The sequence below is a fragment of the Bacillus sp. HY001 genome, assembly GCF_007558965.1.
Lineage (GTDB): Bacteria > Bacillota > Bacilli > Bacillales > Bacillaceae_G > Bacillus_A > Bacillus_A mobilis.
In genome coordinates this window covers 1-115343 of sequence record NZ_VLTE01000036.1, presented here as the reverse complement: position 1 = coordinate 115343, position 115343 = coordinate 1, and the positions used below count along the sequence as shown (strand labels likewise).

Annotated in this window: 102 protein-coding genes and 2 pseudogenes (1 of these 104 running past the window's edge); 70 read left to right on the top strand and 34 right to left on the bottom strand. The window is 35.5% G+C overall.

Features of this window, described 5'->3' with window-relative positions; all coding sequences use genetic code 11:
* Positions 1 to 267, top strand: partial view of a MocR-like pyridoxine biosynthesis transcription factor PdxR gene (pdxR, locus tag FOT98_RS18895; RefSeq protein ID WP_063261637.1) — the 3' end only. 1134 nt of this gene lie to the left of the window's left edge; only the last 267 of its 1401 coding nucleotides appear in the window; its start codon lies off the left edge, out of view; the stop codon is at positions 265 to 267.
* 32 nt (positions 268 to 299) lie between these two features.
* On the opposite strand, the gene FOT98_RS18890 is transcribed toward pdxR, so the two are convergent.
* The 3 genes from FOT98_RS18890 to FOT98_RS18880 all read right to left on the bottom strand — a co-directional run bounded on the left by FOT98_RS18890 (position 300) and on the right by FOT98_RS18880 (position 3158).
* Positions 300 to 812, bottom strand: coding sequence for a GNAT family N-acetyltransferase (locus FOT98_RS18890; protein WP_000351216.1), 513 nt, complete (start codon positions 810 to 812; stop codon positions 300 to 302).
* A 145-nt stretch (positions 813 to 957) separates the two neighbouring features.
* The gene (locus tag FOT98_RS18885) at positions 958 to 2421 is read right to left on the bottom strand and encodes a sensor histidine kinase (protein ID WP_071720954.1); all 1464 of its coding nucleotides are present in this window, start codon (positions 2419 to 2421) and stop codon (positions 958 to 960) included.
* Between the two features lie 65 nt (positions 2422 to 2486).
* Positions 2487 to 3158, bottom strand: a complete 672-nt coding sequence (locus FOT98_RS18880) for a response regulator transcription factor (RefSeq protein ID WP_063261618.1) — start codon at positions 3156 to 3158, stop codon at positions 2487 to 2489.
* A 330-nt stretch (positions 3159 to 3488) separates the two neighbouring features.
* On the opposite strand from FOT98_RS18880, the gene FOT98_RS32990 reads away from it, so the two are divergent.
* Positions 3489 to 3611, top strand: coding sequence for a hypothetical protein (locus FOT98_RS32990; RefSeq protein ID WP_001068388.1), 123 nt, complete (start codon positions 3489 to 3491; stop codon positions 3609 to 3611).
* A gap of 344 nt (positions 3612 to 3955) precedes the next feature.
* On the opposite strand, the gene FOT98_RS18875 is transcribed toward FOT98_RS32990, so the two are convergent.
* Both FOT98_RS18875 and fdhD read right to left on the bottom strand, forming a co-directional pair.
* Positions 3956 to 4462: a GNAT family N-acetyltransferase gene (locus FOT98_RS18875; RefSeq protein WP_063261617.1), complete on the bottom strand. Its 507-nt coding sequence runs from the start codon at positions 4460 to 4462 to the stop codon at positions 3956 to 3958.
* 231 nt (positions 4463 to 4693) lie between these two features.
* A complete protein-coding gene (fdhD, locus tag FOT98_RS18870) occupies positions 4694 to 5500 on the bottom strand; it encodes a formate dehydrogenase accessory sulfurtransferase FdhD (protein WP_063261616.1) in 807 nt (268 codons plus the stop codon).
* Between the two features lie 300 nt (positions 5501 to 5800).
* On the opposite strand from fdhD, the gene fdhF reads away from it, so the two are divergent.
* From fdhF to FOT98_RS18835, 7 genes are all read left to right on the top strand, one after another.
* The gene (gene fdhF / locus FOT98_RS18865) at positions 5801 to 8737 is read left to right on the top strand and encodes a formate dehydrogenase subunit alpha (protein ID WP_063261615.1); all 2937 of its coding nucleotides are present in this window, start codon (positions 5801 to 5803) and stop codon (positions 8735 to 8737) included.
* Positions 8738 to 8749: 12 nt separating this feature from the next.
* On the top strand, positions 8750 to 9232 hold the full coding sequence (locus tag FOT98_RS18860; protein WP_063261614.1) for a helical membrane plugin domain-containing protein: 483 nt from the start codon (positions 8750 to 8752) through the stop codon (positions 9230 to 9232).
* 156 nt (positions 9233 to 9388) lie between these two features.
* Entirely contained in the window at positions 9389 to 11260 is a 1872-nt protein-coding gene (locus FOT98_RS18855; protein ID WP_061676978.1) for a glycerophosphoryl diester phosphodiesterase membrane domain-containing protein, read from the top strand.
* A gap of 369 nt (positions 11261 to 11629) precedes the next feature.
* On the top strand, positions 11630 to 12763 hold the full coding sequence (gene ald, locus FOT98_RS18850; protein WP_001219741.1) for an alanine dehydrogenase: 1134 nt from the start codon (positions 11630 to 11632) through the stop codon (positions 12761 to 12763).
* Positions 12764 to 12866: 103 nt separating this feature from the next.
* Entirely contained in the window at positions 12867 to 14282 is a 1416-nt protein-coding gene (locus tag FOT98_RS18845) for an amino acid permease (protein ID WP_001284886.1), read from the top strand.
* A 266-nt stretch (positions 14283 to 14548) separates the two neighbouring features.
* Positions 14549 to 14926: an ArsR/SmtB family transcription factor gene (locus tag FOT98_RS18840; protein WP_061676976.1), complete on the top strand. Its 378-nt coding sequence runs from the start codon at positions 14549 to 14551 to the stop codon at positions 14924 to 14926.
* 23 nt (positions 14927 to 14949) lie between these two features.
* A complete protein-coding gene (locus tag FOT98_RS18835) occupies positions 14950 to 17316 on the top strand; it encodes a heavy metal translocating P-type ATPase (RefSeq protein ID WP_063261613.1) in 2367 nt (788 codons plus the stop codon).
* A gap of 260 nt (positions 17317 to 17576) precedes the next feature.
* Here the strand turns inward: FOT98_RS18835 and FOT98_RS18830 are convergent, their stop codons facing one another.
* Positions 17577 to 19040, bottom strand: coding sequence for a nicotinate phosphoribosyltransferase (locus FOT98_RS18830; protein ID WP_063261612.1), 1464 nt, complete (start codon positions 19038 to 19040; stop codon positions 17577 to 17579).
* A 199-nt stretch (positions 19041 to 19239) separates the two neighbouring features.
* Between FOT98_RS18830 and FOT98_RS18825 the strand changes: the two genes are divergently transcribed.
* The 3 genes from FOT98_RS18825 (at position 19240) to FOT98_RS18815 (ending at position 22510) form a co-directional block, all read left to right on the top strand.
* Positions 19240 to 20511 carry a helix-turn-helix domain-containing protein gene (locus tag FOT98_RS18825; protein ID WP_063261611.1) on the top strand — a complete coding sequence of 424 codons (1272 nt, stop codon included), beginning with the start codon at positions 19240 to 19242 and terminating at the stop codon, positions 20509 to 20511.
* A 1-nt stretch (position 20512) separates the two neighbouring features.
* On the top strand, positions 20513 to 20641 hold the full coding sequence (locus FOT98_RS18820; protein WP_132134817.1) for an NprX family peptide pheromone: 129 nt from the start codon (positions 20513 to 20515) through the stop codon (positions 20639 to 20641).
* Positions 20642 to 20809: 168 nt separating this feature from the next.
* Complete coding sequence (locus FOT98_RS18815; protein ID WP_063261610.1) at positions 20810 to 22510, top strand: M4 family metallopeptidase; 1701 nt, start codon at positions 20810 to 20812, stop codon at positions 22508 to 22510.
* Positions 22511 to 22573: 63 nt separating this feature from the next.
* Here the strand turns inward: FOT98_RS18815 and FOT98_RS18810 are convergent, their stop codons facing one another.
* On the bottom strand, positions 22574 to 23122 hold the full coding sequence (locus FOT98_RS18810) for a TVP38/TMEM64 family protein (RefSeq protein ID WP_061676971.1): 549 nt from the start codon (positions 23120 to 23122) through the stop codon (positions 22574 to 22576).
* Between the two features lie 398 nt (positions 23123 to 23520).
* Here FOT98_RS18810 and FOT98_RS18805 point away from each other — a divergent pair, with 398 nt between their 5' ends.
* Both FOT98_RS18805 and FOT98_RS18800 read left to right on the top strand, forming a co-directional pair.
* Positions 23521 to 24039 (top strand): RNase A-like domain-containing lipoprotein, encoded by a 519-nt coding sequence (locus FOT98_RS18805; RefSeq protein WP_063261609.1) that lies wholly within the window; start codon positions 23521 to 23523, stop codon positions 24037 to 24039.
* 15 nt (positions 24040 to 24054) lie between these two features.
* Positions 24055 to 24327 carry a hypothetical protein gene (locus FOT98_RS18800; protein ID WP_063261608.1) on the top strand — a complete coding sequence of 91 codons (273 nt, stop codon included), beginning with the start codon at positions 24055 to 24057 and terminating at the stop codon, positions 24325 to 24327.
* A 48-nt stretch (positions 24328 to 24375) separates the two neighbouring features.
* On the opposite strand, the gene FOT98_RS18795 is transcribed toward FOT98_RS18800, so the two are convergent.
* The 3 genes from FOT98_RS18795 to FOT98_RS18785 all read right to left on the bottom strand — a co-directional run bounded on the left by FOT98_RS18795 (position 24376) and on the right by FOT98_RS18785 (position 28255).
* Positions 24376 to 25638, bottom strand: coding sequence for a VanW family protein (locus tag FOT98_RS18795; protein WP_063261607.1), 1263 nt, complete (start codon positions 25636 to 25638; stop codon positions 24376 to 24378).
* 234 nt (positions 25639 to 25872) lie between these two features.
* Entirely contained in the window at positions 25873 to 26889 is a 1017-nt protein-coding gene (locus FOT98_RS18790; protein ID WP_063261606.1) for an LCP family protein, read from the bottom strand.
* Positions 26890 to 27076: 187 nt separating this feature from the next.
* A complete protein-coding gene (locus FOT98_RS18785; protein WP_063261605.1) occupies positions 27077 to 28255 on the bottom strand; it encodes a NupC/NupG family nucleoside CNT transporter in 1179 nt (392 codons plus the stop codon).
* 91 nt (positions 28256 to 28346) lie between these two features.
* Between FOT98_RS18785 and gloA2 the strand changes: the two genes are divergently transcribed.
* The 3 genes from gloA2 to aspA all read left to right on the top strand — a co-directional run bounded on the left by gloA2 (position 28347) and on the right by aspA (position 31849).
* Positions 28347 to 28733: an SMU1112c/YaeR family gloxylase I-like metalloprotein gene (gene gloA2 / locus FOT98_RS18780; RefSeq protein WP_063261604.1), complete on the top strand. Its 387-nt coding sequence runs from the start codon at positions 28347 to 28349 to the stop codon at positions 28731 to 28733.
* A gap of 107 nt (positions 28734 to 28840) precedes the next feature.
* The gene (locus tag FOT98_RS18775) at positions 28841 to 30139 is read left to right on the top strand and encodes a hemolysin family protein (protein WP_063261603.1); all 1299 of its coding nucleotides are present in this window, start codon (positions 28841 to 28843) and stop codon (positions 30137 to 30139) included.
* Between the two features lie 276 nt (positions 30140 to 30415).
* On the top strand, positions 30416 to 31849 hold the full coding sequence (gene aspA / locus FOT98_RS18770; protein WP_063261602.1) for an aspartate ammonia-lyase: 1434 nt from the start codon (positions 30416 to 30418) through the stop codon (positions 31847 to 31849).
* A gap of 40 nt (positions 31850 to 31889) precedes the next feature.
* Here the strand turns inward: aspA and FOT98_RS18765 are convergent, their stop codons facing one another.
* Positions 31890 to 33509, bottom strand: coding sequence for an L-lactate permease (locus tag FOT98_RS18765; protein ID WP_063261601.1), 1620 nt, complete (start codon positions 33507 to 33509; stop codon positions 31890 to 31892).
* A gap of 894 nt (positions 33510 to 34403) precedes the next feature.
* Here FOT98_RS18765 and FOT98_RS18760 point away from each other — a divergent pair.
* On the top strand, positions 34404 to 34691 hold the full coding sequence (locus FOT98_RS18760) for an ArsR/SmtB family transcription factor (RefSeq protein WP_000081429.1): 288 nt from the start codon (positions 34404 to 34406) through the stop codon (positions 34689 to 34691).
* Positions 34692 to 34882: 191 nt separating this feature from the next.
* The gene (locus FOT98_RS18755) at positions 34883 to 35062 is read left to right on the top strand and encodes an acid-soluble spore protein H (protein ID WP_000382683.1); all 180 of its coding nucleotides are present in this window, start codon (positions 34883 to 34885) and stop codon (positions 35060 to 35062) included.
* A 39-nt stretch (positions 35063 to 35101) separates the two neighbouring features.
* Here FOT98_RS18755 and FOT98_RS18750 read toward each other — a convergent pair whose 3' ends face one another.
* Positions 35102 to 36451 carry a peptide MFS transporter gene (locus tag FOT98_RS18750; RefSeq protein WP_063261600.1) on the bottom strand — a complete coding sequence of 450 codons (1350 nt, stop codon included), beginning with the start codon at positions 36449 to 36451 and terminating at the stop codon, positions 35102 to 35104.
* Positions 36452 to 36831: 380 nt separating this feature from the next.
* Positions 36832 to 37797 carry an ABC transporter substrate-binding protein gene (locus FOT98_RS18745; RefSeq protein ID WP_063261599.1) on the bottom strand — a complete coding sequence of 322 codons (966 nt, stop codon included), beginning with the start codon at positions 37795 to 37797 and terminating at the stop codon, positions 36832 to 36834.
* 162 nt (positions 37798 to 37959) lie between these two features.
* Here FOT98_RS18745 and FOT98_RS18740 point away from each other — a divergent pair, with 162 nt between their 5' ends.
* Genes FOT98_RS18740 through FOT98_RS18730 form a run of 3 tightly spaced genes read left to right on the top strand, consistent with a single transcriptional unit; the run spans position 37960 to position 40853 of the window.
* Positions 37960 to 38964 (top strand): FecCD family ABC transporter permease, encoded by a 1005-nt coding sequence (locus FOT98_RS18740; RefSeq protein ID WP_063261598.1) that lies wholly within the window; start codon positions 37960 to 37962, stop codon positions 38962 to 38964.
* A complete protein-coding gene (locus FOT98_RS18735) occupies positions 38961 to 40019 on the top strand; it encodes a FecCD family ABC transporter permease (RefSeq protein WP_063261597.1) in 1059 nt (352 codons plus the stop codon). The genes FOT98_RS18740 and FOT98_RS18735 overlap by 4 nt, the downstream gene beginning before the upstream one ends.
* A 12-nt stretch (positions 40020 to 40031) precedes the next feature.
* On the top strand, positions 40032 to 40853 hold the full coding sequence (locus FOT98_RS18730) for an ABC transporter ATP-binding protein (RefSeq protein ID WP_063261596.1): 822 nt from the start codon (positions 40032 to 40034) through the stop codon (positions 40851 to 40853).
* A 31-nt stretch (positions 40854 to 40884) separates the two neighbouring features.
* On the opposite strand, the gene FOT98_RS18725 is transcribed toward FOT98_RS18730, so the two are convergent.
* Complete coding sequence (locus FOT98_RS18725) at positions 40885 to 41616, bottom strand: class I SAM-dependent DNA methyltransferase (protein WP_063261595.1); 732 nt, start codon at positions 41614 to 41616, stop codon at positions 40885 to 40887.
* A gap of 213 nt (positions 41617 to 41829) precedes the next feature.
* On the opposite strand from FOT98_RS18725, the gene FOT98_RS18720 reads away from it, so the two are divergent.
* The 4 genes from FOT98_RS18720 (at position 41830) to FOT98_RS18705 (ending at position 45093) form a co-directional block, all read left to right on the top strand.
* Positions 41830 to 43020: a glycine C-acetyltransferase gene (locus tag FOT98_RS18720; protein ID WP_000095914.1), complete on the top strand. Its 1191-nt coding sequence runs from the start codon at positions 41830 to 41832 to the stop codon at positions 43018 to 43020.
* A 44-nt stretch (positions 43021 to 43064) separates the two neighbouring features.
* Positions 43065 to 44030, top strand: coding sequence for an L-threonine 3-dehydrogenase (locus FOT98_RS18715; RefSeq protein ID WP_063261594.1), 966 nt, complete (start codon positions 43065 to 43067; stop codon positions 44028 to 44030).
* A gap of 111 nt (positions 44031 to 44141) precedes the next feature.
* Positions 44142 to 44684 carry an orotate phosphoribosyltransferase gene (gene pyrE / locus FOT98_RS18710; protein ID WP_063261593.1) on the top strand — a complete coding sequence of 181 codons (543 nt, stop codon included), beginning with the start codon at positions 44142 to 44144 and terminating at the stop codon, positions 44682 to 44684.
* Positions 44671 to 45093 (top strand): NUDIX hydrolase, encoded by a 423-nt coding sequence (locus FOT98_RS18705; protein ID WP_063261592.1) that lies wholly within the window; start codon positions 44671 to 44673, stop codon positions 45091 to 45093. The genes pyrE and FOT98_RS18705 overlap by 14 nt, the downstream gene beginning before the upstream one ends.
* A gap of 39 nt (positions 45094 to 45132) precedes the next feature.
* Here the strand turns inward: FOT98_RS18705 and FOT98_RS18700 are convergent, their stop codons facing one another.
* The 3 genes from FOT98_RS18700 to FOT98_RS18690 all read right to left on the bottom strand — a co-directional run bounded on the left by FOT98_RS18700 (position 45133) and on the right by FOT98_RS18690 (position 49570).
* Complete coding sequence (locus FOT98_RS18700) at positions 45133 to 47016, bottom strand: vWA domain-containing protein (protein WP_063261591.1); 1884 nt, start codon at positions 47014 to 47016, stop codon at positions 45133 to 45135.
* A 3-nt stretch (positions 47017 to 47019) separates the two neighbouring features.
* On the bottom strand, positions 47020 to 47913 hold the full coding sequence (locus FOT98_RS18695) for an ATP-binding protein (RefSeq protein WP_060629515.1): 894 nt from the start codon (positions 47911 to 47913) through the stop codon (positions 47020 to 47022).
* Positions 47914 to 48040: 127 nt separating this feature from the next.
* Positions 48041 to 49570, bottom strand: coding sequence for a cardiolipin synthase (locus FOT98_RS18690; protein WP_063261590.1), 1530 nt, complete (start codon positions 49568 to 49570; stop codon positions 48041 to 48043).
* 367 nt (positions 49571 to 49937) lie between these two features.
* Between FOT98_RS18690 and FOT98_RS18685 the strand changes: the two genes are divergently transcribed.
* A complete protein-coding gene (locus FOT98_RS18685; protein ID WP_144291119.1) occupies positions 49938 to 50318 on the top strand; it encodes a cobalt transporter in 381 nt (126 codons plus the stop codon).
* 496 nt (positions 50319 to 50814) lie between these two features.
* Entirely contained in the window at positions 50815 to 52521 is a 1707-nt protein-coding gene (locus FOT98_RS18680) for a putative bifunctional diguanylate cyclase/phosphodiesterase (protein WP_063261588.1), read from the top strand.
* Between the two features lie 28 nt (positions 52522 to 52549).
* Here FOT98_RS18680 and FOT98_RS18675 read toward each other — a convergent pair whose 3' ends face one another.
* Positions 52550 to 53947 (bottom strand): amino acid permease, encoded by a 1398-nt coding sequence (locus FOT98_RS18675; RefSeq protein WP_063261587.1) that lies wholly within the window; start codon positions 53945 to 53947, stop codon positions 52550 to 52552.
* A gap of 449 nt (positions 53948 to 54396) precedes the next feature.
* Between FOT98_RS18675 and treR the strand changes: the two genes are divergently transcribed.
* The 3 genes from treR (at position 54397) to treC (ending at position 58350) form a co-directional block, all read left to right on the top strand.
* Complete coding sequence (gene treR / locus FOT98_RS18670) at positions 54397 to 55107, top strand: trehalose operon repressor (RefSeq protein ID WP_063261586.1); 711 nt, start codon at positions 54397 to 54399, stop codon at positions 55105 to 55107.
* 140 nt (positions 55108 to 55247) lie between these two features.
* Complete coding sequence (treP, locus tag FOT98_RS18665; protein WP_063261585.1) at positions 55248 to 56675, top strand: PTS system trehalose-specific EIIBC component; 1428 nt, start codon at positions 55248 to 55250, stop codon at positions 56673 to 56675.
* A 13-nt stretch (positions 56676 to 56688) separates the two neighbouring features.
* A complete protein-coding gene (gene treC, locus FOT98_RS18660) occupies positions 56689 to 58350 on the top strand; it encodes an alpha,alpha-phosphotrehalase (RefSeq protein WP_063261584.1) in 1662 nt (553 codons plus the stop codon).
* Between the two features lie 32 nt (positions 58351 to 58382).
* On the opposite strand, the gene gerKC is transcribed toward treC, so the two are convergent.
* The 3 genes and pseudogenes from gerKC to gerKA all read right to left on the bottom strand — a co-directional run bounded on the left by gerKC (position 58383) and on the right by gerKA (position 62079).
* The gene (gene gerKC, locus FOT98_RS18655) at positions 58383 to 59507 is read right to left on the bottom strand and encodes a spore germination protein GerKC (RefSeq protein ID WP_063261583.1); all 1125 of its coding nucleotides are present in this window, start codon (positions 59505 to 59507) and stop codon (positions 58383 to 58385) included.
* Positions 59488 to 60596 (bottom strand): annotated as a pseudogene (locus tag FOT98_RS18650) (GerAB/ArcD/ProY family transporter). The gene gerKC and the pseudogene FOT98_RS18650 overlap by 20 nt, the downstream one beginning before the upstream one ends.
* Positions 60577 to 62079 carry a spore germination protein GerKA gene (gerKA, locus tag FOT98_RS18645; RefSeq protein WP_063261582.1) on the bottom strand — a complete coding sequence of 501 codons (1503 nt, stop codon included), beginning with the start codon at positions 62077 to 62079 and terminating at the stop codon, positions 60577 to 60579. Before gerKA ends, FOT98_RS18650 begins: the two are co-directional and overlap by 20 nt.
* Positions 62080 to 62266: 187 nt before the next feature.
* Here gerKA and FOT98_RS18640 point away from each other — a divergent pair, with 187 nt between their 5' ends.
* The 11 genes from FOT98_RS18640 to FOT98_RS18590 all read left to right on the top strand — a co-directional run bounded on the left by FOT98_RS18640 (position 62267) and on the right by FOT98_RS18590 (position 72579).
* Positions 62267 to 63238, top strand: a complete 972-nt coding sequence (locus FOT98_RS18640) for a phosphotransferase enzyme family protein (RefSeq protein ID WP_063261581.1) — start codon at positions 62267 to 62269, stop codon at positions 63236 to 63238.
* 157 nt (positions 63239 to 63395) lie between these two features.
* Positions 63396 to 64856: an alanine/glycine:cation symporter family protein gene (locus FOT98_RS18635; protein ID WP_061676365.1), complete on the top strand. Its 1461-nt coding sequence runs from the start codon at positions 63396 to 63398 to the stop codon at positions 64854 to 64856.
* The gene (locus FOT98_RS18630; RefSeq protein WP_140384218.1) at positions 64801 to 65721 is read left to right on the top strand and encodes an amino acid ABC transporter ATP-binding protein; all 921 of its coding nucleotides are present in this window, start codon (positions 64801 to 64803) and stop codon (positions 65719 to 65721) included. Before FOT98_RS18635 ends, FOT98_RS18630 begins: the two co-directional genes overlap by 56 nt.
* A 12-nt stretch (positions 65722 to 65733) precedes the next feature.
* Complete coding sequence (gene glnH / locus FOT98_RS18625) at positions 65734 to 66561, top strand: glutamine ABC transporter substrate-binding protein GlnH (protein WP_063261580.1); 828 nt, start codon at positions 65734 to 65736, stop codon at positions 66559 to 66561.
* Between the two features lie 100 nt (positions 66562 to 66661).
* Positions 66662 to 67318: an amino acid ABC transporter permease gene (locus tag FOT98_RS18620; protein ID WP_063261579.1), complete on the top strand. Its 657-nt coding sequence runs from the start codon at positions 66662 to 66664 to the stop codon at positions 67316 to 67318.
* A complete protein-coding gene (locus FOT98_RS18615) occupies positions 67319 to 67963 on the top strand; it encodes an amino acid ABC transporter permease (RefSeq protein WP_063261578.1) in 645 nt (214 codons plus the stop codon).
* Between the two features lie 204 nt (positions 67964 to 68167).
* On the top strand, positions 68168 to 69595 hold the full coding sequence (locus tag FOT98_RS18610) for an amino acid permease (RefSeq protein ID WP_061676360.1): 1428 nt from the start codon (positions 68168 to 68170) through the stop codon (positions 69593 to 69595).
* The gene (locus tag FOT98_RS18605; protein WP_061676359.1) at positions 69570 to 69947 is read left to right on the top strand and encodes an OsmC family protein; all 378 of its coding nucleotides are present in this window, start codon (positions 69570 to 69572) and stop codon (positions 69945 to 69947) included. The genes FOT98_RS18610 and FOT98_RS18605 overlap by 26 nt, the downstream gene beginning before the upstream one ends.
* A 62-nt stretch (positions 69948 to 70009) precedes the next feature.
* Positions 70010 to 70438, top strand: a complete 429-nt coding sequence (locus FOT98_RS18600) for an HIT family protein (protein ID WP_063261577.1) — start codon at positions 70010 to 70012, stop codon at positions 70436 to 70438.
* A 184-nt stretch (positions 70439 to 70622) separates the two neighbouring features.
* Entirely contained in the window at positions 70623 to 71180 is a 558-nt protein-coding gene (locus FOT98_RS18595; protein ID WP_063261576.1) for an RNA polymerase sigma factor, read from the top strand.
* A complete protein-coding gene (locus FOT98_RS18590) occupies positions 71146 to 72579 on the top strand; it encodes a DUF4367 domain-containing protein (RefSeq protein ID WP_063261575.1) in 1434 nt (477 codons plus the stop codon). The genes FOT98_RS18595 and FOT98_RS18590 overlap by 35 nt, the downstream gene beginning before the upstream one ends.
* 33 nt (positions 72580 to 72612) lie before the next feature.
* Here FOT98_RS18590 and FOT98_RS18585 read toward each other — a convergent pair whose 3' ends face one another.
* A complete protein-coding gene (locus FOT98_RS18585) occupies positions 72613 to 73575 on the bottom strand; it encodes a helix-turn-helix transcriptional regulator (protein WP_457548265.1) in 963 nt (320 codons plus the stop codon).
* A 96-nt stretch (positions 73576 to 73671) separates the two neighbouring features.
* On the opposite strand from FOT98_RS18585, the gene FOT98_RS18580 reads away from it, so the two are divergent.
* Complete coding sequence (locus FOT98_RS18580) at positions 73672 to 74193, top strand: dihydrofolate reductase family protein (RefSeq protein WP_063261573.1); 522 nt, start codon at positions 73672 to 73674, stop codon at positions 74191 to 74193.
* A 19-nt stretch (positions 74194 to 74212) separates the two neighbouring features.
* Here FOT98_RS18580 and FOT98_RS18575 read toward each other — a convergent pair whose 3' ends face one another.
* Both FOT98_RS18575 and FOT98_RS18570 read right to left on the bottom strand, forming a co-directional pair.
* A complete protein-coding gene (locus FOT98_RS18575) occupies positions 74213 to 75598 on the bottom strand; it encodes a sensor histidine kinase (RefSeq protein ID WP_063261572.1) in 1386 nt (461 codons plus the stop codon).
* Between the two features lie 11 nt (positions 75599 to 75609).
* On the bottom strand, positions 75610 to 76287 hold the full coding sequence (locus FOT98_RS18570; RefSeq protein WP_063261571.1) for a response regulator transcription factor: 678 nt from the start codon (positions 76285 to 76287) through the stop codon (positions 75610 to 75612).
* A gap of 174 nt (positions 76288 to 76461) precedes the next feature.
* Between FOT98_RS18570 and FOT98_RS18565 the strand changes: the two genes are divergently transcribed.
* From FOT98_RS18565 to FOT98_RS18550, 4 genes are all read left to right on the top strand, one after another.
* A complete protein-coding gene (locus FOT98_RS18565; protein ID WP_063261570.1) occupies positions 76462 to 77709 on the top strand; it encodes a cell wall-binding repeat-containing protein in 1248 nt (415 codons plus the stop codon).
* 157 nt (positions 77710 to 77866) lie between these two features.
* Positions 77867 to 79318, top strand: coding sequence for a SulP family inorganic anion transporter (locus FOT98_RS18560; protein ID WP_063261569.1), 1452 nt, complete (start codon positions 77867 to 77869; stop codon positions 79316 to 79318).
* A 65-nt stretch (positions 79319 to 79383) separates the two neighbouring features.
* Positions 79384 to 79806 carry a universal stress protein gene (locus tag FOT98_RS18555; protein ID WP_063261568.1) on the top strand — a complete coding sequence of 141 codons (423 nt, stop codon included), beginning with the start codon at positions 79384 to 79386 and terminating at the stop codon, positions 79804 to 79806.
* A 211-nt stretch (positions 79807 to 80017) separates the two neighbouring features.
* Entirely contained in the window at positions 80018 to 80143 is a 126-nt protein-coding gene (locus tag FOT98_RS18550) for a DUF4027 family protein (protein ID WP_080467657.1), read from the top strand.
* Positions 80144 to 80247: 104 nt separating this feature from the next.
* Here the strand turns inward: FOT98_RS18550 and opp4A are convergent, their stop codons facing one another.
* From opp4A to glpT, 6 genes are all read right to left on the bottom strand, one after another.
* Complete coding sequence (gene opp4A, locus FOT98_RS18545) at positions 80248 to 82023, bottom strand: oligopeptide ABC transporter substrate-binding protein (RefSeq protein WP_061676349.1); 1776 nt, start codon at positions 82021 to 82023, stop codon at positions 80248 to 80250.
* A 12-nt stretch (positions 82024 to 82035) separates the two neighbouring features.
* Positions 82036 to 82941 (bottom strand): ABC transporter permease, encoded by a 906-nt coding sequence (locus tag FOT98_RS18540; RefSeq protein ID WP_061183804.1) that lies wholly within the window; start codon positions 82939 to 82941, stop codon positions 82036 to 82038.
* An 18-nt stretch (positions 82942 to 82959) separates the two neighbouring features.
* Positions 82960 to 83928, bottom strand: a complete 969-nt coding sequence (gene opp4B / locus FOT98_RS18535; RefSeq protein WP_033708606.1) for an oligopeptide ABC transporter permease — start codon at positions 83926 to 83928, stop codon at positions 82960 to 82962.
* 14 nt (positions 83929 to 83942) lie between these two features.
* Positions 83943 to 84869, bottom strand: coding sequence for an ABC transporter ATP-binding protein (locus tag FOT98_RS18530; protein WP_001196373.1), 927 nt, complete (start codon positions 84867 to 84869; stop codon positions 83943 to 83945).
* Positions 84856 to 85875 (bottom strand): ABC transporter ATP-binding protein, encoded by a 1020-nt coding sequence (locus FOT98_RS18525; protein ID WP_063261567.1) that lies wholly within the window; start codon positions 85873 to 85875, stop codon positions 84856 to 84858. Before FOT98_RS18525 ends, FOT98_RS18530 begins: the two co-directional genes overlap by 14 nt.
* A 283-nt stretch (positions 85876 to 86158) precedes the next feature.
* A complete protein-coding gene (gene glpT, locus FOT98_RS18520) occupies positions 86159 to 87508 on the bottom strand; it encodes a glycerol-3-phosphate transporter (RefSeq protein WP_063261566.1) in 1350 nt (449 codons plus the stop codon).
* 272 nt (positions 87509 to 87780) lie between these two features.
* Here glpT and FOT98_RS18515 point away from each other — a divergent pair, with 272 nt between their 5' ends.
* The 11 genes from FOT98_RS18515 (at position 87781) to FOT98_RS18465 (ending at position 99726) form a co-directional block, all read left to right on the top strand.
* Positions 87781 to 88239, top strand: coding sequence for a MarR family winged helix-turn-helix transcriptional regulator (locus tag FOT98_RS18515; RefSeq protein ID WP_061676345.1), 459 nt, complete (start codon positions 87781 to 87783; stop codon positions 88237 to 88239).
* 19 nt (positions 88240 to 88258) lie between these two features.
* Positions 88259 to 89872, top strand: a complete 1614-nt coding sequence (locus tag FOT98_RS18510; RefSeq protein ID WP_063261565.1) for an MDR family MFS transporter — start codon at positions 88259 to 88261, stop codon at positions 89870 to 89872.
* A 137-nt stretch (positions 89873 to 90009) separates the two neighbouring features.
* Positions 90010 to 90981, top strand: a complete 972-nt coding sequence (rbsR, locus tag FOT98_RS18505) for a ribose operon transcriptional repressor RbsR (RefSeq protein ID WP_063261564.1) — start codon at positions 90010 to 90012, stop codon at positions 90979 to 90981.
* Positions 90982 to 90994: 13 nt separating this feature from the next.
* On the top strand, positions 90995 to 91891 hold the full coding sequence (rbsK, locus tag FOT98_RS18500; protein ID WP_063261563.1) for a ribokinase: 897 nt from the start codon (positions 90995 to 90997) through the stop codon (positions 91889 to 91891).
* Positions 91888 to 92283: a D-ribose pyranase gene (gene rbsD, locus FOT98_RS18495; RefSeq protein WP_063261562.1), complete on the top strand. Its 396-nt coding sequence runs from the start codon at positions 91888 to 91890 to the stop codon at positions 92281 to 92283. The genes rbsK and rbsD overlap by 4 nt, the downstream gene beginning before the upstream one ends.
* Positions 92284 to 92301: 18 nt before the next feature.
* Positions 92302 to 93786, top strand: a complete 1485-nt coding sequence (rbsA, locus tag FOT98_RS18490) for a ribose ABC transporter ATP-binding protein RbsA (RefSeq protein WP_063261561.1) — start codon at positions 92302 to 92304, stop codon at positions 93784 to 93786.
* A 2-nt stretch (positions 93787 to 93788) separates the two neighbouring features.
* A complete protein-coding gene (locus tag FOT98_RS18485) occupies positions 93789 to 94724 on the top strand; it encodes an ABC transporter permease subunit (RefSeq protein WP_063261560.1) in 936 nt (311 codons plus the stop codon).
* Between the two features lie 14 nt (positions 94725 to 94738).
* Positions 94739 to 95665, top strand: a complete 927-nt coding sequence (gene rbsB / locus FOT98_RS18480) for a ribose ABC transporter substrate-binding protein RbsB (protein WP_000758988.1) — start codon at positions 94739 to 94741, stop codon at positions 95663 to 95665.
* A gap of 34 nt (positions 95666 to 95699) precedes the next feature.
* Positions 95700 to 96347: a fructose-6-phosphate aldolase gene (gene fsa / locus FOT98_RS18475; protein WP_000667665.1), complete on the top strand. Its 648-nt coding sequence runs from the start codon at positions 95700 to 95702 to the stop codon at positions 96345 to 96347.
* A gap of 319 nt (positions 96348 to 96666) precedes the next feature.
* A complete protein-coding gene (inhA2, locus tag FOT98_RS18470; RefSeq protein ID WP_063261559.1) occupies positions 96667 to 99066 on the top strand; it encodes a M6 family metalloprotease immune inhibitor InhA2 in 2400 nt (799 codons plus the stop codon).
* A 318-nt stretch (positions 99067 to 99384) separates the two neighbouring features.
* On the top strand, positions 99385 to 99726 hold the full coding sequence (locus tag FOT98_RS18465) for a hypothetical protein (protein WP_063261558.1): 342 nt from the start codon (positions 99385 to 99387) through the stop codon (positions 99724 to 99726).
* A gap of 35 nt (positions 99727 to 99761) precedes the next feature.
* Here FOT98_RS18465 and FOT98_RS18460 read toward each other — a convergent pair whose 3' ends face one another.
* Positions 99762 to 100916 (bottom strand): MFS transporter, encoded by a 1155-nt coding sequence (locus tag FOT98_RS18460; protein WP_063261557.1) that lies wholly within the window; start codon positions 100914 to 100916, stop codon positions 99762 to 99764.
* A gap of 225 nt (positions 100917 to 101141) precedes the next feature.
* Between FOT98_RS18460 and bdhA the strand changes: the two genes are divergently transcribed.
* The 6 genes from bdhA (at position 101142) to FOT98_RS18430 (ending at position 107435) form a co-directional block, all read left to right on the top strand.
* A complete protein-coding gene (gene bdhA / locus FOT98_RS18455) occupies positions 101142 to 102194 on the top strand; it encodes a (R,R)-butanediol dehydrogenase (RefSeq protein WP_000645834.1) in 1053 nt (350 codons plus the stop codon).
* 118 nt (positions 102195 to 102312) lie between these two features.
* Positions 102313 to 102657, top strand: a complete 345-nt coding sequence (locus FOT98_RS18450) for a potassium channel family protein (protein WP_061676335.1) — start codon at positions 102313 to 102315, stop codon at positions 102655 to 102657.
* A 263-nt stretch (positions 102658 to 102920) separates the two neighbouring features.
* The gene (gene cerA, locus FOT98_RS18445) at positions 102921 to 103772 is read left to right on the top strand and encodes a phospholipase CerA (RefSeq protein WP_063261556.1); all 852 of its coding nucleotides are present in this window, start codon (positions 102921 to 102923) and stop codon (positions 103770 to 103772) included.
* A 77-nt stretch (positions 103773 to 103849) separates the two neighbouring features.
* Positions 103850 to 104851, top strand: a complete 1002-nt coding sequence (gene sph / locus FOT98_RS18440) for a sphingomyelinase C (RefSeq protein ID WP_063261555.1) — start codon at positions 103850 to 103852, stop codon at positions 104849 to 104851.
* Between the two features lie 110 nt (positions 104852 to 104961).
* Positions 104962 to 106134 (top strand): amino acid deaminase/aldolase, encoded by a 1173-nt coding sequence (locus tag FOT98_RS18435; RefSeq protein ID WP_063261554.1) that lies wholly within the window; start codon positions 104962 to 104964, stop codon positions 106132 to 106134.
* Entirely contained in the window at positions 106122 to 107435 is a 1314-nt protein-coding gene (locus FOT98_RS18430) for a D-arabinono-1,4-lactone oxidase (protein ID WP_063261553.1), read from the top strand. The genes FOT98_RS18435 and FOT98_RS18430 overlap by 13 nt, the downstream gene beginning before the upstream one ends.
* Before the next feature lie 7 nt (positions 107436 to 107442).
* On the opposite strand, the gene FOT98_RS18425 is transcribed toward FOT98_RS18430, so the two are convergent.
* Positions 107443 to 108594 carry a VanZ family protein gene (locus FOT98_RS18425; protein WP_063261552.1) on the bottom strand — a complete coding sequence of 384 codons (1152 nt, stop codon included), beginning with the start codon at positions 108592 to 108594 and terminating at the stop codon, positions 107443 to 107445.
* 172 nt (positions 108595 to 108766) lie between these two features.
* Between FOT98_RS18425 and FOT98_RS18420 the strand changes: the two genes are divergently transcribed.
* Positions 108767 to 108970: a hypothetical protein gene (locus FOT98_RS18420; protein WP_001268328.1), complete on the top strand. Its 204-nt coding sequence runs from the start codon at positions 108767 to 108769 to the stop codon at positions 108968 to 108970.
* Positions 108971 to 109087: 117 nt separating this feature from the next.
* On the opposite strand, the gene FOT98_RS18415 is transcribed toward FOT98_RS18420, so the two are convergent.
* Positions 109088 to 109900: an undecaprenyl-diphosphate phosphatase gene (locus FOT98_RS18415; protein WP_000434784.1), complete on the bottom strand. Its 813-nt coding sequence runs from the start codon at positions 109898 to 109900 to the stop codon at positions 109088 to 109090.
* A 132-nt stretch (positions 109901 to 110032) separates the two neighbouring features.
* A pseudogene (locus FOT98_RS33465) lies at positions 110033 to 110551 on the bottom strand (methyl-accepting chemotaxis protein); the annotation flags it as partial.
* Between the two features lie 646 nt (positions 110552 to 111197).
* Between FOT98_RS33465 and FOT98_RS18405 the strand changes: the two are divergent.
* From FOT98_RS18405 to FOT98_RS18385, 5 genes are all read left to right on the top strand, one after another.
* A complete protein-coding gene (locus FOT98_RS18405; protein ID WP_063261550.1) occupies positions 111198 to 112463 on the top strand; it encodes a 3D domain-containing protein in 1266 nt (421 codons plus the stop codon).
* Positions 112464 to 112575: 112 nt separating this feature from the next.
* Entirely contained in the window at positions 112576 to 112794 is a 219-nt protein-coding gene (locus tag FOT98_RS18400; RefSeq protein WP_000154009.1) for a helix-turn-helix transcriptional regulator, read from the top strand.
* Positions 112787 to 113260 (top strand): hypothetical protein, encoded by a 474-nt coding sequence (locus FOT98_RS18395; RefSeq protein WP_061676327.1) that lies wholly within the window; start codon positions 112787 to 112789, stop codon positions 113258 to 113260. The genes FOT98_RS18400 and FOT98_RS18395 overlap by 8 nt, the downstream gene beginning before the upstream one ends.
* A gap of 116 nt (positions 113261 to 113376) precedes the next feature.
* A complete protein-coding gene (locus tag FOT98_RS18390) occupies positions 113377 to 114009 on the top strand; it encodes a class A sortase (RefSeq protein ID WP_063261549.1) in 633 nt (210 codons plus the stop codon).
* Between the two features lie 139 nt (positions 114010 to 114148).
* Positions 114149 to 115228 (top strand): YHYH domain-containing protein, encoded by a 1080-nt coding sequence (locus tag FOT98_RS18385; protein WP_063261548.1) that lies wholly within the window; start codon positions 114149 to 114151, stop codon positions 115226 to 115228.
* The last annotated feature ends 115 nt before the right edge of the window (positions 115229 to 115343 follow it).

Genomic DNA, 115343 nt, shown 5'->3' with positions numbered 1-115343 from the left:
ATAGAGAAGTATTTCTCTAATCGTGTTGAAGTAATAGGAGAAGATTCGGGATTACACATTTTATTACAAGTGCATAATGGAATGCGAGAAGAAGAACTCATTAAAGAAGCGGCAAAATATAGTATTAAGCTATATCCTGTTTCTACGTACTATAAAGACGGTACTGCACCTGAAAATGTAGTTTTACTTGGGTTTGCAATTTTATCAGAAGAAGAAATTGCGAAAGCGATTCAATTATTACATACGGCATGGTATACAAGAAAGTAAAAAACATCCTCCAAGTATGAGGATGTTTTTTACTATTTATTTTCATCTAAGAATAAGACCATATGCTCTTCGTCCCAATATTGTCCGTTATATTTTAACGAACGTTCTTGTACACCAAATGTTTTAAATCCTAATGATTCATAAAGTTTTTTTGCTCCATCGTTGCCAACAACAACATCAAGCATAACTTGTTCTACTTCTAAAGATTTAGCAAGTTCAAGACATTCTTTAATAAGTGCTTTTCCTGCTCCAAGTCCGCGTGCTTTTGGAGACACATATACAGAACCGATTTTAGCTTTATGTTCTTGTTTTACATATGGTTTCGTTTCCAGTGTTGCAACCCCGATTAATTGTCCATCTTTAAATGCACCTAGCGTATAGTTTTCATCTTGTGCTAATTTTTGTGCTTTATATTCAATTGCACACTCTTTATTAATAATATCTTCATAAGAAGAGCTGAAAGCTTCAGGGTTTTGCTTTAATCCTTCTACACGAAGTTCTAAGTAAATTTCCGCTTCGTCTTTTGTTAATACATGGATATCCAATTATATCACCCTCCAAATCTTTGCAAATGTACCTTTATTTTATATTGAAATAAGAATAATTTCAAAAGCTTAGCTTATATGAGCTGATTTTATGAACAAAATAACACCAGTAGTGTTTACTACTACTGGTGTTTTCACACGCATCTTATTCAAAAGGTAGCTCAATTATAAAGTTTGTTCCTACTCCTAATTGGCTTGTTACTAGAATGGAACCGTTATGCAATTCTACAATTTCTTTTGCAACAGCTAGCCCGATACCCTTGCCTCCAGTAGCTCTCGTTCTGGATTTATCAACACGATAAAAACGATCAAAAATATGTGAGATATCTTCTTCAGGAATACCTTCTCCTTCATCATCTACACTTATTGTAAATGAATCTGTTTCTGTGAGTACACGTATCGTAATAGTTGTGTTTTCAGGCGAATGTTGATAAGCATTGTGTAATAAATTTAACATAACTTGTTCCATACGTCTTTCGTCTATGCAAACTTCTAAATCATCTTTGCAATATACATGGAGTTGCATTTGTTTATTTGTTAATGTTGTTTTTGTTTTTTCAACCATTCGTTCTAAAAATGGTTTAAGGATTACTTTTTGTTTTTTGATAACAAACTGGTGTTGTTCTAATTGCACCAACATAAATAAATCTTGGACGAGATCGGTTACACTATCTGTTTCATCCTCAATGATTTGTAAGTATTCTTCACGCTCTTCTTTCGTTAAAGAGTCTCTCTTTGCTACCTTCGCATAACCTTTCATATAGGTCAATGGCGTTAATAGTTCATGGGCGACACTAGCGAGAAATTCATTGCGTTCTTTTTTCATATAAGTCAGTTCACTGGATAAATCTTCAATCGTTTTTGCTAAGCTTCCAAGTTCATCATTGCGTTTAATCCCTAATTGAATTGGCTTATTTAATTTTGACATTTTTTCTGTCGCTCTCTTCATTTTTATAAGCGGTTCTGTAATAACACGAGAAAAAACAAAGACAGAAATAGTCGTTAAAATAATTGTCACGACACTAATGATAAGAAATTGGTTCATGAGTTTAAGTAACATATTTTCTAAAAAAGATGTTTTTAATAACATATATAACTTTCCTTGAAACTCTTCTGTGTTAAGTGGGCTTACCGTTGTGATGAATTTTGATTTTTTCCAGTTCTTTTCGACGATCAATCCGCCTTTTGGAATAGGTTCTGTTTTACAAGTAAGTTGTTTTTGCATTGCCTTTGTTACGGGTTCTGAATTGGAAATGATTTTGCCATTATTGTCAGTTATAATGATAGCTATATCAGAGTTAGCGATTGATTCTGATTCTACTAAGTGTTCAGCTTCATCCGCGATATCGAACTCTGAATACATAGGACGGTTAGGATTTTTATTGTATTCAGCGCGTTCGACGTGTTTCTTTTCTTTAGCAATTGCACTCCACTTTGTGCGGTTTGTAATTTTGTTACTATAGCGATTACCTTTTTCTAAAAGAGCAAGTGTTTCTTCCTCAATCCGCATTGTTGAAATACTTTTGTAAAAAGATACGAAAGCAATGGTTTCAATACATAAAGCTAATATTAAAAAGTATGTCCCAATTTTAAGTGAAAGTTTACTCATTTTCTCACCATACCTTATTTCATATAAAGGGTCAGTGGTATACTATTGTCCACTGACCGAAGTAATTATTCACTTTTCCATTTATATCCGACTTTATAGACTGTTTCTAAGTAATTTTCAACTGGAAATCCTTTTTTGCGTAATTTATCACGGATATTGCGAATATGTGAATCGATTGTTCTATATTCAATGTCTGTTTCATAACCCCAAATTTTTTCGATTAAATCATCTCGGCTATAAGCACGGTTTGTATTTAGTAAAAATAGTCCAAGTAACGAAAACTCGATAGGTGTTAGTGAGATTTTTTCGTCATATACTGTGACAGTATGTTTCGTTTTATCCCACTCGATACCATTGAAGCTAACAAATCCATCTTTCTTTGTACGGCGTAATATAGCCTCAATTCGTGCAACCAATACATGCTCATCAAATGGTTTTGTAATATAGTCATCCGCGCCCATAGTGAGGCCTTTCACCATATCGTAATTTTGATTACGAGCTGTTAGCATAATAATTGGAACGTTGGAAATTTGACGGATTTGATAGCAAGTATCCCATCCATCCATATTCGGCATCATCACATCTAACAAAATAATATCGAAGTCTTTTTGTTCTATTAACTTTAGTGCTTCAAGGCCAGAAGTAGCTTTCATACAAAAATAGCCACGAGGACTTAAGAACAGATCTAATAATCGTAACATGCGTTCTTCATCGTCTACTAATAAAATTTTAACCATAATCTTGTGCACCCCAAACTGTTCATTCTACTTGTATAGTTTACATGAAAATAATAAAAAACTCTTTTTATGTGATTGAGTGGAAGAGTGATTTTTTCACTCAAAGCAATTGACATAAAAAATGCACTAGTTTTGCACAACTATTTTTTATAATAGAAAACGTAGCGACACAAAATACCCTATGTTGCGACATAACGTCATGTCATTTTATTTATAAAATGACAATTCCATTCTATTGTGTATGTGAGATAGAGAGGGTTTTCGTATTCACCTCGCATCGGATAAGAAAAATTTCCTATCTCACACTTTTTTTAAAAGGAGATCATACACATGAATCCAAAAGAAGAAATTTCAAAAAAAGAAAAGCAAGATCGTAATACGGTTGTCATGTGCATTGCCGTATCTATGGTTATTATTATAAGTTGTGTAAATAAAATTTTGGGGATTTTATAATATAGTAAAAGCTTATTGCTTCTTAAGAAGCAATAAGCTTTTTTCGTTGTTAGGGGGAGTGTTCATATAATAAACCAAGGTAAAATTGCTAACCCAGAAGTTACAATTGCTGTAGTAAATATTAAAAGCATAGCTCGTTTGTTTTGTTTCATGTCACATTCTCCTTTATATATCAATTGAATGCTATACGTTCATTTCATGATTGGTGCCTTACTTTATACTTTTAGTATAATGAATGGAAAGGTTTGGTACGATCGATAAAGGTGACATGAAGATTACATTGTTGTAATGAAAAAAGCATCTTCCTTAATCAGAAGATGCTTTAAAAAAACTATATTGAAGTATTAATCATTTAAGAACAGAACCATATGTTCCTCGTCCCAATATTGACCGTTATGTTTTAATGAACGCTCTTGTACGCCGTAAGTTTGGAAACCTAATGATTCATATAATTTTTTGGCACCAGCGTTACCAACTACAACATCGAGCATCAGTTGTTCTACATGTAATTTATCGGCGTTTTCAATAATTGCTTTAACTAGAGCTCGTCCTGCCCCAAGGCCACGCGCTTTAGGAGAAACAAAAACGGAACCGATTTTAGCTTTATGTTCTTGTTTAATGAAAGGCTTTGTTTCTAAAGTAGCAATGCCGATTAAATCGTTATCTTTGAAGACCCCCAGAGTATACTTATCCGGATTACTTAATCGTTTTGCCATAGCAGCTACAGGATCCTCATGTTTCAGAACATCTTCATAAGAAGAGCTAAAAGCTTCCGGATTTTTCGTTAAACCTTCCATACAAACCTTTAAATATATTTCTGCGTCCTCTGTCGTTAATAAGCGAATTTCCATAGTTGTAACCTCCTTGGTCGATTTCAAATAAAATACATCCATTATTTTTATAAGATTGTGTATGCGTTTTGTTAGCAGTCTCTTTTAATTTGTAAAAGAATGAAAAGATATATGCTACAATGTTTTGTTTTTTAATATGTAATGAAATTATATATTAACTTTATTAACTATTCAAGTCTTTAATATATTACATTTTTATAACTAAAATAACTCCTCAACCGAGGAGTTATTTTAGTTATTCGATTGATAGCCATCAATTCTATGTGGATGGGTGTAAATATTACAAGATTCATTTCTAATAAATCCTACGACTGTAATGCCTAAATCGTGAGCGAGTTGTAATGCTAATTTTGTTGGAGCAGATTTAGATAGAACAATTTCACATCCGATTTTTGAAACTTTGAGTAGAATTTCGGATGAAATGCGCCCGCTAAATGCAATAATTTTTCCTTTAACAGATATATCGTTGCGCAAACAATGGCCATATATTTTATCTAATGCATTATGTCTTCCGATATCCATTCTTGATAGGAGGATATTGTTTCGATCACATAGAGCGGTATTGTGAACACCGCCGGTTTGGCGAAATGTAGTGGAAGATTGTTGTAAAGTATTCATTAAGTAAAAACATTCTTCAGGAGTAATTTTCACGTGTATATCATGTAAATCTTTTGCTTTTGCTGCATCGTTAACGAAAATAAAACCTTGTCTACCTTTTCCACAGCAAGAAGTGATGTAGCGCTTATTATATAAAGTTTGATAGAGCGGATTTACTTTTGATGATATTACATGGACAATTCCGTTATCTTTTTGCACCCATAGTTCTTCAACATCTTTATAAGAAGAAATAATCCCCTCAGAAATTAAAAAACCAATTACCATATCTTCAATATAGGTTGGTGTGCATACGACTGTTACATATTCTTCACCATTCAATTTAATAGTAATAGGAGATTCTGTAACAATCTCATCAAGCTGTTTTGAAAATGTACCAGATTGATAGCGTACAATTGTATAAGTTTCTTGCGTAGGCTCCATATTAAATTCCCCTTTTTTATGTATTTCTCTCCCATATTTATCATAAAACAATGGAAAAAATAAAAACACCTCTTAGGAAGAAGATCACAGATTATTTTGGTTATTATTGTATATGTACGATATAATAGAACTGTAGAATAGTGATATTTTTAAGCTTTCGTAGTTATACCTTATAACATCTAGAATCGACTTCATAAGAAAGTATTTGGGCAGAGCGTTTCAAAAATATGTACAGTAATGCGATTTTGAAAACGGATTCATAATTGTGTTGTACAGTTGGTTGTAAGGAGAGGGGAAACTATGGCAGAACAGACAGTCCGTGTAACCGTGGATGGTAAAGAATTTTCCACATCGGGTGAAAAGACGATACTACAATTATTTAACGAGAGTAATTTGGAACATCCTCAAATTTGTCATGTACCAGAAGTAGATCCAATTCAAACTTGTGATACGTGTATTGTAGAAGTAAATGGGAAGTTAATGCGTGCTTGTTCAACGAAATTAGAGAATGGTATGCATATCGAAAGACAGTCCCAGCGTGCAAAAGAGGCACAGACTGAGGCGATGGATCGTATATTAGAGAATCATTTATTGTATTGTACTGTTTGTGATAACAATAATGGTAACTGTAAAGTCCATAACACCGTACATATGATGGAAATTGAAGAACAGAAATATCCATATGAGCCGAAAGTAAGTGCTTGTGAAGTAGATATGTCACATCCGTTTTATCGGTATGATCCAAATCAATGTATTGCTTGTGGACAGTGTGTAGAAGTATGTCAAAACTTACAGGTTAATGAAACTATATCGATAGACTGGAACTTAGATCGTCCACGTGTTATATGGGATCATGGTGTAAGCATAAATGACTCATCTTGTGTAAGTTGTGGACAGTGTGTAACAGTATGTCCGTGTAATGCGTTAATGGAAAAATCAATGTTAGGTGAAGCTGGGTTTATGACAGGATTAAAACCAGATGTGTTAGATCCGATGATTGATTTTGTAAAGGATGTTGAGCCGGGATATAGTAGTATTTTAGCGGTTTCAGAAGTAGAGGCTGCGATGCGTAAGACGAAAGTGAATAAAACAAAAACAGTTTGTACATTTTGTGGTGTCGGTTGTTCCTTCGAAGTATGGACGAAAGATCGCCATATATTAAAAGTTCAACCTGTTTCAGATGCACCGGTTAATGGTATTTCCACATGTGTAAAAGGTAAATTTGGATGGGACTTTGTAAATAGTGAAGATCGAATTACGAAGCCATTAATTCGCCAAGGAGATATGTTTGTTGAAGCTTCATGGGAAGAAGCATTAGAGGTTGTTGCTTCTTCCATGCAGCATATTAAATCTGAATACGGCAGCGATGCATTTGGGTTCATCTCTTCTTCGAAAGTAACAAATGAAGAGAATTACCTTATGCAAAAACTAGCTCGACAAATATATGGAACGAATAATGTGGACAACTGTTCTCGTTATTGTCAATCTCCGGCGACAGACGGTTTATTTAAAACTGTCGGTATGGGCGGGGATGCTGGAACAGTGAAAGATATAGCGGAAGCAGGCCTTGTTATTATCGTTGGTGCGAATCCAACAGAAGGACATCCTGTACTTGCTACGAGAGTAAAACGTGCTCATAAATTACACGAGCAAAAACTAATCGTAGCAGACCTTCGTAAACATGAAATGGCAGAGCGTGCGGATTTATTTATTCATCCGCGCCAAGGTACGGATTACGTATGGCTTGCTGGTATTACGAAATATATTATTGATCAAGATTGGCACGATAAAAAGTTTTTAGCTGAAAATGTGAAGAACTTTGATGAATATAGCAAAATGTTAGAAAAGTATACGCTTGATTATACAGAAGAAATTACAGGGATTTCAAAAGAAAATCTGAAAGACATGGCCCGTATGGTATATGAAGCAGATGGTACTTGTATACTTTGGGGAATGGGTGTAACGCAAAATACAGGAGGAAGTACAACATCTGCTGCCATTTCAAATTTACTGCTTGTTACGGGGAACTATCGTCGTCCTGGTGCAGGTGCATATCCATTACGCGGGCATAATAACGTACAAGGTGCTTGTGATATGGCAACATTACCAAACTGGCTTCCAGGTTATCAAGCAGTATCAGATGATACGCTTCGTGCTAAGTTTGAAAAAGCATACGGCACAACTATTCCGAAAGCGCCAGGATTAAATAATATTGCAATGTTACTTGCGGCAGAAGAAGGAAAACTACGTGGTATGTATGTCATGGGTGAAGAAATGGCTTTAGTCGATTCAAATGCGAACCATGTGCAACATATTTTATCGAATTTAGATTTCCTCGTTGTACAAGATATGTTCCTATCAAAAACAGCTCGTTTTGCTGATGTTATTTTACCAGCGGCACCAAGCTTAGAAAAAGAAGGAACGTTTACGAATACAGAGCGCCGTATTCAAAGATTATATGAAGTATTGAAACCGCTGGGTGATTCCAAACCAGATTGGTGGATTTTACAAAAAGTTGCTCGTGCACTAGGCGGGGATTGGAATTATGAAAGTCCAAGTGAAATTATGGACGAAATCGCATCACTTGCACCGTTATACTCTCAAGCAACGTACGACCGTCTAGAAGGATGGAATAGTTTATGTTGGGGCAGTCATGATGGTAGCGATACACCGCTATTATATGTAGACGGATTTAACTTCCCAGATAAACTAGCTCGTTTATCATTAGATGAATGGGTGCCACCGGTTGTAGCGCCAGATGAGTATGATTTACTTTTAAATAATGGTCGTATGCTAGAACATTTCCATGAAGGGAACATGACGAATAAGTCGGCTGGTATTTTATCTAAAGTATCTGAAGTATTCGTTGAAATTTCACCTGAACTTGCTATAGAGCGCAATGTGAAAGATGGTGGTCTTGTGGAATTAGCATCACCATTTGGAAAAATTAAAGTACAGGCGCTTGTTACGGATCGTGTAACGGGGAAAGAGCTATATTTACCGATGCATGCAACGATAAATGAAGAAGCGATTAATATTTTAACTGGGACAGCAACAGACCTTTATACATGTACACCAGCATATAAACAAACGATGGTGAAAATGCGTGTATTACGTGAAAAAGGAAATCGTCCGTTACCGTCTTCAAACCCGCGAGATAAAAAGCGTAATCCGCAAAATGGTGTTGAAATCGAGCAAAAATGGCAAAGAAAACAATACGTATCACTTGTGGACTAGGGGGCGAAGATAGTGGCGAAAGAAATTACGTTAATTAAAAAGAAAGTTGTAACAGAGGAAGAACAGAAACAGCAAGTAGCAGATGAACTTCTCAATGAGCTATCTAATAATCGTGAAGCAGTAGAGGAAACGATGCAGCTTTTAGCGCAGTTGCAGAAGGCTGGGATATTAGATGCGGCGATTAGTTTGCTTGCTGCGAAGGAAGATGTTTCAAAAATTGCTGTGGAGCAATTAAATCGTGAACCAGTTAAAAATGCACTCAACAATATGATGGGAGCGGGAGAAGCGCTATCCACAGTTGACCCAGAAGTAACGAAGCAAATCACATCGAGTTTAGTTACTGGATTGCAATTTGCAACAGATGAATTAAATAATGGTAAAAAAACAAAAGTGATGGATTTCTTTAAAGTGTTAAAAGATCCAGATATCAATAGAGCCATTACATTCGGTTTTAGCTTCTTGAAAGCATTTGGGCAAGGGCTAGAGAAAAAATAGAGTAAATGAAAAAAGTGATGGGAAGTAGCCATCACTTTTTTCATTGGATGTATAAGAGTGTTCATGTTAGGCGGAATATATTATTATTAAAAAGATGGATTAGAAATGGAAATATGGAATCCATCTCAAATATCGTTTTAGAATGTGGAGGAATATATGCAACACCGTAAAAGACTATCTATACCAGGAGTAATGAGACATTCCTTTCAAACTGTTAGATTTGCTTTTTGGAATGTGTTAACATTCCAACTTGCTTATAAATTGTTAGCAGCGATTGTGTTTATCCCACTTTTCGGTATTATTTTCAATAAGTTGTTGTACTTTGGTGGGTATGCAAATGCAACAAATGATGAGTTATTAGCATTTTTGAAAACACCATACGGGATTTTGGCGATTGTAATTTTATCTATATTGGCATTGTTTCTTATCTTTACAGAGTTTGCAGTACTTATTATCATTTCATACTTCGCTCATAAAAGGCAAAAGGTGAGATTACGTCCAATTCTGTATAAAACAGTAACGTATTTACCTTCCCTGTTTACATATTGCTTACCTGGATTTGTTTTGTATGCAGTTGTACTATTACCGCTATTAAGTATGGGTTATAAATCTGCATTGATTCCTGAAATTCAAATTCCTAATTTTATTACAGGTGAACTATTTAAGACAACAATGGGGCAAGTTGGGTATTATACTTTCTTCGCTGTAGTTGCCTATTTAAATCTTCGTTGGATTTTTGTTTTACCTATTATTGTTTTAGAGGAAAAGCCGTTCCGCACGGCAGCACGAAAAAGCGCAAACTTAGTAAAAGAAAGCTTCTTTAAAGTATTGTTCTTTTTAGTAGGTTTTTTCATATCTGTAGGAATCGTCTTTCTTTTATGTGTAGGAATTTATTTACTTTGTCTGTGGGGAGTATATGAATTTACAAACCCAGAAGGGACATTTGCGTTGCTAGCAGAGTCAACTATTTCAGTCTTCTTAACAAGTACATTGTATCTATTTAGCTTTATTATGACGCCGTTTTACATTATGGCGTTAACAAGATTGTATTTACAAAAGGTTCCGGTTGAAGATGTTTTATTAGAAGAAGGATTAGATTATTCAAAAACGAAAGCAGATAAATGTTTCTTCCAAAAACATCGTTGGAAATTTATTGGTGTATATATTGTAGGAATTATTACTGCGGGGATGGTAGTTGCCTTCATTGTGACCTTTATTACAAACACATATAAAGAACCAATTATTATGGCTCATCGTGGTTATATTTCAAAAGGTGTAGAGAATACGAAAGAAGCTGTGCAGGGGGCTATTGATGCGAAAGCAGATTATGCTGAAATTGATGTACTGCAAACAAAAGACGGTGAACTAGCAGTTATACATGATTTGAAGCTGAAACGCCTTGCTAATGCTAATGTTCATGTGTCAGATTTAACGATGGATGAGTTAAGACAGCTTACCCTTAGTCAAGATGGGTTTTCAGGACAAATCAGTACACTTGATGAAATCATTAAGCTGGCAAAGGGGAAAATCAAGCTTAATATTGAAGTGAAGCTTCATGGTGGCGAAAAAGATTTCGTAAACAAAGTATTAAAAGTGATTAAAGATAATGAATTTGAGAAGCAATGTGTCATTCAAACGTTACATTACCCACTTATTAAAGAGTTTAAGCGTGCAAATCCAGATATAAAAGTCGGATATATACTGTATGCAAGTAGAGCTAACTTAAAGAATGTGAAAGCTGATTTTTATGTAGCTGAAGAATATATGTTAAATAAGAAGTTAGTAAAAGAAGCAAGGAAGTTAAATAAGCCAATTTATGTATGGACAGTAAACGATATGGAAAGTTTAAAGGGATATTATAAGCTAAACGTAGATGGTATCATTACCGATTATCCTGAAGATGCACGTGAAACAATTAAGATGCTAAAAGAACAAGAAGCGGAAGAAAGTGATCTGTTTGATAAAATTAGTGAAACAACAGATGATTTATTTTCCAAGTTATTTATAAGTTACCCAGCTGCTGGCTAGATGCCCGCAGCTGTTTTTTTATGAAAAGAATATATCCCTAAAGTATTGTGTAAATTAATAATTGTATATGTATACGGCATTATTGGGGTTTTTTACATTGTTACATTATTGTCGAATAATAAATGATTGCTGCTTATTTTTAAGGAGTATAATGAAAATAGGGTGATAGATAATGGAATGTAACGAAGAGGCTAATAGAATCAATGTTCCATATATTTACACTATTCTAAATATATAAACTTTAAAAAAATGATATGTTAGCGTTTTCATAACTTTTAAGTTATGCTAGAATAAGGACATAAGTTATTAATTATTACAAAAAGAAAAAAGACTTTCTTTTTTCTGTTAATTATAAGGGGGCATTTCATTATGCGTATTGGGGTACCAGCAGAAATTAAAAACAACGAAAACCGTGTGGCAATGACACCAGCAGGTGTTGTACATTTAATTCGTAACAATCACGAAGTATTCATTCAAAAGGGTGCAGGTTTAGGATCTGGTTTCACAGATGCTCAGTATGTTGAAGCGGGAGCAAAAATCGTTGATACAGCTGAAGAAGCTTGGAACATGGAAATGGTTATGAAAGTTAAGGAACCAATTGAAAGCGAATACAAACACTTCAGCGAAGGTTTGATCTTATTCACATACTTACACTTAGCTCCAGAACCAGAATTAACAAAAGCGTTAATCGAAAAGAAAGTTGTTGCGATTGCATATGAAACAGTACAATTAGAAAACCGTTCTCTACCATTACTTGCACCTATGAGTGAAGTAGCTGGTCGTATGGCTGCACAAATTGGTGCACAATTCCTTGAGAAAAACAAAGGCGGTAAAGGTATCTTACTTGCAGGTGTTCCAGGGGTTAAACGTGGTAAAGTAACAATCATCGGTGGTGGACAAGCTGGTACAAATGCTGCTAAAATTGCAGTTGGACTAGGTGCGGATGTAACAATCATCGACTTAAGTGCAGAACGTCTTCGTCAATTAGATGACATTTTCGGAAACCAAGTAAAAACTTTAATGTCTAATCCTTACAATATTGCAGAAGCTGTAAAAGAGTCTGATCTTGTAATCGGTGCAGTATTAATTCCAGGTGCAAAAGCGCCAAAACTTGTAACAGAAGAAATGATTAAATCAATGGAACCAGGTTCTGTTGTTGTAGATATCGCGATTGACCAAGGTGGTATTTTCGAAACAACTGACCGTATTACAACTCATGATAACCCAACTTACGAAAAACACGGCGTTGTTCATTATGCAGTTGCAAACATGCCAGGTGCGGTTCCACGTACATCAACTCTTGCATTAACAAACGTAACAGTACCATATGCAGTACAAATTGCAAACAAAGGCTACAAAGAAGCTTGCCTAGGCAACTCTGCATTACTAAAAGGTATTAACACATTAGATGGCTATGTAACATTCGAAGCAGTTGCAGAAGCTCACGGTGTAGAATACAAAGGTGCTAAAGAATTATTAGAAGCAGAAACAGTATCTTGCTAATAGAAGCATTATACAAAACAAAATCGAACAATATATAAACCAACATGATAAGAGCTAAGAGTGAAGATCTCTTAGCTCTTCTTGGCAAAAGGGGGCATACATCGTGGCCAACCTATTTAAAAAGAAATCCGTTACGCAATTGTTAGGTGAAAGTAAAAGTAAAACTTTAACGAAAACGCTAGGGGCATTCGACCTAACAATGCTAGGGATTGGTGCGATAATCGGTACAGGAGTTCTAGTATTAACAGGATTAGTAGCAGCAAGAGATGCTGGTCCAGCAGTTATTTTTTCATTCATGATTGCAGCGATTGTTTGTGGATTTGCAGCGTTATGTTATGCAGAAGTTGCATCTACACTGCCGGTTTCAGGTAGTGTGTACACATATTCGTATGCAACAATTGGTGAGTTTGTTGCCCATTTAATGGGATGGACATTGTTATCCGTATATGTCGTAACGACTGCCGCAGTAGCCGGAGGATGGACGGGTTATTTCCATAACCTAGTGAGTGGATTGGGACTTGAAATTCCAAAAGCATTGCTAACGATTCCAGCACAAGGTGGTATGGTAAACTTACCAGCAGTTATCGTTACGTTAGTGATAACTTGGTTATTATCACGAGGTACGAAAGAAAGTAAGCGTGTGAATAACATAATGGTATTAATTAAAATTGGTATTGTTGTTTTATTCATTGCAGTTGGTGTATTTTACGTGAAACCAGAAAACTGGATACCATTTGCACCGTACGGTTTAAGTGGAGTGTTCGCAGGGGGAGCAGCAGTATTCTTTGCTTTCTTAGGATTTGATGCATTAGCAACTTCTGCTGAAGAAGTAAAAAATCCACAACGTGATCTACCGATTGGTATTATTGCTTCGTTAGTGATTTGTACAATCATTTATGTTGTAGTTTGTCTCGTTATGACAGGTATGGTTTCTTATAAGGAATTAGATGTACCTGAAGCTATGGCATATGTGTTAGAAGTTGTAGGACAAGATAAAGTGGCTGGTGTAATTGCTATTGGAGCTGTAATCGGTATTATGGCTGTAATTTTCGCTTACATTTATGCAACAACTCGTGTATTCTTCGCAATGAGCCGTGACGGTCTATTGCCAAAATCTTTCGCGAAAATTAACAAGAAGACTGAAGCGCCAACATTTTCAGTTTGGTTAACAGGAATTGGTAGTGCTTTAATTGCTGGATTTATCGATTTAAAAGAATTGTCGAATTTAGCGAATATTGGAGCGTTATTAACATTCGCCATGGTTGGTGTAACTGTTATCATTCTTCGTAAAACGCATCCGAAATTACAACGTGGATTTATGGTACCACTTGTACCGATTTTACCGATTATTTCAGTTGCATGTTGTCTATTCCTAATGGTAAATTTACCATTAAAAACATGGATATACTTCGGTGTTTGGTTAGCAATCGGAGTGGTTGTATACTTTGTTTATTCGAAAAAGCATAGTCATTTAAAAGACGATGGAAGTTCGCAGGATAATTTAGAACAAGCTAATTAACAGCTAATTAAAAGGGATATAAGTATAAGTAAGCCTTGTGCGTCTAGGGAACGCGCAAGGCTTTTTTCTTTTGTGCAAAATGTACATCTTTTTTTGTATGAGAATGTAATGGATGCGGAAAATATGGATAGACCTTTTTAAATGTGAACGAAATGTTCAAAAAAATGTATGAGATTTCATTGACACATATGAATAGGCGCTCATATAATAAGAGTATAAGATATATGAACGATTGTTCATATGTTCAAATGAAGAGGTGAGCTATAATGGCTGGAAATAAAGTAGAAACACCACAAGAGACATGTTCTCAAACAGTAATTCATGAAGAAGTTGTTGATCAAGTAAAACAAACAATTCCAACTGATGAAAGTTTAAGTAAAGTAGCAGAATTATTTAAAGTATTAGGTGATCGTACACGTACGAGAATATTACATGCGTTATTTGAAGCTGAAATGTGTGTTTGTGATTTAGCGTATTTATTAGGAATGACACAATCATCTATTTCACATCAGCTTCGTGTGTTAAAGCAAGCGAAACTTGTAAAGAATCGTAAAGAAGGCAAGGTCGTTTATTATTCGTTAGCTGATCAGCACGTAATTCATATCTTCGAGCAAGCGTTTGAACACGTAAACGAGGAAGAATAAAAAGAACGCGAGGAGGGAGAACGATGGCTGAAGCATTAGTGAAAAAGAAACTGGTGTTAGAAGGTTTAGATTGTGCGAACTGTGCAATGAAAATTGAAAAAGGCGTTGGGAATATAGAAGGAGTAAATTCTTGCTCTGTAAATTTCGCGACAAAAACAATGGTTTTAGAAACAGCACAAAATAAAGAAAGCGAAGTTGTTACAGAAGCAAAGCAACTCGTTACAAAATTAGAACCGCATATTAAAGTACAAGAAGAAAAAAATACAAAAGTAGCAAAAGAAGTGTTTATATTAGAAGGTTTAGATTGTGCAAACTGTGCGATGAAAATCGAAAATAAAGTGAAAGAAATGCCGACCGTTTCAGAAGCAACTGTTGATTTCGTATCAAAGAAATTAAGAGTTGAAGTAGCGAATAAAAGAGAATTAGAAGCGACTGTAGCAAATATAACGAATGTTGTTCAAAAGTTAGAACCAGATGTGAAAGTTGTTCGTGAAGAAAAAGGTGGTCATGACCACGGACATAGTCACGACCATGGTGAAGCAAATGTGAAAAAGATGGTAGGACGATTAGTGGTCGGCGGAGTTTTGACAGCAATTGCTGCATTAGCTGGCTTACCACAAATGATAACAATTCCGTTATTCGTCGTTGCGTATTTATTAATAGGTGGAGATATTGTTTGGAGAGCGGTAAGAAACATAACTCGCGGCCAAGTGTTCGATGAGAACTTCTTAATGGCAATTGCAACACTAGGAGCTTTTGCGATTCAACAATATTCAGAAGCTGTTGCGGTAATGCTATTCTATCAAGTGGGGGAACTATTCCAAAGTATTGCGGTCAATCGCTCCCGAAAATCAATTACTTCATTAATGGATATCCGTCCTGATTATGCGAATGTGAAGGTTGGAAATGAAACGAAACAAGTATCACCAGAAGATGTACGAATCGGCGATTATATTATCGTGAAGCCTGGTGAGAAAGTACCATTAGACGGAAAAGTAGTTGAAGGAACATCAATGGTAGATACTTCAGCGTTGACTGGTGAATCTGTACCACGTGAAGTCGAAGTTGGAAATGACGTATTAAGTGGTTTTGTGAACCAAAATGGTGTATTAACAATTGAAGTTACAAAAGAATTTGGTGAATCAACTGTATCAAAAATTTTAGATTTAGTTCAAAATGCAAGCAGTAAAAAAGCGCCAACAGAAAACTTTATTACGAAATTCGCGCGTTACTATACTCCAGTTGTAGTTATTACAGCAGCGATCATGGCATTTATTCCACCACTTATTTTAGAAGGAGCTACATTCTCAGAATGGATTTATAGAGCTTTAGTGTTCTTAGTAATCTCTTGTCCATGTGCGTTAGTTGTATCTATTCCTCTTGGATTCTTTGGAGGGATTGGTGGTGCATCTAAAAGTGGTGTATTAATAAAAGGAAGTAACTATTTAGAAGCTTTAAATGATGTGAAATATATTGTTTTTGATAAAACGGGAACATTAACAAAAGGTGTCTTCAAAGTTACAAAAATGGAACCAAGCGAAGGCATAAAAAATGAAGAATTATTAGAGTATGCAGCATTTGCTGAAGTGTATTCTAATCATCCAATTGCACAATCGATTCGAAAGGCATATGGAAAATCAATTGATGAAAAAATAATCGATGATTATAACGAAATTTCTGGTCACGGTACAGTCGTAAAAGTACAAGGAAAAGAAATTTTTGCAGGTAATGCTAAATTAATGCAAAAAGAAAACATTACATTTAAGCAACCAGAAACGGTAGGTACATTAGTTCACGTTGCTGTAGATGGAGAATATGCAGGTTATATCGTTATCTCTGATGAGGTAAAAGAAGATTCAAAACAAGCAATTCAAAAATTAAAAGAACTAGGTATTAAGAAGACAGTCATGTTAACTGGTGATGCAAAAGCAGTTGGTGAAGCTGTCGGTAAGGAATTAGGTTTAGATGAAGTTCACGCAGAACTATTACCGCAACAAAAAGTAGAAGAGATTGAAAAAATTGATGCGGCGAAGAACGGAAAAGAAAAAGTTGCTTTCGTTGGTGATGGTATTAATGACACACCGGTATTAGCAAGAGCAGATGTTGGTATTGCGATGGGTGGTTTAGGATCAGATGCAGCGATTGAGGCGGCAGACATCGTTATTATGACTGATGAGCCTTCAAAAATTGCAACAGCCTTACACATCGCAAAACGTACACGACGCATTGTATGGCAGAATATTATCTTTGCATTAGGGGTAAAAGGATTAGTTTTATTACTTGGTGCTTTCGGTATCGCAACAATGTGGGAAGCTGTCTTCTCAGATGTTGGTGTGACACTACTTGCAGTGTTAAATGCAATGCGTGTACTACGAGTGAAAGATTTATAAAAAAGAGGACGCAACATGCGTCCTCTTTTTTAGGTTATTTTGTTGAAATTGACTCAATAAAATAATAGCAAATATTATTTTATAAATAAATAACGTAATATTAAAATTTACAAATAAAAAATATTTGTCTTACTATTTTAATATATTTTTCACAAAGGTACATATCGTATTGAAAAAACAGAGAAGGAGAAGCTTCTCTGTTTTTTCAAGCTTTACTGCCCATAAAAGTCCGATTGGTGAGGGCTGATTAAAGTTTCACTTTATTTTTGTATATTTTTTTCAACTTGTTCTCGAACAGTTTGAATGTAATTCATTTTATGATCCCAACATTCTTGACTTAAATCGACAGGGTACTCTTCGGGATTTAAAGTTCGCATATACTCTTCCCAAAATAGCGCGAGACTCTGTTCATTATATTTTTGAATATCTAATATACCTGGTAGTTCATATGTTCTTTCGCCGTTAACGAAAATGTCTTTATGCAGTTCACGAGCTTCAAAGTTTGTTACAAATTTACTTATATACGTGTGAACAGGGTGAAACATTTTTAAGCGTTCTTCTTTTCCAGGTTCTTCAGAATCTAATGCAATATAATCGCCTTCTGCATGATCATTAACTCGATTGATAATACGATAAATTCGTTTCAGTCCTGGAGTTGTAATTTTTTCAGGGTTAGATGAAATTTTAATCGTATCATTTAACTTTCCATCAGTATCTTCAATCGCAACTAGTTTATAAACAGCCCCTAATGCCGGTTGCTCAAAGGATGTAATCAGTTTTGTTCCAACGCCCCATACATCAATTTTTGCTCCTTGAGATTTCAAATGCATAATTGTGTATTCATCTAAATCGCTAGAAGCAATAATTTTTGTATGTGTAAACCCAGCTTCATCTAGTAGTTTTCTTGCTTTTTTAGATAAATAAGCCATATCACCACTATCAAGGCGAATGCCATAAAAATCGATACGATCTCCAAACTCTTTCGCGACGCGAATCGCATTTGGAACACCTGATTTTAAAGTGTCGTATGTATCAACGAGAAAGACACATTTTTTATGAGTTTCAGCGTATTTCTTAAACGCGACATATTCATCGCGATAAGCTTGAACGAAAGAGTGAGCGTGTGTGCCGGCTACAGGTATCCCGAAGCGTTTTCCAGCACGAACGTTACTCGTAGATGAGAAACCACCAATAAAGGCAGCGCGTGTGCCCCAAAGAGCAGCGTCAAACTCGTGAGCACGTCTTGTACCGAATTCTAAAAGTTCATCATTATTTGCAGCATGCTTCATACGAGCAGCTTTTGTTGCAATTAATGTTTGGTAATTCACAATGTTTAACAGGGCAGTTTCAATAATTTGTGCTTCGCCGAGCGGTGCATCAACGCGTAATAAAGGCTCGTTATTAAATACAACTTCACCTTCTTGCATACTTCGAATCGTCCCAGTGAATTTCATATTTTGTAAGTACTGAAGGAATTCTTCTTCAAATTGTAATTCTGCTAAATAAGCGATATCGCTTTCGGTAAAGCTGAAGTTTTCTATGTACTCTACAATCTTTTCAAGACCAGCAAAAACAGCATAACCGTTCTCAAATGGAAGCTTTCGAAAGTATAAATCAAACACTGAGCGGCGATTGTGAATACCATCTTTCCAATATGTATAAGCCATATTAATTTGATATAAATCTGTATGTAAGGCATAGCTATCGTCTTTATAATAAGTCATCGCGAAAACACCTCCATAATTTGGTTATAGTATACCAATTTTTCATCGTTCGTAGCAAAGAATGGATATGAAAGTATAGTCAAGAAAGAAAAAAATGAAATATTGCATATTTTTTAGAAAATTAACATTTATCAATTTATATTTCTCAAGATTTTATGTATTATTAGAGTAATGGGGGTAATGAGAATGGAGGAGGACAATGCAACAAACATTAGAAAAAATAGGCAAACAAGTCTTTTATAAACGGCTACAGCAAAAAATGACACAAGAAGAATTATGTCAGGGCATTTGTTCTGTCTCATACTTAAGTAAGATCGAAAATGGAAAGATCGAAGCATCAGAAGAGATTCTACAATTGCTCTGCACAAGATTAGAAATTGCCGTGACGGATTTGAGAGATGTAGAAGAAGATGTGAAGGGGAAGCTGGAGGATTGGCATAAAGCTATCGTCCATCTAGAAAGAGAACGAATTGAACAAATATATGCTGATTTACAAGAACAAATGGGGCAAGTAACGGATTTTGAAATTATGAATTATTATGAGTTACTATATGTACGTTATCTTATGATTAAGCGTGATATTGACAACGGAGTGGAAAGCTTAAATAAATTAAAAAAAGGGTATAAAAAATTATCTAAGTTCCAGAAAATGTTATTCACATATAATGTTTCATTGCTAAATTGTTTACAAAACAAATGGAAGATAGGATTAGAGAGTTTAATTGAAACAGAAAAAATGGCGAAAGAGCTAAATTATCATGAGAATGGTATTTACTATAATTTAGCATTGGCATATAGTCACTTAGAAAATCCCTATAAAGCTATGCATTTCGCTAACATTGCAATAGAGGGATTCCGTAGTGAATATAAATTCCGTAATGTGATAAACTGTCAATTTATTATAGCGATTTGTTTTGTAAGACAAGGGCAGTACAAAGAGGCTTTGGATATGTACAATAGCATTTTACGTGAAGCAAGTTCGTTTTCTGAAAATGAGGTAATTATGAGTATAGCTTTAAGTAATATTGCCGAAGTCTATGGTAACCAAAAACAATATGAAAAGGCTAAAGAATTTTATTTAAAAAGTTTGCAATATCATCAACATGAAGATGATAATTACTTAGATACTTTATATCATACAGCGTTACAGTGTATTCATTTAAAACAAATGGATGAGGCGAACCAGTGGATAGAAAAAGGTATCTCTATTGCTCAGCGACACGAAAAGTATAAAAGGGTATTATATTTACTAATTATTTTACAATATAAATATTTCCGTACATCGGATGAATATAAGAAATTTCTAGAATTAGAGGCTATACCATTTTTTAAAAGTGAAGGTAATTTAGTGTATTTAAAGCAAGTATATTTAGAAATTGCGAATTATTTCGAGGAGATCCGTAATTTCGAAGAGAGTAGTCGTTACTATAAAGAAACGATTTCGTTATTGGAAAAAGGAGAGGAGAAATAATATGAAAAAAGTGATGTTTTTAGGACTTGTTGTTGGAGTTGTATTTTTGACGCAGTTTATTGCACAGTATTCGTCGAGACCGGATGTTTTAACGCAAGGAACACAAATAGTTGAAACAAATGAATCGTAATAGAAACCCCTTTCCAACCGGAAAGGGGTTTCTCAATATTTTTCCCCCAAAAATCTACAAAACTTGAGAAAATAATTAATTGAATTTTTAGTATATTAATAGTGGAAACATAGTGCTACGATAAAACTACTCTTTTTCACAAAAATTTTTTATTAGGGGGAAGGTTATATGAAAAAGAAGAGTTTAGCATTAGTGTTAGCGACAGGAATGGCAGTTACAACGTTTGGAGGGACAGGCTCTGCATTTGCGGATTCTAAAAATGTGCTCTCTACGAAGAAGTACAATGAGACGGTGCAGTCACCTGAGTTTATTTCTGGTGATTTAACTGGAGCGACTGGCAAGAAAGCAGAATCTGTTGTGTTTGATTACTTAAACGCAGCAAAAGGTGATTACAAGCTAGGGGAAAAGAGTGCGCAAGATTCTTTCAAAGTGAAACAAGTGAAGAAAGATGCTGTAACTGATTCAACAGTAGTACGTTTGCAACAAGTTTACGAAGGAGTACCTGTATGGGGGTCTACTCAAGTAGCTCATGTAAGTAAAGATGGCTCTTTAAAAGTATTGTCTGGAACAGTTGCGCCTGATTTAGACAAAAAGGACAAGCTGAAAAATAAAAATAAGATTGAAGGCGCAAAGGCAATTGAAATCGCACAGCAAGATTTAGGTGTAACACCGAAATATGAGGTAGAACCAAAAGCGGACTTATATGTATATCAAAACGGTGAAGAAACAACATATGCATACGTTGTAAACTTGAACTTCTTAGATCCAAGTCCAGGAAATTACTACTATTTCATTGAAGCAGACAGCGGTAAAGTGTTAAATAAATTTAATACGATTGATCATGTGACGAATGATGATAAGTCTCCAGTTAAACAAGATGCTCCTAAGCAGGATGCAAAAGCGGTGATAAAGCCTGTAACAGGAACAAATAAAGTAGGAACTGGTAAAGGTGTATTAGGAGATACGAAGTCGCTTAATACAACATTATCTGGATCATCTTACTACTTACAAGACAATACGCGCGGAGCAACGATTTTCACATATGATGCGAAAAACCGTTCAACATTACCAGGAACATTATGGGCAGATGCAGATAATGTTTTCAATGCAGCGTATGATGCAGCGGCAGTAGATGCTCATTACTATGCAGGTAGAACATATGATTATTATAAAGCTACATTTAATAGAAACTCTATTAATGATGCAGGAGCGCCGTTAAAATCGACTGTGCATTATGGAAGTAAGTATAATAATGCATTCTGGAACGGCTCACAAATGGTATACGGAGATGGTGATGGTGTAACATTCACTTCATTATCTGGTGGTATTGATGTAATTGGTCACGAATTAACGCATGCGGTTACGGAAAATAGCTCGAATTTAATTTATCAAAACGAATCAGGAGCGCTAAATGAAGCAATTTCTGATATCTTTGGTACTTTAGTAGAATTCTATGATAATCGTAATCCAGATTGGGAGATTGGTGAAGACATTTACACGCCTGGAAAAGCGGGAGATGCACTTCGCTCTATGAGTGATCCAGCGAAATATGGTGACCCAGACCATTACTCTAAGCGTTACACTGGTTCAAGTGATAACGGTGGAGTTCATACGAACAGTGGTATCATTAACAAACAAGCTTATTTATTAGCGAATGGCGGTACGCATTCTGGTGTAACTGTAACTGGTATCGGTAAAGACAAGCTAGGTGCAATTTATTACCGTGCAAACACGCAATATTTCACTCAATCTACTACATTTAGCCAAGCTCGTGCTGGTGCAGTACAAGCTGCAGCTGATTTATATGGTGCGACTTCTGCGGAAGTAGCAGCAGTTAAGCAATCATTTAGTGCTGTTGGTATAAACTAAGGCTGTAAGAGATAGCTATTAATAAAATACCTCAAAAATAAAGAAGGAGCCTATGCTCCTTCTTTATTTTTTTCTCCATTTTTTCCACAAATAATACAATCCGATACAACCCGCGATTGTTACAATCCACTTCGCTTCATTTGTACCATTCATGACATGGTATGCAGAATATACTTCAATCAATAAGGACGGTATTTTACCTATTGTACTGGCAATACTGAAGGATAGTAATGACATTTTGCCTAGAGCCGCAAATAAAGTCACGATACTGGACGGAATAAATGGAATAAAACGAAAAGATAGGACGAGTAGAAAGGCCTCTCGACCTTCTACGTAAAGAAGGCGTTCTACCTTAGGATACTTATTTACTTTATCGTGAGTGAACTTTTGAAGGCCTAGACGATAAATATAAAACGAGATAATAGCCCCTAAGGCCTCACCTATGATCGAAATGATTGTACCGTTTACTACGCCAAAGAGCTGTATGTTAATGGCGGTTAAAAAAATGCTAGGGATAAAACCTAAAAGACTGATGATGATGTTGATTAAGATACTAAGTGGAATTGCGATTGAATAATAGTCTGTTAAGAAGTTTTGAATTGTTTCAGCCATTGTTTAAAATCCTTTATCTTTTTTTGCATTACACCATATTTCTATTGTGTAGGCAAGTGCAAATTTACATAATGTAGGAAAACGTTGATAAAACACCATCTATATACCTTATAAGGGTATTGGGTATGTAAAAACAGGGGTATATTTTTACGATTTAAAAAACATCGAATAAACCTTGAGTTTAAAGGGTTTATTCGATGTTTTAAGAGGTGATTTTATTCGGGAAATAATCGAAAAAATATAGGGGTATATTACAGGTAAGGCCGAAATAGTAGTTTTATGAAATTAGGGTGGTAATATGGAAAAATAGACGTGGAATTTTAAAAATGTATATGTTTTTTCTATGTGAAATTGACTTTTAGTGAAGTTACGATAATAATCATGGAAGAGGTGATATGATGAAACGAATAAGTAGTCTTTTCTTGAGTGGTTTAATGGCATTCATGCTGATCTTAAGTGGATGTGCAGGAAAAGAACAAAAAACAGAGAAACAAACAGGAAATCAATCGACATCAGTAGAAAAAATTAGTGATAATATTTTAGATGAAATGGAAGGGCCACCTAAAAATGGTCATACGATTGAAAGACATGTAGGGAAATCAGAAGAGGATTTGAAGAATCGCTTGAAGACAGATAAAGTATCAGCGGCAAGTACATACTATGATAAGGAAACAGCGACGAAAGCTGTAAAAGATAGTTTGAAGCAGCATGATAAGAAAATTCAAGATTGGTTAAAAAATTCTAAAGAGGCTCGTCTCGTATTAAATACAACTCATTCATTCCCGGTTGGAAAAACGGTAATAAAGAAAAATATGAATGTAAAAGACAAGCTAGTAAAAACTGTTACTGTTTTGGCGAGAGATAAGTCAGGAGATTTAGGATATAAGATCATTACTTCTTATCCATCTGACAAATAAGAAGGGGGAGTACATATGTATACGACATTACAATACTTTCTTAAATCGTACTGTACGTTAAGTGTTCATGAAGATGAAATAGTAGGCGTGATGGAAGAGTTTATAGAGCAAGAGGATGAAGAAATTGTTTTGAAATTACGCGATGAATTATTATATATGAAGAAAAAGAATGCTTGGGAAGAGGCGTGCGTATTAGCTGCGAAGCAAGGAAATCGCATGTGGTCTTTAGAAGAAACGAAAGACCATCTTGAAGCTTTTTTACTATTATTGCAAAAGAAAAAGGCGTGACTAAATCACGCCTTTTTCTTTTTGGAAATTTACCTGTTTATTAGCACCTCATTGTTTTGGAGCGCTTTTATATACGCTTTTTGAAATTTGTCCATTTGAGATTACTTCACCGTTTTGTGTTACTTTTTTATATGTTACCGCTGTTATTTTGTCATTAGCTCTACTAATTACTTGAGAAGAAACTTCAACATTTTTACCAGTATTGGTACCGAAAATACGAGTAGTAATACTGCCTCCATTTGAAAATGCTTGAATATAAATATGATTGCCTGTATTGTTTTTGAATTTTAAATCTGGACCATAATCTGCCACTGCTGCATCTTGCCCAAGTGGTAAATAATTTACAGGCATAGAATGATTGCTTCGAGAAACAATTCCTAAATCTGCCCTTAAAGCGGCGCTATATAAAGTACTACTAACTTGGCAAACACCTCCACCTGCACTTTGTATAACTTTACCTTCTGAAAATACTGCTGCGGATTTATAACCATGTGCAGCATCCGTTACGCCAACGCGGCCATTAAAACTAAACGTTTCATCAGGTGCGACAATAACTCCACTTAAAGTATTAGCTGACTTATTTACGTTATAGGACTGGTTTCCATTACGACCAGCCATTGGAGTTGAATATTCAGCTATTACTTCTTTAATCCCCATTTTCTGTATATCTTCTGTAGAACGCTCAGGTTTTAAGAGTGTAACTGGTAACGTAACGTCGGATGTGCCAGAAGTAATGGCCTGTTTCGTTAAATCAGTTAACTTTCCTTTATCAATTTTTTCTCCGTTTTGACTTTGGCTAATATTTACTGTAGAGCCTTCAACATTTAATTCTGCATTAACAGGATTTTTTAGTGTGTCATTATATTTATCTTTCATAAAGCTTTCATAAGCAGTTGTATTTAATTGAGCTGTTAATTTATAATCACGTTTTAATTCACCGTTTTCAGCCTGCTTCCGCATTTTGTAACGATTCATTGCATTTCCCTCTTGTTCTTTAAAGATTTTGTCGATAATATCTTTTTCCTTATAATTTATCCCTAAATCTTTCCATGTGTACGTTTGTTTATCATTTTGGAATATGTACGTAAGAGATTTTTGATCTAATTCAGTTACCTTTTGATTAATAATTGCTTGAATATCTTTTTTGTTTTTTCCATCGAGAGAAATACCTTCAAATGTAGTATTTGGTAATGCAGTAGTATCTAATTGATTATTTAGTTTGGATACATATTTATATCCACCAACACCGCCTACACAAAGTAATATGCCTCCAGTAATTGCAGAACCAATCAGTATTTTACTTAGCTTCATTTATTTCCCCCCAGAAATTTTTGTATAAATATATGTATTACATTTTTTGTATAAAAATGATGAAAATAACATTATGTACGTACTAGTATACTATTATTTCCACTATGTGTGTAATGTTTTTATAAAAAATGTTACACTGTTGTAATAATTGTCTCTTTTTGTCACAATATGCACGAGAAATATGTTGAAAATTATAATAAAAAGGCTGTCTAGAAAGATCTAGCAGCCTTTTTATTATAATTTTTTATGTTCATTTTTATTCGTAACACCGAGATGTTCTTGTAATGTTGTCGAAATGTTATTGACGCTTTTTTCGTTTGGAACGTAATAATAAATACCGTCTATATATTTATCAGTACCTTCTACTTGCATTTTGTCCATTTTTAAATTAGAATCCATTGAATTCTTGGCAATGGTCATCATATCGTCAAAAGTTAAATTTGTTTTTAAGTCTTTATCAACAGCGTCTAGTAGACCACCGATTTTATTAATGGAATTAAGCGATAATGCTTTTTGAGCAATGGCTTCTAAAACAAGTTGTTGTCGTTGACCGCGCATATAATCACTGTCGATATGACGAGTTCTAGCTAGTGCTAATGCTTCTTCTCCATTTAAATGTTGACGTCCTTTTTTCAGATGAATGGCATCTGCTTCGTCTTTACTATTTTGTTCCGTAAACTCAACCGGAACATCGACAGTAATACCACCAAGGGAGTCGACAATTTTAATAAATGATTTAAAGTTGAATTTTACATAGTAATCAACTGGAACATCTAAAAAGTTCTCTACGGTATCAATCGTGCTGTCTACACCACCGAATACGTGCGCGTGTGTAATTTTATCGTATTTATCACGTGATTTAATGAAGACACGTGAGTCACGTGGAATACTGACAAGTTTAACAGATTTGTCGTTTTTATTAATTGTTGCAAGTAATAGAGCATCCGTGCGAGTTGCTTTTCCGTAATTCTTATCCCTAATCTCACTTTCATCAACACCCATAATAAGTACGGAAATGTTGTCAGTCATAGGTTTCACGGCTTTTTCACGCTTGCTGGATTTGTCCCCGCGGCCCAGTTCAGAATAAGCATTATTTAATACAGACTTTGCTTTACTGTATATATGGAAGGAATAGCCTCCTGCTCCAAGTGCTATAATCAGTAATGGAATAAGAAGGAACCAAAGGAGTCGTTTTTTCTTTGAGCGTCCTTTTTTGGCTCGAGTATCTTTGTTCATATCGGATTTCATCATTTTTTCTCCTTTAAAGCTATCAAAGTGTATACATCTAGAAGCGCATTCAAACACATAAAAAATATTGTACGCTAAATAAAAGCGATTGTACATGTATAAAAAATAGATGTCTTGATTATTTATAAAGACATCTATTCGTTATTGTATACAAAAGATAGGGATAAGAAAATGATAAAATTTTACCTGATTACAACATAATGCTTACGATAATTGCAGATAAAATGCTAACGAGAGTAGCTCCGTATAGTAATTTAAGGCCAAATCTGGCAACGACGTTTCCTTGTTCTTCGTTTAATCCTTTTACCGCACCTGAAATAATGCCGATAGAAGAAAAGTTGGCAAAAGAAACGAGGAAAACAGAAATAATACCAACTGTACGGGGAGAAAGACTATTAGAAATTTTACTAAGGTCCATCATCGCTACAAATTCATTCGTCACAAGCTTTGTTGCCATAATGCTACCAGCTGTGACAATTTCAGAACTTGGTACACCGATAAGGAATGCAATAGGCGCAAAGACGTACCCAATTAATTGCTGGAAAGTAATGCCGAATATAATGAGGAATAGGTCATTTATGCAACTCATTAATGCGACGAATCCGATGAGCATAGCGCCGACAACAATAGCTACGCGAAAACCATCTAGAATGTATTCTCCAAGCATTTCAAAAAAGCTTTGTTTTTCGCCTTTAATTTCTAAAATATCTTCGTCATCTTTAACGTCGTAAGGATTAATGATGAGTACGATAATAAACCCGCTAAATAAATTGAGAACGAGTGCGGTTACTACATATTTAGGCTCGATCATTGTCATATAGGCACCTACGATAGACATAGATACGGTTGACATGGCAGAAGCGCAAAGTGTATAAAGGCGGTGTTTTGGAATTTGAGCTAATTGTTTTTTTACCGTAATAAATACTTCAGATTGGCCGACAATGGCAGAGGCGATAGCGTTGTAAGATTCTAATTTCCCAAGACCATTTATTTTACTAAGGAAGTAACCGATCCAATGAATGAAAAATGGTAGTATTTTGAAATGTTGTAGTATGCCAATTAAGACAGAAATGAAGACAATTGGTAATAATACAGTAAGGAAAAATGGCATTTCACCTTTATTGGCAAGCCCCCCAAATACGAAGTTTATACCATCAGCGGCATACTCGAGTAGCTTTGTAAACAGACTGGAAATGACCCGAATAAGTATGAGACCGATTTCTGTATTTAATAATAAATAGGTTAAAATTAACTGTATAATAAGCATGATGAAAATTGGTTTAAATTTAATATGTTTCTTATTGTTGCTAGCAATATAAGCAAGGAAGAAAACAACGATAAGTCCCACGAAAAAAGTAATAAATTTCATAGTAAGCCCCCTAAAAGAGATATTCTGCTATATATGTTTTTCATTTCAAGGGAGAATATGCATCTTTGGTAAAGAAAGGAATAGAGAGAACATGAATATATGTAGAGTGCACCACGTTGCAATTATTTGTTCAAATTATGAAACGTCAAAGGATTTTTATACTCGGATATTAGGTTTTAAAGCGATAAATGAAGTATATAGAAAGGAACGAGATTCTTATAAGTTAGATTTATGTGTAGGGGAAGAGTATCAAATTGAATTATTTTCATTTCCAAGTCCGCCTGAGCGCCCAAGTTTCCCGGAAGCGGCTGGACTTAGACACTTAGCATTTGCTGTTACAAATATAGGAGAAGCTGTGAAACATTTAAATGAATGTGGTGTAGAGACTGAATCGATACGTATGGATGAAATAACCGGAAAAAAATTCGTCTTTTTCCAGGACCCTGATGGACTACCTTTAGAATTGTATGAGGTTTGAAATTGGTGAATTTTATATAGGGTTGCTTTTGCGTAAATGAAGAAACTAAAGTGAAACTTCTTTTTTAAAGGAGGTGTAACTTTAGCTAAGAAAGCTAAAGGGTATATGTGGATATTTTAAAATTACTGATGGTAGTCATTCTTATTGCATTAACAGGTTTTTTTGTAGCTGTTGAGTTTGCAATTATTAAGGTGCGTAGCAGTCGTATTGATCAACTCGTTAGTGAAAAACGACGAGGAGCATTGGCAGCAAAAAAAGTAACTTCGAATTTAGATGAATATTTATCAGCATGTCAGTTAGGTATTACAATTACTGCTTTAGGGCTTGGGTGGTTAGGCGAGCCGACTATAAAACATTTACTCGAGCCGTTATTTTTAAAACTACACTTATCTCCTGCAATTGCAAGTACAGTTTCGTTTATTATTGCCTTTGCAGTGATTACGTTTTTACATGTTGTCATTGGTGAACTTGCTCCGAAGACGCTCGCTATACAAAGGGCAGAGCAAGTTAGCTTATTATTATCGAAGCCAATTATTTACTTTTACCGAGTAATGTATCCGTTCATTTGGGCTTTAAATGGTTCAGCAAGGCTTGTAACTGGTTTATTCGGATTACATCCGGCTTCTGAACATGAAGTAGCTCATTCGGAGGAAGAATTACGATTAATCTTATCTGAGAGTTATGAGAGTGGAGAGATTAATCAAAGGGAATTTAAATATGTAAATAATATTTTTGAATTTGATAATAGAGTCGCAAAGGAAATTATGGTGCCTCGTACGGAAATTGTAGGTTTATATGAGGACGAATCATTTGAAACACATATTAAAATAATCGCACAAGAAAAATATACGAGGTATCCCGTATTTGGGGAAGATAAAGATGAAATTGTTGGGATGGTTAATGTAAAGGATTTATTTATTCGTTATATGGATGGTAATCGAGATGAGGAGTGCTCGATTATAACGTATACAAGGCCAGTTATTGAAGTACTAGAAAATATTCCTATACATGATTTGCTATTACAAATGCAGAGAAAACGAATCCCATTAGCTGTATTATATGATGAATATGGTGGTACAGCAGGGATTGTTACATTAGAAGATATTTTAGAAGAAATTGTTGGAGAAATCCGAGATGAATACGATGAAGACGAGCATCCGCCTATAGAGCATATAAGTGAAGGGTGTAAAATCGTAGAGGGAAAAGTGCTTATTAGTGAAGTAAATGACTTATTTGGCATACACTTAATCGCTGATGATGTAGATACAATTGGTGGCTGGATTATGGTACAAAAACAAATCATTGCTGAAGGAGATGTTATTGAAAAACACGGCTTTTCTTTTAAAGTTCTCGAAAAGGATATGCATCAAATTAAACGAGTGGAAATAAAGAAGGTAGAAGAATGATTTTCTATAAATTGTTATCCCGCTATTTGTGGGCAGTAAGCCCCCCAACTCAAAATTTAGCGAAAGCGAAGAAATTAGGTGGGGGATGAACAAAATTCCCACTGATTAAGGTTTCACTTTATAAAAGGTATATATAGAAAAATAAATGTTTGCGCTTTCAAAAGAGGTGCTATATAGTGAAGGTGGATACTGAAAAATTTTTCTGAATGATACTCGTATTTTTAGATGGCGAATTTTTTAGATAAGGATTTAGAATGAAAAGCATAGGTGATGAAAATGATAGCAACGAAGGATATACGTATAGAAAAAGATTTTTTAGGTGAAAAGGAAGTACCGAGTGTAGCTTATTATGGTGTACAAACATTACGTGCTGTTGAAAACTTCCCGATTACAGGATATCGCATTCATCCGTCACTCATTACGGCAATGGCAATTGTGAAAAAAGCGGCGGCACTTGCAAATATGGATACTGGTTACTTAGCGAAAGACATTGGACATGAAATTGCAGAAGCAGCGCAAGAAATTGTTGATGGAAAATTCCATGATCAATTTATCGTAGATCCGATCCAAGGCGGTGCTGGAACTTCTATTAATATGAATACAAATGAAGTAATCGCGAATCGAGCGTTAGAACGTATGGGATATGAAAAAGGTGAGTATGCAAAAATTAGTCCAAACACGCATGTGAACATGGCTCAATCCACGAATGATGCGTTTCCAACAGGAATTCATATTGCAACTCTTATGATGTTAGAAGAACTTCTTATTACAATGGAAGAACTTCATGCTGCTTTCCGTGCAAAAGCAAAAGAGTTTGATCACGTCATTAAAATGGGACGTACACATTTACAAGATGCTGTTCCGATTCGTCTTGGACAAGAATTTGAAGCGTATAGCCGCGTGCTTGAGCGTGATATAAAAAGAATTAAACAGTCTCGCCAACATTTATATGAAGTGAACATGGGGGCGACAGCTGTTGGGACGGGATTAAATGCAAACCCTATGTACATTGAACAAGTGGTTAAACACTTGCGAACATTTAGCGGATTCCCACTTGTTGGTGCAGAGCATTTAGTTGATGCAACGCAAAACACAGACGCATACACAGAAGTATCTGCAGCATTAAAAGTATGTATGATGAATATGTCTAAAATTGCGAATGACCTTCGTATTATGGCATCTGGTCCACGTGTTGGATTGGCGGAAATTCAATTACCAGCTCGTCAACCAGGTTCATCTATTATGCCAGGGAAAGTAAATCCTGTTATGGCAGAAGTAATTAATCAAGTTGCTTTCCAAGTAATTGGTAATGATCATACAATTTGCTTAGCATCAGAAGCAGGACAATTAGAGTTAAACGTAATGGAGCCTGTACTCGTGTTTAATTTAATTCAATCTATTAGTATTATGAATAACGGATTCCGTGTATTCTGTGAATATTGTATTAAAGGAATTACAGCAAATGAAGAATTGCTGAAGCAATATGTAGAGAAGAGTGTTGGAATTATTACGGCAGTTAACCCTCATATTGGTTATGAAGCAGCATCTCGTATTGCGCGTGAAGCAATTGAAACAGGAAAATCTGTTAGGGAGTTATGTTTAGAACATGGTGTACTGACAGAAGAAGAATTGGATATTATTTTAGATCCATTCGAAATGACGCATCCTGAAATTGCTGGTGCTTCTTTACTAAAGAATAAGAAGATGTAATGTGAAAAAACACCGATCCATTTGGATCGGTGTTTTATTTTTAAAAGATATTAAATACAGAGTTTAATTGCAGTAAGCTAATAATAGCTAAGAAGATTAAACTGTATTTCATTGCTGTTTTAAATAGGGCAGATTCTTTACCAACTAGTCCAACTGCTGCACAAGCAACTGCTACAGATTGTGGTGAAACCATTTTTGCCATTGTACCACCTACTACGTTTAATGCAACAAGTGTAGAAGGAACGATGTTTAATTGATCTGCAGTTACTGCTTGAAGAGGTGCGAATAATGAACCACTTGATACTACTGATCCTGTAATGAATACGCCAATCCATCCTAAGATTGGAGAGAGAACTGGGAATGCATTACCAGTAGAAGAGAATGCAAGTCCAAGTGTAGATGACATACCAGAGTAGTTCTCTACGTAAGCTAAAGCGATAACGCTACAGATTGTATATACTGGAGCTTTTAGTTCTTTCATTGTTTCCACTACTAATTCTTTAACCATTTTACCTTTTACGCGGTACACGATAAGTGAAACGATAATCGCTAATACGATTGCAGTAGTTGTAGATGAGAATACATCAAATTTGAAAACAGCTGCGAAAGGTGTATCAGCTTTTGTAATAGGTGTAGTTTTCATAACAGCATTATGAAGACCAGGGAATTGAATGTTAAATACTAAGTTTGCTAGTGCGCCATCCGGAGCAAATAAAGCTTTAATTGGTTTTAAATTAAAGATTGTTACGAATGCAGTTAAGAATACGAATGGAGACCAAGCATATAAAATTTGATTGAATGTATGAGATACTTTTTCTTCTTGTTTTTCTTCTTTAGTAGAAGATTTTGGCTGCCAAACACGTAAGAATAATGCAAGAGAGATCATGCTTACAACGGCTGCGAAAATATTAGTAAGTTCTGCACCTAAGAAATAAGTTACAAGGAACTGAGTAACTGCGAAAGAAACACCACTTACAAGAATACCTTGCCAAGTCTCTTTAATACCTTTAATTCCATCAACCATTGATACAAGTAAGAAAGGTAAAACAATACTAATGAAAGGTAAAATAAGAACAGTTTGACGACCGATAGTTAATGCATCTAGTTCAGTTAATTGTGCTGGTACTGTAACTGGGATACCCATAGCACCCATAGCACCACCAGCGATGTTTGCTACTAAACAAATACCAGCTGCTTTTAATGGGTTAAAGCCCATACCTACTAGTAATGCAGCTGTAATAGCAACTGGAACCCCTAGACCAGCTGCGCCTTCTAAGAAAGCACCGAAAGAATAAGCGATTAATAATACTTGTAAACGTTGGTCATTTGTAATGCTTGAAATACTATCACGAATGACATTGAATTGCTCTGTTTTAACAGTTAATTTGTAAAGGAAAATTGCTGCGATAACGATAGTACAAATTGGATAAAATCCAGATAAAACACCGAATCCGGCAGATGCTACAGCTACAGTTGCTGGCATTTTATAAACGAATATAGCAAGAATAATAGCGACAATCACACTGTAAAGGCCAGCCATGTAACTTTTCATTTTCAGTCCCATTAAACAAATGATGAAGCAGAAAATTGGAAGTGCTGCGATTAGTGCAGATAACCAAATATTGTTTAATGGGTCATAAATTTGTGTCCAAGTACTCATAATAATGACAACTCCTATCTATTTTATGTGAAGAAATTCACATTATTTGTGAAACAATTCACAATCAACTTACATGCTTAGTATATTCTCCTTCAACACTATTGTCAACGTAAAAAAGTATAATTATTCCATAATAGTGTTAAAAGAAATACTTTGTTCATAAAGTAGACAAAAAGCACACTCGAATCTATTTGAGTGTGCTTTATAAAGTAAAGCTTTATCCCGCATTCGCCAAAATTTGAAATAGGATTCATATTATCCACTAATAGCAGGATAAATTATTTGCATATTCTTTTCTTTGTTTCTATATTATTGATCCTAAAGCTCTATGGTAGAGGCCGTCTTTGTATCGAATATGAAAGGATGGTGTAATTCTTAAGATTTGATAGGGAGCACAGACTGTCCCATTTGATCAAGTCAGAAAGGGACGGTAAATGCATTTAATAGGAAGTATTCCATCACAGTTCAAGCTATTGAACACGAATTAAAAGCAATAAGTTAATTTTTTTTGGTACGGTATCTTTTTTACTGAAAATTCCTTTTAGTGTAACAAAGAGGTTAAATATACTCCAACTACTTTACGAAAGGTTATCAATTATAGATGATATTTTACGATATTATTACTGCACGTTGCAGTGAGGTGAAAATATAACAAAAAGCCTGATAAAACAACGTTTACAAGCAAAGTATTTGGAGCCCGTTGTTTTGCTTTTTCGTTATATCATATAGTATAATATTCAAAATCAGCAAGGATTATTTCCTGAGTTCTTTGCTGGTTAAGATGGAAAAAATTTTCGGCTTTATAAGTTGATAAAGTTATGTCGTAACAGGAAATATAAGAACAGATATATAAATAAATAAAAAGAAAATAAAAACGAAAATGAGGGGAACTTTATGAGCCAAAATCAATTCGAATGTCGTATTTCAGAAGAAGATGTACAAATGTTAAGAGCGTTAGCGCATCCGTTACGTTTACGCCTAGTAATGGAACTAATGCAACGTGGAACTTGTAATGTAACACAATTACAGGAAGTGCTAGAAATTCCACAATCAACGGTTTCTCAACATTTAACGAAATTAAAACAAAATAAAGTAGTGCGCTTTGAAAGACGAGGACTAGAAGTGTATTATCAAATTCATAATGATAAAGTAAGTGAAGTTGTAAAAACATTATTTTCTTAAAATTTGAATATTATGGAAAAAGACGTGAGGGATATACGTCTTTTTTTATTTGTCAGAAAGGTAATAGGAAAGAAAATGTTAGCATGTAAGGAAGAAAAGGATATCAATTAACATGTTGCTATATGGAATATATTCTAAAGGGGAAAGAAAAGATAGAAAGGAGTGTAGTAAGTAAAAGGAGGAATAGTAGTATGGATGTAAAACGTGTGAAACAAATTTTATCTTCTTCAAGTAGAATTGACGTTACATATGAGGGCGTCCCAGTATGGATTGAGAGCTGTGACGAGCAGAGTGGAGTTGCTCAAGTGTATGATGTATCTAATCCTGGAGAAAGCGTTCACGTGAACGTGACGGCTTTAGAGGAGAAGTAATAGAAAAGACGCTTCTAGTATCTAGAAGCGTCTTCTTATTTATTCCATCATATGTGCAATTTTCTTAGAGAACATAAGAAGTACTAATCCGAGTACGATTACGATAACACCGATGCTTGCGAATACTTCTAAATATCCTAAAGATTGAGTGAAAGCAGCCAATTGTCCTGCTAATAAGTTTGCGAAGCCAGTACCAGCTAACCATACACCCATTAATAATGATGCTAATTTAACAGGAGCGATTGCACTTACCATAGATAATCCGATTGGTGACAAGAATAATTCACCGATTGTATGGAACATGTAAGTGAATACAATGAATAGTAAGTTTGCTTTCATTGCGATATTACCTTCATCGCTACCAGTTTTTAATACAGCTAAAGTTAAAACTAGGTACCCAATCCCTAGCAAGATCATACCAAATGCCATTTTTGTTGGGATTTTTAAGTCACCATTTTTCGTTTTTGAAAGTTTAATCCATAATGCAGAAACCGGTAATGCTAGTAAGATAATGAATAGTGGGTTTACAGATTGGAACCAAGGTGTTGGAATTGTAAATCCACCAATTGTACGATCCACGAACTTATCTGTGTAAAGTGTTAAAGAACTACCAGCTTGTTCAAATCCTGCCCAGAAGAATACAACGAAACAAGTTAAAATTAAAATTGCAGTAGTACGTTTTTTCTCTTGTGTTGTTAAAGGCTTTTTCTCAATTGCTTTTGCATTTTTTTCTTTAGATTTTTTACCGACAACAGTTGTTCCGATAGATCCTAAGTAACGAGGTGCTAAGAAATTAAAAGCAAGCTGTCCAATAATCATACCGATACAAGCTGTTAAGAAACCGTATCTATAATCTGCGAAGTAACCGCAAATGAATGGAGCAATAAGAGCCCCTAAGTTAATTCCCATGTAGAAGATAGTGAAGGCACTATCACGACGAGAATCGTTTTCGCTATATAATTGACCTAATAAAGTCGAAATATTTGGTTTGAAGAATCCGTTACCAATAACTAATAATCCTAATCCTAAAAATAGTCCAGTTTTAGTGTTCATTGAAAATAGTACAAAGTTACCAATTGCCATAATGATACCACCAATAGTAATGGCATGGCGCTTCGTAATGAAATGGTCAGTTAACCAACCACCGATAATTGGTGTGAAGTATACTAACATTGTGAAAATACCGTAAATTTGAACTGCAACTGCTTTATCAAATCCTAAACCGCCGCTTACTAAGCTCGTTGTTAAATAAAGAACTAATAAGCCACGCATTCCGTAATAACTAAATCTTTCCCATGCCTCTGTAAAGAACAACAAATATAATCCTGGTGGATGTTTTTTTGGTGATTGTTGCTCTCCAGCTTTGTCTAATTTTAAAGCTGCATCCATGTTTGTTTCCCCCTAATCCTGTATAACGGATATTTATGTAATCATTTTAATTTACAAAATATTTAGAAGTCAATAGAATTATATGGAAATAGAAAGAAAATTCCTAAAAAAATTCTATTTTTCTTCAACCGTTACTGTATTTTGCCCTGAAAACGAGATGATAAGCGTTTTCAAATGTAATAATTGAATTCTAAAAGAAAATAAAATAGTGATTAATCAGAAAATTTAGATTAAAATATTTATTCTGATATAGAGAAAATATATTCTATTTACTTTTATAATATAACATATTGGGAATAAAAATACAAAATGAAATAATGTGACATTTAAGTGAATCAAAAATAACCAGCTCCATAGAAGGGGAGCTGGTTAGAAAAATATTATTTAACGAAGCGTTTTTCGATATCATCTAATAGTAGGTTAGCGGCCATTACACCACCAGCTGTATTCCAAATAACATCGTCAACTTTGTATGCTTTACCATTCTTCACTGCATTTAAATTTTTAAATAGAGGATCATTTATATATTCTTTTTCTAATTCAGAACCTTTTTTCTCGTTGCCTTTATCGAATGTGAAGTAGAATAATACATCGCCATCCATTGCAGAAATACGTTCTTTAGATACGTTACGCTCTGCGAAGTCCTCTTTATTTTGATCACCAGGACGTTTAAATCCAAGTTCTTTTAAAATAACACCAGAGAATGTATCACCGTGATAAATACGAACATCACCAGGCATGAAGCGAACCATAGAGATTTCTTGATTTACTTTATCGCCTAGTTTAGCTTTTAATTCTTTCATACTTTTATCGTAATCAGCTAAAATCTTTTGACCTTCTTTTTCTTTATTTAATGCTTTTGCATAAAATTTGAAGTTATCTTTCCATTCACCACGTAGCGTTTCAGAGAACACAGTAGGTGCAATTGCTGTTAGTTGCTCGTACACTTTTTCGTGACGCATTTTGTTACCGATAATTAAGTCTGGTTTTAAAGATGCGATTGTTTCCACGTTCACTTGTCCTTCATCACCAACAACTTTTACATCTTTCATTTTATCTTTAATATGTGGATACCATGGATCACCAGTCCAAGATTTTACAGCCCCAATTGGTTTCACACCTAGTTCAAGTAAAGCTTCAGTTCCTTCATTTGTTAAAATAACTACACGTTTTGGATTAGCAGGAACTTCTGTTTTACCCATTGCGTGTTCCACCGTAATCATTTCTTTTTTCGTATCTTCTTTTGTTTCCTCTTTCGTATTTGATTTTCCACAAGCACTTAAAAGGAATGAAAAGGCTAGTAAAAATACAAATACTGTAAACGATTTCTTTCGTGTTAAATTCATTATGTACCCCCTACATACTGAGAAGTTTTTTCAATAGCAAGCATGATAATAATACTTCATGGTCCAATTGTCAATGAAAATAATTCTCAATATCGTTGACAATGAGAATTAAGTTGAAATACACTTACAACGTATCATTATACATTGAAGGGGAAACGCTGCATGTTATTAAAAACAAATCAAGCAAAATGGATTGGATTATTTGTTGGAATCATTGCGGTTGTTATTTGTATTTGGGGAAGTATTATTTTCGGATATACAAATACGAGCTGGAAATTAGCGTTAGATGCTTTTTTTCATTTTAATGGTTCTAATGAACATATTATTATTCAAAATGTGCGTCTACCAAGGGCATTAATTGCAGCTAGTGTCGGTGCTAGTTTAGCCATTGCAGGTTGTCTTATGCAAACTTTAACGAAGAATCCACTTGCCTCTCCAGATTTTATTGGATTAAATTCAGGTGCTGCGTTTTTCATAGTTGTAGCAATTGTTATTTTTTCCGTGACATCATTATCGGCTTTCACGTGGATTGCCTTTTTAGGGGCGGCAGTTGCAGCTGTACTTGTATTTGCGTCTAGTTCTTTAGGAAAAGAAGGGACAACGCCTCTTAAGCTAACATTAGCAGGGGTCGCAATTAGTGCGTTATTTTCATCATTAACACAAGGATTACTTGTGTTAAATGAAAAAGCGCTTGAAGAGGTATTATTTTGGCTTGCCGGATCTGTGCAAGGAAGAAAGTTAGAAATTTTACAATCTGTATTCCCGTATTTATTAGTAGGCTGGATCGCATCTCTTATGATGGCAGGGAAAGTAAATACATTAATGATGGGGGAAGACGTTGCAAAAGGACTTGGACAACGAACGATTTTAATGAAATCATTCGTACTACTTATTATTGTCCTGTTGTCTGGTGGTTCAGTTGCGGTCGCTGGTCCAATTGGATTTATTGGTATTGTTACTCCGCATTTTGCAAGATTTCTAGTTGGAGTAGATCATAGGTGGAGAGTACCGTATAGCGGGTTGTTAGGTGCAATACTATTAATCTTAGCTGATATAGCAGCAAGATATGTCATTATGCCACAAGAAGTACCAGTAGGGGTTATGACAGCATTTATCGGGGCCCCATTCTTTATTTATATTGCACGTAAGAGAGGGCTTAGCAAATGAAGAAGTATATTCCGTTTCGTATAGGAAAAGGCGGGCTCTCGTTTTTAATGTATAAACGAGCTTGTCTCGTCTTATTCAGTTTACTAGTTGTTTTAATAGGTTTATTTTTTGCGAGTGCAGGTATGGGAGACATGAAAATTGCTCCTTATGATGTATGGCAAGCGATTACTGGAAATGGCGATGCGATGTCAAATATGGTTGTAAATAAGTTTCGTATGCCGCGTATTTTGATTGCTATCCTTGTAGGAATCGCACTTGCTGTAGCAGGATGTATTTTACAAGGCCTCGTTCGAAATCCACTGGCTTCACCTGATATCATCGGGATTACAGGTGGTGCGAGTGTAGCAGTTGTATTATTTTTAGCTCTATTTAGTGATAAAAATAATGCGCTAACTGTAAGCATTCATTATATGCCGTTAGCAGCCTTTGCTGGAGCTACAATTGTAGCGCTTTTTGTATATTTATTCGCATGGAGAAATGATGGATTATCACCGATTAGTCTTGTTTTAATTGGTGTTGGTTTTTGGGCATTGACGAAAGCAGCAACGACTTTGTTTATGTTGTTAGCGCCAATTTATCAAGCGAGCCAAGCGAATGTATGGATTACAGGTACTGTTTACGGTTCTTCATGGCAAAACGTTATGGTACTTGCGCCGTGGGTTCTCATTTTAACGATAATATCATTTATAGCTGCTAGACATTTAAATGCTCAGGAGCTAGGGGATGATATTGCGGTAGGACTTGGTGTTCCTTTAACGAAGTCACGCGTATTCATGTTATTACTGAGTACAGCTTTAATTGGTGGAGCAGTTGCTTTCGCCGGAGGAATTGGATTTGTCGGTTTAATGGCGCCTCATATTTCACGAAGACTAGTTGGTTCTTTATACGGTGCATTACTCCCTGTTGCGGCGATTGTTGGTGCAATTTTAGTACTTGCTGCAGATTTAATTGGGCGTACAGTTTTCACACCACTTGAAATTCCAGCAGGGGTATTTACATCAGCAATTGGTGCACCTTATTTTATTTATTTACTTTATAAAAGTCGGAACTCATAAAGGGAGATGAATATGCAAAAAGCATTGGAGACGAAACGTTTGACGCTGTCTTATGGTGAAGCAATTATTATTGATGAGTTGAATTTAGAAATTCCAAAAGGCGAAATTACAATATTTATCGGTTCTAACGGTTGCGGGAAATCAACTTTATTACGTTCACTAGCTAGATTATTAAAGCCAACAACGGGTGATATTTTGTTAGATAATCAAGCAATTCAAAGTATGCAAACGAAGCAAATCGCTCGTCAAATGGCAATTTTACCACAAGGACCGCAAGCACCAGAAGGGCTTACAGTATTGCAACTTGTAAAACAAGGACGCTATCCATATCAAACGTGGCTGAAGCAATGGTCAGAAAAAGATGAGGAAATGGTACAAAAAGCCCTTGCAGCAACAGGTATGACAGAGTTTGCTGAGCGTGATGTGCATGCTCTTTCAGGTGGACAACGTCAACGTGCTTGGATTGCAATGACGCTTGCACAAGATACAGATATTATTTTACTGGATGAGCCTACTACATATTTAGATATGACTCACCAGATTGAAGTGCTAGATTTATTATTCGAATTAAATGAAACAGAACAAAGAACAATTGTTATGGTATTACACGATTTAAATTTAGCATGCCGCTATGCAGACAATATTGTAGCCATTCAAGATAAACAAATATATGCACAAGGTAAGCCGGAAGAAGTAGTAGATGAGAAGCTAGTACGTGATGTATTCCGAATGGAGTGTCAAATCAGTACGGATCCATTATTTGGGACGCCACTTTGTATCCCACATGGAAAAGGAAGACGTGTACGTAAAGAGGTTGCTCAAGTAATGAGATAATGAAAAAAGACGATGAGAATTCATCGTCTTTTTATTTTCGGCAAGAAAATAAGAGGAAGAGGGGAATACGTAACCGACGTTCATATTCTTTTCCACTCTGAAAATGGGTTTGATTGGGTGTAGCTTCTTTTATGTTTGTAATCGTAAATCCGGCTTGTTGTAACAATGTAAAATATTCTTCTGTTGTACGATGATATTTAATAACTTCTTGCTCAATCCAAGGTTCAACGCGTTTTCCCATTTTAAAATAATCATCGACGAGCCAGTTTGTTCTTTTCCCGCTCGTTTGCAAGCTTTCAAATGAAGAAGTAATAATAGGATGTTGAACGCTAAAGGTAAAGGTTCCATTTGTTTTTAAAGTTTCGTACACATTTTGAAAAATGATAGGAAGATGTTCAATATAATGTAAGGCGAGTCTAGATGTTACTAAATCAAAAGTAGCAGGAGGGTATGTGTAGTCTTTGAGGTTTAAAAAATGTACGGTCCCATTTTTATTTTCTAGTTGTTTTTTAGCTTTTTCATACATAAGTTCGGAGCCTTCAATACCAGTGTAAGAGTGGCAGCCTTTTTCTAATAACTCCTCACCGAATTTAGCGTCCCCGCAGCCTAAATCAAGGATTTGCTTTCCTTTCACATCACCAATGAGCTGAAAGAAGGCTGGTTTTTCAAGTGATTCATTTGGACTATTTTCTCTGTATCTTCGTTTCATATATTGTTTAAAAAATGCTTCGTTATTATATACATCAGATTCAGTAAATGCCATGATTGAAGCCCCCTTAAATATTTTTTTTATTCTACCAAATATGAAAAGTAAATGATAGATTTCTTGTAATGAATCATATATAATCTAAAATTGTAAGCGGTTACTTTAAACTATTTTTCTATAATAAATTCTGAAAACGTGTTAAGCTAGTAGAGGGATTATTAGAACTATTAAGACAATAATTCGCTTACATGAACGATGGGAGGCTTCACGATGTCTAGTAAAACACTTGCGAAATTTTTAGAAGAAAATTTAGAGGATTTAAAATCAAAGGGGCTTTATAACGTAATTGATCCGCTTGAGAGTTCAAATGGACCGATCATTACAATTGGCGGAAAAGAATATATTAACTTATCTTCAAACAACTATCTTGGATTAGCAACAGATAGCCGTTTGCAAGAAGCAGCAATTGGTGCTATTCATAAGTACGGCGTTGGAGCAGGAGCTGTTCGTACAATTAACGGTACTTTAGATTTGCATATTAAATTAGAAGAAACAATTGCAAAGTTTAAACATACAGAAGCAGCGATTGCCTATCAATCAGGATTTAACTGTAATATGGCAGCGATTTCAGCCGTTATGGATAAAAATGATGCCATTCTTTCAGATGAATTAAACCATGCTTCTATCATTGATGGTAGTCGTCTATCAAGAGCGAAAATCATCGTTTATAAGCATTCTGATATGGAAGATTTACGCCAAAAAGCAATCGCGGCGAAAGAATCAGGTCTTTACAATAAATTAATGGTAATTACAGACGGTGTCTTCTCAATGGATGGAGATGTTGCAAAACTACCAGAAATTGTTGAGATTGCAGAAGAATTAGATTTAATGACATACGTAGATGATGCACACGGTTCAGGTGTACTTGGTAAAGGTGCAGGAACTGTAAAACACTTCGGTCTGTCTGATAAAGTTGATTTCCAAATTGGTACATTATCAAAAGCAATTGGGGTAATTGGTGGATATGTAGCAGGGAAACAAAACTTAATTGATTGGTTAAAAGTTCGTTCACGTCCATTCTTATTCTCTACAGCATTAACACCAGCTGATGCAGCAGCTTGCATGAGATCAATTGAAATCTTAATGGAAAGCACAGAGTTGCACGATCGTTTATGGGAAAACGGTCGATATTTAAAACAAGGGTTAAAAGAACTTGGCTTTAATATCGGAGAAAGTGAAACGCCAATTACACCTTGTATTATTGGTGACGAAGTATTAACACAAGAATTTAGTAAACGTCTAAATGAAGAAGGCGTATATGCAAAATCTATCGTGTTCCCAACTGTAGCAAAAGGAACGGGACGCGTTCGTAATATGCCTACAGCAGCTCATACGAAAGAAATGTTAGATGAAGCAATTCGTAAGTATGAAAAAGTAGGGAAAGAAATGGGCATCATTTAAGTAACGACATCTTTTGAATAGCTTGCAAATGAGGAGTGGGGAAAATGAAAAAAATTCTAGTAACCGGTTCTTTAGGGCAAATTGGTTCTGAACTAGTAATGAAACTTCGTGATGTATACGGTGCATCAAATGTTATTGCAACAGATATTCGTGAAACAGATAGTGAAGTAGTAACGTCCGGTCCATTTGAAACGTTAGATGTAACAGATGGACAAAAACTACATGATATTGCAAAGCGTAATGAAGCAGATACAATTATTCATTTAGCAGCTTTACTTTCAGCAACAGCAGAAAAAAATCCGTTATTTGCTTGGAATTTAAATATGGGTGGACTTGTAAATGCATTAGAAGCAGCTCGTGAATTAAACTGTAAGTTTTTCACGCCAAGTTCTATCGGTGCATTCGGTCCATCAACGCCGAAAGATAATACGCCACAAGATACAATTCAGCGTCCTACTACGATGTATGGGGTAAACAAAGTAGCAGGAGAATTACTATGTGATTATTATCATCAAAAGTTTGGCGTAGATACGCGCGGTGTACGTTTCCCAGGTTTAATTTCTTACGTAGCTCCTCCAGGAGGCGGAACAACTGACTATGCAGTTGAAATTTATTATGAGGCGATTAAAAAAGGCACATACACCTCATACATTGCAGAAGGAACATACATGGATATGATGTATATGCCAGATGCTTTACAAGCGATCATTTCATTAATGGAAGCTGATCCAAGTAAACTTGTGCATAGAAACGCGTTCAATATTACAGCAATGAGCTTTGAGCCAGAGCAAATCGCAGCATCAATTCGTAAACACATCCCGACGTTTACAATGGATTACGCTGTAGATCCTGCTCGTCAAACAATCGCTGATAGCTGGCCAAACTCTATTGATGCAACAGCAGCAATGAACGAGTGGGGCTTTAAAGCAGAATACGATTTAGACAAAATGACAACCGACATGTTGGCTAAGTTAAAAAAAAAGCTCACAACTGAGTTAGTGATGAATTAATAGTAAGGGTCGATTCTTAGGAGTCGGCCCTTTTATTTGTATTTTAGAAATATACAAATAATTACAAGTGTGATAGAATGAGTTAATTTGTGCATAAAGGGGAGAGATACAATGGAGAAATGGGAGTTAGCAAAGGAAATTTACAATACGTCACGTTTAACGGGAACATTTAAACTTCGATCGGGACAAGTATCAAATCAATACTTTGATAAGTACTTATTTGAATCTAATCCAGTACTGTTATTAGAAATTGCTAAACAATTGAAAGAGCTCATTCCTCCAGAGACAGAAGTACTCGCGGGTTTAGAAATGGGAGGAATTCCAGTGGCAACAGCATTATCTTTACAAACAGGTATACCTGTTGTATTTGTAAGGAAAGAAGCGAAGAAGTACGGTACATGTAAGTTAGCAGAAGGCGTTGATATTACGGGGAAAAATGTTTGTGTTGTTGAAGATGTTATTACGACAGGCGGGCAAATATTATTAAGTACGAAAGATTTAAGGGAACTGGGTGCGAAAGTACACCATGTTCTAGGCGTCATTGAACGAACGAAAGAGGGAAGAGAAAACTTATTAGAAGATGGCTTACAGCTACATTCTTTATTTACAATGGATGAGTTAATCGAAGGAGAAAAGCAATATGCAAAGAGTTGACGTCGTATATGCATTAATACATGATGAAGAAACAGATAAGATATTAATGGTACATAATATAGAACAAAACGTTTGGTCACTGCCGGGTGGGGCTGTTGAAAAAGGTGAAATATTAGAGGAAGCACTAATAAGAGAAGTGAAAGAAGAGACAGGTTTAACAGCCGTGATAGGTGGACTTGTTGCAATCAATGAAAAATTCTTTGAAGCATCAGGGAATCATGCGATACTATTTACATTCCGAGCAAATGTAGTAAACGGTGAACTGATTGCGGAAGATGACGAAGAAATTTCTGCAATAGAGTGGGTGAACCGAACGGTTGCAAATGAACGATTCCCATTCTACGATGGAGGATTCGAGGCATTATTAGAAGTAGCCATTCCATACAAGTTTCAACCAGAAACAAAGTGATTGAATAGAAAAAACAGGAGCGTAAGGCTCCTGTTTTTTCTATTCAATCGTCTTCAGTAATAACTTTTTCAATAGTGGTTTAATCTTCAGACGTAAATCTTCAGCGTGATTTGCAACTAAGAAGTGATGGTTATAAATGTTCTTCATTAATTGATAAGTTGCTTCTTTTGCTTCGCCTTCTTCGATGAAGATTCCGATTACTTCCATACCACTTTTACGAGCAAGTTTGACAGCTTCATGCGTATCTAAAATACCATCTTGTTGATAGTCTAGCGCAGAAGGTTCACCGTCTGTAAAGACAAGTAAGAATTTATGCTTTTCTGGTCTTTTCGCAAGTTTTTCAGAAACGATACGAATAATATATCCGTCGCGGTTATCTTCTTCTTCGCGAAGCTGCATAATTTCGGGACCAACGTTTGGTAACGTTGAGTTTTTATACGTTACAACTTCATGGATAACGTTCGGCTTATCTTCAGGTTTAGCACTAGAAGCATCCTCCCAAAATCCGCTAATAGCATGCGGGATTTTTAAAGATTTCAACGCTTCATGGAATAGGACCACACTCTTTTTCGTTTCTTCCATTTTGTTATACATAGAACCAGAGCAGTCCACTAACAATTGGAATGCAACATCGAGTTCTTGTGATTCTTGTCCTTTTTTATAAAACATGCGCGGCTGCTTTTCAGTATAAATACGAAGGAATTTCTTACGAAGTCTTCCGTAGTATTTATCACTATTTGCATTCGTTTTATTTTCAATCGTTTTTTCGATAATTTTCTTTAATTCTTTTACATCTTTATTAACGACTGATTTGATAGCTTGGTAATCTTTTTTCTCATCGGTATTTGCCTTGCGAGCTTCTTTAAATGTATGAGAGGCACCAACGTTATACTTACCGTATGCACCGTCGTTTTGGCTAGAAGCGTGTGAAGCTCTTGCTTCTTCTGTATCAGCGCCATCAAAATTGGATTGTGTACTCTTTTGAGAAGTACCTTGTACAGAACCAAGTGCTTGGTCGCCATCTTCTGATTCACGAGCAGTATCGCCCATCATATTTGTTTTTGTTCCGCTTTCTAATTCGAAGCGTAAAAAGTTCTCGTTTTCGTTATTTTTATTTTCACGATGCCATGTCGAGAAACTTTCATCCATTTTGTTTTTGTTTTCATCGTCATCTATGAGCTGCGTATCATCATTTGCTAAATCTTCGACGCGACAGTTCTTTTCATCTGCAATGACAGATAAATAAAGTGGAGCATGTCCGAAATAATTATTTAGCATATCACTTTCAAGAATCTCCTCTAAGCGATAGCGAATCTTTTCAACGATATACATAATATCTTCCGTATTACGAGCTTGGAATGTTTCATGTAAAATTGCTTCAATTTGCTCGAAATATTCATTATTAAACATTTCATATTTATCGCTCGTTAATGAAAGATAGCAGAGACAAAATAGACGATCACCGTGATAGTTACGAACACGATTGATTTCATTTTGTGAGCCGAAGTAATTGCGATACATTTCTTTTCTTCTTTTAAAAACATGCTTTGTGCCAGGGCGTAAGTTTTTTACGATTTCCTCAACACGTAAATCTTCTAATAGAACAAATAATTGTGTTAAAAACTTTTTTAAAGGTGATTCTTGTAATTCAATCGCATAAGAACGAATTAAAGTCATGTCCGAGTAATGTTTATTACCAAGTGCTTTTAAAAACACTTCGCTTTTTAATCCGATTATTGTATCCTCTTCTTTTCGATCATCCCAAAAGTGACTAATGACAACCTTTTTTTCAATTTCGTCGTAGTATGCTTTATAGCCATACTCAAGGTAGGCATCGTCTTCTTTTAGAAGAGCATACATTAAGTTTTCCATTTGTAGAAACAGCGACGCATCAATTTTTTTGTCACTAAAAATTTGTCTCATGAATTATCCCTCAAAGAAATAACTTTCTGCTAATTCACGGACAGTCATTTGTTCTGTTTCATCGTTTAATTTTGCGATAATACTACGTTCAATTGCACGCATAACAGGGATATATACACCTAAATCACATGCATCGATAATGCCACGAATACTTGCTGCCTCTTCACTTACACGTCCATCACGAGCTAAGGGCATAAGGTCGCTTGCAAATGCAACGAACTTTTCAATTGTTGCAACATCATTTAATTTTGATTCAGCTAATAATAGTTCTTTTAATGTATCACCTTGAATGTAAGGAACTTCAATAATAACGAAACGGTTTTTTAATGCTTCATTTAGTTCACTTGTACCAACGTAACCTTCATTAATTGCCGCAATTACACGATACTCATCATCACCGTATACAACTTCTTGTGTAAATGGGTTTGTAATCATTTTACGATAATCTAACGCACCGTGAAGTAGTGGTAACGTTTCAGGTTTTGCCATATTGATTTCATCAATATATAGGAAATGACCGCTCTTCATTGCTTTCATAAGAGGACCGTTAACAAATGTAACTTCAGATGCGCCATCTTTCGTTTGAAGCGTGTTGTATCCTAAAATACCTTCTACATCTAGGTCAACAGAACAGTTAATGCTATGCATTGGTTTTTGGAATAAAGAAGAAAGAGTTTCCGCTAGTACTGTTTTACCACTACCAGTTGGTCCTTTTAATAGAATGTTTTTGCCAAGAAGAAGTGCTGTAATAGCATCTTCAATAATGCTGTTATCAGACGCCTTATATATTTTCTTACCAATTAAATGTGCATTTTCACCAGCTTCTTGCTTATTCTTTTCGTGAATGTTTGAGAGCTGTTGTTTTAAATCAGCATGTATATGAAATTGTTCTAACATGTATTTCCCACCTAACATTATTTTCATAAAGTAATACATCTTATGATAACTTGTTTTAATATGGTATGCAAAGAAAAGGAGAGAGGGGAAATGGAAAAGAAAAAGCAATCAATAGTACATTGATTGCTTACAGTAAAGGAGAGATGAGCCTCATAAAAGACTCTAATATTCGTTTTTTGATACTTCTTTTTTGGAAAGCGTTCCATTTAATTTCAGTGGAATGCTTAAAGTCATCTTCAAAATCACGTTTAATATCATGAACGGTTTCTGATTCATATAGTACGCTAATAAGTTCGTAATTTAATTCAAAGCTACGTACGTCCATATTTGCTGTTCCGATTGTCGCGATTTTATCATCAACGAGTACAATTTTTGCATGCATAAAACCATCTTTATAACTATAAATGGAGGCGCCAGCTTTTAAAAGTGGAGTGAAGTAGGATTGTGATGCTTGATCACTAATAATACTATCACTTTTACCAGGATATAAAATGCGTACATCTATGCCTGATATTGCACTTAAACGTAATAATGTTAAGGTTTCTTGATCTGGAATAAAGTATGGTGTAGCGATCCAAATCGATTTTTTTGCAGATCCCATAACGGCTAATAATGTATTACGAATGCTTTTATCATCTGAGCTTGGTCCGCTCGCTACAATTTGCACAGCACCTTCTGCATTTGAAATTTCTTTGCCTGGGAAGTATTGTCTATTCATAAATTGATCCCAAGAATAGTTGTTTAAACCACTAGAGGCATAGAGCCAGTCCTCTAGAAAAATTGCTTGTAATTTGTATAGTGCTTTTCCTTCTATTTTTAAATGACTATCACGCCAAACAGGAAATTTTTTTGAACGACCAAGATATTCATCACCGACGTTGAGTCCACCAGTAAAACCGATTTCACCATCTACAATAACGATTTTTCGATGGTTACGATAATTGACAGTTTCAAGTAACCAAGCTGAAAAAATAGGATCAAATTCAACAATTTCAATTCCAGCTTCTTTCATAGGTTGTAAAAATCTTCTTCTTAAAGTATTACTTCCGAGTCCATCATAAAGGAATCGTACAATAACACCATCTTTTGCTTTTTTTATTAAAGCATCTCGAACTTTTGTACCAATCTCATCAGATTTATAAATATAGTATTGAATATGTATGTGATGTTTTGCTTGGTCGATAGCTTGCAAAATTTCTGAGAATGTTTGATCGCCATTTGTTAAAAGTTGTGTAGTTGTTTTATCTGCGGCAGGTCCGCCTCCAAATTTTTGAACGACTTTTGTCAAATGTGTAGAACGTTCATGTAAGGGGACTGTGAGTGATAATTCTACTCGTCTTCCTTCTAATATTTCACGGAATAATTTTCGTTGCTCTTCTGAACGATGTAGATGTTTTTTTCTTCTCCAACGGCTACGCCCGAAAAGCGCATATAAAAGCACACCTACAACAGGGAGAAGTGCTAATACTAAAAACCATGCTAAAGTGCTTTGTGGGGATCTATTTTCAATAAAAATAACGAAAGAAATCCCTATGATTGTAAGAGACCATAATGCACCGACAAAGGTATATAGCGAGAGGATAGACGTATCTAAAAGTAAGAGTACGATAGATATAATTGTAAATACCAATAATAATTGAACGATAGGCTTCTTCATTTCTATAAAATTCCTCTAATCTTTCTTAAATATAGACTTCTAATATAAAAAGGTATAATCCGACATTCTTATTATAAAGTGTTTTGTTTTTTTTACAAAATATAGGCAGTTTCCCCATGCTTTCCGCATTTGTCCTACATACAGTATATTGTTACGTTATTATCCCGTTAATTACTGGTTAATAAACAGTGTAAGAGGGACAAAACTCTTGCCCCTTATATATAGGAAGAGAGATAACCATATTCTAGAATTGTAGCAGATGCCTGATGAAGCCTAAGGTATGGTTATCCGTATTATAGAGATTCTTCTTAATATAGGTTACCAGCTAGGTTCGTACTATTCATACAATACTTATTAAGATGAGAAAATGGAAAAGGAGAGGGGAAACATGAATTATATAGACAATAATGGATTGTATTATCGTCATAATCATGGAGGGCACCATCATAATGGTGGACATCACAATCATGGAGGACACAATCACCACGATCATCACCACCATCATGGAGGCGGATGGGGCTGGGGCGGCGGCTCATGGGGCGGTGGATTTTTCCCTGGAAGTTTTGCTGGAGGCATGTTAGGCGGACTTACAGCTGGTGCATTAACGGGTGCAGCAGGTGGAGGCTACTATCCAGCACCGTACCCAGTAACTTATCCAACGCCATACCCAGCACCATACCCAGCACCATACCCAGCACCATATCCAACGCCATATCCGGGGTATCAGCCAATGCCATATCCGTATTAAACGAAAAAAAGAGGCTATCCTCTTTTTTTTCGTTTAATAAAGTATTTATTTATAAAATACTTCCAAAATAAAGGTGAAAATATGTTAATATTTTGTTATTGTAATTCAAAAACATATATACTAACTTTAATTTTTATATTATTATTCGTGAATAGTTGTATAGCGTGCTCAAACTTCTATTTTGCTAGTAAAGCAAAGAGGTTAAATGTGAGCGGTATTAGTAGGAAACAGTGATTGTATGGAGCTAGCTATAAAGGAATGTAAGAGAATGAATAAGGTATAATAAAGTAAGCTAATTATAACGATCAGAAACTACTATATATAATTGAAACGGTATTATATTGCTTTTTATTACAAATAATATTATGTTATTTTAATCGGCATATTTCAAAACGTGATTTATGTAAAGGACGATTATTAGGAAATGAAATATCTCTATTTCTATGAAAAGAAACAAGTTGTGTTTTAGTCAGATAGGAAGCAAGGAGAGATGCGCATGCTAGAACAAAGAGGTCATGCATTATATGACTCTTCATTGCGAGATTTAAAGTTAGCATTAGATGAGTCTTCAATTGTTGCGATTACAGACCGAAATGGTCGTATTACATATGTAAATGATAAGTTTTGTGAAATCTCCAAATATACACGAGAAGAGTTAATAGGGAAAGATCATCGTATTTTAAATTCAGAATATCACCCGAAAACATTTTTTCGAATTTTATGGAAGCGCATTTTGAGCGGAAAAGTATGGAGAGGTGAGATTCGAAATCAAGCAAAAGATGGGACATATTATTGGGTTAAAACAACAATTGTTCCATTTTTAAATGAAAAAGGAGAGCCCTACCAATTTATTGCGATCCGAAATGATATTAGTAGTAGGAAAGAAGCAGAACAGAGGTTGCGGTTAAGCGAAAGTCGTTATAGGGAGCTTGCGTATCATGATGCTTTAACGAGTTTACCGAACCGATTACAGTTAATAACGACTGTAAATGAGATGATTGCAGGCAAAAAAGAATTTGGTATGATTTACTTTGATTTAGATCGTTTTAAATTAGTAAACGATACGCTAGGTCATATGATAGGGGATTTACTTTTGAGCGAAGTTGCTTCACGGTTGCATTATGTGCTAGGAGAGAAAGATGTTCTGGCTAGGCTGGGTGGCGACGAATTTGTGCTGTTAACAAAAAAACATACACAAGATGAAATGAGGCAGTTAGCGACATCTGTGTTGTCATGTTTTCAGGCACCATTTATGCTTGAAGGTCATGAAGTATACATTTCAGCTAGTCTAGGGCTGTGCTCATATCCGCAAGACGGACAAGATGTAGAAACTCTATTGAAAAATTCGGATTTAGCCATGTATAGCGCGAAAGAACAAGGTAGAAATGCCGCGTGTTTCTTTACAGATGAATTACGTGCGAAAATAAATCGTAGAATGAAAATTGAATTTGCTTTGCAAAAGGCAATTCGTGATGAAGAGTTAGACGTGGCACTGCAGCCTATTATTGATTTGAAAACGAAGAAATATACTGGTATTGAGGCTTTAGCACGTTGTTCGACAGAAGAAGGACCTATTTCGCCAGGCGAATTTATTCCAGTAGCTGAAGAATCTGGGCTTATTATAAAATTAGGAGACTGGGTATTAGAAAAGTCATGTCGCTTGTTTAAAACATTGCCAGATTACGAAGACGGTCTAAAGCTATCTGTGAATTTATCTATACAACAATTAATGCAAAAGCGTTTTATTTTATCTGTACGTAGTATTTTAAGGAGAACGGGATTTCCACCGAATCGTTTAATTTTAGAAATAACGGAAAGCATTGCTGTTCGTCATTTTGATTATATTATTGCTACATTACAAGAATTAAGAAATATGGGTATTTTAATTGCTCTAGATGACTTCGGAACAGGCTATTCTTCCTTATATTATTTAAAACAACTACCACTGGATATAGTAAAAATTGATCGTAACTTTATTCGTGAATTTCATTATGATCATGCACAGCCAGAGCGAACGATTGTAAAATCTGTTATTGAAATTGCCCATAGTTTAAATTTAGCAGTAGTTGCTGAAGGGGTAGAAACAGTAGAGCAAGAAAGTTTACTACAATCTATGGGTTGTGATTATGTACAAGGATTTTATTATGCGAAACCTTTATCTGTAGGAGAGTTAAAAGAAAAGTTAATTACAGATTTTGAATAAAAAAGAGAAGCCGGTAGCTTCTCTTTTTTTAATTCATTTTTTGTGAGTTTTTCATTAGTACTGGATAAAGAATAAGACCTAGTACGAACAATCCGATTCCTAAGAAGAACGTTTTTAAATCAGCCGTTCCGGTTTTGATAACCCAAATAGAGTATACAAATGCTAATGTAGTAATGATCCCATCCTTTATTCGAGAGCCAGGCATTATATCATACGTTTCTCCTGTAATAACTAATTTGAATTGGTACAGCGTAGAAACAAGGTATGGAATTAAATAAGCTAATGTTGCTACAACGATAGCGAAATTATAAGCTTCTGACACAGTGCCAGAAATCGTTGAGAATAAGAAAATTTGTGTCATCACATTTGTAATAAATAATGATTTTGAAGGACTACCTTTTTTATTTGTTTTTGCGAAAAACTTAGGGAAAAGTCCATTCTTTGCTGCCTGGTAAGGTACTTCTGAACTAACAACGATCCAGCCAACTGTAGATCCAAATAAAGATACAAGTGCAAGTAAAGCCATGACATATGCGCCTTTAGTGCCAATTGCTAAATTTAACGCGTCTACTAATGGTTTTTGCGATTCTTTTAAAGCATCTTGCGAGAGTGCTCCCATTGTAAGTAGGGTAATTGACATATAAATCAGAAGAGCGATAATTAATCCGAAAATGGTAGCTTTTTTTACATCGCGCTGAGATTTTGCACGGTTAGAAAGCATAACTGCTGATTCAATACCGATAAACGCCCAAAGTGTTGCGATAGCAGCTGAATTGATTTGTCCGCCTAACGAAATGGATTGCCCCGCTTCATTCATAAATGTTTGACCGTCTCCGAAATTAGAGGCATTGAAAATGAATAATGTGATTACAATAAACATTGTAAATCCGATAATCTTTGCAATGGTAGCAAGAAGATTCATATTTCCAGCTCGGTCAATATTTTGAGAAAGAATATATTGAATTCCCCATAACATAAGGCTACATACAAGGAAAGTTAATCCTTTTCCGAGTTCTAGTGAAAATCCGTTGATTGAAAAGAGAATTTGCTTACTTTGTAAAACTGGGAAGAATGTTGATAAATATCCAGCAAAGGAAATAATAACAGATGCGGTTGCAGCCCAGTTTGCAGCCCAATATCCCCATGCCATACTATATCCTGCAACTTTACCCGCTTTTTTTGAAGGGAACATTGCTCGAGCGTAACTTTGTGGTCCGGCCTTTAATTCTGGCTTGCGAATTGCTAAATTTCCAAATACGAGTGCGATCATAAATACGCCAAGACCTGTAATACTCCATGCGAGTGTAGAACCCATTGGACCTGATACTTGTGCTAAATTCGCTGGGAGCATAAATACGCCACCGCCAACCATATTTCCGATCACAAAAGCTGTTAAAATCCATAATCCCCATTTTTTCGTTTCCATTTTTGTTAACTCCTTTGTAGTAAGTTTTGCGTAAACATCATTTTTTACTAGCTTTTTGGCAATAAAAAAAGAGCCATGTAGATAAAAAATACCTACATGGCTCTTTGCCTAACGTAGGTACAACGGGAATAACCCTTGTACCTACGCGTAATTTTTCCGCTAGGTTTCAAGGGTTACGTATGATGATGATGTTTTTGTGCAAATGTAACTACAATTGTTGTATAAGTAAGCATAGTTCTTTGCTCCCTTTCTCCTCTGATTTTGAAGTTAGTATACTACATGTTTTTTTGAATGAAAAGAAAAATATAAAAGTTTTTATAAAAATACGTTTCAGAGATTAAATATTTACCTGTATTTTTCCTGTACTGGAAAATAAGTGAGAGATTGGCAGAAGAGTGTAGCATGGTATAATACATATAGAATTAGAAGGTGACAAGGGGTTATTGTAGATGATGAGTAAGTATGAACAAATTTATACAGCAATCAGCAAGTCTATTGATAATAAACAATTAAAAGAGGGATGCAAAATCCCATCAGAAACCGAATTAATGAAGCAGTATGAAGCAAGCCGCGGTACTGTAAGAAAAGCTGTAGATTTATTACAAGAGCGTGGGTATGTTCAAAAAATACATGGAAAAGGTGTATTTGTTTTAAAGCGAAAAAACATTGAATTCAACTTTGGTGGTATTATAAGTTTCCAAGAAGAAAATGAACGTTTAGGACGCCATTGTATTACAGAAGTCGTGGAAATGGAGAAAGTAAAAGCAACAAAAGAGGTTGCAAAGCTATTAAATGTGAAAGAGAAAACAGAAATAGATCATATTAAACGCGTACGAAATATTGATGGAGAAAAAGTAATTTTGGATATCAATCATTTTGTATCGGAATATATTCCTGGATTAACGAGTGAAATTGCAGCGGATTCCATTTATAAATACATTGAGAAAGAACTAGATCTTCATATTAGTTACTCACAGAGGGTAATTGAAGTGCAGTCATGTACAGAGGACGATAGAAAGTATTTAGATTTAAATGGAACAGACTATGTTGTCGTTGTGAAAAACTTTACGCACTTTTATGATGGAAGTCAGTTCGAATATACAGAATCACGCCATCGTTTAGATATTTTTCATTTTTCGGATGTGGCGCGGAGGAAGTAAAGAGGTGGAACAAACTATTGTTTCATCTCTTTTTTTATAAAAAAAACACAAACTCGTATATACGAGTGTTGACTAACTTATATATACGAGTTAATATGTAATTGTAAACGGTATCAAAAAAAGAAAAGAGGGACGGGAATATGGGGAAAGACTATCGTCAAACAGCAGAGGAAGTGTTGCAGTATATTGGTGGGAAAGACAATATTGAACAAGCTGCGCACTGTGTAACGAGGCTCCGTATCGCTTTAAAAGATGAAAGTAAAATAGATAACGAAAAATTGCAGTCTGTTTCATTAGTGAAGGGAGCGTTTCATAACGCTGGGGTATTTCAAATTGTAATTGGTCCAGGAGATGTGGATCGAGTATATGCGGAATTGATAACGCTTGCAGGTATGAAGGAAGCGACAGTAGCTGACGTGAAAGACTCTGGAAATCAAAAGTTAAATCCAGCTCAAAAGTTTGTAAAAGTATTTTCAGATGTATTTATGCCGATATTACCAGCAATCGTAACAGCTGGTTTACTAATGGGAATTAACAATCTATTAGGGGCAAAGGACTTATTTTTTGAAGGTAAAAATTTATTAGATGTGTATCCAAACTTAAGTGGGCTTTGGGATTTAATTAATATGATGGCGAATACAGCATTTGTATTCTTACCAGCACTTGTCGGTTGGTCAGCAACGAAGCGTTTTGGTGGTAGTCCGATATTAGGGATTGTTATGGGATTAATGCTTGTGCATCCAGCCTTATTAAACGCGTGGGACTATGGTAAGGCAGCGACTGGTTTAGATGGACAAAAGATTGAGTACTTCGATATTTTAGGACTATTTCAAATTGAAAAGGTAGGGTATCAAGGTCAAATCTTACCGGTTTTAGTAGCAGCATTCGTATTAAGTAAAGTGGAAATTTTCTTGAAGAAACATGTACCGAATGCAATTCAATTATTAGTTGTACCCATTACAACGATTGTCGTAACAGGTGTGTTAGCATTAGGAATTATTGGTCCAGTTACACGTCATATTGGAGATTTATTAACAGCTGGATTAGTAGGTGTATATGAAACAGTACCAGTAGTTGGAGCAGTATTGTTTGGAGCATTATATGCACCGCTTGTCATTACAGGTATGCATCATATGTTTATTGCTATCGACTTACAATTAATTGCACAGCACGGTGGTACATTCATTTGGCCAATGATTGCTCTTTCTAACATTGCGCAAGGTAGTGCGGCACTTGCGATGTTCTGGATTTCTAAAAATCAAAATGATAAAAGTATGGCATCTACATCAGCAATCTCAGCATATTTCGGTATTACCGAGCCAGCTATGTTCGGTGTAAACTTACGAAATAAATTCCCGTTCTATGCAGCGATTATAGGATCAGCTACTGCAGCTATATTTATTACGCTAAATGGTGTATTAGCACCTGCTATCGGAATTGGCGGATTACCAGCATTTATTTCAATCATTCCGAAATCGATTCCTATATTTATTGTTGGAATGATTATCGCAGTTGTCATCCCATTTACGTTAACGTGGTTATTTGCAAAACGAGCAAAAAAGAAGTAGGAGGAAGTTAAACATGAAGGATTGGCATAAAAGTGTAGTTTATCAAATTTATCCGAAGAGCTTTAATAGTTATTACAATAAAGAAACCGGTGATATAAAAGGGGTTACAGAGAAACTAGATTATTTAAAAGAACTCGGAGTAGATTATATTTGGTTAACACCGATATACCAATCACCACAAAATGATAATGGATATGATGTTAGTGATTACTACAGTATTGATCCATCTTACGGAACGATGGAAGAGTTTGAAGAGCTTTTAGAAGAAGCAAAGGCACGTAATATTGAAATTATGCTTGATATCGTTGTAAATCATAGTTCGACGGAGCATAAGTGGTTTAAAGAAGCGAAGGAAGATAAAAATAGTCCATATCGTAATTACTATATTTGGCGTGATGAAAAAAATAATTGGCAATCTAAGTTTGGCGGGTCTGCTTGGAAATATGATGAGAAGACAGAGCAACATTTTTTACATCTATTTGATGAGACACAAGCTGATTTAAATTGGGAAAACGAAAAACTTCGTGAAGAAGTATATGATATGATGCGTTTTTGGCTTGATAAAGGGGTAACTGGATTCCGATTAGATGTTATTAATTTAATTTCAAAAGATCAACAGTTCTTAAATGATGATGGAAGTACGGCGACAAGCGATGGCCGTAAATATTATACAGATGGTCCGCGTGTTCATGAATATTTACAAGAGATGAACCGAAGTGTTTTTGAAGGGAAAGATGTGATTACAGTTGGAGAAATGTCATCTACGACAATTGATAATTGTATTAAATATTCAAACCCTGAGCGCAATGAATTAAGTATGACGTTTAGTTTTCATCATTTAAAAGTAGATTATCCGAATGGAGACAAGTGGACGAAAGCAGATTTTGATTTTATTAAATTAAAAGAGATTATGTCTAATTGGCAAGTTGAAATGCAAAAGGGCGGAGGATGGAATGCATTATTCTGGTGTAATCATGACCAGCCTCGTATTGTGTCACGCTTCGGTGATGATAGAAAGTATCGAAATGAATCTGCAAAAATGTTAGCGACAGCTATGCATATGTTGCAGGGCACACCTTACATTTACCAAGGCGAAGAAATCGGTATGACGAATCCTAAATTCGAGTCCATTGGGCAATATCGTGATGTAGAATCGTTAAATATATATGATATAAAGCGAGAAGAAGGATTATCAAAAGAAGAGATTATCGGGATTTTAAAACAAAAATCTCGTGATAACTCCCGTACTCCGATGCAGTGGAATGAAGAGGTGAACAGTGGTTTTACAACAAGTATACCTTGGATTTCAGTGGCTGAAAACTTTACGGAAATAAACGTAGAGAAGGCGTTAGAAGATAAGGAGTCTGTATTTTATCATTATAAAAAACTAATCGAACTAAGAAAAACATATTCTGTTATTACAGAAGGAGAATATACTATTTTAGATGAAAATCATCCTAAGATTTGGGCATACACACGTACTGTAAATGATGAAATATTACTTGTTATCAATAACTTCTATGGAGAAGAAATAACGTATGCTGTACCAGCACATGTTCAATTAGATGGAATGAAACAAGAAATACTACTGTCGAATTATAAAGATTCCAGCAAGGATATTACAAACCTTAACTTAAGACCATATGAATCCATTGTATATCGTTATACGAAATAGAAAGGTTGTATGCCCGCATGGCATACAACCTTTTATTTTAAGACACCGCTATACAAAATGCTTACTTCTACCTCAGGCTTAAATTTTACTTTTGCATAATCTTTATTCCAATTTTTTTTCTTCCATAAGTCAGGGTGATAAGCAATGAGATGTCTACCAATTCCGAAAGCATCACAATTTGCTTTTTGTAGTTTGTTTGTTATTTTTTTTGCTTCTTTCGTAAGTTGCTTTGATAATTCCTTATTTAGTTTTTTTCTGGCGTCCATTTTATAAATATTATCTCGTGGGGCTTCAAGTGCTATTACTTTTAGTTGGAGCTTAATGTGAGCATAAACATTTCCCTTTTTATCTGTTGTTATTTTTAAGTCTCGTTTTAACTTTCGATTGCTAATTTCTATTGCTAAATAATCAGATGTCTTCTCTGATTCATCACTAGTAAGTTTCTGGATTATACGGGCATTTGTTCCCATTTTTCCAGTTAATAATACGAATAAAACAGATTGTTTCAAAGGTAAATGACCAGTTAATTTATCATTGTTAAATAAAGCTAACCCGTTTGTAACTACTTCTTTTCCTTTTATTTTTATAGAAGGGAGGGTAAAATCTTTACCAGGATCTAACATTTTTGTAGCAGCTGTTTCTAAAGTTTCTTTTGGAAATACACTCATATCTTCTAAGCTTTTCACTTTTTTCTGTAGAAAATCTCCAATTAGTAAATTTCCTATTTTCTTTTTTTCGAGTATCTCCGATGTTTCACCATCTACTGCAATAAGTTTTACTAAAGCAGTTGGGTTTGTTGGGTCTCGAAAGCTGACATCTAAATAGGGGAGTATACCCTTTTTTAGAATTTTGGTTCCTAGTAATTGAACACCATATTTAAAATAGCGAATATTCCCAGTTACATTTTTTTTTAAGGCATCGCTTGTATCCATTATGTTATGCCCCGTTGCTGAATGTATTTCATTCTCAAATGAAGATTGCTCTCCGCTTGAACTTTTTACGAGCTCGATTGTTTGCTGAAGTTTATTCTCTTCCGTAATATCAGCTCCAATGCTATAAGCTAACCTTGCCTCCCTTAATGGTTCTTGGTCCCAACAGCCAGAAAGGAGGGAACTAGTACATAATATAAAGGCTAATTTAACTCTTTTTTTGAACATACTGTTCTCCTTTCTTATTTCTTATTACAGAATAAAGTAGAAATAAAAGAGGGAGGACAACGATAAAAATATAGGTGAACTTATCGGTGAAATTTGAAATCACTTTTAATTGTTCAGGTGTATCTATAAATACGGCGACGCTAAAAGAAATGAGTCCAACAATAGGGACAGCTTTTTTATGATTAGCAAGATTGAATATGTGTCCAATTCCGATAGAAGCAGCGCAATAATAACTAGCGATAGAAGCTACAACTGTTATCATCCAAATTGGTATGAATAGTAAATCGGTTCGATCTATAATCCCGATATGTAAGGAGCGTAATAAATAAGCAACTGGCTCTGGAATAAGCTCAATTTGCTTTGGGCTAAATACGATAAAGCAAATCCAAACGGTAAAAGCATAAAAAAGAGTTACGAATCCGTTAGCGATAGAAATTGCTTTTAGCTTTGCCCCGGCAGTCCCATTTACTTTAGGAAATGCGATGAGAAAAATTTCAAAACCATACATAGCTGTAATTGTTTCCTTTGCTGCTTGGATTATATTCCACCATCCGGCTTCTGTAATAGGAAAAATATAAGAAAAATCAGCTCGAGAAAGCCCAAGTCCAATTAAAAGTGCCATTGGCAAAATAAGAATAGAAGCCATAACATAAAATCGCACAATTACTTTAAATGTATTATAGGCTACGTAGCAACAAGCTATTGTAAATAGGATGAGAATGGCAGACCAAGGAGTTGCCTGTAATATCCAAACTTTAATGACATTACAAGCGTTTAACATAACTGTCATACCGATAAGAGTAAAATAAAAAACATAAAGAAAGCCTAATAGTTTTCCAAATTTATTACCAAATAGCATACAAACACTTTCATACATATCTGCATCAGGAAATCGTTTTAAGAAAAGCCACATAAGTAAAATGATTAGTTGAATTGCCAATCCAGCGATGAGTGCAGAAATCCAGCCGCCACCTTTAGCAATTGGATGAAGGCGGTTCGGTAGAGAAAGTATACCCACACTCCGATTTGGCATTGAATAACGAAAAAGGTAAATTGAACTAGCGAAATTTTACTTTGCGTGTTTGTCACCGTCCTCATCCTCTCTCGTTACATGTTGGCGCTGCATTTTTTTCGGTTTTGGATCATGTGGTCTTTCCCAAAAAGACCAAATTGGTAGTCTTACGAAAGAATCTTTCATATCTTTAATCCGCATTGGGGCAACAGGAGAAAGATATGGTGTATGAAAAGAATGAAGCTGACATAGGTGAACGAAAGTTATAATTAGACCGAATGATATTCCAACATATCCAAATATGGCAGCAAGGAGCATTAATGGAAAACGAAGAATTCGAACAGCTGAACTCATATCGTTTGATGGAACGAGAAAAGACGCAATGGCAGTTAAAGCTACAACGATGATCATCGTATAAGAAACGAGCCCAGCTTTTACAATCGCATCCCCAATTACTAAACCACCTACAATACCGATTGTTTGTCCAACGCGGCTTGGCAGACGAATACCAGCTTCCCGTAATAACTCGAAAATTAACTCCATTAAGAGGGCTTCAAAAATAGGAGGAAGCGGTACTTTCTCTAATGAAGCTTTAATTGTATACACAAGTTCGAGTGGCAACACATCAGGATGAAAAGCGACAGTTGCAATATATAAAGCTGGTAAGAGAAAGGCAATTAAAAAACTTACTAAGCGAATCATTCGGACGAAAGAACCGACAATCCAGCGGTTATTATAGTCATCTGGTGATTGATAGAAAGCGAATAATGTAACAGGTACGATGAGCACTGTTGGATCTCCGTCAGATAAAATAGCAACTCGTCCTTCCATTAAATTTGCTGCGACTCTATCTGGACGCTCTGTATTTAATTGCTGCGGGAAGGGTGAGAAAGACGTATCCTCTATAAATTCTTGTATGTATCCTGGAGGCATAAGTGCGTCCGTTTTAATCGTTTCTAACCTTCTTTTTACTTCTGTAACGAGATCTTCATTCGCTATATTTTGCATATAAGCAATTGCCACTTTCGTGTGCATTTCTTCACCAAGTGTGAAATATTTAACGACGACATTTGGACTTTTTATGAGTTTACGAATAGAAGCTAAATTGGTTGCTAAATCTTCTACAAAACCAGTATGCGCGCCACGTACAATACCTTCATTATCAGGTTCTGTTATATCTCTCTTTAAAGATAAAGCCGTTTCGAAAATACAAAAACTGTCGACATGTTCATGAAAATATAAGGATTTTCCTTGTAATAAAAGCTGTATCCCATAATTCAAATTCGTTTCTTTTTTCATATTTAACGTGGAAAAAGCTTTCTCTAAAGATAAATCAGACCGCGTTAATAATGGCTCAAGAGCTAATTGATGAATTAAATTTGGATCGGATAAAGATTCGATATATAAGATCGTTCCTTTTCCGTTTTGAAAAGGAAGATCTAATTTTTTTATATCATCAGAATGGAAAAGTTTATTTTCAATGTAATTAATGTTCTCCGGAAGTGATGGAAACATATGCTTTTGGTTATTATCTTGTTGTGAACTTTTTTGTTCGGTCATACTTTCCACTCCTTTACATTGAAATTATTTCTGTTAATTTTTGCTTTTTGTGAGAAAATTATGCTTGGATTATTTGAAAAAAATAAGCTTGAAGTTTATGTTCAGTTAGCTTTTACGCGCTATTCAATTTCATAGCAGTACTTCTAGCATTTATGTCGAATTAAGAAGATATATAGGAGGGATATAGATGGAAATAGCTGTAGAACGAGTTTTTACAAGAGAGATTTTAGCAGGGGCAGCAAAGGCATTTCATGTAACTGTGGAAGAAAAGCCACTTGGAGACTTTGAAAATTATATTTTTAAAGCGAAGGGTGATAGTAGTGAAGAGTATGTATTACGTTTAACCCACTCTTCTCATCGTTCAAAAAAAGAGGTAGAGGCTGAACTAGATTTTTTACGATATGTTGCGGAGAATGGGGCGAAGGTAGCAGGACCTCTTTATTCACCTTCTCAAAATCTTGTAGAAGAAATCGGGGCAGAGGATGGAACTTTCTTTTTCGCTTCCTTATTTACATATGCAAAAGGTGAGCAAGTAAAAGGAGAAGAATCGCCTTATTGGGGAGATGTTTATTTTGAAGCATGGGGAAAAGCGATTGGACAACTGCACCGCCTAACAATGAACTATCCTAAAACAGACTATCGTGATACGTGGGAAGAAGACGAAAGTGGGATTGTGAATGAATTAGAAGATGATCAAGTGCAAAAGATTGCAGCGGTATTAATGGATGAAATAAAGGCTCTGCCAATTGAGAGGGAAACGTTCGGTCTTATGCACGGTGACATTCATCCAGGTAATTTTCATTATGATGGAAAAGAGATAACAATCTTTGATTTTGATGATGCGGCTTATAATTACTTTATACATGATTTAGCGATGGTTCTCTATTACTCTGTTCTATTTACACCGTGGACAGCGGAAGAGAAGACGAATTTTACTCGTAAACAATTGCAAGTGTTAAGAAAAGGCTATGAGCATGAGCACAGACTGGCTGATAGTTGGTACGAATCGTTACCGTTGTTCTTACGTCTACGTGATGTTGGTTTATACGGTACACTTCAAAAGAAGTTTAAGGGGAAAGATATGCCAGATAACTTCCGGAAATTATCAGAAGAATTATATGAAAGAATTATAAGCAAAGAAGCAATTGTGAATATATAATACATTTTGTTCAAAACAAAGTATATAAAACAATATATACTTTGTTTTTTTATACAAAAATATGTTTGTTTTATTAAAATAATATTGTCATAGATTCAGTATGCACTTATAATTTTTATATATTCTGAAAATTCTTTATAAAGAAGGAGGGGGAATATTGGAAGCTATCGTCAATTGGATAAATAATATTGTTTGGAGTCCAGCACTTGTTTATTTATGTCTAGGAGTAGGGTTATATTTTTCCATTCGAACGAGGTTTTTACAAGTAAGGCATGTAGGAGAAATGGTGAAGCTGACATTTAAAGGAGAAAAATCAGAGGCTGGTGTTTCTTCGTTCCAAGCGTTAGCGCTTTCGTTATCAGGACGCGTTGGGACAGGGAATATCGCTGGGGTAGCAACAGCGGTTGCATTCGGTGGACCAGGAGCTGTATTTTGGATGTGGGCAGTAGCCTTTTTAGGAGCAGGATCAGCTTATGTAGAATCAACACTCGCGCAAATATATAAGACGAAACATCAAGGACAGTTTCGTGGTGGACCTGCTTATTACATTGAAAAAGGTTTAGGTGTGAAATGGTATGCATTAGTATTTGTTGCAGCGACAATTATTGCAACGGGGCTTTTATTGCCAGGTGTGCAAGCAAATAGTATTGCCGTAAGTTTAGAAACAGCTTTTGGAATTAACACTACCGTATCAGGGGCTTTATTAGTTGTTGTATTAGCTATTATCATCTTCGGTGGCGTAAAGCGAATCGTTAACGTTGCACAAGTTGTCGTACCGTTTATGGCAGTTGGTTATATTTTAGTAGCTTGCGTTATTGTTGCTATGAATATTGAAAAATTGCCAGAAGCATTTATGTTAATTATAAGAAGTGCTTTTGCATTAGAAGCGGCTTTCGGTGGTATTATCGGTTTAGCAATTTCTTGGGGAGTAAAACGTGGTATTTATTCCAACGAAGCAGGGCAAGGGACTGGACCACATGCAGCAGCTGCTGCGGAAGTATCACATCCAGCTAAACAAGGTTTAGTGCAAGCATTTTCCGTTTACATTGATACATTATTTGTTTGTTCAGCAACAGCATTTATGATGATTATTACAGGCATGTATAACGTGTTTGATGCAAGCGGAAAAAACTTTATCGTAAATAAATTAAATGGTGCTCAGCCAGGACCAGGATATACACAGGCAGCGGTAGAATCTGTTTTCCCTGGATTTGGAAACGGTTTCGTTGCAATCTCGTTACTATTCTTTGCATTTACAACAATTATGGCGTATTACTACATTGCAGAAACGAATATCGCGTACTTAAATCGAGATAAAGACCGTCCTTGGCTGTCTATGGTACTAAAGTTTGTATTTTTAGGAGCTGTATTCTACGGCTGTATAAAAACAGCAGCAACGGCTTGGGCTTTAGGTGACATCGGTGTAGGAATTATGGCATGGGTAAATATCATTGCGATTTTACTATTACAAAAACCTGCATTAGTTGCATTAAAGGATTATGAAAAGCAGAAAAAGGAAGGAAAAGATCCAGTATTTGATCCAGGGCCATTAGGAATTAAAAATGCTGATTTCTGGGAGCATGAATACGGGAAAGATAAGAAAGAAGAAGTATCTTGATAGAATAGAAATGGAGAAGCAAAGGGACAATCCCTTTGCTTTTTTTATGGGCAAAATGAGGCTGGAAGTTATTTTTTTGCCTATTTTTGAATATAAAAAGAATGTACATGCTTTGTTAGGGGAAGGGGGGAGTATGTTGATAGAGTTTCGTAATGTAAATAAATATTATGGTACCTTTCAAGTTTTAAAAGATATTAATGTACAAGTGAAAAAAGGTGAAGTGGTAGTAGTTGTTGGGCCGTCCGGATCAGGAAAAAGTACGTTGTTACGGTGTATAAATCAGTTAGAGACAATTACAAACGGAGAGTTAATTGTACAAGATACGGAAGTACACAATGCAAAAACAGATATGAATGAATTACGCCGAAATATTGGAATGGTCTTTCAACATTTTTATTTATATCCACATAAAACGGTTCTTCAAAATATTACACTAGCACCGATTAAAGTAAATAAAGTTTCAAAAGAAGAAGCTGAGAAAACAGCGATGTTTTATTTAGAGAAGGTAGGAATCCCGGAGAAGGCTAGTGTATACCCACATCAACTATCTGGAGGACAACAGCAAAGGGTAGCAATTGCTAGGGGGCTCGCAATGCAGCCGGAAATTATGCTATTTGATGAGCCTACGTCTGCCCTTGATCCAGAGATGATCGGAGAAGTACTTGATGTTATGAAAACGCTAGCTAAAGAAGGGATGACAATGGTCGTTGTCACGCATGAAATGGGATTTGCACGAGAAGTAGCAGATCGGATTTTATTTATGGATGATGGCCAAATTATTGAAGATACAACACCGGCGCAATTCTTTGCGAGCCCTGAACAAGAAAGAGCACGCCTATTTTTAAGAAGAGTGTTAAATCATTAAAGGGGGAATTTCATGCTTAAAATGAAAAAGTTATTTACGTTAATCGTATTCTCATGTTTATTCGTACTTGTCGTTGCTGGATGTGGAAGTAAAAAAGATGAGGCGAAAGAAACGAATACGAAGCAAGGCGGGGCTGTGGAGCAAATTAAAAAGCGCGGGAAGCTAGTAGTTGGGGTGAAGAATGATACGAACTTATTTGGATTGAAAAATCCTTCAACAGGGCAAGTAGAAGGGTTTGATGTTGATATCGCAAAGGCGCTTGCGAAAAAAATCCTTGGAGATGAAAAGAAACTAGAATTAAAAGAAGTAACGTCTAAAACGCGTATTCCACTACTGAAAAACGGTGATATTGATGCAATTATCGCAACAATGACAATTACGGAAGAACGTAAAAAGGAAGTAGATTTTTCGGATGTATATTTTAAAGCGGGGCAATCGTTACTTGTGAAAAAAGGAGTCGATATTAAAAGTATTGATGATGTGAAAAAGGGTGTGAAAGTGTTAGCGGTAAAAGGTTCAACGTCTACAAATAATATTCGTCAAAAGTCACCGGAAGCGACTGTATTAGAATTTGAAAATTATAGTGAGGCATTTACGGCGTTAAAAGCAGGAAAAGGCGATGTTTTAACGACAGATAATGCAATTCTTTACGGCATGGCAAAACAAGATTCAAATTATGAAGTTGTAGGGAAAATTTTCACGGATGAACCATACGGAATTGCAGTGCAAAAAGGTGCAGATGATTTAACGAAAGAGATTAATAGCTTGCTAAAAGATATGAAGGCGAACGGGGAGTACGACAAATTGTATGAGAAATGGATTGGGCAAAAACAAGAGTAGTAAAGTGATATTTAAATTAGTGGAGCTGCATTCCCATTAATAAATAGCAAGAGGATGAGGGATGCTCATCCTCTTCTTGTAAAGAAAGAGGGGAGAATATGTGCCTGATTTTTCTATATTAACGAATAACATTGATATGTATTTAGAGGGCTTTAAATATACAGTTATGTCTAGTGTAATTGCGTTAATAGGCAGCTTTATTTTGGGAGTAGTTTTGGCTGTAATGCGTATTGCACCTATTCGTATTTTAAATTGGATAGGATCAGCTTTTGTAGAGTTTGTAAGAAATATTCCACTCGTATTAATTGCATTTATATTTTATTTCGCTTTACCTGTAATAGGAATTACTTTAAATGGTTTTGTAGCAGGAACAGTTACGCTTACCGTATATACGGCAGCATTTATTGCAGAAGTCATTCGCGCTGGTATTTTATCAGTTGCAAAAGGTCAAATGGAAGCGGCGCGGTCTTCAGGATTAACGTATGTACAGGGAATGTATTATGTTGTCTTACCTCAAGCGATGAAAATCGTAATCCCTCCTCTAGGAAATCAATTTCTCAATTTAGTAAAAAACTCTTCCATACTCGGAATTATCGCTGGTATGGATTTAATGTATCAAGGAGACTTAATTTCAACGAAGACGTTTGTTACGTTCGATGTGTATATATTTGTCGGGATGTTTTATTTAATATTAACAATTCCGCTCAGTATGCTAGTGCGTTATTTAGAAAAACGCTTAGCAAAGGAGGCGGTTTAAATGGACTTTAAGGGAGCAATTACAGGAGATCATATTCTGTTTTTATTAAAAGGATTACTCATAACGTTAGAGGTAGCGCTCGTAGCGATTGTACTTAGCTTTATTATTGGTAGTGTAATAGGAATATTGCGCTATATGAAAATCCCTGTCGTCTCACAAGTATTAGGAATTATCGTTGAAGTGATTCGAAACTTACCACTACTATTAATTATATTTTTCACGTATTTTGCACTTCCAGAAGCAGGCTTGAAATTAGAAATTATAGCAGCTGTAATTGTTGCTTTAACAATATTTGAAGCAGCAATGATATCTGAAATCGTTCGAAGTGGCCTATTATCAATTGAAAAAGGGCAGATTGAGGCCGCAAGATCTTCAGGATTAACTTACGTTCAAGCGCTTTGGCACATTATTTTACCACAAGCATTAAGAAGAATGGTCCCGCCGCTTGTTAGTCAGTTTATTTCATTGCTGAAAGATACAGCATTAGCAGTTGTTATATCATTGCCAGAGCTTATGCATAATGCTCAAATTATTAGCGGACAGAATGTAAATTATATGATTCCAACGTTTATAGTAGTAGCTTGTATGTACTTTATCGTAAATTATAGTTTATCAATTTTATCGAGAAGATTAGAACTTCGTTAACCTTTACAATATATGTAAAGGTTTTTCCTTGTTTAACCTTATTTTCCTCTAATTAGAATCTAAATCTCGCGATAATTCGATTTTTTATATTATTTTATCAGAAAAGTTTTAATTTTATATAGAAATTGTAACCGCTTTCGTGTATATTTTTATTATCAGAAAATTTTAACAAGATATAGGGGTATCGGTAGGGGGAGGATTTAGATGCAGCAACCAACAAATGAGAAATTACATCGTACGATGAAGAGTAGACATTTATTTATGATCGCATTAGGTGGTGTAATCGGAACTGGTTTTTTCTTAGGTTCAGGTTACACCATTAATCAGGCTGGACCAGGGGGAGCCATCCTTTCATATTTAGTAGGCGGATTTATTATGTATTTAACAATGCTTTGTCTTGGAGAGTTAACGGTAGCAATGCCAGTTTCAGGCTCTTTCCAAAAGTATGCGACGAAGTTTATTGGACCAGGAACTGGGTTTATGATTGGCTGGCTATATTGGCTTGGCTGGGCAGTAACAGTAGGACTAGAATTAACGTCAATCGGTTTAATGATGAAAAGATGGTTTCCGAATGTTGATGTTTGGGTATGGTGTCTCGTATTCGGCGTTATTTTATATGCTTCAAACGCTATCTCAGCGAAGAGTTATGCTGAATTAGAGTTTTGGTTCTCTAGTATTAAAGTAGTTACAATTCTTGCGTTTGTTGTTCTTGGTGGTAGTGCATTATTAGGGTTTATATCATATGACGGAAAAGAAGCAGCACCTCTTTTCTCTAACTTTGTAAGCGATGGCGGATTATTCCCGAATGGACTAGCTGCTGTATTACTTACAATGATTACAGTTAACTTCTCGTTCCAAGGAACAGAGTTAATCGGGATTGCAGCGGGAGAAAGTGAAAATCCAGAAAAAACAATTCCACGTGCGATTCGTAATACAGTATGGCGTATTATGTTATTCTTCATTTTAACAATGACAATTTTAGTAGGATTAATTTCTTGGAAAGAAGCTGGCGTAATTGAAAGTCCATTCGTAGTCGTATTTGATAAAATAGGTATTCCATACGCAGCTGATATTATGAATTTCGTTATTATTACAGCGTTACTATCTGTAGCGAATTCAGGATTATATGCGGCAACTCGTATATTATGGTCACTTGCAAATGAAGGAATGGCACCAACTTCTTTCAAAAAAGTAAATAAACGAGGTATTCCAATTACAGCGCTAGTCGTAACGATTGCGGTAGCAGGGTTATCTTTATTCACAAGCTTCCTTGCAGAAGATACAGTATACATGTATTTATTATCTATAGCTGGTTTATCAGCTGTATCAAGTTGGATTATTATTGCTTTATCGCAACTTCGCTTTAGAAGTCAGTATATAAAAGGCGGAGGAAAGTTAGAGGACTTAAAGTATAGAACACCGTTATATCCAATTGTTCCTATTTTAGCTTTAATTACAAATAGTATCGTTGTTATTAGTTTAGCGTTTATTCCAGAACAACGAATGGCGTTATACTGTGGTATTCCATTTATCATTTTCTGCTATATATATTATTATATGAGTAAGAAACGGAAGAAACCGATGAAAGTGGAGATGGAAAATACAAATGAAACTAACAATCAAACACGATGATATAGAAGCAGATTTATCGTATGGTCCATTAGCGATTGGAAAAGAAAATGGGTATTCACCGTTACAATTACTCGTTTCTTCTATCGCAGGATGTAGTGCAATTGTCTTTCGAACAATTTTAGAAAAGAAACGTATTACATACGATACGTTTACAATTGAAACGAAAATTGGTAGAAGTGAAGCTTTATCAAAACCAGTTGAAAGTGTTCATTTGCACTATAAAATTAAAGCACAAAACATTACAGAAGAGCAATTGGACAAAGCGCTACAACTTGCAGTGAAAAATTGCACGATTGTTCAATCGGTAAAAGATAGTATAAAGGTTACGGAAACAATTGAATTAATAAAGTGAAACATAAAAACGTGAGAATACGGCTCTCACGTTTTTATGTTTTAACAGAGGGGGGAAGTATTATGGAATGTTTAGGCTGTAAATTAGCAAACGAAGAGGAAAAAATATATAAAGTATATGAAGATGAGTATGTAACATGCTTTTTAGATCATGAACCTTTCTATCCAGGACATACTTTAATTGTGCCAAAGCAGCATGTTGTAGAAGTGGACGAATTAGATGATGTTATAGCAAAATCCATTATGGATGCTTCTAAGCTGATTGCAAAAGCGATTAAATCATTATATAAACCAGATGGAATTACAGTTTGTCAAAATGGTGGAATCTTTAATGAGTTAACGCATTACCATATGCATGTCGTACCGAGATATAAAGAGCGCTCGTTTGCCGAGTTTTATATGGTACAGCTAGGAGAGAAGGAGAATTATAACTTGGAAGAGACAAAGCATTTGTTAAAAGAAGCGATAGAGCGAATACTGCTTACTGAATAGGCGTAAGAGGGATGTTCTTAATGGAACAGTCAGGAAAATTCTAATATAAAAAAGCCCAGTTTCTCAGTTAAAATAGAGGAATTGGGCTTTTTATATTCTATTATTAAATTTTATATATAAAGAGATTTTGTAGTGTCACAAAGTATAGCGCTCATTCGTTATATAGAGTGAGAGGAGGAATTATATGAAAGTTACAAACAACGATTATGAAAAGATGGAAGAGCTATACGAGTTGTATGAACAAAAAATTTATTATGTAGCTTATTCTATTTTAAATAATATTCAGCAGGCTGAAGATGCGGTTCAAGAGACGTTTATTACTCTTTATAAAAACTTGGAAAAGCTCCATAGCTTGAGCATTGAAGAGCTTAAACGCTACATTTTGAGGGTCGCGAAAAACAAGGCGATTGATAGTTACCGGAAAAATAAACGACATGAAACATTTTTAGAAGAATATGAAAGAGAATCAACAGAAGCAGTAGATGAAAATATTGAAGAGTGGGAAAAACGTAAAATGTCTGAGGTTCAAATTGATACATTGCTAAAAGAGTTAAATGAATCTAACAGACAGGTGTTTAAGTACAAAGTCTTCTATAACTTAACGTATCAAGAAATTTCAAGTGTCATGGGGATAACGGAGGCAAATGTCCGTAAACAGTTTGAACGCGCTCGAAAGCGAGTCCAAAATATGATAGGAGGTATACAACATGACGAATTCAAAGAACTCCAAAGAAATATATGAACTTGCTGAAAAAATTGCTTTAGATGATTTTGATAAATCCGAAGAACAACATGAATTTTCACATACATATACGCGCAAAAAGAAATTGTTTATGGAGGAAATGAAGCTGAAAGATGGACAACCGCAGAAAAAGCGTAAAAGACATCGTATGTTAATCGCTGCTGCTTGCTTATTGATTGGTATGCCGACAACTGTTTTTGGTGCAGTGAAAGTCTATAATATGATTGTTCAAAAACAAAATTACGAAGTAAATGTTTCCTTAACAAATAAGGATTCGAAAAAGAGTGATCAGTGGTATAAGTTGAAGGTTGGTAAATTGCCAGAAAATATGGAAGCAATTGATGACAGTGCTATGAAATATTCATTTAAAGATAACTACGCAAAGGGTGGATTTTCATTCATTCTTTGGAGAGTAGGAAAAGATTCGAATTTTAAAACACTGTACTCAAAAAGCTACGAAGAGAAAGAGATAAATGGCAAGAAAGCAGTGATCGTCAATAAAGAAAATGGAAACAACAATTTAGCATTTAACAGAGAGGTCTTTCTCTTTTTTGAGAAAGAGGGGATCATGTTACAAAGTTATATTGGAAACGATATAAACGAAGAACAAATGGTGGATGTGTTAGGGAACATTTCCCTTGAGCCTACGTCAAAAGAAAAGGCATCACATATAACAGATTATGATAAAAAGTATTTTAGCGAAGAAAGTAAGCCTAAAAAAACTAAGGTGATTCCTTTGAAAAAAGATAGTAAACGACTATTTCATATAGGACAAAAAGTTCCAGTAACGATTATCATGGATAACAGTAAAATTGAATATGTGATAGAAAAAGTTGAAGTTTTTGATTCCATTAAAGATTTTAAACAAGAAAACTTTAATGAACTTGGTTTAGGAATACTAAGCGAGAATCAGGCTTTGGATCAAGCTGGACAATTGATACCATATAGACGGGATGAATATAAATTTGGAAATGGTAAAGATTCAATTGATCAATTAGTAGAGTCGAGATTAATTCAGCCTAAATTTGTCTACTTGACAACAACAGTGAAAAATATAGGTAAACAGGAAACAAAAGAAATCTATATGCATCCATCCCTACAAGTGCTTAAAAGTAAGGGGAATGCATGGAATTACGGTGAAAGAGCTGGAATTGCGGAAAAAAATATTATGACGGGCGAAGTTGATTATTTAGAACCTCACGGAGACGGGAAAAGCTTTTATAATATTGGTAGTATCCGACCGGGACAAACGGTAAAGGTTAACCTAGGTTATTTTGTAGATGAGGACAAGTTAGATTCAATCTTTTTGGATGCTTTCCGTTACAGTGGGTCTAGTGGCACTGAGAATATGAATGAGAAAAATCGTTGGTGGTTCGATATTCGTCAACAGTCAAAATAATAGAAATAAATCGACGAAAAAAGCTGCTTATATTTAGCAGCTTTTTTCGTCCTCATACATATGTAAAATTTCTTTCGCACGTATACGTAAACCATCTATCAATTCTTTCGGTTCTAACACTTTTGCATCTTTTCCAAGCCTATAAAATAAAGGCGTAATAAAATTAATTTCACCTTTATCAATTATTGAATGTATATATCCTGTCCCGTCTTCGTTTGCTACAACGAATTCTTCAAGATAAGGTACGCTTTTACATTGGCGTAAACCTTCTGTCGTCAGTAAAACATGTAACTGAGTAGGACTGTGTACTACGTTAGAGTTAGAGGTAAACCACTCGTCTAAATTCATGAATGTATCTTCATTTTCTTCTGTGGATAATATAGAGAGAATACGATCGACGCGATACAGTAATATTTTTTTTCTACTAAAGTCGTAGGATGGTAAGTACCATAGCCCGTCATGAGCATATACACCGATAGGGTGAACATGTTTTGTTTTTATCCCCGATTTAGATTCGTATTGAAAGTGTAAATTTTTATTTTCAATAGCGGTAGTTAACACGTCGTTTAAAAGAGGTGTATCAATTGTCCTTTTCGGATTCCAAAAGGCGATATAAGATCGTATTTTATCAACTTTCGCTTTCGCATCATCTTGTAGAGAGCTATATAGTTTATGCGTAACAGAATTGATCTCTGTATTAAAAGGCAGGTCTCGGTAGTAGCTTAAAGATTGAAAGGCAAAAAAGATGGAGACAGCTTCTTCTTCCGTAAATAAAATAGGGGGAATTACTTTATTCGTTAATACTTTATAGCCGCCGTTGCGACCTTGTTCAGCATAAATAGGTAACCCCATATCACTTAAATCTAAAATGTATCTATGAACCGTACGAACGGAAATATTAAATTCATCAGCTATTTCTTGAGCTGTAAATGTTTTTTTTGCAGAAGCAAATATAAGAATATCTAATAAGCGTTTAGCTTTTGACAAATGTATCACCTTTTTCTTTTTAACGTGACATAAAGTGTCATGTTTTATTGTTAGTATATTGTTTACATCATATGTTATCAAGATGAGATGCAAGGAGGAAAAGATATGTCACGTGAAATAGTTTTATTTATTGCAGCGAGCTTAGATGGATATATTGCGAAAGAAAATGATGATTTACAGTGGTTAATGGAAACGGAAGGAGAGGGAGATAACGGTTATACAGAAATGTACGAAACGATTGATACAATAATTATGGGAAAGAAAACGTACGATTATGTAGTAGAGCATACAGAAACATTTCCGTACTTAGATAAAGCATGTTATGTTTTTTCTCGTTCAGAAAAGGGCTCAGACGGAAACGTGGAGTTTGTAAATGAAGATGTAGTGGAGTTTACTAAAAGGTTAAAAGCACAAGAAGGATCTAAAATATGGATGGTTGGTGGAGGAAGTTTACTGAGGGAGTTCTTTAAAAATAATCTAATTGATGAATATATCGTTACGATTACACCGCATATATTAGGTTCTGGAGTTCCGTTATTTCAAGACAAGAATCCAGAAATTAATTTAACTTTAACGGATACGAAACGTTTTGGGCAATTTGTAAATTTATATTATAAAGTAAAATGATAAAGAAACACGACTACCATCAGTAGTCGTGTTTTTGTATAGATGGTAATGAAATGATAAAGCAAGACCCGTGATCGACTTCGCTCGTTACAGTAACATTCCCGCCGTGTAGTTCTACAATTTCTTTTACGATAGATAGCCCTAAACCAGTCCCGCCTGTAGCTCGTGATCTTGCTTTATCAACTCGATAAAAGCGGTCGAAAATGTGAGGGACGTCTTCAGGCGGAATACCTTCGCCTTCATCTTCAATTGTAATGGAAATACGTTTATGTTCTTCTGTAACAGAAATATTTATATGAGAATGTTCTTTTGAATGTCTATAAGCGTTATTTAAAATGTTTATTATAACTTGTTCAAATCGCTGTTCATCTAAATTTACTAGCAATGTAGGAGGACAAGAGAAAGAAACTTTAATGTATCTTTCTTTATACATGGCATTTACTTTTTTGGCTATGCGAGTCAGGATTGTGTGTAAATGCACTTCCTTTACTTGAATAGAAAAATTATGTTGTTCCATTTGTGCAAGTGAAAATAAATCTTGAACTAAGTTCGTAATATAATCAGACTCATCTTTTATAATAGATAAATATCGCAAACGTTGCTCAGGAGATGTGGTTTCTTTTAAAGCGATGTCAGCATAACCTCTTACGTATGTTAACGGTGTTCGTAATTCATGAGCAACACTTGCTAGAAATTCACTTCGCTCTGTTTTCATATAATGTAAATCATTAGCAAGCGTTTGAATAGACGATGCTAGTTCACCAATTTCGTCATTTCGAGTAGTCGTTAACGAAACAGATAAATCGCCTTTACTCATTTTTTCAGTGGCATGTTTCATGTGTAACAATGGTTTTGTTAACAACCGTGATAATAGAAAGATGGTGATGACTGTTAATAGAAACGTAATGACTCCGGCAATAATGAATTGTCTCGTTAGCCCGTTAACCATTTCCACGATTGATTCCGTTCCGAGAAACATATATACATAGCCTTCCGTTTTTCCAGCCACTACAATAGGGCTAACTGTACATATATAATTAGATGTTTTCCAATGATTCTCTATAATTGCTCCATCATGATCTGTCCGTGTTTGCATCTTTTCAATATGCTTTTTTATCGTAGTATTTATTTCATTGGATTTAGCTAGCACATCCTTATTTGCATTTGTAATAACGACAGTGGTTTCGGCTTCGGATTCCATTAGTGCAACATGGGAGATTGTTTGTTTATCAAAATACTTTTCAAGGACATCTCGGTGACTATTTCCACGCTTTAATAAAGCCGTCATTTCTTCATTTACTCTATTGTTGACAAGGCTATAATAAAGCAAGACAAATAGAACACTTTCGATTAAAAGTGTAACAATTAAAAAATAAAATCCGAGTTGAATAGAAATTCGCTTCATCGTTTTGCTCCTTACTCTAGAGTATCAACCCATCGATACCCGACTCCGTAAACAGTTTTTAAATGGTGATCAATAGGGAAATTTACTTTTCGTAATTTATCACGCAAATTACGAATATGTGAATCGACTGTTCTATCTTCTGTATTTGTATTTAGTCCCCAAATTCGTTCAATGAGCTGATCACGGCTTAATACGTAGTTCACATGACGTAAAAATAATCCGAGTAAAGAGAATTCGATTGGAGTGAGAAGAAGCTCTTCATTATCGACAGAGATGAAATGCTTTGCCTCATCCCATAAAATACCGTGATATTGGATTTGCGCGTGTTGATTCGTTCGCCTTAAAACAGCTTCAATTCTTGCGAAAAGCTCTTCTTCATGGAAAGGTTTCGTTACGTAATCATCCGCTCCAAGTTTTAACCCTTGAATGACATCTACTGTTTGATCACGGGCCGTTACCATAATGATAGGAACGTTACTAAAGGATCGAATTCTTTTGCACGTTTCCCAACCATCAATCTTTGGCATCATGATATCGAGTAAAACAAATTTGAAGTTTCGATTTTCTATATGTGAAATAGCTTCTTCCCCGGATACTGCACATACGCAGTTGTATCCGATTGGAGTAAGATAAAGCGTTAATAATTCAAGCATTCTCGGCTCATCATCTACGAGTAGTATATCGACCATAGAGTACCTCCGCATTTGTTGTTATTACTTAAATTGTAAGTCAAAATTATGAAGAAATGGTGCAGATTATTATGCATCTGCATAATTTCTTCAGAATTGCTTGTTATTGTAAAGTTGAAATTCCATTTTAGGTAATCATATTGGCTCGAAAACGATTTATACGGAGGCGGTATAGTGAAAAAGATGACCCGAATTTTTGGGATAACAATAATTACGGCAGTTGGTCTTGCTGCATGTGGACAAACGAACACGGATCATAAAAATCATGAATCTAAAGAAGAGAAAAAAACAGAGCAAAAGGAAATGAAAATGAATCAGGAGGTAACTGCGCCAAAAGAAATGAACGAAGAGGCATCGAATAATTTATTAACGACAAGTTTAAAAAATGTAACGAGATTAAACACAAACGATTCTTTGCAAATGGCAGTATTAACTTCGCAAACGATATGGCCAGCAACGCATAAAGAGAATCAGCCAGGCGCTATTATTTTAGTACCAGTAAACGAATGGCAATTAGGTATTGCGAGTGCGGATCTTATTCATCATCCGAATAACGGGCCGATTTTATTTATAGAAAAAGAAAAGGTACCCGAAATGACGTTAAAAGAAATACAACGATTAAATCCGCTCGGAACGAAAGATGGCACACAAATTATGGTGATGGGGGATGTAGGTGCATCTATCCTAGAGCAATTAAAAGAATATAAAGTAAAGCAAATAAAAGAAACGGATCCAGCTATATTTGCTAAAGATGTGGATAAAGAATATGCCGATATAACAGGAAGCTATCCAAATAGTGTTATTATCGGTTCGTCTGAAGAAGAAGGGCGTTTATATACAACACCAGCTGTAAATTGGATCTCTCATATGCCAGAACCGCTTTTATATACAGAAAAAGATAAGGTGCCAGAAGCGACGATAGAGGCATTAAAGATGAGAAAAGATAAAGCGAATATATATGTATTAGGACCAGAAAAAATTATTTCAAAAACTGTAGAAAAAGAGTTAAGTAAATACGGTAAAGTAACGCGTATTAGTGGTGAAACCCCAACAGAAAATTCCGTTGCCTTTGCGAAATTTAAAGATACAAAAACGAAATTTGGCTGGGGATTCACCAAACCAGGTCATGGTTTATCATTTGTTTCAAGCAAAACACCAGACTTAGCAGTTGCAGGAGCACCTTTTTCGCATATGGGTAAACACGCACCTGTTGTATTGTTAGAAGAAGGAAAAGCTTCACAACCAGTGTATGACTTCCTTGCTAGTATTCAGCCGAAGTTTAAAGATGACCCAACACTTGGACCGTATAACCACGGTTTCTTATTAGGAAGTACGAGTGATATTTCATTTGAAACACAAGGTATATTGGATGAGAGGTTAGAGATTGTGCAAGAAAGTGGTCAAGGGCACGGTGGACATTAATATAATGAGCAAGGGCGCTACTAAGGTAGCGTCTTTTTCTTTAGGAAACTTTTACATAGCAAAAATCTCTCTACTCGTTATATAATAGCCTTCGTGCAGTCGGCTTAGATTTTCTTATGGAGAAAATCAAATGAGAAAAGAGTAGAGGAGTGGTATTTTGTTTCAAACGATAAAAAATGATTGGTTCTCCAACGTGAAAGGGGACGTGCTATCAGGAATTGTCGTTGCTTTAGCGTTAATTCCTGAAGCGATTGCTTTCTCTGTTATTGCAGGCGTGGATCCGACCGTTGGGTTATATGCAGCCTTTTGTATTGCAGTTACCATTTCATTTGTTGGCGGACGAACTGGAATGATTTCAGCTGCAACAGGTGCAATGGCATTATTAATGGTAACGCTCGTTAAAGATCACGGTTTGCAATACTTATTTGCTACAACAATATTAACGGGTATTGTCCAAATTATTTTTGGCGTGTTCAAACTGAGCTCATTTATGAAGTTTGTTCCTAAATCTGTTATGAGTGGCTTTTTAAATTCACTTGGAATTTTAGTTTTTACAGCACAATTGCCACATTTTAAAAATGCAACTTGGCAAATGTATGCACTTGTCGCATTAGGACTTGCAATTATATATGTATTTCCACGTATTACGACGGCGGTACCGTCTACACTTATTTCAATTATCATCGTGACAAGTATTGCACTTATGAGCGGATTACAGTTAAAAACAGTCGGGGATATGGGAAGTCTGCCAAAAGAATTACCGTTCTTTAGCATTCCAAACGTACCTTTTACACTTGAGACATTAGGGATTATTTTACCGTACGCAGTTATGCTTGCAATTATTGGTTTACTCGAGTCATTATTAACAGCTTCAGTTTTAGATGATATGACGCATACGGAAAGTAATAAACATAAGGAAGCACGTGGGCAAGGTATTGCAAACATTGTCGCTGGTTTCTTCGGAGGAATGGCAGGATGTGCAATGATTGGACAATCTGTTATTAATATTAAATCAGGTGGACGAGGTCGTTTATCAACATTTGTAGCGGGTGGATTTTTAATCGTATTATTGTTTGTTTTAGGTGACTATGTCGTTCATATTCCGATGGCAGCTTTAGTTGCAGTTATGATTATGGTTTCAATCGGAACATTCGATTGGAACTCTGTAACAACGATTCATAAAGTACCGAAAGGAAATGCATTAGTTATGATCGTAACAGTTATGGTTGTCTTAATTACACATAATTTAGCACTAGGTGTAATTATCGGAACCGTAATTAGTGCAGTTTTATTTGCTTTCAATATGGCAAAGATTCACGTGAAACATTTATATATTGAAAATAAGAAAATATACGAAATTCACGGTCAACTGTTCTTTGCATCTACAGCAGACTTTATAAATAATTTTTCATTCAATGAAGATGGAAAAGAAATTGAGTTGAATTTTACCCACGCACACGTATGGGACGATTCAGCAGTAGCCGCAATTGATAAAGTTATCATGAAGTATGAACAAAGTGGCGTGAAAGTAAGTATAACGGGATTAAATGAACGAAGCTCGAAAATCATTTCAAATTTAGCTACTTATAATAAAAGAATTGCAAGTTAGAAGCCTCCTTTTTAGGGGGCTTTATTATATAATACGAGTAGGATAACGAAAAGGGGATTCAGCATATGTACAAACAAATTATATTAGCATGTGACGGTTCTGAACATGCACTTCGGGCAGCGGAACATGCAACATATATTGCGAAATTTAATGAAGAAACAAATGTTGAAGTTGTGTACGTAGTAGATAATAGAACGGCAAAATCAGATATTATACAAGGTCAAACAGATTTAGAAACAATATCGGCTAGCCGAAAAGATAAATTAAAAGAGATTGAAGTTTTATTAAAGAAAGAGAACATTCCTTATACAATTACAATATTACATGGTGATCCTGGAGATACGATCGTTCAATATGTAAATACAGGGGATATAGATCTTGTTATCGCTGGCAGTAGAGGATTAAATACATTGCAAGAGATGGTGCTTGGTAGTGTCAGTCATAAAATAGCAAAACGAGTGAAATGTCCGGTGATGATTATAAAATAAATTGAGTGAGAAATTTCGTAGTGTAAGCAAGACCTTGATGTAATTCGAGGTCTTTTTTGACGTATAAAAGGAGAGAGCTTGGACATACTAGATATATAACTTTAAAGGGAATTTGTTAACTTACAAATTTGTAAGTTTGTTGTTAGTGAAATCGATGTTATGAAAATTATTCCATTGGTAAAATAAACATATCGAAGGGGAGAGAGGGAGGATGAAAAAGATGAAAGCATTTCAAAGTTTATCATATAGCCAAGGTGTCAGTCTTATTTGTTTAGGGGGATTTGCTGCATCTGTTACGTTAGCTGTTGTAATAAAGATGATTCATCAAATCTTTTAATAGTAGAGTCGGGAAGGAATTGGTTGCTATTAATAGCAAGAGAAGGATTATAAATAAAAAATAGCTCCTGGCATGTAAATTAGCGCCAGGAGCTATTTTTATTCTTATTTCTCTGTTTCTGCTTTATCACTTGTTACGCTAACTTTACCCCATTTGTATTGATCTTCTGGTGTATATTTATAATCTTTTACGCGGTTATTGACACCCTTTAGATCGAACTTATAATGAAGTGGAATCATTGGTACTTCATCATGGATTAGTTTTTGCCATTTATCATATACTTCTGTACGATATTTATCATCAGCAGCTTTTGGAGAAAGACCTTCTTTTAATAACTCAGTATTTTTAGGGTTTGACCATCTTTGGTAGTTAAAGCTTGCATCAGGTCCCCAAAGGCCAGATGGATCTGGATCAGAACCAGTACCAAAAGCACCAGCATATAGATCGACTGCAGGATCATCTTTCTTCAGCTTATCATAGAAGGAGTTAAATTCATGTAAACGACCGTCAAGAAGTTCAACTTTAATGCCAATCTCTTTCCAAGATTGAATAAAGAATTTTGCAAGAGGTTCACTTACATCACTACCGCTCATTGATAAGAAGTTAAGTTTCACTTCTTTACCATTAGGGTCTTCACGGAAACCATCACCGTTTTTATCTTTATATCCAGCTTCGTCTAATAATTTTTTCGCTTTCTCAACATCTTTATCATAAGAACCTACTTTATTATTGTGGAACTTAGGTGAAGCTGGTGAAATTGGTGAGTTAGCAGGATAACGTAATCCGTGGTATAATTTTTCACCGATTTCTTTTCGGTCAATTGCATAAGCCATCGCTTGACGTAAACGAACATCTTTGAATGTATCTTTATCCATTACCATTTCACGTTTTTCTTTATCCATGTGTCCAAATTTAAAGCCGATGTAGCTGTAGTATAAATCTGTTCTTCCAACTAGTTGTGCATTCTTTAATTTACTTACGTTCGGATATTGATCAGCACTTACTTCTGCGATGTCAATGTCACCATTTTTCAATGAAGCATTAACGATAGATGGATTTACAACTTTTAAGACTACATTTTTAAGTTTTGGTTTTCCGCCCCAATAATCATCGAAACGTTCAAATTCAACAGATTCTCCAGGAACGATTTTCTTAACTTTAAATGGTCCGAAACCAATTGGATTTTTACGGATTTTATCAGATTCTGCTAATTTATCAATTGGTACGTCTGCTAAGTATTTTTTGTGCAGAGGATATGTCCAAAGTCCAGTCTTTACAGAAGGATTTGGCTCTTTAAATGTAAATGAAATTGTTTTTTGATCAATTACTTTTACACCGGAAATTTTGTCAGTTTTTCCATCGTGATAATCAGTCATTCCTTCAATCATTTGCATTTGAGTATCATAGCGAGATCCTGCATACAGCTTACTACCAATTACAAGGTAAGAATATTCTAAATCTTCAGCTGTTACAGGGTTTCCGTCATGCCACTTTACGTTATCTTTAATTTTTAATGTAATTGTTTTTTTATCTGCTGATATTTCATAAGTAGCGGCACCTTCGTTATTGTATTCCCAGTTTTTATCATTGTCTAATAATGGTTCATCAAAGAAAGTAATGACTTGGTTGTCAGGATCACCTTCATATACAGCGAAGTTTAAAAGTCCTTCAAATGGTGTGTTAGAAACAAGCCCATATGTCAATGAGCCATCTTTAATTTCTTTCTTTTCGTTTTTAACGACTTCATTAAATTTGCTAGTGTCTACCTTTTTTGTACTGCTCGTTTTTTCACTACCTCCACTGCCCCCACACGCTGAAAGTAGTAATGTTGAAACTGCAAGTGTACTTAATACCTTGAAAAATTTTGGTTTGTTTGTCATTGTCTCCACCCCTTAACCTTTTCTTTGTCTCGCATCAGCTGAGCGACGTAGCGCTTGACCGATAAAATTTATACACAGCATCAACACTAAAATCATGAGTGATGCAGGTAACCAGATCCACCATTTTTCTTGTAGAACATCAGGATTTGTTGCATAACTAACAAGTGTTCCGAGGCTCGGTGTACTCTCAGGTAGACCAAAACCTAAGAAAGTTAGTCCAGATTCTATGCCAATGTTTCCAGCAAGGTTTAATGTAACGCTTACGATAATAATAGAGCTTAAGTTAGGTAATACTTGGAACATCATGATCTTCCAGTTTGGTGTACCTAATGTTTTGGAAGCAGATACATAGTCCAATTCTTTTTCGGTCAATACTTTTGAACGAATCAACCTGGCCTTTCCTGTCCATAGGAAGATACTCATGATCAAAATAAATACAGTAACATTAAAGACTGGAACAATTGTGATAAGTACGATAACAAGCATTAGGAAAGGTAAAATAAGTTTGAAATCAATAATACGCATAATGATGTTATCAACAGCTCCACCAAAGTAACCAGCGATTAGTCCGATAGAAAGACCAATCAAACAGGAGAGAATAGTGATTACAAGTCCAATGGTAAATGAATTTCTTGTTCCAATAATAAGTTGTCCAAAAATATCTCTACCACCGTAATCAGTTCCTAACCAATGTTCACTAGATGGTGGGGAGTAGATAGAAAATAAATCAACTTTTACAATATCCTCCTGCTTCATAATGAAGGAAGTTGTGTAAACGGCTATCAGTATGATTGCCAACAAGAAAAGTGAAAACATTGCTAATTTATCTTTACGAAATTCACGCCACATGACAGAAAAGCCAGAAGGACTTTTTTCGTAATGAACGACTTCAGTTTGTTTTTCGGGATTTGCTAACATAACGTTTCTTCACCTCCATTAATCAATACGAATACGTGGATCAACGATGCTTAGAATAATATCGGAAAGAAGAGTCCCGAGTAGCGTTGCGAATCCAGTAAATAAAACGAGTGCAGTTACGACACTAAAATCACGTTGAGAAATAGACTGCATAAATAATTGACCAATACCAGGATAACTAAAGATGCTTTCTAGAAAAATTGATCCTGCAACCACGCTTGTAATTTCGTATCCTAAGAACGCTGCAATTGGTAAGAATGAATTACGTAAAATATGTCTAGAATAAACCTTCGATTCTGGAACACCTTTTGCTTTTACTGTGCGTACAAAATCTTTATGTTTCGTATCGATAATTTCACTTCGTAAATATTGGATTGTACCCACTGTTGCAATTAATGCCCCAGATAAAGCTGGTAATATCATGTGATTCAATTTACTTAAATAGTAAGCGAATGTACCTGTTGCAACTTGAGGATCTACACTACCACCGGTTGGGAATATTGCAAGCTTAAATCCGAACAGGAAGAGCATGATTAATGCAAATATAAATAGTGGTGTAGCAAGTCCTAAATAGTTATACAGTGTAATGAGTCGATCTGCCCATGTATCAGTCCAACGTCCACTTATTACACCGAGTGGAATTGCAATCACGTAAGTAAGAACAAGGACAAGAATTGCTAACCAAATTGTATTTCCAAGTCGTTCACCAATTAAATCAGTTACTTTCATTTTATGTGCATAGGAAATACCAAAGTCACCTTGCACAGCATTTGTAACCCAGCGAACATATTGTGTTGTGACAGGATCATTTAAACCTAACTTTTCACGTTGTTCCTCAATAACCTTTGGATCTGCTTTTGGATTATTTACTGCTCTGCCGGTTAAGGCATCGCCTGGCATTGCTTTAGCTAGTAGAAAGACAAGTATACTTAACACGAATAATTGCGGGATCATTACTAAAAATCTCCGTAATATAAACTTCCACATGTTTTATCACTCCCTTATGGTAATGCCACCCGGTGCGTTGGCGAGATTGGCTTTAAATCATAAGCCCGACCGTTTTCATTGAAATAATTTTCGTATGATTTCTCGTATTCAGAGCTTACTTGTTGACGGAGCTTACGCTGTCTCTCTCTGTTTTCAGGCCTAATATCAGGAATTGCTGATATTAGGCGCTTCGTATAAATATGTTGCGGATTACTATAAATTTCTGCACTAGTTGCTTCTTCCACAATACGTCCGCGATACATAACACCGATACGATCACACATATGACGAATTACACCTAAATCATGACTAATAAATAAGTACGTTAGTCCGAGCTCAGCTTGTAGATCCTGCAAGAAGTTTAATACTTGAGCTTGTACAGAAACATCTAGTGCTGATACAGGTTCATCAGCGATAATAAGCTTCGGTTTTAATGTAAGAGCGCGTGCTATACCAATCCGCTGCCTTTGCCCACCGGAAAATTCATGTGGATATTTATAAATTGACTCTGGATTTAGACCAACTTTATCAAGATATTCTTGAACTGCTCTACGTTCTTCATCAGGTGAGAGCTTCTCAAAATTTCGAAGAGGCTCAGCAATAATGTCGAGAACACGTTTCTTCGGATTTAATGATGAATACGGATCTTGGAAAATCATTTGAATATCTTTTCTTTGTTCACGTAGCTCAGAGCGACTTAACTTTGTCAAATCTCTATTATTAAAATGAATGCTACCCTCTGTTGCTTTTGTTAAATGCATAATTGCTTTACCCGTTGTTGATTTACCACTTCCTGATTCACCAACGATCCCGTATGTTTCACCCGGTTGTAATTCAAAACTTACACCATCGACAGCACGCACGTAGTCTAATGTGCGGCCGAAGAAACCGCCTTTAATTGGGAAATGTACTTTTAAATCTTCTACTTTAAGCAGTGCCATGAGTTACGTCATCTCCTTTCTTATCTTGGAAGTTGAAATGCTTGTAGCAAGTACAACGCACCCAGTGGTCTGGTTTTACTTCATGTAAAATTGGATTTTCCTCATGCTGATCAGGTCTAATCCATGGAATTCGAGCTTGGAAGCGACAACCTGTGCGAGGAAGCTTCGCTAACGAAGGAACCACCCCTTGAATTACATGCAATTTTTCTTTTTCAGCATACGCAGATGGAATGGAGTTTAATAGAGAACGAGTATATGGGTGAAGAGGGTTATTAAAAATCTCTTCAACTTTTCCTGTTTCTACAACTTGTCCAGCGTACATAACGACGATACGATCGGCTGTTTCTGCGACAACACTTAAATCATGAGTAATTAAAATGATGCCCATTTTCGTTTGTTCTTGAATAGATTTTAGTAGGTCTAAAATTTGTGCTTGGATGGTTACGTCAAGAGCCGTTGTTGGCTCATCCGCAATAATGAGTGCTGGGTTACAAGCAATTGCAATTGCGATAACAATTCTTTGTCTCATTCCGCCAGATAATTCGTGTGGGTATTGTTTATATGTAAGTTCTGGTTTTGGAATACCAACTTGATGGAGTAGTTCTAAGGTGCGTTCTTTCTTTTCAACTTTTGAAAGACTTGTGTGGTAGTCTAAGTTTTCTTCGATTTGTTTTCCAACTGTCATAAGAGGATCAAGTGCTGTAAGAGGTTCTTGGAAAATCATGCCGATGTTTGATCCGCGTACTTTATTCATTTCTGCGGTCGACATAGTTAGTAAATCCTTATCTCTATAGTTAAGCTGCCCTTGTAATTTTGTATTTTCTTCATTATGCAGTCGCATAATAGAAAGGGCAAGTGCACTTTTTCCGCAACCAGATTCACCAACTATCGCGACAATTTCATTTTCATGGACAGTTAACGAAACATTATCTACTGCGGCATGATATTGATCTTGTATGCGAAAGGAAGTCTGTAAGTTTTCAATGCGAAGAAGTGGATTCTTCATGGCTATCCCTCCATCTTTTCTGAAAAGACTAAATATTTTGTATGTTGTTGTTATTTTAATATAAATTGACAATGTTTGACAAGCATAAGTTGAGAAAATATTCAAAAATCTTTTTATACAGAGATTGAACGCCGTTATATAAGGTGTTGAAGTTATTTGAAAACGCTAACATATAAAAAAAGGAGAATAAATCTTTTGTAAGAAAAAAGATTTATATGTAGAAAAAAGAGAGGTGTTCTGGAAAGAACAGCCTCTCTTTTTTTGATAAGAATAATATTAGTACTTAAGCTTGTTTTGGTTTTGCAGATCCTGTGTTTAAAGTAAGAGCAAGGAAGAACATTGCAAGTACACAAGATACAAGTAATAAGATGAATCCGCCATCCCATCCGAATGCATCTACGATAAAGCCCATAGCTGCGCTAGCAAAAGTAGCTCCACCTAGGTAACCGAAGAACCCAGTTAAACCAGCTGCAGTTCCAGCAGCTTTTTTGGGTGCTAAGTCTAGTGCGTGTAGGCCGATTAACATAACAGGTCCATAAATTAAAAATCCAATCGCGACAAGTGCGATACTATCAACCATTGGATTACCAGGAGGGTTTAGCCAGTAAACAAGAACGGCGATAAATACACCAACCATAAATAAAATACCAGCAGGTGCGCGGCGCCCCTTAAACAGTTTATCACTCATCCATCCGCAAAGAAGTGTACCTGGAATACCAGCCCATTCGTATAGAGCGTAAGCTGTACGAGAGCTACTATGAGTAAAACTTTTTTCCTCTACTAAATAAGTAGGAGCCCAGTCTACAACGCCGTAACGTACGAAATAAACGAAAACGTTCGCGATAGCGATGTACCATAAAAATTTATTGTTTAGTACGTATGTAAATAAAATTTCTTTTACTGAAAGTTCGCGTTCTCGATCTTTTACTTTTTCATCTGATGGATATTCTCCAGTATGTTCTTCAATAGAAGGTAATCCACAAGATTGAGGTGTATCTCTCATCGTAATTAATACATAAATACCAACTAAAATTGAAAGAATACCTGGGAAGTAAAAAATACTCTTCCAGTCATTTGCAAAGAAGTATAAGCCTAATGTTACAAGAGAAGGCATAAGTGCGCCACCGACATTATGAGCAACGTTCCAAATAGACATTTTTGTACCACGTTCACTAATAGAGAACCAGTGAACCATCGTACGACCACAAGGAGGCCATCCCATACCTTGTACCCATCCATTTAAAAACTGAAGGACAAACATAAGTATAATGCTCGTTGTAATGAAAGAAAATGAGCCGAAAATAATATTAATGATACCTGATAAAAATAGCCCAGCTGCTAAAAAGTAGCGAGGATTACAACGGTCGGATACGATACCCATAAGAAATTTACTTAATCCGTAAGCGATAGATACTGCTGAAAGGATAACCCCAAGTTCCCCTTTACTAAAGCCTTGTTCGATTAAGTATGGCATTGCTAGTGAAAAGTTTTTTCGAACAAAGTAGTAACCTGCATAGCCGATGAAGATACCTAGGAATACTTGTAAACGTAATTTACGGTATTCGCTATCAACGCGATCAGCTGGTAAGCGTTCCGCGTGGGGCGCAGGTTTAAATAATTGTGTGAAAAACATAAAATGAAAATCCTCCCCTAATGAATTCGAAATGTTGTAAGTCAGAGAGAATATAAAAAGGCCATGAAATATAAAAAAGTTTCCTTTTTTATGATTCATAGCCGTGTACTCCGATTCTCCGTGACTGTCAATATTAACTTCGTCGAAAATTATACAACTTTGTGACAAAAATGTAAACGTTTTTATAAATAAAAAGTGTTGACGGATTTTGTTCGTGGGATTAATATTTAAATACGTTAAATATTTTATTGCTTAAATAAGAGGTGGATAACATGCCAAATGATATGACGCATATCGATAAAATTCAAGCTCTTGCCTTTTCAATTGGAAAGAAAATGCAGACGGAGTTATTAGAACAAATGCAAGCAACAGGACTTACACCACCGCAGTTTTATATTTTAAAGATTTTAGATCATTACGGTGCTTCAAGAGCGACAAAATTAGCAAAAAAGATGTATGTAAAGCCTAGCGCAATTACAGTGATGATTGATCGCCTAATTGACCAAGAGCTTGTAGAACGCTACCACGACAAGGATGACCGTCGTGTTGTCGTCATTGAGTTAACAAAAAAGGGGAAAGCTAGAGTAGAAGAGGCAATGATCGCTCGTAATGAGCACATTGCAAAATATTTCTCACATTTAGAATTACAAGAAAGAGAAGATTTGTTACGCCTCTTTGAGAAGTTAGAAACAATTATTTGCGGGACACAAGAGAAAAAAGAGAATAACTAAGAGGAATTGAGGAGATTACATGGAGCAACAACAAAACATAAATAGAAAGTTGCTGTTAATCGGTTTAATAATCGCGATGCTATTTGCTGCATTAGATGGAACAATCGTTGGTACAGCAATGCCGCGTATCGTCGGTGAACTAGGCGGATTAAGCTTAATGACATGGTTAACAACAGCTTATATGTTAACATCAACAACAGTTGTACCAATTGCAGGTAAATTAGCGGATTTACTTGGCCGTCGTAACGTATATATAACAGGGCTAGTTATCTTTATGGTTGGTTCAGCGTTATGTGGTATGGCAAATGGTATGACAGAATTAATTATTTTCCGTGGTATTCAAGGTCTTGGTGGCGGTATTATGATGCCAATGGCTATGATTATTATCGGAGATATGTTCACGGGAAAAGAACGTGCGAAATGGCAAGGTATTTTTGGTGCATTATACGGCCTTGCTTCTGTAATTGGACCACAAGTGGGTGGTTGGATTGTAGACGCAGTAAACTGGAGATGGGTATTTTACATTAACTTACCAGTTGGTATTTTAGCAACAATCTTTATTGCAATGGGATTAAAGTCACATAAACAAACAGGACCGATTAAAATTGATATCGCTGGAATCTTTACGATGATTCTCGGTGTTGTAAGTTTATTACTTGCATTAACATTTGGCGGGAAAGATTACCCATGGGATTCTTGGCAAATTATCGGGTTATTTGCATTAGCTCTAATTGGTATCGTTAGCTTTATTATCGTTGAAACAAAAGCAGAAGAACCGATTTTACCGATGCATTTCTTTAAAAATCGCACGTTTACATTACTGAATGCGATTGGATTCTTTATGAGTATCGGAATGTTCGGTGCGATTATGTTCGTACCATTCTTCATGCAAGGAATTGTAGGAGTAAGTGCTGCGGAATCAGGAACAATCATGACGCCAATGATGATCACTATGATTGTGATGAGTATTATCGGCGGGCAACTTGTATTAAAAGTTGGTGTAAAACCACAAATTATTACAGGAATGCTTATTATGGCTGGTGGTTTCTGGTTATTAACAACGATGGATATGCACACAACTAAATTAACTGCAACTTCTTATATGATGGTTATCGGTTTAGGAATGGGGCTTGTAATGCCAACATTAACATTAGCGTTACAAGAAAGCTTCCCGAAAAAAGACCTTGGTGTTGTAACATCATCAAGTCAGTTCTTCCGTCAAATCGGTGGAACATTTGGTATTACAATTTTAGGATCAATTATGAATAACACTTCAGGTACAACGTTAACAAAGAATTTAGTTCCTGTATTAGATACATTCCCGAAAGAAGCGGGACAAATGGTAACGAAATTTAAAGATATGATTCATACAGACCCACAAGGTTTATATTCGATGCTATTTAGTCCAGAGGCATTAAAACAAATGCCAGAAGCATTTGCTAACAGCATTGTACCAATCTTGAAAAACTCTTTAGTAGACTCACTTCATACTGTATTCTTAACAGGATTAGTATTTATCGTAGTAGGTGCCATCTTTACGATCTTCTTACAGAAGATTAAACTATCAGATCGTAAAAAAGGTGCTGAAGAGCCAGCTGCAGAGGAAAAAGAACAAACTGTATCATATTCGTAATGAAAAAGCATCGCCTTATGGCGGTGCTTTTTTGAGTATAACCTTAAAAGCTTTTTCGTGAGAAATGATTGACGTATTTCTAGAAATGCGTTATATTATTTTCTGTAAACGGTTACATGAAATGGAGAGGGAAGAGAATGAGTACGATTAAAGACGTTGCGAAATTAGCGGGAGTATCTGTTGCGACCGTTTCCAGAGTGTTAAATAAAAATGGATATGTTCATGAAGATACATTAAAGAAAGTAGAGCGAGCAATTGAGATGCTAGATTATAAACCTAGTACAGTAGCGCGTTCACTGTATAATAAAAAATCTCGTTTAATTGGTTTAGTTGTTCCCAATATCGTGAATCCATTCTTTCCGGAAGTTGCACGTGCCGTAGAAGATGTAGCGCATAAGCAAGGATACACAGTTGTCCTTTGTAACTCTGATGAGAGTTTAGAGAAAGAAAAGCAATATATTGATGTACTTAGGCAAAATAATGTGGATGGATTTATTGTAGCAACAAATCCACAAAATAGTGTTAATTACATGAAGTTGTCTGTTCCGGTTGTTGCAATTGACCGTATGTTTAATGAGCGTATTCCTACTGTATATGCAGATAACTATGCAGGGAGTCAGGCAGCGACAAAGTTATTAATAGATAAAGGCTGTAAACATATTGCGCATATTCGCGGACCGCGTGACGTAAGCACCGCTAATGAACGTTTTGAAGGTTTTGTAGACGTTATTACGCAAAATAATCTTTCTTATATGATCGCAGAGAGTACATTTGATCCAGCTAATAGTGAGCGCGTAGCGGTGGAATTATTAGAAGAATACCCACATATTGATGGGATTGTTGCTGGAAATGATTTAATTGCAATAGGTATTGTGAAGGCGGCACTTCAAAAGGGGATTTCTATTCCGGATGATTTACAAATTATCGGGTTTGATGGGATTTCTTTAACAGAGATGATGTATCCATCTATTACAACTGTTGCACAGCCAATTTATGAAATGGGGAAAATTGCAACAGAGCTATTGTTAGAGCAGATGGAAGGAAACGGATTAGAAGAGAAACACTATCGTTTACCGATTGAAATTATAGAACGAAATACAACGAAGTAAGGAGATGAAATAGATGCCAAATATTGCAGTAGTAGGTAGCATTTCAATGGATTTAGTGGCCGTTTCAAAAAAACGTCCGAAAGCAGGGGAAACAGTAATTGGTGAAGCATTTCATACAATTCCAGGAGGGAAAGGAGCCAACCAAGCAGTTGCTGCAGCTAGATTAGGCGCAAATGTAGCGATGGTTGGCGCGGTAGGAAACGATAATTATGGAACTGTAGTTAGGAAAAATTTAGAGAACGAACGTGTCTTTATCGACTATGTGGTACCGGTTACAGATACAGCGACAGGAATTGCTCATATCGTTTTAGCAGAAGAGGATAACAGTATTGTTGTCGTGCAAGGGGCAAATGCTCTTGTAAATGAGTCGGTTGTAGATCGTTCAAAAGATCTTCTTATAAAAGCAGATATGGTTGTTCTTCAACTAGAGATTCCACTTGAAACAGTAAAATATGTATTGGCTATTTGTGAGGAACACAAAATCCCGGTTATGTTAAATCCAGCACCAGCACAAGTGTTATCAGAAGATATTTTAGAAAAGGCAACTTATATTACGCCAAATGAACATGAGTGCCGCATCGTATTAGATGATTTCACATCACCAATTGAAGGTTTACTGGCTAAATATCCAAATAAACTATTGATGACAGAAGGTTCTAACGGTGTACGTTTCCATAATGGGACGGAGATTGTACATGTTCCTAGCATTGCTGTTGATGTAGTAGATACGACTGGAGCTGGTGATACATTTAATGGAGCATTAGCAGTTGCGCTTTCTGAAGGAGAAGCACTTCAAAAAGCAATTCGTTTTGCGAATATTGCTGGTGGCCTTTCTGTAACGAAGCTTGGGGCGCAAGGCGGTATGCCAACGAGAGATAAAGTGCGTGAAGTGCAGGTGATTGTCGGATGAAAAAGCACGGTGTATTAAATAGTGAGATTGCATCAGTCCTTGCTTCACTTGGGCATACAGATACGATTGTAATCGCAGACTGCGGGTTACCGATTCCTGACGGAGTAAAACGAATTGATTTAGCTGTTGAGATTGGAAAACCTAGCTTTTTAGACGTATTGCAAGTGGTAGCTGATGATATGGCAATTGAAAAAGTGACGTTAGCAGAAGAAGTCATTAACAATAATGTGGAAGTAAATAAGGAGATTGAGCTGAAATTAATAGAGCCAGCGTTTGAATATGTATCTCATGAACAATTTAAAGAGCATACGAAGAAAGCGAAGGCGATTATTCGTACAGGAGAGGCTACTCCTTATGCCAATGTAATTTTACATGCAGGCGTGATTTTTTAATAAAGGGAAGTGATGAGAATGCGTATTGAAATGAAAAATATTTCAAAGGCGTTCAATGGCAATCCTGTTTTGAAGAATGCACAGTTTATGATTGAAACAGGAGAAGTTCATGCATTGATGGGGGAAAATGGAGCGGGTAAATCAACGCTCATGAAAATTTTAACAGGTGTATATAAAAGAGATGGTGGAACAATCACGATTGATGGACAAGAACGAACTTTTAAAAATGCGAAAGAAGCAGAAGAGTACGGTATTGCATTTATACATCAAGAATTGAACATATTATCGAATTTAACAGTAGCTGAGAATATGTTTCTCGGTAAAGAGTTAATGTATGGGAAGACAGGTATTTTGCGTACGCGTCAAATGAACGCGATTGCCCAGCAGCAACTAGCGGAGTTAGGGTTACATGTAAAAGGCGCTATGTTGGCTGGGGAGTTATCGGTTGGACAACAGCAAATTATCGAAATTGCGAAAGCGTTAATGACAAACGCGAGCGTTATTATTATGGATGAACCGACAGCTGCATTAACAGATCGTGAAATTGAAACGTTGTTTACTGTCATTAATAAATTACGTAAAGAAGGCGTTTCGTTCGTTTATATCTCACACCGAATGGAAGAAATTTTTTCAATATGTGATGCCATTACGATTTTACGTGATGGGGAATACGTAGGAAAGAGGCTCATTCCGGAAACATCATTTGATGAAGTAGTGAGTATGATGGTGGGGCGCAGCATTGGTGAACGTTACCCAGAGCGAAATAGTCAAATTGGCGATGTCATTTTTGAGATGCGTAACGGAACGAAAAAAGGGAAGTTTGAAAATGTTTCGTTTCAAGTGAGAAAAGGTGAAATCCTTGGTGTTGCTGGCTTGATGGGAGCTGGCCGTACAGATATTATGAAAGCGATATTTGGGTACGAACCGTTAGATTCTGGTCAAATCTTTATAAATGGACAAGAAGTAAAGATTGATAGTCCAATAGATGCGATTAGACAAAGAATAGCTTTCATTACAGAGGATAGAAAATCTGAAGGGTTAGTGTTAGATTTCTCAATTCGAGAAAATTTAGCTTTACCGAATTTAGAAAGTCTTTCAAAGGGAAGTGTCCTTAGTAACGAACTAGAACAGCAGTTCACAGCGGATATGATGAAGCTACTTAATGTGAAAGCATCTAGTGGAGAGCAAGCAGTAAAATCTCTTTCTGGTGGAAATCAGCAAAAGGTTGTTATTGCAAAATGGCTAGGTATCCACCCGCAGTTACTCATTTTAGATGAGCCAACAAGGGGTGTAGATGTTGGAGCGAAAAAAGAAATTTACTCTATTATGAATAAGCTTACCGAGCAAGGAGATGCCGTTATTATGGTATCATCTGAGCTTCCAGAAGTTTTAGGAATGAGTGATCGCGTTCTTGTCATTCATGAAGGAAAAGTTGGAGGCATTTTAGAGAAAGATACGGCATCACAAGAGTCTATTATGGCACTAGCTACAGGGGGAGAGTAAGAATGGCTAAGAAGGGGAATGTATTACAGCAACTTGGTTCTTTAATCGGTTTAGTATTAATTATCGTCGTAATTACAGCTTTAAATCCAGCATTTATTGAAATTCCAAATTTATTTAATATACTGCGTCAAGTATCGATTAATGCGCTTATTGCATTCGGAATGACCTTTATAATTTTAACAGGGGGTATTGACTTATCGGTAGGTTCTATTTTAGCATTATCAAGTGCACTTGTTGCTGGAATGATGGCAAGTGGCATGGACCCGTTTCTTGCAATGGCAGTTGGATTATTGGCTGGTCTTGTAATGGGGATTGTAAACGGTATCATTATTGCGAAGGGAAAAGTAGCTCCATTTATTGCGACGTTAGCAACAATGACTATTTTTCGTGGGTTGACGCTTGTTTATATGGACGGACGTCCGATCACTGGTCTTGGTGATCATTTAATGTTCCAAATGTTTGGACGCGGTTATTTTCTCGGTATTCCGGTACCAGCTGTTACAATGATGATCGCTTTCGCAGTACTGTACTTCATTTTGAAGAAAACGACATTTGGTCGCCGTACATTTGCAATTGGTGGAAATGAAGAAGCAGCAGCACTATCAGGTATTAATGTTACGAGAATTAAAGTAATGATTTATGGTCTTTCCGGAATTTTGGCAGCGCTTGCAGGTATTGTCTTAACATCACGACTAGATTCTGCACAGCCAACTGCAGGTACTTCTTACGAATTAGATGCAATTGCAGCAGTTGTATTAGGTGGAACAAGTCTTTCTGGGGGAAGAGGTTGGATTGTTGGTACATTCATCGGTGTGCTTATTATAGGTGTACTAAATAACGGTTTAAATTTATTAGGTGTATCTTCTTTCTTCCAACAAGTTGTAAAAGGACTTGTAATCTTACTAGCTGTATTAATTGATCGTCGAAAAGAAGCGTAATGGAGGGACAGTTCATGAAGAAATGGTTACTTATACTCGTTGCATGTATTATGGTCATTACTGCTGGTTGTTCAATGGAACCACCAGAATGGGCAAAGGATTCTAGCGATAAAGGTCGAAATAAAACTATTAAAGTTGGATTCTCTGTTTCAACTTTAAACAATCCATTTTTTGTGACTTTGAAAAAAGGGGCAGAAAAGAAAGCGAAAGAAAGCGGCATTGAATTGATTGCTGTTGATGCACAAAATGATGCAGCAAAGCAAACAAATGATGTTGAAGATTTAATTCAAAAAGGTGTCGATGTAGTTGTTATTAATCCAACCGATTCAGACGCTGTTGCTTCAGCAGTTAGTGCGGCAAATGCAGCAAATGTCCCTGTTATTACTGTAGACCGCGTTGCAAATTCAGGTAAAGTTGTTTCCCACATTGCCTCTAATAATATTGAAGGTGGTCAAATGGCTAGTGATTACATTCGTGAATTAGTTGGTGAGGGAGCAAATGTTGCTGAATTAGAAGGAATACCTGGCTCTTCTGCTGCTCGTGAGCGCGGGAAAGGATTCCATAACGTAGCGGATAAGTCTTTAAAAGTAGTTGCAAAACAAGCAGCTGATTTTGATAGAGCAAAAGGATTATCTGTTATGGAAAACATTTTGCAAGCAAATGGTGATATTAAAGCCGTGTTTGCACATAACGATGAAATGGCATTAGGGGCACTTGAAGCATTGAAGTCTTCTGGAAAAACAGATGTAGTCGTTGTTGGTTTTGATGCAACAGAAGATGCTGTAAAGGCGGTTAAAGATGGGCGTATGGCTGCAACAGTTGCTCAAAAACCGGAATTAATCGGGGAGAAGGCGATGCAAACAGCAAAAGAGATCACGCAAGGTAAAAAAGTGGACAAATCTATTCCGATTGAATTAGAGCTTATTAAGAAAAATAAATAAATATAAAATGAAAACCAGGAAGGAAGAATAACAAATGAAATTCTTTATTGATACAGCAAACATTAACGAAATTAAAGAGGCAAATGCATTAGGCGTATTAGCTGGAGTAACGACAAATCCATCACTTGTAGCAAAAGAAGGCGTAGATTTCCACGAGCGTATTCGTGAAATTTGCAGCGTTGTAGAAGGTCCTGTAAGTGCAGAAGTAATTAGCTTAGAAGCTAATAAAATGATTGAAGAAGGAAAAGAATTAGCGAAAATTGCTCCAAACGTTGTTGTAAAAGTTCCGATGACAACAGAAGGTTTAAAAGCAGTAAAAGCATTCTCTGACCTAGGAATTCGTACAAACGTTACACTAGTATTCTCAGCAGTTCAGGCATTACTTGCAGCTCGTGCTGGTGCGACATACGTTTCACCATTCTTAGGTCGCTTAGATGATATCGGTCATAACGGCATGGATTTAATCCGCCAAATCGCAGAAATCTTTGCAATTCACGGCATTGAAACAGAAATCATTGCAGCATCTGTACGTCACAGTGTTCACGTAACAGAAGCAGCATTAAACGGTTCACATATTGCAACAATCCCAGCAAACGTAATTGCTTCATTAGTGAAGCACCCATTAACAGATCAAGGAATTGAGAAATTCTTAGCTGATTGGGAAAAAACACAAGAGAAATAATAGAAAATCAAGAATCCTAGTTTAATTGACTAGGGTTCTTTTTTATTTAAAAGAATTTTCATGCAATTTTGCATATTGTCTTTTAAATTTTTTATATAAGCTATTTAATATATATCAAATCACTTTTTATTTTTCATATTTCGACATAAAAAGGTAGAGGTTCTGACCAGAAAACTGGAGGGCATGATTCTATAACAGAAAGCTTAACGTTTATAGAATTATGCTTTTTTATATAGGGAGGGTAGTAAACAGAGATTTCGACAAAAACACACCGATTTATCTGAATTTTAAGTTTTATATAAAAAAGGAGAGAAATAGAATGAGAAGAAAAGCGCCATTTAAAGTGTTGTCATCATTAGCAATTGCGGCAATTATCGGATGCACATCTGTAATGAGTACTCCGCTAGCATACGCAGAAACGCCAGCAAAAGAGAAAGAAAATGTCTCTACAACACCAATTGATTACAATTTAATTCAAGAAGATCGTTTAGCAGAAGCGTTGAAAGAAAGAGGAACAATTAATCCAGCATCATCTAAAGAAGAAACGAAAAAAGCTGTAGAAAAGTATATTGAAAAGAAACAAGGCGATCAGGCAAATAAAGAAATTCTTCCAGCAGATACTGCTAAAGAGGCATCTGATTATGTGAAAAAAGTAAAAGAAAAGAAAATGGAAGAAAAGGAGAAAGTAAAGAAACCTGAAAAAAATGTGGGTCCTGAGAAAAAACCAGAACCAAATAAAAAACAATTGAATGGACAAGTCCCAACTTCTAAAGCAAAGCAAGCGCCTTATAAGGGCTCTGTTCGAACTGATAAAGTATTAGTATTACTCGTTGAATTTAGTGATTATAAACATAATAATATTGATCAAACACCAGGGTATATGTATTCGAATGACTTTAGTAGAGAGCATTATCAAAAAATGTTATTTGGTAATGAACCGTACACATTATTTGATGGTTCAAAAGTAAAAACGTTTAAACAATATTATGAAGAGCAGTCTGGCGGAAGTTATACGACAGATGGATATGTAACGGAATGGCTAACTGTTCCAGGAAAAGCGTCTGACTACGGTGCTGATGGTAGCAGTGGTCATGATAATAAAGGACCAAAAGGCGCACGTGATTTAGTGAAAGAAGCTTTACATGCAGCTGCTGAGAAAGGGTTAGATTTATCTCAATTTGATCAATTCGATAGATATGATACAAATGGTGATGGAAATCAAAATGAACCTGATGGTGTAATTGATCATTTAATGGTAATCCATGCTGGTGTTGGTCAAGAAGCTGGTGGGGGTAAATTAGGTGATGATGCAATTTGGTCACATCGCTCGAAATTAGCAATAGATCCAGTAGCGATTGACGGTACAAAATCAAAGGTAGATTACTTTGGTGGCAAAGTAGCTGCGCATGATTACACAATTGAACCAGAAGATGGAGCAGTAGGTGTATTTGCGCATGAATTTGGACATGACCTTGGCTTACCGGATGAATATGACACGAAATATACTGGAATGGGTTCACCTGTTGAAGCGTGGTCATTAATGAGTGGGGGTAGTTGGACAGGGAAAATTGCAGGAACAGAGCCAACTAGTTTCTCACCACAAAATAAAGACTTCTTACAAAAGAATATGGGCGGCAACTGGGCAAAAATTTTAGAAGTAGATTACGATAAAATTAAGGGTGGAGTAGGGGTTCCTACATATATTGATCAAAGTGTTACGAAATCCAATCGCCCAGGCGTTGTACGTGTTAACTTACCAGGTAAAAGTGTTGAAACGATTAAACCTGAGTTTGGAAAGCATGCATATTATAGTACAAGAGGAGATGATATGCATACAACACTAGAAACACCATTCTTTGATTTAACAAAAGGAACAAATGCAAAGTTCGATTATAAAGCAAATTATGAGTTAGAAGCAGAGTGCGATTTTGTCGAAGTGCATGCAGTAACAGAAGATGGAACGAAAACATTAATTGATAGACTTGGAGAAAAAATAGTCCAAGAGGATAAAGATACAACAGATGGAAAATGGATGGATAAATCATATGATTTAAGTCAATTTAAAGGGAAAAAAGTGAAACTGCAATTCGATTATATTACAGATCCAGCTGTAACATATAAAGGTTTCGCGATGGATAATGTAAATGTAACTGTTGATGGACAAGTTGTATTTTCTGATGATGCAGAAGGACAATCTAAAATGAATGTAAATGGTTTTGTTGTTTCTGATGGGACAGAGAAGAAAGCTCATTATTACTACTTAGAGTGGAGAAACTATGCGGGATCAGATAATGGATTGAAAGCAGGAAAAGGCCCTGTGTATAATACAGGTCTTGTCGTTTGGTATGCAGATGATAGCTTCAAAGATAACTGGGTTGGTGTGCATCCAGGTGAAGGATTCCTTGGTGTGGTAGATTCTCATCCAGAGGCACTTGTTGGCAATTTAAACGGAAGACCAACTTACGGTAATACGGGCATGCAAATTGCAGACGCTGCATTTTCATTTGATCAAACACCAGCATGGAGTGTAAATTCATTAACACGTGGACAGTTTAACTATTCTGGGTTACAAGGTGTTACAACTTTCGATGATTCAAAAATATATAGTAACAAACAAATTGCAGACGCAGGAAGAAAAATTCCAAACCTTGGACTTAAATTCCAAGTTGTTGGACAGGCAGAGGATAAATCGGCAGGCGCTGTTTGGATTAAACGTTAATAACATAAAAGCACATTCTTCCTATGAAGAGTGTGCTTTTTAATTTGTAAAGTAAGTTATTATTTTAGTTTATGTAATACAAATGTCTGTTCACATGTAGTGTATCAAATTATGTGGGGAAAGGAAATATTTCCGAGGAAATTGTCGAAGTATCGTCGGTATTTATACACTTTTTTTGTAAAAGAAGAACTGTAGTATTGCCTTTACAGTTTAATTTATTTACATTGGTATTTGGTTAGACACAAAAGTAATATATTCGGCAATAAAAGAGCGCTATTAGATAGTGCTCTTTTTTATGGATAGAAAGGAGTGAGTTAAATGGAAGAAATAATTGAATGTCCACAGTGTGAAGGGAATATTACTACACAACATATTATTGATTTACCGCATCCTTTTTCATTCAGGTGTCCACACTGTAAGGTCAGGCTAAAAGAAATGAGGATCACACCATGCTTAATATTAGCGGCAATTTGTATCATTCCGCTGTTTATTATAATTGGAGAGAGTATTAAGGAATTACTGGTAAAATATTTTTCTATTATAGACGATGTACCAACTGTACTTATTTTCTTCTTATTTTGTTACCCATTGTATTATCTCTATGAAAAATATAATGCCATATTGTTTATTAAATACGGATTATTGAAAGTTAAAAGTTGAATAGGAGATTATCATAAAAAAAGACAATGATGGAATTAACCCATCATTGTCTTTTTTACTTTGCTTCTTACGTAAATCATACCGGCAAATGTTAATAAGAATGCAGTTCCAATAACGAAGCTGACACTAGGTGATGCCCCGATTGCTCCAACTGTAAAAGATCCAGCAACAACTCCTAATGAGAAGAAAGCATAAAACAATCCGAATGCTTTTCCGCGTTTATCATCTGTCGTATTTTCAACAAGTAATGCATTTATTGATGGGAACAGGATAGCGAATCCAATGCCATAAATCATCATAACGATAAAGAGCATACCTTTTGTTGCAAATAATCCAAGTAAAGATAACGCGAATGCCATTACTGCAATCCCAATTAACATGAGTTTTGAACGATTAAATCGATCGTAAATACGGTTTGTTGGCAGCAAGAAGAATAGGATAGCGGTAATTCCGAATACACTTAACATCATACCTGTTGTAGATGCTTTAAGTGCTAATGCCTCAACTTTCACTGGTAGCATATACGTGACAATTCCTTGTGAAAACATTAGCGTGAAAGCACCAATATATGCTTGCAATAGCGGTTCTGATTTCAATAGTTCAATCATATCTTCTTTGTTCATCATTTGTGTTCTTGAAGTATCTTTTCTTGATACGTTATTTGGTAAGAAGAATAGAGATACGATTGTACCAAGGACCATTAAAATAGAAATGGTAATGAACACCCACTCTATACCAGCAGTAGCTTTCATAATCCCACTGAACGCGGGTCCTACAATTGCAGCTGTTCCAACAGCAGCACCAGATAGAGCCATTGCCTTACCTTGTCTTGCTGAATTTGTTTGTTTTGATAAAAACGTAAAGGCAGCAGGAATTAAAAATCCGTCACTAAAGCCGTGCATAAAGCGCACAACTAATAGTTGTTCACCACTTTGAACAACGGTGTATAACAAGACTATGAAACTCGTAAGCCCCATGCTTATATAAAGTATTTTTTTTGCACCAAATTTATCGACAGCAGCGCCAGCAATAATATTACCGATCATATTAGCGAATGAGTACATACCGACAACTAGCCCAATAATAAGAGGAGATCCTCCAAGACTTTGAGCGAACGTACTCATAATAGGTAATTGTGAAAATGTATCTAGAAACGCTACAATAACAATAAAGTAAATAAAATATTTCAAGCGATATTCACCTCTCCTATGTTATTATGGCATACTGCTAATTTCAACCGCAATGAAATTGAATTAACAGATGTGGAAAAAAGTACAAAGTGACAAAATATTGAACGTTATTTGTTAAAATTTAGTGGAAATGAGATTGTTTTTTTGAAATATATGGATGAAAGTATTATAATAGATTTGTAAACTTCACCAGGTTAAGTATATACGTAGAGAGGGATGTATAAAATGAAAGCACTACTTTGGCATAATCAACGTGATGTACGAGTAGAAGAAGTACCAGAACCAACTGTAAGACCAGGAGCAGTTAAGATTAAAGTGAAATGGTGTGGTATCTGCGGAACAGACTTGCATGAATATTTAGCAGGACCTATTTTTATTCCAACAGAAGAGCACCCATTAACACACGTAAAAGCACCGGTTATTTTAGGTCATGAGTTTAGTGGTGAGGTAGTTGAAATCGGTGAAGGCGTTACTTCTCATAAGGTGGGAGATCGCGTCGTTGTAGAACCAATTTATTCTTGTGGTAAATGTGAAGCTTGTAAACATGGACATTACAATGTTTGTGAACAACTTGTTTTCCACGGTCTTGGCGGAGAAGGCGGCGGTTTCTCTGAATATACAGTAGTACCAGAAGATATGGTTCACCATATTCCTGATGAAATGACGTATGAACAAGGTGCACTTGTAGAACCAGCAGCAGTAGCCGTTCATGCAGTACGTCAAAGTAAATTAAAAGAAGGGGAAGCTGTAGCAGTATTTGGTTGTGGTCCAATTGGACTTCTTGTCATTCAAGCAGCTAAAGCAGCAGGAGCAACTCCTGTTATTGCAGTAGAACTTTCTAAAGAACGTCAAGAGTTAGCAAAATTAGCAGGTGCGGATTACGTATTAAATCCAGCTACTCAAGATGTACTAGCAGAAATTCGTAACTTAACAAATGGTTTAGGTGTAAATGTGAGCTTTGAAGTAACAGGTGTTGAAGTAGTACTTCGTCAAGCGATTGAAAGTACAAGCTTTGAAGGACAAACTGTGATTGTTAGTGTATGGGAAAAAGACGCAACAATTACGCCAAACAACCTTGTATTAAAAGAAAAAGAAGTTATCGGTATTCTTGGATACCGTCATATCTTCCCAGCTGTTATTAAATTAATTAGCTCTGGCCAAATTCAAGCAGAGAAATTAATTACGAAGAAAATCACAGTGGATCAAGTTGTTGAAGAAGGTTTTGAAGCACTTGTAAAAGATAAAACACAAGTGAAAATTCTTGTTTCACCTAAATAATAGAGAATAGTAAAAAGTAGCCCTTTTCTAGAAATAGAAGAGGGCTACTTTTTTTCTATACAGAAAGGTGATAGACTTTCCTTTAACTACAGGTATTTTGTTTGGAAGGGGAAGTCTAATGCTTTCATTTATGTTGACATTGAAACGGATGTTAAAAGCTTGTTTACGAGCGTGGAAAGATAAAGAGTTTCAAGTATTATTCGTATTAACATTTCTAACATTAACATCTGGTACAATTTTTTATAGTACAGTTGAAGGATTACGTCCTCTTGATGCTTTATATTTTAGTGTGGTCACGTTGACGACTGTCGGTGATGGGAATTTTAGTCCGCAAACGGATTTCGGAAAGGTATTTACAATCTTATACATATTTGTTGGGATTGGACTAGTATTTGGATTTATTCATAAGTTGGCAGTTAATGTACAACTGCCAAGTATATTATCAAGTAGAAAAAAAGAGTAAAGCATGTGGATGCTTTACTCTTTTTTACATTAGTTTAGACAAGTATTTGCAGTAGCTTAACAATACTTTATTACAATATAAGTGCATTCAATCATTATATTCACTATGTATAAAGTTATAATGATATGAAAATCTGCATATTTTAATTTAGTGATAGAAATTTCATGAAAGGTGGGATATTCTAGTCATAGGTTAACCGGACGATATCATAGGATCCTAACAAAAAGTTTACAATAATTCAATTATAAAATGGAGGATTTCAGATGAAAAAGAAAGTACTTGCTCTAGCAGCAGCTATTACATTAGTAGCTCCGTTACAAAGTGTTGCATTTGCTCATGAAAATGATGGGGGAAGTAAAATAAAAATAGTTCACCGCTGGTCTGCTGAAGATAAGCATAAAGAAGGCGTAAACTCTCATTTATGGATTGTAAACCGTGCCATTGATATTATGTCTCGTAATACAACACTTGTAAAACAAGATCGAGTTACACAATTAAATGAATGGCGTACAGAGCTAGAGAACGGTATTTATGCTGCTGACTATGAAAATCCTTATTATGATAATAGCACATTTGCTTCACATTTCTATGATCCAGACAATGGAAAAACATATATTCCACTTGCAAAGCAGGCAAAAGAAACTGGAGCTAAATACTTCAAATTAGCTGGTGAGTCATACAAAAACAAAGATATGAAACAAGCATTCTTCTATTTAGGATTATCCCTTCATTATTTAGGAGATGTAAACCAACCAATGCATGCGGCAAACTTTACAAATCTTTCGTACCCACAAGGGTTCCATTCTAAATATGAAAACTTTGTAGATACGATAAAAGATAATTATAAAGTAACGGACGGAAATGGATATTGGAACTGGAAAGGTACAAATCCAGAAGAGTGGATTCATGGAGCGGCAGTAGTGGCGAAACAAGATTACTCTGGAATTGTAAATGATAATACGAAAGATTGGTTCGTAAAAGCAGCTGTATCACAAGAATATGCAGATAAATGGCGCGCTGAAGTTACACCAATGACAGGTAAGCGATTAATGGATGCACAACGTGTTACTGCTGGATACATTCAGCTTTGGTTTGATACGTACGGAGATCGTTAAGTATTTAAAAAAGGTCAAATCTCACAATAGAGTATTTGGCCTTTTTTATCACTATACAAAACATGGAGGTATGAATCGTGAAAAGTAAATTGCTAAAAAGTATACTTAGCGTTGGAATCGGTCTAGCGGCTTTATATAATGGATCCTCGGCTCAAGCGGAAGTGTCTACAAATAAAAATGATACATTAAAAGTTATGACACATAACGTGTACATGCTATCAACAAACTTATATCCTAACTGGGGACAAAGTGAGCGTGCTGATTTAATTGGGGCAGCGGATTATATAAAGAATCAAGATGTTGTTATATTAAATGAAGTATTTGATAATAGTTCTTCAAACCGTTTATTAGGAAATTTGAAGAAAGAATATCCAAATCAAACAGCGGTATTAGGTCGTAGTAACGGAAATGAATGGGATAAAACGTTAGGTAGCTATTCATCTTCAACGCCTGAAGATGGGGGTGTTGCAATCGTGAGTAAATGGCCGATCGTTGAGAAGATTCAATATGTATTTGCAAAAGGATGCGGGCCAGATAATTTATCAAATAAAGGATTTGTATACACGAAAATCAAGAAAAATGATCGTTTCGTTCATGTAATTGGGACGCATTTGCAGGCTGAAGATAGTATGTGCGGAAAAACTTCACCTGCATCTGTACGTACAAATCAGTTAAAAGAAATTCAAGATTTTATAAAAAATAAGAATATACCAAATGACGAGTACGTCCTATTTGGTGGTGATATGAACGTGAACAAAGTAAATGCAGAGAACAATAGTGATTCAGAGTACGCATCCATGTTCACAACATTGCACGCTTCTATTCCATCTTATACAGGACATACAGCAACTTGGGATGCGACGACAAACAGTATTGCGAAATATAATTTCCCCGATAGCCCTGCCGAGTATTTAGATTATATTATTGCAAGTAAAGATCATGCGAATCCATCATTTATAGAGAATAAAGTATTACAACCGAAATCTCCAAAATGGTCTGTTACATCATGGTTCAAAAAATATACGTATGATGATTTTTCTGATCATTATCCAGTAGAGGCAACTATTTCTATGAAGTAGTCCTAAAAAAGTTTCTTCTTAAATAAGAAGAAACTTTTTTATTTTGTAGAGGAAATTTCAACTTTCTTTCCAATATGTATAAGACATATTGAGAAGAGGAGAGAAAAAATGTGGATAGAGGAATTTTTAAAGAAGTTCCATTACCGTGTGCATTTTTGGATGAAGTGGCTTTAGATAGAAATATTCAATCGATTATAGAATTAAGTGGAAATAAGAAGATTCGTATAGCGAGTAAATCGTTACGTTCAGTTCCGGTTATGCAAAAGGTTTTAGCTGCAAATGATCGATTTCAAGGTATTATGTGTTTCTCACCTAGGGAGGCTTTGTTTTTAATTGAACAAGGATTCAATGATTTATTACTCGGATATCCTGCTTATGATGAAAGAGCTTTACATGAAATAAGTTTGCTAACAAAGCAAGGGCTCATTATAACTTGTATGGTGGATTGTGAAGACCATATTGTTTATTTAGAAAAAATTGCTGAGAAGTCTAAAGGGTGTTTTCGTGTTTGTTTGGATATTGATATGAGTAGTCGTTTTTTTCAATTTCATTTTGGGGTAAACAGATCGCCGGTAAAAGATGTGCAAGGTGCTTTGAAAATAGTAAAAAGGGTGAAAGAATCATTATTTTTGATATTAGATGGTGTAATGGGATATGAAGCCCAAATTGCTGGGGTAGGAGATCACATACCGAATCAGCGAGTGAAAAGTAAAGTGATTTCGTATTTAAAGAAGAAATCGGTGTTAGAAGTTAAAGAAAGAAGAGGACATATCGTAAAAGAAATACAAAGCCTAGGTATTGAACTAAGGTTTGTAAATGGGGGAGGAACAGGAAGTGTAAAAACAACCGAGCAAGATAACTCAGTTTCAGAGATAACAATAGGCTCTGCTTTTTATGCCCCGAAGCTGTTTGATTATTATAAGGAGGTGCAATTTCATCCAGCTGTCGGATTTGCTTTACCAGTTGTACGTAAACCAGCCCCGTATATTTACACTTGTCTAGGTGGGGGATATATTGCCTCAGGCGCAATTGGTAAAGATAAAGAACCTGAGATTTGGAGGCCAAATGGCGCCAAACTATTAGCTTTAGAAGGTGCTGGAGAGGTACAAACACCGATTTTTTATAACAGTGAGGAGCGGATAGAGATAGGAGATCCTATCTTGTTTCGCCATAGTAAAGCTGGAGAGTTATGTGAGCGGTTTCCATTTTTATATCGTGTGAAAGAAGGAGAGATTGTTGGGGAGTATGTAACATATCGGGGGGATGGCCAATGCTTTCTATAAAGGGACAGAAATGGAAAAATTGGACAGGGAATGTAGAAGGAACGCCGCATTATACGATGTATCCAGAAAGTATAAAAGATGTAGTAGAAGTTGTAGAGCTTGCACGAAAAGAAGGGAAGAAAATTCGTGTTGTCGGTTCAGGACACTCGTTTACACCTCTTGTGCAGACGGAAGAAATTTTAATTTCTTTAGATGAATTGAAAGGTATTGTGAATATCGATGAAGAGCAGATGGTTGCCGAAGTGTGGGCAGGAACAAAGTTACATGATTTAGGGAAGTTACTTGCAGAAAAAGGTTATGCGCAAGAAAATTTAGGGGATATTGATTCACAATCGATTGCAGGAGCGATTAGTACAGGGACTCATGGAACGGGTATTACCTTTGGTAGTTTATCAACACAAGTTATAGAAATTACCGCAGTTTTATCTACAGGTGAGAGTATAGTTTGTTCGGAAACTGAGAATGTGGAATATTGGAGAGCCTTTCAGTTATCACTTGGAATGTTAGGTATCATTGTAAAAATAAAATTGCAGGTTATTCCAGCCTATTCGCTCGTTTATAAAAGTGAAAAACAGTCATTATCTACTGTAATGAACAAGCTAGAAGAATATAAGAAGAATCGCCATTTTGAATTTTTCGTTTTTCCTTATTCTGATGAAGTGCAAGTGAAATTTACAAATGAAACAACAGGTAAAAAAAGTGATTTAAAATGGCATAAACTAAAGGTAGAGTTGCTTGAAAATAAGATGTTTTCTTTGTTATCTAAAGGATGTAAATGGTTTCCTTCTATAAGTAAAGGCGTAAGTCGATTATCGGCTAAAGCTGTACCGAATACAAAAATAATTGGTCCGAGTTACGAAGTATTTGCTACATCGCGTGCGGTTCCATTTTATGAAATGGAGTATAGTGTTCCTTCAAAGTATATGCGGGTCGTTGTAGAAGAAATATCAAACCTTATTGAAAAGAAAAAGTATAAAGTGCACTTCCCAATTGAATGCCGTTATGTGAAAAGTGATGATATATGGCTCAGTCCAGCATACGGAAGGGATTCAGCTTATATTGCTGTTCATATGTATAAAGGTATGAAGTATGCTGCTTATTTCGGTGAGGTAGAGAAAATTTTTCTAAAGTATGAAGGGCGCCCGCATTGGGGGAAAATGCATACGTTAACGTACGAAAAATTACAAAATATATATCCAGAATTGCATTCGTTTCTAAAGGTGAGGAAGTTATTAGATGAAGCAGAAATGTTTTCAAACCCTTACACAGAAAAATTATTTACGATTATGAAAAAAAGCTGACAAAGTATTATTTGTCAGCTTTTTTTAGTATGATCGCATTTCTTGTTTGACTAATGTGCTCGTAAAATAGTAACTTATCACGACTAAATACATGTAATAAAACATGAATAATAAATAGACCGTTAATTCCGAGTTGGAATAATAATATAACTACTAATACTAAAGGCTCTTTAAGATTTAAGATAGAGCTACTCGAAAGAATATAATTGATTCCGCCTAGAATGAAATAGAATATACCGTAGCGGATGAATAATTCTTTTAGTGTAATACGCTCTGCTTGTCCTTTAATGTAAATCCGAAGCAATGCTTTTCCTATTGTTCTTCCATTTGTAAAGTATGGAATGATAATAAAGTAAATGAAGACTGAACATGTAATGAAAAGAAGTTCGTATACATTTGTATAAGATTGGATGTTAGCGATAAATAGTGAATTTCCTTTGTTTTTAATGAACGGTACAACGATAGATAAGAAAATCCAATCAATTTGCATAGCGATGAGACGACGAATGAATCCGACTGGTTTCGTTTCTAAATCAATATGAATATCTAGCTCACTTGTTTTCGGAAGGAAATACGTAAATATTGGTGCAATGATAAAGCCAATTACACCGCCTAGTGTGTTTAAAAATAAATCATCAATATCAAATAAGCGATAGGCACAATTATAAATACCATATAATCCAGTTACTTGTGTTAATTCAAAGAACAGTGAAAGGCAAAAAGAAATACACACTGTTTGTAAGAAGCTACGTCGGAAATAATAACGTAAGTACATACCAAATGGAACGGTTAGTAGAACGTTAAAAGCGACTTGTAAAAACGCAGATTCCTTTAATAAATAGAAATAGGTAGCTGGCTTCGTTAAAATTGCCGAGGTATGATTACTAATCTCTTGTATGAAATAAAATGGCGAGAGTTGCATATGTTGTGTATTAGCCGGTTGTAGGCTACATGTATCATATGTTTGTGGCAAAGGTAAGATAACAAGAAAATAAGCATTTAATACATAGAGTAATAGTGAATATAAAATAAATGAACGCCATTTATTCAAATAACCATATTTGCGATAATTAAATATTAAAAAAGGGATTAATAGAAACATCGCTAAAATAGGAAATAAAATAAATGCTGTTTTTATTGGAAATAAATATGCAGTCAAAATGAAGCTCCTTTCAAGGAAAATTCGTTTATCATTATAACGTTAAAAGAACCTTAAAACAAAATTAAAATATTTCGAAATAGAAAAAATTACAAACCTCAATGGAATTAAGTTATAATAAATTTAATATAAGAATATTATGATTATCATTAGTTGAGAGAGGGTACAAGATATGCGATATGAGCTTTTTTCTGTAAGTGGGGATCATATTACAACCTTTGAAAGTGCATGGCATTTTCAGGAGGGAGAACAGATTTTTGTTCATGATGATCAAACAAAACGAAATTTTATTATTATCCGCCTAACGCATGATGTATTTCAACAAAATAAACATGTTATTCGTTTGTATTGTCAAGAAAAGAAAGTGTACGCATGAAAAGGGCTCCTCTTACTGTACAGAAAGGTAAGAGGGGCTTTATCATTATAAAGATATAAAAAAGCGAGTCATCCTAGTTTAATAGAATGACTCGCTTTTCGCTTTGTAAGTTTCATTTTATAAGAAAATAAGAGTAAGTACACCTACGATAATGCAATAGAAAGAGAAATATTTTAAATTTCCTTTTGCCATAATGTTCATAAACCATTTTAACGAAATATATGTCATGATAAATGTTGCGATAAACGCAACGACATAGGGTACGAATAATGTATCTAGGTTTGGATCTTTTGCAATGTCTGTAATACTTAGTAATAAACCACCTAAGCTAACAGGGATATATAGTAAGAATGAGAAACGAAGAGCTGTTTCTTGCTTCATACCAAGTAACATCGCTGCTACGATTGTTGCACCTGAGCGGCTTATTCCAGGAATTAGTGCGCAAGCTTGTGCTAATCCGACGATAATTGCATCTTTCATAGAAAGATCGCCATCATTTTTACGTCCACGCAAGTTTCTAATAATCCAAAGGCCGACAGCAGTAATAAGAAGGGAAATCCCAACCATCTTCACGCCTTTTAAGTACTGGTCGATATAGTCTTTAAATAAAACACCAATAACACCTGCTGGAATGGTCGCAATAACAAGGTAAATAATAAAGAAGAAATCTGATTTTGCGTCTTCTGCTCTTGTAAATATATAAGATAAACCATTCTTCGTTAGACGAATTAAATCATTTCTATAAATAAGTAATACAGCTAATAATGAAGCTGAATTAACAAGTAGTTCGAAGCTAAACCCTTCTATTTTTAGTCCTAGCAAATGCTGTGCTAAAACGAGGTGACCACTTGAAGAAATCGGAATTGGTTCTGTTAGTCCTTGGAACAAACCAAGAATTAAATATTTTAAAATGTAGTAAAATTGTTCCATAATAACCTCCTTGTTTATTAGTCGAAAGAAACAACTTGTCCATTATAACAAAGATACGGATGAATATTGAGAAGAAATAAATATTCGAAATATAATAAAAATCCCTTATAACGGTATAAGGGATTTTTATTATTAATGAGAAACTACTGTGTCTTCAAGACTTTTCGCTAATTGAACATCGACTTTCTCAGCATCATGGATGTGATTCATAATAGTAGTATTTAACTTTTGGAACATTTGTTGTGTATTAGCGAATTCACGTAATATATCATCATTACAAGATTTTTGGTTTTCAATAGCTTTAATAACATTTGTAGCACCGCTTTGTAACGTTTGAATCATAATTAAAATGTTTTCAATTCTAGCGTTTGTATCGGCACTCATTTCTACACCTTCATCGACTAAATGTAAATTATCTTTTGTATTATCGTATGCTTTTTCAATTTCTTCTTGAATTTTTTTCGTTAAGTTACCGATGTTTTTTGTGCTTTCGGCTGTACTTTCCGCTAGTTTTCTTACTTCATTGGCAACGACAGCGAATCCTTTACCGTGCTCTCCAGCACGCGCAGCTTCAATACTCGCATTTAATGCAAGTAAATTTGTTTGTGCTGCAATGTTTTGAATGACTTCTACAATTTGCTCGATTTCTTTTGAGCGCTCACTTAAATGATTCATACTGTTAGACGTACGCTGAGATTGTTCACCTAATTTATTAATTACAATAAGTAAGCGATGAACAGATTCTTTCCCTTCATTAGAGCAGTCAATAATTTCTTCAATTGACTGAATTAAGCTTTGTTCTTTTTGTAACATTTCATTATTCAATTCATTGGAATGTGTTGTACGCGTTGAAACATTTTCGAAACATGAGCTTAATTGTTGAACTAAATTTTGGAGTGTATGGTGCTGGTTATTTACAAGTTTATGTTCTTGAACAACGCTTTGTACACGATCGTGGATAGAAGAAATAGTCTCTTGTTGTTCGATATCTTTTTGTTTTAATTCTGCTTCTAGTTCTTGTATACGACTTTCTAATTGATCAATTTTATGTTGGAGTGATTTTTTTTGCGTAAACATATATTTATTTCAACCGCCTTTAGAAGTTATATTTTCTCTATATTTGGATTTTAGCATCTTTTATAATTTTTAAATATAGGAATTGTTAAATATTTAAGAATCTATTACATTTTATTCATAATTCCCTTTTTTTCGTCATGAAAAATAAACTGTATTTAATGGTATTGTAAACAAACTGTAAAATAAATCATGTATAACTGTATAAGAAGGGAGTCGGATTATGAACTATTTTAAGCGAATCAGTAGTCTAGTATTAGCAGGAATTATCGGTCTTTCTAGTACAGTCGCTGTAAAAGCAGAGTCAAACGACGAGAAACTTAACAACATGCAACAGCAATTGCAGCAAAACGATGCAGATATGCAAAAGAAAGAGCAAGAGAAGCAAGCTGTTAATAAAGAAATTCAAGGTATCGAAAACGAACTACATAATTTAAATAATACAATTGCAAAAAATAAAGAGGATCAAGCTGCTATTCAACGCAAAATCGATGAAACACATAAGCAGATTGAGCAAAAAAAGAATGAAATTGTCGTTTTAGAGGATAAAGTCCTTGCTCGTAAGGATATTATGAGAAAACGTATGGTTTCTGTTCAAAACAGTTCAAATACAAGTTTAGTAGTAGAAGTTGTAGTAGAGTCAAAAAACTTTGCAGATTTCTTACAACGTATGAATGCAGTTTCTACTATTCTAGAAGCAGATAAAGAAATTTTACGTCTACAAGAACAAGATCTTCGTCAAATTGAAGAAGATAAGAAAACAATTGACGAGAAAGAAGCGTCTTTAGTAGTAGACAAACAAAAATTAGCAAAAGCACAAGCTGAGTTGCAAGATAACTTGAAAAAACGTCAAGATAACTTACAAACAGTTCAAGCTAAATATAATGCGATTGCAAGCCAACTTAATTTAGCAGCAGAAGAAAAGGCTAAAATTGAGTCAAATATGAAGGCGGTTCAAGAAACAATTGCTCGTGAGCAAGAAGCAGCAAGAATTGCAGCAGAAGAGCGTGCAAAAGCAGAAGCAGCTGCAAAAGCTGAGCAAGAAGCATTAGCTAAGGCACAGGCAGAAGTTGCTGAACAGCAAAAGCAAAAGCAAAAGCAAGAGCAAGCTAGTAAGCCAGCTCAAGCTAAAAATAATAATTCAAATGTAGAACCTGCACCTAAGCCAACTGCTGGTGGAAAAGAACTTTATGTACATGCAACAGCTTATACAGCAGACCCAGCTGAAAATGGTTACGGTCCAGGTCAACAAGTATATTCTGCATGGGGAGGATATAATCTAACTGCAAACCCAGGAATGAAATTAATTGCGGTGGATCCATCTGTTATTCCATTAGGTTCTCGTGTATATGTTGAAGGATACGGAGAAGCAATTGCAGCAGATACTGGTGGCGCGATTAAAGGTCACAAAATTGATGTTTTAATGCCAGATAAAGCTTCGTCTAGTAAGTGGGGCAGAAAAAATGTTAAGCTTACAATTTTAAACTAACAAGTAATCCAACTTTACAATACGTAAAGTTGGATTTTTTTATAAAAATAATGTTAAGTTGAGTTTACATTTTGTTAAGTATAGCATACAATAATGGTGAGAGGTGGTAAAATTGACCATTTTAAATAGAGTGAAGGAATTAAGAGCTCGGTTTAATTTTTCGCAAAGTGTATTAGCAGAAAAGGTTGGAGTGACGAGACAAACGATCGCTGCAATTGAAAAAGGGGATTATGTTCCTTCCTTGCTATTAGCGCTTACGATTTGCGATGTATTCGAGTTAAAGATGGAAGATGTGTTTGTTTTGAATAAGGAGGGAGAAGAGGATGAATAGACTCGTATTTTCTTATATGCTAAATGTACTTTTAATGGTATTAGCAGGTTGGGCGTTTATTGAGTTGTATTATTTTACTATCGAAGTTGCTAACTTTATTCAAACGGAGAGAGTACCATTTGAAGTTTCATTGAGTTTAATGCCGCTAACATTACTTTTAATATTTAGTATTGTATCGACTGTTCTTTATAAAATTCAAAAGAAAAAATATAAAAAGCTCTCGTATTGGATGTTTCCACTATTATTTCCTCAAGAAGATGAACGAGAAAAGGCAATTACAGAAAAGGCTTGTCGTACTACATTTATGTCACTATGGTACGTGTTGCCCTGTGCGGTTGGTTTTTTAACTCTTTCTCCAATTGCTAATCTATACGTTCCTGCATATCCGGTATATATTGCATTTAGTATTTTCTTTATTCAAATGACGATTTTTCACGTATCCTTATATCGAAATAAAATTGCTTAAAAAGAAATCTTCTTGCATCGGCGAGAAGGTTTCTTTTCAGCTTACACTTGTACATATAGCAATATTATCTTATCATTTTATATAGAGTAAGATTTTGTAAGGGAAAGGAATTGTATATGAATAAGCAAAGAATGTATAGTATAGTAGCAATCCTTCTATTTGTTGTAGGTGGCGTGTTAATTGGAAAGCCGTTCTATGATGGATATCAGGCTGAAAAGAAACAGACTGAAAATGTACAGGCTGTTCAAAAGATGGATTATGAAAAACATGAGACGGAATTTGTAGATGCTTCGAAAATTGATCAACCAGACTTGGCAGAAGTAGCGAATGCATCATTAGATAAGAAACAAGTAATTGGTCGGATTTCAATCCCGAGTGTTTCATTAGAACTTCCTGTTTTAAAATCTTCTACTGAGAAAAACCTATTATCAGGTGCAGCAACAGTAAAAGAAAATCAAGTAATGGGAAAAGGGAATTATGCATTAGCAGGACATAATATGTCTAAAAAAGGTGTTTTATTTAGTGATGTAGCATCTTTAAAAAAGGGTGACAAAATTTATTTGTATGATAATGAAAACGAATATGAATATGCGGTTACTGGTGTATCTGAAGTAACTCCCGATAAGTGGGAAGTTGTCGAGGATCATGGGAAAGATGAGATAACGCTTATTACATGTGTATCTGTTAAGGATAATTCTAAACGTTACGTTGTTGCTGGTGATTTAGTAGGAACGAAGGCGAAGAAGTAAAAAAGAAGGTCAACTCTTTAAAGAGTTGACCTTCTTTTTTACTAATGTTGAGAAATAATAGAATATTTTAGTTGGTATTTAAGTATTTTTCTATTTATGTATAATAAAGTTAGAATTCAAGATTTTGGGAGGAACAAGAGTGAAACAACAGGTGAAGAAACTTCTTTTAACAACAAGTATAGCGTTATTGGTAGCTCCAATTTCAGCTTATGCGCATCCGGGGCGTACAGATGCTAATGGGGGGCATACGTGTCGTACAAATTGTGAGAAATGGGGATTACAGTACGGGGAATATCATTATCACAATAAACCAGCTTCTAGTAGCGGTGCAACAAGTCCAGCTCCTAGCTCTAATAATAATGGAGCTGTAGAAGCTGAAAGACAAGCAGAAGCGCAGCGCAATGCTGAGGCTGAAAAACAACGTGCCGCAGAAGCACAGCGTAAAGCTGAAGAAGAGAGACAACGTGTAGCTGAAGAACAAAGAAAAGCAGAAGAGGCACGTAAGCGAGAGGAAGCACAACGTCAAGCTGATATGGAAAAAGGGCAGCTTGAGGGACAAAAAAATGGAGAAACTGATTTTAAAGCAGGGAAAAATGATGTGGAATCACATTTAGCTGGAAAATCAGATACATATAAAGAAGCATTCAAAACTGCTTATGCTGCATCTTGGTCTTTAGAAGAGCAGAAGAAAACGTATTTTGAAAAAGGAAAAGAGCAAGGTTTAGCACAAGAGACGATGGAAGACAGTCAAATTGCTCCGGAGTTTAAGCCGAACTTTGCAGAAGGCTTCCAAGTAGGGAATAAAGAAAGAACAGAAAAAATTGAAAAAGAGCAAGCTGAACTAGGGGAAAAGGCAGGTAAGGAACTAGCTGGAAAGAATCCTGGAAATAGAGAGAAAGATGTGTACGTGAAGGCTTATGAAACAGCTTATGAAAAGGGCTATAAGTCTACAAAAAAAGCAATAGAAAAGGCTGGATATAAGTATGCATTTGAAAACTATGATTTGAAAGTTCCTGCTAAGTATGAAAAAAATGAATCATTAAAGAAATGGTTTATTGAAGGATTTAAAGCAAATAAAAAAGCAGCAGAAATTAGAGAAGAAGGATATAAAAAAGGCGACAGTTGGCTTGCATTCTTCTATAAGAATTTTGTGCCAAGTGAATATAAAGAACATAAAGAGCTGTACGAACAAGCGATAGAAAAAGGTAAGAATGCATAAAAAAAGATGAGGGGAAATAATCTGTACCCTTTGTAAAGGACATTTTGAAAAAAGTTAGGCAACATCAAGAAGATGATTTCTGTATTCAACAGGAGTCATCTTTTTTAAATTCCAT

Excerpts from the sequence above, each read along its gene's own strand:
- FOT98_RS18885 (WP_071720954.1), bottom strand. The coding sequence starts at position 2,421 with ATGAGTAAACTTTCACTTAAAATTGGGACATACTTTTTAATATTAGCT.
- FOT98_RS18880 (WP_063261618.1), bottom strand. The coding sequence starts at position 3,158 with ATGGTTAAAATTTTATTAGTAGACGATGAAGAACGCATGTTACGATTA.
- FOT98_RS32990 (WP_001068388.1), top strand. The coding sequence starts at position 3,489 with ATGAATCCAAAAGAAGAAATTTCAAAAAAAGAAAAGCAAGATCGTAAT.
- FOT98_RS18875 (WP_063261617.1), bottom strand. The coding sequence starts at position 4,462 with ATGGAAATTCGCTTATTAACGACAGAGGACGCAGAAATATATTTAAAG.
- fdhD (WP_063261616.1), bottom strand. The coding sequence starts at position 5,500 with ATGGAGCCTACGCAAGAAACTTATACAATTGTACGCTATCAATCTGGT.
- fdhF (WP_063261615.1), top strand. The coding sequence starts at position 5,801 with ATGGCAGAACAGACAGTCCGTGTAACCGTGGATGGTAAAGAATTTTCC.
- FOT98_RS18855 (WP_061676978.1), top strand. The coding sequence starts at position 9,389 with ATGCAACACCGTAAAAGACTATCTATACCAGGAGTAATGAGACATTCC.
- ald (WP_001219741.1), top strand. The coding sequence starts at position 11,630 with ATGCGTATTGGGGTACCAGCAGAAATTAAAAACAACGAAAACCGTGTG.
- FOT98_RS18840 (WP_061676976.1), top strand. The coding sequence starts at position 14,549 with ATGGCTGGAAATAAAGTAGAAACACCACAAGAGACATGTTCTCAAACA.
- FOT98_RS18835 (WP_063261613.1), top strand. The coding sequence starts at position 14,950 with ATGGCTGAAGCATTAGTGAAAAAGAAACTGGTGTTAGAAGGTTTAGAT.
- FOT98_RS18830 (WP_063261612.1), bottom strand. The coding sequence starts at position 19,040 with ATGACTTATTATAAAGACGATAGCTATGCCTTACATACAGATTTATAT.
- FOT98_RS18825 (WP_063261611.1), top strand. The coding sequence starts at position 19,240 with ATGCAACAAACATTAGAAAAAATAGGCAAACAAGTCTTTTATAAACGG.
- FOT98_RS18820 (WP_132134817.1), top strand. The coding sequence starts at position 20,513 with ATGAAAAAAGTGATGTTTTTAGGACTTGTTGTTGGAGTTGTATTTTTG.
- FOT98_RS18815 (WP_063261610.1), top strand. The coding sequence starts at position 20,810 with ATGAAAAAGAAGAGTTTAGCATTAGTGTTAGCGACAGGAATGGCAGTT.
- FOT98_RS18810 (WP_061676971.1), bottom strand. The coding sequence starts at position 23,122 with ATGGCTGAAACAATTCAAAACTTCTTAACAGACTATTATTCAATCGCA.
- FOT98_RS18805 (WP_063261609.1), top strand. The coding sequence starts at position 23,521 with ATGAAACGAATAAGTAGTCTTTTCTTGAGTGGTTTAATGGCATTCATG.
- FOT98_RS18800 (WP_063261608.1), top strand. The coding sequence starts at position 24,055 with ATGTATACGACATTACAATACTTTCTTAAATCGTACTGTACGTTAAGT.
- FOT98_RS18795 (WP_063261607.1), bottom strand. The coding sequence starts at position 25,638 with ATGAAGCTAAGTAAAATACTGATTGGTTCTGCAATTACTGGAGGCATA.
- FOT98_RS18790 (WP_063261606.1), bottom strand. The coding sequence starts at position 26,889 with ATGATGAAATCCGATATGAACAAAGATACTCGAGCCAAAAAAGGACGC.
- FOT98_RS18785 (WP_063261605.1), bottom strand. The coding sequence starts at position 28,255 with ATGAAATTTATTACTTTTTTCGTGGGACTTATCGTTGTTTTCTTCCTT.
- gloA2 (WP_063261604.1), top strand. The coding sequence starts at position 28,347 with ATGAATATATGTAGAGTGCACCACGTTGCAATTATTTGTTCAAATTAT.
- aspA (WP_063261602.1), top strand. The coding sequence starts at position 30,416 with ATGATAGCAACGAAGGATATACGTATAGAAAAAGATTTTTTAGGTGAA.
- FOT98_RS18765 (WP_063261601.1), bottom strand. The coding sequence starts at position 33,509 with ATGAGTACTTGGACACAAATTTATGACCCATTAAACAATATTTGGTTA.
- FOT98_RS18760 (WP_000081429.1), top strand. The coding sequence starts at position 34,404 with ATGAGCCAAAATCAATTCGAATGTCGTATTTCAGAAGAAGATGTACAA.
- FOT98_RS18755 (WP_000382683.1), top strand. The coding sequence starts at position 34,883 with ATGGATGTAAAACGTGTGAAACAAATTTTATCTTCTTCAAGTAGAATT.
- FOT98_RS18750 (WP_063261600.1), bottom strand. The coding sequence starts at position 36,451 with ATGGATGCAGCTTTAAAATTAGACAAAGCTGGAGAGCAACAATCACCA.
- FOT98_RS18745 (WP_063261599.1), bottom strand. The coding sequence starts at position 37,797 with ATGAATTTAACACGAAAGAAATCGTTTACAGTATTTGTATTTTTACTA.
- FOT98_RS18740 (WP_063261598.1), top strand. The coding sequence starts at position 37,960 with ATGTTATTAAAAACAAATCAAGCAAAATGGATTGGATTATTTGTTGGA.
- FOT98_RS18735 (WP_063261597.1), top strand. The coding sequence starts at position 38,961 with ATGAAGAAGTATATTCCGTTTCGTATAGGAAAAGGCGGGCTCTCGTTT.
- FOT98_RS18730 (WP_063261596.1), top strand. The coding sequence starts at position 40,032 with ATGCAAAAAGCATTGGAGACGAAACGTTTGACGCTGTCTTATGGTGAA.
- FOT98_RS18725 (WP_063261595.1), bottom strand. The coding sequence starts at position 41,616 with ATGGCATTTACTGAATCTGATGTATATAATAACGAAGCATTTTTTAAA.
- FOT98_RS18720 (WP_000095914.1), top strand. The coding sequence starts at position 41,830 with ATGTCTAGTAAAACACTTGCGAAATTTTTAGAAGAAAATTTAGAGGAT.
- FOT98_RS18715 (WP_063261594.1), top strand. The coding sequence starts at position 43,065 with ATGAAAAAAATTCTAGTAACCGGTTCTTTAGGGCAAATTGGTTCTGAA.
- pyrE (WP_063261593.1), top strand. The coding sequence starts at position 44,142 with ATGGAGAAATGGGAGTTAGCAAAGGAAATTTACAATACGTCACGTTTA.
- FOT98_RS18705 (WP_063261592.1), top strand. The coding sequence starts at position 44,671 with ATGCAAAGAGTTGACGTCGTATATGCATTAATACATGATGAAGAAACA.
- FOT98_RS18700 (WP_063261591.1), bottom strand. The coding sequence starts at position 47,016 with ATGAGACAAATTTTTAGTGACAAAAAAATTGATGCGTCGCTGTTTCTA.
- FOT98_RS18695 (WP_060629515.1), bottom strand. The coding sequence starts at position 47,913 with ATGTTAGAACAATTTCATATACATGCTGATTTAAAACAACAGCTCTCA.
- FOT98_RS18690 (WP_063261590.1), bottom strand. The coding sequence starts at position 49,570 with ATGAAGAAGCCTATCGTTCAATTATTATTGGTATTTACAATTATATCT.
- FOT98_RS18685 (WP_144291119.1), top strand. The coding sequence starts at position 49,938 with ATGGAAAAGGAGAGGGGAAACATGAATTATATAGACAATAATGGATTG.
- FOT98_RS18680 (WP_063261588.1), top strand. The coding sequence starts at position 50,815 with ATGCTAGAACAAAGAGGTCATGCATTATATGACTCTTCATTGCGAGAT.
- FOT98_RS18675 (WP_063261587.1), bottom strand. The coding sequence starts at position 53,947 with ATGGAAACGAAAAAATGGGGATTATGGATTTTAACAGCTTTTGTGATC.
- treR (WP_063261586.1), top strand. The coding sequence starts at position 54,397 with ATGATGAGTAAGTATGAACAAATTTATACAGCAATCAGCAAGTCTATT.
- treP (WP_063261585.1), top strand. The coding sequence starts at position 55,248 with ATGGGGAAAGACTATCGTCAAACAGCAGAGGAAGTGTTGCAGTATATT.
- treC (WP_063261584.1), top strand. The coding sequence starts at position 56,689 with ATGAAGGATTGGCATAAAAGTGTAGTTTATCAAATTTATCCGAAGAGC.
- gerKC (WP_063261583.1), bottom strand. The coding sequence starts at position 59,507 with ATGTTCAAAAAAAGAGTTAAATTAGCCTTTATATTATGTACTAGTTCC.
- gerKA (WP_063261582.1), bottom strand. The coding sequence starts at position 62,079 with ATGACCGAACAAAAAAGTTCACAACAAGATAATAACCAAAAGCATATG.
- FOT98_RS18640 (WP_063261581.1), top strand. The coding sequence starts at position 62,267 with ATGGAAATAGCTGTAGAACGAGTTTTTACAAGAGAGATTTTAGCAGGG.
- FOT98_RS18630 (WP_140384218.1), top strand. The coding sequence starts at position 64,801 with ATGCTGATTTCTGGGAGCATGAATACGGGAAAGATAAGAAAGAAGAAG.
- glnH (WP_063261580.1), top strand. The coding sequence starts at position 65,734 with ATGCTTAAAATGAAAAAGTTATTTACGTTAATCGTATTCTCATGTTTA.
- FOT98_RS18615 (WP_063261578.1), top strand. The coding sequence starts at position 67,319 with ATGGACTTTAAGGGAGCAATTACAGGAGATCATATTCTGTTTTTATTA.
- FOT98_RS18610 (WP_061676360.1), top strand. The coding sequence starts at position 68,168 with ATGCAGCAACCAACAAATGAGAAATTACATCGTACGATGAAGAGTAGA.
- FOT98_RS18605 (WP_061676359.1), top strand. The coding sequence starts at position 69,570 with ATGAAACTAACAATCAAACACGATGATATAGAAGCAGATTTATCGTAT.
- FOT98_RS18600 (WP_063261577.1), top strand. The coding sequence starts at position 70,010 with ATGGAATGTTTAGGCTGTAAATTAGCAAACGAAGAGGAAAAAATATAT.
- FOT98_RS18595 (WP_063261576.1), top strand. The coding sequence starts at position 70,623 with ATGAAAGTTACAAACAACGATTATGAAAAGATGGAAGAGCTATACGAG.
- FOT98_RS18590 (WP_063261575.1), top strand. The coding sequence starts at position 71,146 with ATGACGAATTCAAAGAACTCCAAAGAAATATATGAACTTGCTGAAAAA.
- FOT98_RS18580 (WP_063261573.1), top strand. The coding sequence starts at position 73,672 with ATGTCACGTGAAATAGTTTTATTTATTGCAGCGAGCTTAGATGGATAT.
- FOT98_RS18575 (WP_063261572.1), bottom strand. The coding sequence starts at position 75,598 with ATGAAGCGAATTTCTATTCAACTCGGATTTTATTTTTTAATTGTTACA.
- FOT98_RS18570 (WP_063261571.1), bottom strand. The coding sequence starts at position 76,287 with ATGGTCGATATACTACTCGTAGATGATGAGCCGAGAATGCTTGAATTA.
- FOT98_RS18555 (WP_063261568.1), top strand. The coding sequence starts at position 79,384 with ATGTACAAACAAATTATATTAGCATGTGACGGTTCTGAACATGCACTT.
- FOT98_RS18550 (WP_080467657.1), top strand. The coding sequence starts at position 80,018 with ATGAAAAAGATGAAAGCATTTCAAAGTTTATCATATAGCCAAGGTGTC.
- opp4A (WP_061676349.1), bottom strand. The coding sequence starts at position 82,023 with ATGACAAACAAACCAAAATTTTTCAAGGTATTAAGTACACTTGCAGTT.
- FOT98_RS18540 (WP_061183804.1), bottom strand. The coding sequence starts at position 82,941 with ATGTTAGCAAATCCCGAAAAACAAACTGAAGTCGTTCATTACGAAAAA.
- opp4B (WP_033708606.1), bottom strand. The coding sequence starts at position 83,928 with ATGTGGAAGTTTATATTACGGAGATTTTTAGTAATGATCCCGCAATTA.
- FOT98_RS18530 (WP_001196373.1), bottom strand. The coding sequence starts at position 84,869 with ATGGCACTGCTTAAAGTAGAAGATTTAAAAGTACATTTCCCAATTAAA.
- FOT98_RS18525 (WP_063261567.1), bottom strand. The coding sequence starts at position 85,875 with ATGAAGAATCCACTTCTTCGCATTGAAAACTTACAGACTTCCTTTCGC.
- glpT (WP_063261566.1), bottom strand. The coding sequence starts at position 87,508 with ATGTTTTTCACACAATTATTTAAACCTGCGCCCCACGCGGAACGCTTA.
- FOT98_RS18515 (WP_061676345.1), top strand. The coding sequence starts at position 87,781 with ATGCCAAATGATATGACGCATATCGATAAAATTCAAGCTCTTGCCTTT.
- FOT98_RS18510 (WP_063261565.1), top strand. The coding sequence starts at position 88,259 with ATGGAGCAACAACAAAACATAAATAGAAAGTTGCTGTTAATCGGTTTA.
- rbsR (WP_063261564.1), top strand. The coding sequence starts at position 90,010 with ATGAGTACGATTAAAGACGTTGCGAAATTAGCGGGAGTATCTGTTGCG.
- rbsK (WP_063261563.1), top strand. The coding sequence starts at position 90,995 with ATGCCAAATATTGCAGTAGTAGGTAGCATTTCAATGGATTTAGTGGCC.
- rbsD (WP_063261562.1), top strand. The coding sequence starts at position 91,888 with ATGAAAAAGCACGGTGTATTAAATAGTGAGATTGCATCAGTCCTTGCT.
- rbsA (WP_063261561.1), top strand. The coding sequence starts at position 92,302 with ATGCGTATTGAAATGAAAAATATTTCAAAGGCGTTCAATGGCAATCCT.
- FOT98_RS18485 (WP_063261560.1), top strand. The coding sequence starts at position 93,789 with ATGGCTAAGAAGGGGAATGTATTACAGCAACTTGGTTCTTTAATCGGT.
- rbsB (WP_000758988.1), top strand. The coding sequence starts at position 94,739 with ATGAAGAAATGGTTACTTATACTCGTTGCATGTATTATGGTCATTACT.
- fsa (WP_000667665.1), top strand. The coding sequence starts at position 95,700 with ATGAAATTCTTTATTGATACAGCAAACATTAACGAAATTAAAGAGGCA.
- inhA2 (WP_063261559.1), top strand. The coding sequence starts at position 96,667 with ATGAGAAGAAAAGCGCCATTTAAAGTGTTGTCATCATTAGCAATTGCG.
- FOT98_RS18465 (WP_063261558.1), top strand. The coding sequence starts at position 99,385 with ATGGAAGAAATAATTGAATGTCCACAGTGTGAAGGGAATATTACTACA.
- bdhA (WP_000645834.1), top strand. The coding sequence starts at position 101,142 with ATGAAAGCACTACTTTGGCATAATCAACGTGATGTACGAGTAGAAGAA.
- FOT98_RS18450 (WP_061676335.1), top strand. The coding sequence starts at position 102,313 with ATGCTTTCATTTATGTTGACATTGAAACGGATGTTAAAAGCTTGTTTA.
- cerA (WP_063261556.1), top strand. The coding sequence starts at position 102,921 with ATGAAAAAGAAAGTACTTGCTCTAGCAGCAGCTATTACATTAGTAGCT.
- FOT98_RS18430 (WP_063261553.1), top strand. The coding sequence starts at position 106,122 with ATGCTTTCTATAAAGGGACAGAAATGGAAAAATTGGACAGGGAATGTA.
- FOT98_RS18420 (WP_001268328.1), top strand. The coding sequence starts at position 108,767 with ATGCGATATGAGCTTTTTTCTGTAAGTGGGGATCATATTACAACCTTT.
- FOT98_RS18415 (WP_000434784.1), bottom strand. The coding sequence starts at position 109,900 with ATGGAACAATTTTACTACATTTTAAAATATTTAATTCTTGGTTTGTTC.
- FOT98_RS18405 (WP_063261550.1), top strand. The coding sequence starts at position 111,198 with ATGAACTATTTTAAGCGAATCAGTAGTCTAGTATTAGCAGGAATTATC.
- FOT98_RS18395 (WP_061676327.1), top strand. The coding sequence starts at position 112,787 with ATGAATAGACTCGTATTTTCTTATATGCTAAATGTACTTTTAATGGTA.
- FOT98_RS18390 (WP_063261549.1), top strand. The coding sequence starts at position 113,377 with ATGAATAAGCAAAGAATGTATAGTATAGTAGCAATCCTTCTATTTGTT.